At 63.9% G+C, this 110,385-nt stretch carries 113 protein-coding genes and 2 pseudogenes (1 of these 115 only partly in view); 55 read left to right on the top strand and 60 right to left on the bottom strand.

The window, feature by feature from the left end; genetic code table 11:
- Both QN397_RS06635 and QN397_RS06630 read left to right on the top strand, forming a co-directional pair.
- Positions 1-836, top strand: partial view of a pilus assembly protein gene (locus QN397_RS06635; protein WP_323500467.1) — the end only. 2,518 nt of this gene lie to the left of the window's left edge; 836 of the gene's 3,354 nt are visible here — the last part of the coding sequence; its start codon lies beyond the left edge, outside the window; its stop codon occupies positions 834-836.
- On the top strand, positions 833-1,357 hold the full coding sequence (locus QN397_RS06630) for a type IV pilin protein (RefSeq protein ID WP_323500466.1): 525 nt from the start codon (positions 833-835) through the stop codon (positions 1,355-1,357). Before QN397_RS06635 ends, QN397_RS06630 begins: the two co-directional genes overlap by 4 nt.
- Positions 1,358-1,796: 439 nt before the next feature.
- Here the strand turns inward: QN397_RS06630 and QN397_RS06625 are convergent.
- The 9 genes and pseudogenes from QN397_RS06625 to sucC all read right to left on the bottom strand — a co-directional run.
- Positions 1,797-2,076: pseudogene (locus QN397_RS06625) on the bottom strand (transposase); the annotation flags it as partial.
- 265 nt (positions 2,077-2,341) lie between these two features.
- The gene (locus QN397_RS06620; RefSeq protein ID WP_323500465.1) at positions 2,342-2,839 is read right to left on the bottom strand and encodes a pilin; all 498 of its coding nucleotides are present in this window, start codon (positions 2,837-2,839) and stop codon (positions 2,342-2,344) included.
- 206 nt (positions 2,840-3,045) lie between these two features.
- On the bottom strand, positions 3,046-3,852 hold the full coding sequence (locus tag QN397_RS06615; protein ID WP_323500464.1) for a 3',5'-cyclic-nucleotide phosphodiesterase: 807 nt from the start codon (positions 3,850-3,852) through the stop codon (positions 3,046-3,048).
- A gap of 27 nt (positions 3,853-3,879) precedes the next feature.
- Positions 3,880-6,147: an adenylate/guanylate cyclase domain-containing protein gene (locus QN397_RS06610; protein ID WP_323500463.1), complete on the bottom strand. Its 2,268-nt coding sequence runs from the start codon at positions 6,145-6,147 to the stop codon at positions 3,880-3,882.
- A gap of 18 nt (positions 6,148-6,165) precedes the next feature.
- Positions 6,166-6,822, bottom strand: coding sequence for an FHA domain-containing protein (locus tag QN397_RS06605; protein WP_323500462.1), 657 nt, complete (start codon positions 6,820-6,822; stop codon positions 6,166-6,168).
- Between the two features lie 42 nt (positions 6,823-6,864).
- Positions 6,865-7,674, bottom strand: a complete 810-nt coding sequence (locus QN397_RS06600) for a Stp1/IreP family PP2C-type Ser/Thr phosphatase (RefSeq protein WP_323500461.1) — start codon at positions 7,672-7,674, stop codon at positions 6,865-6,867.
- Positions 7,675-7,696: 22 nt separating this feature from the next.
- A complete protein-coding gene (locus tag QN397_RS06595) occupies positions 7,697-8,380 on the bottom strand; it encodes a TerC family protein (RefSeq protein ID WP_323500460.1) in 684 nt (227 codons plus the stop codon).
- 93 nt (positions 8,381-8,473) lie between these two features.
- Positions 8,474-9,367 carry a succinate--CoA ligase subunit alpha gene (gene sucD, locus QN397_RS06590; protein ID WP_187053641.1) on the bottom strand — a complete coding sequence of 298 codons (894 nt, stop codon included), beginning with the start codon at positions 9,365-9,367 and terminating at the stop codon, positions 8,474-8,476.
- Positions 9,368-9,376: 9 nt separating this feature from the next.
- Positions 9,377-10,543 carry an ADP-forming succinate--CoA ligase subunit beta gene (gene sucC / locus QN397_RS06585; protein ID WP_187053642.1) on the bottom strand — a complete coding sequence of 389 codons (1,167 nt, stop codon included), beginning with the start codon at positions 10,541-10,543 and terminating at the stop codon, positions 9,377-9,379.
- A 181-nt stretch (positions 10,544-10,724) separates the two neighbouring features.
- Between sucC and argC the strand changes: the two genes are divergently transcribed.
- Positions 10,725-11,648, top strand: coding sequence for an N-acetyl-gamma-glutamyl-phosphate reductase (gene argC, locus QN397_RS06580; protein WP_323500459.1), 924 nt, complete (start codon positions 10,725-10,727; stop codon positions 11,646-11,648).
- 26 nt (positions 11,649-11,674) lie between these two features.
- On the opposite strand, the gene QN397_RS06575 is transcribed toward argC, so the two are convergent.
- The 3 genes from QN397_RS06575 to recA are packed head-to-tail and all read right to left on the bottom strand — an operon-like array spanning position 11,675 to position 14,032.
- Entirely contained in the window at positions 11,675-12,397 is a 723-nt protein-coding gene (locus QN397_RS06575; RefSeq protein WP_323500458.1) for a hypothetical protein, read from the bottom strand.
- Between the two features lie 46 nt (positions 12,398-12,443).
- A complete protein-coding gene (gene recX, locus QN397_RS06570) occupies positions 12,444-12,893 on the bottom strand; it encodes a recombination regulator RecX (RefSeq protein WP_323500457.1) in 450 nt (149 codons plus the stop codon).
- A gap of 29 nt (positions 12,894-12,922) precedes the next feature.
- Positions 12,923-14,032 (bottom strand): recombinase RecA, encoded by a 1,110-nt coding sequence (gene recA, locus QN397_RS06565; RefSeq protein WP_323498300.1) that lies wholly within the window; start codon positions 14,030-14,032, stop codon positions 12,923-12,925.
- A 145-nt stretch (positions 14,033-14,177) separates the two neighbouring features.
- Between recA and QN397_RS06560 the strand changes: the two genes are divergently transcribed.
- The 3 genes from QN397_RS06560 to QN397_RS06550 are packed head-to-tail and all read left to right on the top strand — an operon-like array spanning position 14,178 to position 16,789.
- A complete protein-coding gene (locus tag QN397_RS06560; RefSeq protein ID WP_187053647.1) occupies positions 14,178-14,651 on the top strand; it encodes a MarR family winged helix-turn-helix transcriptional regulator in 474 nt (157 codons plus the stop codon).
- A gap of 27 nt (positions 14,652-14,678) precedes the next feature.
- Positions 14,679-15,353, top strand: coding sequence for a response regulator transcription factor (locus QN397_RS06555; protein WP_187053648.1), 675 nt, complete (start codon positions 14,679-14,681; stop codon positions 15,351-15,353).
- On the top strand, positions 15,350-16,789 hold the full coding sequence (locus tag QN397_RS06550) for a sensor histidine kinase (protein ID WP_323500456.1): 1,440 nt from the start codon (positions 15,350-15,352) through the stop codon (positions 16,787-16,789). The genes QN397_RS06555 and QN397_RS06550 overlap by 4 nt, the downstream gene beginning before the upstream one ends.
- A gap of 5 nt (positions 16,790-16,794) precedes the next feature.
- On the opposite strand, the gene QN397_RS06545 is transcribed toward QN397_RS06550, so the two are convergent.
- From QN397_RS06545 to QN397_RS06535, 3 genes are read right to left on the bottom strand one after another with little or no spacing between them, the layout of a single operon-like run.
- Positions 16,795-17,001: a sporulation protein gene (locus QN397_RS06545; protein WP_323500455.1), complete on the bottom strand. Its 207-nt coding sequence runs from the start codon at positions 16,999-17,001 to the stop codon at positions 16,795-16,797.
- A 5-nt stretch (positions 17,002-17,006) separates the two neighbouring features.
- Positions 17,007-17,819: a biotin--[acetyl-CoA-carboxylase] ligase gene (locus QN397_RS06540; RefSeq protein WP_323500454.1), complete on the bottom strand. Its 813-nt coding sequence runs from the start codon at positions 17,817-17,819 to the stop codon at positions 17,007-17,009.
- A gap of 4 nt (positions 17,820-17,823) precedes the next feature.
- The gene (locus QN397_RS06535; protein WP_187053652.1) at positions 17,824-18,417 is read right to left on the bottom strand and encodes an SET domain-containing protein; all 594 of its coding nucleotides are present in this window, start codon (positions 18,415-18,417) and stop codon (positions 17,824-17,826) included.
- Between the two features lie 82 nt (positions 18,418-18,499).
- Here QN397_RS06535 and QN397_RS06530 point away from each other — a divergent pair, with 82 nt between their 5' ends.
- On the top strand, positions 18,500-21,481 hold the full coding sequence (locus QN397_RS06530) for a DNA topoisomerase III (RefSeq protein WP_323500453.1): 2,982 nt from the start codon (positions 18,500-18,502) through the stop codon (positions 21,479-21,481).
- 26 nt (positions 21,482-21,507) lie between these two features.
- On the top strand, positions 21,508-21,696 hold the full coding sequence (locus QN397_RS06525) for a hypothetical protein (RefSeq protein ID WP_187053654.1): 189 nt from the start codon (positions 21,508-21,510) through the stop codon (positions 21,694-21,696).
- 20 nt (positions 21,697-21,716) lie between these two features.
- On the opposite strand, the gene QN397_RS06520 is transcribed toward QN397_RS06525, so the two are convergent.
- Positions 21,717-22,604, bottom strand: a complete 888-nt coding sequence (locus tag QN397_RS06520) for a type 1 glutamine amidotransferase (protein WP_323500452.1) — start codon at positions 22,602-22,604, stop codon at positions 21,717-21,719.
- 115 nt (positions 22,605-22,719) lie between these two features.
- Here QN397_RS06520 and xylB point away from each other — a divergent pair, with 115 nt between their 5' ends.
- On the top strand, positions 22,720-24,219 hold the full coding sequence (gene xylB, locus QN397_RS06515; RefSeq protein ID WP_323500451.1) for a xylulokinase: 1,500 nt from the start codon (positions 22,720-22,722) through the stop codon (positions 24,217-24,219).
- 16 nt (positions 24,220-24,235) lie between these two features.
- Here the strand turns inward: xylB and QN397_RS06510 are convergent, their stop codons facing one another.
- Positions 24,236-25,360, bottom strand: a complete 1,125-nt coding sequence (locus QN397_RS06510; protein ID WP_323500450.1) for a catalase family protein — start codon at positions 25,358-25,360, stop codon at positions 24,236-24,238.
- Positions 25,361-25,814: 454 nt separating this feature from the next.
- Here QN397_RS06510 and QN397_RS06505 point away from each other — a divergent pair, with 454 nt between their 5' ends.
- The 4 genes from QN397_RS06505 (at position 25,815) to QN397_RS06490 (ending at position 28,062) form a co-directional block, all read left to right on the top strand.
- Positions 25,815-26,084 (top strand): hypothetical protein, encoded by a 270-nt coding sequence (locus QN397_RS06505; protein WP_323500517.1) that lies wholly within the window; start codon positions 25,815-25,817, stop codon positions 26,082-26,084.
- 63 nt (positions 26,085-26,147) lie between these two features.
- Positions 26,148-26,411: a translation initiation factor IF-1 gene (gene infA / locus QN397_RS06500; protein WP_187053658.1), complete on the top strand. Its 264-nt coding sequence runs from the start codon at positions 26,148-26,150 to the stop codon at positions 26,409-26,411.
- 5 nt (positions 26,412-26,416) lie between these two features.
- Positions 26,417-27,817, top strand: a complete 1,401-nt coding sequence (gene dbpA, locus QN397_RS06495; RefSeq protein WP_323500449.1) for an ATP-dependent RNA helicase DbpA — start codon at positions 26,417-26,419, stop codon at positions 27,815-27,817.
- A 74-nt stretch (positions 27,818-27,891) separates the two neighbouring features.
- A complete protein-coding gene (locus QN397_RS06490) occupies positions 27,892-28,062 on the top strand; it encodes a hypothetical protein (protein ID WP_187053660.1) in 171 nt (56 codons plus the stop codon).
- Between the two features lie 58 nt (positions 28,063-28,120).
- On the opposite strand, the gene QN397_RS06485 is transcribed toward QN397_RS06490, so the two are convergent.
- Positions 28,121-28,372, bottom strand: coding sequence for a hypothetical protein (locus tag QN397_RS06485; protein ID WP_187053661.1), 252 nt, complete (start codon positions 28,370-28,372; stop codon positions 28,121-28,123).
- 117 nt (positions 28,373-28,489) lie between these two features.
- Here QN397_RS06485 and QN397_RS06480 point away from each other — a divergent pair, with 117 nt between their 5' ends.
- The 4 genes from QN397_RS06480 to QN397_RS06465 all read left to right on the top strand — a co-directional run bounded on the left by QN397_RS06480 (position 28,490) and on the right by QN397_RS06465 (position 30,845).
- Positions 28,490-28,807 (top strand): hypothetical protein, encoded by a 318-nt coding sequence (locus tag QN397_RS06480; protein WP_323500448.1) that lies wholly within the window; start codon positions 28,490-28,492, stop codon positions 28,805-28,807.
- Between the two features lie 78 nt (positions 28,808-28,885).
- Positions 28,886-29,719 (top strand): transglutaminase family protein, encoded by an 834-nt coding sequence (locus tag QN397_RS06475; RefSeq protein WP_323500447.1) that lies wholly within the window; start codon positions 28,886-28,888, stop codon positions 29,717-29,719.
- Positions 29,720-29,885: 166 nt separating this feature from the next.
- Entirely contained in the window at positions 29,886-30,500 is a 615-nt protein-coding gene (locus QN397_RS06470; RefSeq protein WP_323500446.1) for a DNA starvation/stationary phase protection protein, read from the top strand.
- A 48-nt stretch (positions 30,501-30,548) separates the two neighbouring features.
- Entirely contained in the window at positions 30,549-30,845 is a 297-nt protein-coding gene (locus tag QN397_RS06465; protein WP_187053665.1) for a cupin domain-containing protein, read from the top strand.
- Between the two features lie 48 nt (positions 30,846-30,893).
- On the opposite strand, the gene QN397_RS06460 is transcribed toward QN397_RS06465, so the two are convergent.
- The 9 genes and pseudogenes from QN397_RS06460 to QN397_RS06420 form a co-directional block, all read right to left on the bottom strand.
- Entirely contained in the window at positions 30,894-32,306 is a 1,413-nt protein-coding gene (locus QN397_RS06460) for an amidase family protein (RefSeq protein WP_323500445.1), read from the bottom strand.
- A 4-nt stretch (positions 32,307-32,310) separates the two neighbouring features.
- Complete coding sequence (locus QN397_RS06455; RefSeq protein WP_323500444.1) at positions 32,311-33,027, bottom strand: GntR family transcriptional regulator; 717 nt, start codon at positions 33,025-33,027, stop codon at positions 32,311-32,313.
- A 33-nt stretch (positions 33,028-33,060) separates the two neighbouring features.
- Positions 33,061-33,978 (bottom strand): DMT family transporter, encoded by a 918-nt coding sequence (locus QN397_RS06450; protein ID WP_323500443.1) that lies wholly within the window; start codon positions 33,976-33,978, stop codon positions 33,061-33,063.
- A complete protein-coding gene (locus tag QN397_RS06445) occupies positions 33,975-35,033 on the bottom strand; it encodes a histone deacetylase family protein (protein WP_323500442.1) in 1,059 nt (352 codons plus the stop codon). The genes QN397_RS06450 and QN397_RS06445 overlap by 4 nt, the downstream gene beginning before the upstream one ends.
- Positions 35,030-36,415 (bottom strand): aspartate aminotransferase family protein, encoded by a 1,386-nt coding sequence (locus QN397_RS06440; RefSeq protein ID WP_323500441.1) that lies wholly within the window; start codon positions 36,413-36,415, stop codon positions 35,030-35,032. Before QN397_RS06440 ends, QN397_RS06445 begins: the two co-directional genes overlap by 4 nt.
- 9 nt (positions 36,416-36,424) lie before the next feature.
- Complete coding sequence (locus QN397_RS06435; protein ID WP_323500440.1) at positions 36,425-37,363, bottom strand: glyoxylate/hydroxypyruvate reductase A; 939 nt, start codon at positions 37,361-37,363, stop codon at positions 36,425-36,427.
- The gene (locus tag QN397_RS06430) at positions 37,363-37,560 is read right to left on the bottom strand and encodes a hypothetical protein (protein ID WP_323500519.1); all 198 of its coding nucleotides are present in this window, start codon (positions 37,558-37,560) and stop codon (positions 37,363-37,365) included. The genes QN397_RS06435 and QN397_RS06430 overlap by 1 nt, the downstream gene beginning before the upstream one ends.
- A gap of 50 nt (positions 37,561-37,610) precedes the next feature.
- Positions 37,611-37,736, bottom strand: a pseudogene (locus QN397_RS06425) (ABC transporter substrate-binding protein); the annotation flags it as partial.
- Positions 37,737-37,820: 84 nt separating this feature from the next.
- Positions 37,821-38,591: a class II aldolase/adducin family protein gene (locus tag QN397_RS06420; protein ID WP_323500439.1), complete on the bottom strand. Its 771-nt coding sequence runs from the start codon at positions 38,589-38,591 to the stop codon at positions 37,821-37,823.
- A gap of 156 nt (positions 38,592-38,747) precedes the next feature.
- On the opposite strand from QN397_RS06420, the gene QN397_RS06415 reads away from it, so the two are divergent.
- On the top strand, positions 38,748-40,013 hold the full coding sequence (locus QN397_RS06415) for an MFS transporter (protein WP_323500438.1): 1,266 nt from the start codon (positions 38,748-38,750) through the stop codon (positions 40,011-40,013).
- Positions 40,014-40,015: 2 nt separating this feature from the next.
- Here the strand turns inward: QN397_RS06415 and QN397_RS06410 are convergent, their stop codons facing one another.
- The 3 genes from QN397_RS06410 to QN397_RS06400 are packed head-to-tail and all read right to left on the bottom strand — an operon-like array spanning position 40,016 to position 41,623.
- Positions 40,016-40,603, bottom strand: a complete 588-nt coding sequence (locus QN397_RS06410; RefSeq protein WP_323500437.1) for a DNA-3-methyladenine glycosylase — start codon at positions 40,601-40,603, stop codon at positions 40,016-40,018.
- A gap of 19 nt (positions 40,604-40,622) precedes the next feature.
- Positions 40,623-41,003, bottom strand: coding sequence for a hypothetical protein (locus tag QN397_RS06405; RefSeq protein WP_323500436.1), 381 nt, complete (start codon positions 41,001-41,003; stop codon positions 40,623-40,625).
- Between the two features lie 17 nt (positions 41,004-41,020).
- Positions 41,021-41,623: a GAF domain-containing protein gene (locus QN397_RS06400; RefSeq protein WP_323500435.1), complete on the bottom strand. Its 603-nt coding sequence runs from the start codon at positions 41,621-41,623 to the stop codon at positions 41,021-41,023.
- A 271-nt stretch (positions 41,624-41,894) separates the two neighbouring features.
- On the opposite strand from QN397_RS06400, the gene QN397_RS06395 reads away from it, so the two are divergent.
- Both QN397_RS06395 and QN397_RS06390 read left to right on the top strand, forming a co-directional pair.
- On the top strand, positions 41,895-43,736 hold the full coding sequence (locus QN397_RS06395; protein WP_323500434.1) for a DEAD/DEAH box helicase: 1,842 nt from the start codon (positions 41,895-41,897) through the stop codon (positions 43,734-43,736).
- A gap of 37 nt (positions 43,737-43,773) precedes the next feature.
- Positions 43,774-44,250, top strand: coding sequence for an FKBP-type peptidyl-prolyl cis-trans isomerase (locus QN397_RS06390; RefSeq protein ID WP_323500433.1), 477 nt, complete (start codon positions 43,774-43,776; stop codon positions 44,248-44,250).
- A gap of 21 nt (positions 44,251-44,271) precedes the next feature.
- Here QN397_RS06390 and QN397_RS06385 read toward each other — a convergent pair whose 3' ends face one another.
- From QN397_RS06385 to QN397_RS06360, 6 genes are all read right to left on the bottom strand, one after another.
- Entirely contained in the window at positions 44,272-45,135 is an 864-nt protein-coding gene (locus QN397_RS06385) for a DMT family transporter (RefSeq protein ID WP_323500432.1), read from the bottom strand.
- 11 nt (positions 45,136-45,146) lie between these two features.
- A complete protein-coding gene (locus tag QN397_RS06380; RefSeq protein WP_323500431.1) occupies positions 45,147-46,241 on the bottom strand; it encodes an EamA family transporter in 1,095 nt (364 codons plus the stop codon).
- Between the two features lie 7 nt (positions 46,242-46,248).
- The gene (locus tag QN397_RS06375; protein WP_323500430.1) at positions 46,249-46,566 is read right to left on the bottom strand and encodes a YnfA family protein; all 318 of its coding nucleotides are present in this window, start codon (positions 46,564-46,566) and stop codon (positions 46,249-46,251) included.
- Between the two features lie 68 nt (positions 46,567-46,634).
- On the bottom strand, positions 46,635-47,381 hold the full coding sequence (locus QN397_RS06370) for a glycine zipper 2TM domain-containing protein (RefSeq protein WP_323500429.1): 747 nt from the start codon (positions 47,379-47,381) through the stop codon (positions 46,635-46,637).
- 30 nt (positions 47,382-47,411) lie between these two features.
- The gene (locus QN397_RS06365; RefSeq protein ID WP_323500428.1) at positions 47,412-48,665 is read right to left on the bottom strand and encodes a CoA transferase; all 1,254 of its coding nucleotides are present in this window, start codon (positions 48,663-48,665) and stop codon (positions 47,412-47,414) included.
- Between the two features lie 22 nt (positions 48,666-48,687).
- Positions 48,688-49,662 carry a tripartite tricarboxylate transporter substrate binding protein gene (locus tag QN397_RS06360; protein WP_323500427.1) on the bottom strand — a complete coding sequence of 325 codons (975 nt, stop codon included), beginning with the start codon at positions 49,660-49,662 and terminating at the stop codon, positions 48,688-48,690.
- A gap of 94 nt (positions 49,663-49,756) precedes the next feature.
- On the opposite strand from QN397_RS06360, the gene QN397_RS06355 reads away from it, so the two are divergent.
- Entirely contained in the window at positions 49,757-50,701 is a 945-nt protein-coding gene (locus tag QN397_RS06355; RefSeq protein ID WP_323498338.1) for a LysR family transcriptional regulator, read from the top strand.
- Between the two features lie 96 nt (positions 50,702-50,797).
- Here QN397_RS06355 and QN397_RS06350 read toward each other — a convergent pair whose 3' ends face one another.
- Both QN397_RS06350 and QN397_RS06345 read right to left on the bottom strand, forming a co-directional pair.
- Positions 50,798-51,562 carry a trypsin-like peptidase domain-containing protein gene (locus QN397_RS06350; protein WP_323500426.1) on the bottom strand — a complete coding sequence of 255 codons (765 nt, stop codon included), beginning with the start codon at positions 51,560-51,562 and terminating at the stop codon, positions 50,798-50,800.
- Between the two features lie 33 nt (positions 51,563-51,595).
- The gene (locus tag QN397_RS06345) at positions 51,596-52,780 is read right to left on the bottom strand and encodes a YihY/virulence factor BrkB family protein (RefSeq protein ID WP_323500425.1); all 1,185 of its coding nucleotides are present in this window, start codon (positions 52,778-52,780) and stop codon (positions 51,596-51,598) included.
- A gap of 208 nt (positions 52,781-52,988) precedes the next feature.
- On the opposite strand from QN397_RS06345, the gene QN397_RS06340 reads away from it, so the two are divergent.
- Positions 52,989-54,065, top strand: a complete 1,077-nt coding sequence (locus tag QN397_RS06340) for a pirin family protein (RefSeq protein WP_323500424.1) — start codon at positions 52,989-52,991, stop codon at positions 54,063-54,065.
- Positions 54,066-54,069: 4 nt separating this feature from the next.
- Entirely contained in the window at positions 54,070-54,285 is a 216-nt protein-coding gene (locus QN397_RS06335; protein ID WP_323500423.1) for a SlyX family protein, read from the top strand.
- A gap of 56 nt (positions 54,286-54,341) precedes the next feature.
- Here QN397_RS06335 and QN397_RS06330 read toward each other — a convergent pair whose 3' ends face one another.
- Both QN397_RS06330 and QN397_RS06325 read right to left on the bottom strand, forming a co-directional pair.
- The gene (locus QN397_RS06330) at positions 54,342-55,658 is read right to left on the bottom strand and encodes an Nramp family divalent metal transporter (RefSeq protein WP_323500422.1); all 1,317 of its coding nucleotides are present in this window, start codon (positions 55,656-55,658) and stop codon (positions 54,342-54,344) included.
- 55 nt (positions 55,659-55,713) lie between these two features.
- Positions 55,714-55,947 (bottom strand): hypothetical protein, encoded by a 234-nt coding sequence (locus tag QN397_RS06325; RefSeq protein WP_323500421.1) that lies wholly within the window; start codon positions 55,945-55,947, stop codon positions 55,714-55,716.
- Positions 55,948-56,163: 216 nt separating this feature from the next.
- Between QN397_RS06325 and QN397_RS06320 the strand changes: the two genes are divergently transcribed.
- The 12 genes from QN397_RS06320 to QN397_RS06265 all read left to right on the top strand — a co-directional run bounded on the left by QN397_RS06320 (position 56,164) and on the right by QN397_RS06265 (position 67,826).
- On the top strand, positions 56,164-56,472 hold the full coding sequence (locus QN397_RS06320; RefSeq protein WP_323500420.1) for a putative quinol monooxygenase: 309 nt from the start codon (positions 56,164-56,166) through the stop codon (positions 56,470-56,472).
- A 106-nt stretch (positions 56,473-56,578) separates the two neighbouring features.
- Positions 56,579-57,352 (top strand): PAS domain-containing transcriptional regulator, encoded by a 774-nt coding sequence (locus QN397_RS06315; protein ID WP_323500419.1) that lies wholly within the window; start codon positions 56,579-56,581, stop codon positions 57,350-57,352.
- A gap of 154 nt (positions 57,353-57,506) precedes the next feature.
- Complete coding sequence (locus tag QN397_RS06310; RefSeq protein ID WP_323500418.1) at positions 57,507-58,370, top strand: xanthine dehydrogenase family protein subunit M; 864 nt, start codon at positions 57,507-57,509, stop codon at positions 58,368-58,370.
- 27 nt (positions 58,371-58,397) lie between these two features.
- Complete coding sequence (locus QN397_RS06305) at positions 58,398-58,889, top strand: (2Fe-2S)-binding protein (protein ID WP_323500417.1); 492 nt, start codon at positions 58,398-58,400, stop codon at positions 58,887-58,889.
- A complete protein-coding gene (locus QN397_RS06300) occupies positions 58,886-61,300 on the top strand; it encodes an aerobic carbon-monoxide dehydrogenase large subunit (RefSeq protein WP_323498349.1) in 2,415 nt (804 codons plus the stop codon). Before QN397_RS06305 ends, QN397_RS06300 begins: the two co-directional genes overlap by 4 nt.
- Before the next feature lie 27 nt (positions 61,301-61,327).
- Entirely contained in the window at positions 61,328-62,011 is a 684-nt protein-coding gene (locus tag QN397_RS06295; protein ID WP_323500416.1) for an SRPBCC family protein, read from the top strand.
- Between the two features lie 4 nt (positions 62,012-62,015).
- Positions 62,016-62,969, top strand: a complete 954-nt coding sequence (locus QN397_RS06290; RefSeq protein ID WP_323500415.1) for a MoxR family ATPase — start codon at positions 62,016-62,018, stop codon at positions 62,967-62,969.
- 7 nt (positions 62,970-62,976) lie between these two features.
- Positions 62,977-64,143, top strand: a complete 1,167-nt coding sequence (locus QN397_RS06285; protein WP_323500414.1) for a VWA domain-containing protein — start codon at positions 62,977-62,979, stop codon at positions 64,141-64,143.
- A gap of 53 nt (positions 64,144-64,196) precedes the next feature.
- Positions 64,197-65,090: an XdhC family protein gene (locus tag QN397_RS06280; RefSeq protein ID WP_323500413.1), complete on the top strand. Its 894-nt coding sequence runs from the start codon at positions 64,197-64,199 to the stop codon at positions 65,088-65,090.
- A 1-nt stretch (position 65,091) separates the two neighbouring features.
- On the top strand, positions 65,092-65,769 hold the full coding sequence (locus QN397_RS06275; RefSeq protein ID WP_323500412.1) for a nucleotidyltransferase family protein: 678 nt from the start codon (positions 65,092-65,094) through the stop codon (positions 65,767-65,769).
- 30 nt (positions 65,770-65,799) lie between these two features.
- Complete coding sequence (locus tag QN397_RS06270; RefSeq protein ID WP_323500411.1) at positions 65,800-67,173, top strand: hypothetical protein; 1,374 nt, start codon at positions 65,800-65,802, stop codon at positions 67,171-67,173.
- Between the two features lie 107 nt (positions 67,174-67,280).
- Positions 67,281-67,826: a hypothetical protein gene (locus tag QN397_RS06265; protein WP_323500410.1), complete on the top strand. Its 546-nt coding sequence runs from the start codon at positions 67,281-67,283 to the stop codon at positions 67,824-67,826.
- A gap of 114 nt (positions 67,827-67,940) precedes the next feature.
- On the opposite strand, the gene gap is transcribed toward QN397_RS06265, so the two are convergent.
- Together gap and QN397_RS06255 are read right to left on the bottom strand one after the other, a co-directional pair.
- Positions 67,941-68,942 (bottom strand): type I glyceraldehyde-3-phosphate dehydrogenase, encoded by a 1,002-nt coding sequence (gene gap, locus QN397_RS06260; protein ID WP_323496718.1) that lies wholly within the window; start codon positions 68,940-68,942, stop codon positions 67,941-67,943.
- Between the two features lie 62 nt (positions 68,943-69,004).
- The gene (locus tag QN397_RS06255) at positions 69,005-71,140 is read right to left on the bottom strand and encodes a transketolase (RefSeq protein ID WP_323500409.1); all 2,136 of its coding nucleotides are present in this window, start codon (positions 71,138-71,140) and stop codon (positions 69,005-69,007) included.
- Positions 71,141-71,249: 109 nt separating this feature from the next.
- Between QN397_RS06255 and speD the strand changes: the two genes are divergently transcribed.
- From speD to QN397_RS06240, 3 genes are read left to right on the top strand one after another with little or no spacing between them, the layout of a single operon-like run.
- Positions 71,250-71,639, top strand: a complete 390-nt coding sequence (speD, locus tag QN397_RS06250) for an adenosylmethionine decarboxylase (RefSeq protein ID WP_323496721.1) — start codon at positions 71,250-71,252, stop codon at positions 71,637-71,639.
- 50 nt (positions 71,640-71,689) lie between these two features.
- A complete protein-coding gene (locus tag QN397_RS06245; RefSeq protein WP_323500516.1) occupies positions 71,690-72,403 on the top strand; it encodes a nucleotidyltransferase family protein in 714 nt (237 codons plus the stop codon).
- A 55-nt stretch (positions 72,404-72,458) separates the two neighbouring features.
- Complete coding sequence (locus tag QN397_RS06240) at positions 72,459-73,847, top strand: aminopeptidase P N-terminal domain-containing protein (protein WP_187053703.1); 1,389 nt, start codon at positions 72,459-72,461, stop codon at positions 73,845-73,847.
- A gap of 1 nt (position 73,848) precedes the next feature.
- Here QN397_RS06240 and QN397_RS06235 read toward each other — a convergent pair whose 3' ends face one another.
- A complete protein-coding gene (locus QN397_RS06235; RefSeq protein WP_323500408.1) occupies positions 73,849-75,009 on the bottom strand; it encodes a LacI family DNA-binding transcriptional regulator in 1,161 nt (386 codons plus the stop codon).
- Positions 75,010-75,156: 147 nt separating this feature from the next.
- Here QN397_RS06235 and QN397_RS06230 point away from each other — a divergent pair, with 147 nt between their 5' ends.
- Genes QN397_RS06230 through QN397_RS06200 form a run of 7 tightly spaced genes read left to right on the top strand, consistent with a single transcriptional unit; the run spans position 75,157 to position 81,728 of the window.
- Complete coding sequence (locus QN397_RS06230; protein ID WP_323500407.1) at positions 75,157-76,191, top strand: ABC transporter permease; 1,035 nt, start codon at positions 75,157-75,159, stop codon at positions 76,189-76,191.
- 23 nt (positions 76,192-76,214) lie between these two features.
- Positions 76,215-77,213, top strand: a complete 999-nt coding sequence (locus QN397_RS06225; protein ID WP_323500406.1) for a substrate-binding domain-containing protein — start codon at positions 76,215-76,217, stop codon at positions 77,211-77,213.
- A 27-nt stretch (positions 77,214-77,240) separates the two neighbouring features.
- Positions 77,241-78,803, top strand: a complete 1,563-nt coding sequence (locus QN397_RS06220) for a sugar ABC transporter ATP-binding protein (RefSeq protein WP_323500405.1) — start codon at positions 77,241-77,243, stop codon at positions 78,801-78,803.
- Positions 78,800-79,831 (top strand): ABC transporter permease, encoded by a 1,032-nt coding sequence (locus QN397_RS06215; RefSeq protein ID WP_323500404.1) that lies wholly within the window; start codon positions 78,800-78,802, stop codon positions 79,829-79,831. Before QN397_RS06220 ends, QN397_RS06215 begins: the two co-directional genes overlap by 4 nt.
- A 41-nt stretch (positions 79,832-79,872) precedes the next feature.
- Positions 79,873-80,880, top strand: a complete 1,008-nt coding sequence (locus tag QN397_RS06210) for a dihydroxyacetone kinase subunit DhaK (protein WP_323500403.1) — start codon at positions 79,873-79,875, stop codon at positions 80,878-80,880.
- A gap of 7 nt (positions 80,881-80,887) precedes the next feature.
- A complete protein-coding gene (locus QN397_RS06205) occupies positions 80,888-81,541 on the top strand; it encodes a dihydroxyacetone kinase subunit L (RefSeq protein WP_323500402.1) in 654 nt (217 codons plus the stop codon).
- A gap of 10 nt (positions 81,542-81,551) precedes the next feature.
- Positions 81,552-81,728: a hypothetical protein gene (locus QN397_RS06200; RefSeq protein ID WP_323500401.1), complete on the top strand. Its 177-nt coding sequence runs from the start codon at positions 81,552-81,554 to the stop codon at positions 81,726-81,728.
- Between the two features lie 27 nt (positions 81,729-81,755).
- Here the strand turns inward: QN397_RS06200 and QN397_RS06195 are convergent, their stop codons facing one another.
- From QN397_RS06195 to QN397_RS06175, 5 genes are read right to left on the bottom strand one after another with little or no spacing between them, the layout of a single operon-like run.
- Positions 81,756-83,342 carry an FAD-dependent oxidoreductase gene (locus QN397_RS06195; RefSeq protein WP_323500400.1) on the bottom strand — a complete coding sequence of 529 codons (1,587 nt, stop codon included), beginning with the start codon at positions 83,340-83,342 and terminating at the stop codon, positions 81,756-81,758.
- Positions 83,339-84,874, bottom strand: a complete 1,536-nt coding sequence (locus QN397_RS06190; RefSeq protein ID WP_323500399.1) for a polyamine aminopropyltransferase — start codon at positions 84,872-84,874, stop codon at positions 83,339-83,341. Before QN397_RS06190 ends, QN397_RS06195 begins: the two co-directional genes overlap by 4 nt.
- A gap of 11 nt (positions 84,875-84,885) precedes the next feature.
- On the bottom strand, positions 84,886-85,104 hold the full coding sequence (locus QN397_RS06185; protein ID WP_187053712.1) for a DUF350 domain-containing protein: 219 nt from the start codon (positions 85,102-85,104) through the stop codon (positions 84,886-84,888).
- A 27-nt stretch (positions 85,105-85,131) separates the two neighbouring features.
- Complete coding sequence (locus tag QN397_RS06180) at positions 85,132-86,616, bottom strand: DUF4178 domain-containing protein (RefSeq protein WP_323500398.1); 1,485 nt, start codon at positions 86,614-86,616, stop codon at positions 85,132-85,134.
- Between the two features lie 43 nt (positions 86,617-86,659).
- Entirely contained in the window at positions 86,660-87,718 is a 1,059-nt protein-coding gene (locus tag QN397_RS06175) for an SPFH domain-containing protein (protein WP_323500397.1), read from the bottom strand.
- Between the two features lie 190 nt (positions 87,719-87,908).
- Between QN397_RS06175 and QN397_RS06170 the strand changes: the two genes are divergently transcribed.
- The 4 genes from QN397_RS06170 to QN397_RS06155 all read left to right on the top strand — a co-directional run bounded on the left by QN397_RS06170 (position 87,909) and on the right by QN397_RS06155 (position 91,567).
- Positions 87,909-90,257 carry an NADP-dependent malic enzyme gene (locus QN397_RS06170; RefSeq protein WP_187053715.1) on the top strand — a complete coding sequence of 783 codons (2,349 nt, stop codon included), beginning with the start codon at positions 87,909-87,911 and terminating at the stop codon, positions 90,255-90,257.
- A 203-nt stretch (positions 90,258-90,460) separates the two neighbouring features.
- Positions 90,461-90,874: a ribonuclease domain-containing protein gene (locus tag QN397_RS06165; protein WP_323500396.1), complete on the top strand. Its 414-nt coding sequence runs from the start codon at positions 90,461-90,463 to the stop codon at positions 90,872-90,874.
- A gap of 64 nt (positions 90,875-90,938) precedes the next feature.
- Entirely contained in the window at positions 90,939-91,373 is a 435-nt protein-coding gene (locus tag QN397_RS06160; RefSeq protein ID WP_261802611.1) for a barstar family protein, read from the top strand.
- Complete coding sequence (locus QN397_RS06155; protein WP_222620437.1) at positions 91,352-91,567, top strand: hypothetical protein; 216 nt, start codon at positions 91,352-91,354, stop codon at positions 91,565-91,567. The genes QN397_RS06160 and QN397_RS06155 overlap by 22 nt, the downstream gene beginning before the upstream one ends.
- A gap of 48 nt (positions 91,568-91,615) precedes the next feature.
- On the opposite strand, the gene rsmA is transcribed toward QN397_RS06155, so the two are convergent.
- The 3 genes from rsmA to QN397_RS06140 are packed head-to-tail and all read right to left on the bottom strand — an operon-like array spanning position 91,616 to position 96,255.
- Complete coding sequence (gene rsmA, locus QN397_RS06150) at positions 91,616-92,413, bottom strand: 16S rRNA (adenine(1518)-N(6)/adenine(1519)-N(6))-dimethyltransferase RsmA (RefSeq protein ID WP_323500395.1); 798 nt, start codon at positions 92,411-92,413, stop codon at positions 91,616-91,618.
- Between the two features lies 1 nt (position 92,414).
- Positions 92,415-93,830 (bottom strand): peptidylprolyl isomerase, encoded by a 1,416-nt coding sequence (locus QN397_RS06145; protein WP_323500394.1) that lies wholly within the window; start codon positions 93,828-93,830, stop codon positions 92,415-92,417.
- A gap of 22 nt (positions 93,831-93,852) precedes the next feature.
- Positions 93,853-96,255 carry an LPS-assembly protein LptD gene (locus QN397_RS06140; protein ID WP_323500393.1) on the bottom strand — a complete coding sequence of 801 codons (2,403 nt, stop codon included), beginning with the start codon at positions 96,253-96,255 and terminating at the stop codon, positions 93,853-93,855.
- A 111-nt stretch (positions 96,256-96,366) separates the two neighbouring features.
- Here QN397_RS06140 and QN397_RS06135 point away from each other — a divergent pair, with 111 nt between their 5' ends.
- The 4 genes from QN397_RS06135 to QN397_RS06120 all read left to right on the top strand — a co-directional run bounded on the left by QN397_RS06135 (position 96,367) and on the right by QN397_RS06120 (position 100,289).
- Entirely contained in the window at positions 96,367-97,530 is a 1,164-nt protein-coding gene (locus QN397_RS06135) for an aminoglycoside phosphotransferase family protein (protein WP_323500392.1), read from the top strand.
- Between the two features lies 1 nt (position 97,531).
- Positions 97,532-98,281, top strand: a complete 750-nt coding sequence (locus tag QN397_RS06130; RefSeq protein WP_323500391.1) for a 16S rRNA (uracil(1498)-N(3))-methyltransferase — start codon at positions 97,532-97,534, stop codon at positions 98,279-98,281.
- 31 nt (positions 98,282-98,312) lie between these two features.
- Entirely contained in the window at positions 98,313-99,698 is a 1,386-nt protein-coding gene (locus QN397_RS06125) for a M20/M25/M40 family metallo-hydrolase (protein ID WP_323496741.1), read from the top strand.
- A 102-nt stretch (positions 99,699-99,800) separates the two neighbouring features.
- Positions 99,801-100,289, top strand: a complete 489-nt coding sequence (locus tag QN397_RS06120; RefSeq protein ID WP_416352313.1) for a YidB family protein — start codon at positions 99,801-99,803, stop codon at positions 100,287-100,289.
- 68 nt (positions 100,290-100,357) lie between these two features.
- Here the strand turns inward: QN397_RS06120 and QN397_RS06115 are convergent, their stop codons facing one another.
- Complete coding sequence (locus QN397_RS06115) at positions 100,358-101,872, bottom strand: M20 family metallopeptidase (protein ID WP_323500390.1); 1,515 nt, start codon at positions 101,870-101,872, stop codon at positions 100,358-100,360.
- A 98-nt stretch (positions 101,873-101,970) separates the two neighbouring features.
- Here QN397_RS06115 and QN397_RS06110 point away from each other — a divergent pair, with 98 nt between their 5' ends.
- Positions 101,971-102,759, top strand: a complete 789-nt coding sequence (locus QN397_RS06110; protein WP_323500389.1) for a DUF72 domain-containing protein — start codon at positions 101,971-101,973, stop codon at positions 102,757-102,759.
- 24 nt (positions 102,760-102,783) lie between these two features.
- On the opposite strand, the gene QN397_RS06105 is transcribed toward QN397_RS06110, so the two are convergent.
- From QN397_RS06105 to metX, 4 genes are all read right to left on the bottom strand, one after another.
- Positions 102,784-103,323, bottom strand: coding sequence for a polymer-forming cytoskeletal protein (locus QN397_RS06105; RefSeq protein WP_323500388.1), 540 nt, complete (start codon positions 103,321-103,323; stop codon positions 102,784-102,786).
- A 430-nt stretch (positions 103,324-103,753) separates the two neighbouring features.
- Complete coding sequence (gene otnI, locus QN397_RS06095; RefSeq protein ID WP_323500387.1) at positions 103,754-104,557, bottom strand: 2-oxo-tetronate isomerase; 804 nt, start codon at positions 104,555-104,557, stop codon at positions 103,754-103,756.
- 55 nt (positions 104,558-104,612) lie between these two features.
- On the bottom strand, positions 104,613-105,197 hold the full coding sequence (gene metW, locus QN397_RS06090; RefSeq protein WP_323500386.1) for a methionine biosynthesis protein MetW: 585 nt from the start codon (positions 105,195-105,197) through the stop codon (positions 104,613-104,615).
- 19 nt (positions 105,198-105,216) lie between these two features.
- Positions 105,217-106,452, bottom strand: coding sequence for a homoserine O-acetyltransferase MetX (gene metX, locus QN397_RS06085; RefSeq protein ID WP_323500385.1), 1,236 nt, complete (start codon positions 106,450-106,452; stop codon positions 105,217-105,219).
- A 381-nt stretch (positions 106,453-106,833) separates the two neighbouring features.
- On the opposite strand from metX, the gene QN397_RS06080 reads away from it, so the two are divergent.
- Entirely contained in the window at positions 106,834-107,346 is a 513-nt protein-coding gene (locus QN397_RS06080) for an RNA-binding protein (RefSeq protein WP_323500384.1), read from the top strand.
- 50 nt (positions 107,347-107,396) lie between these two features.
- Here QN397_RS06080 and QN397_RS06075 read toward each other — a convergent pair whose 3' ends face one another.
- Genes QN397_RS06075 through QN397_RS06060 form a run of 4 tightly spaced genes read right to left on the bottom strand, consistent with a single transcriptional unit; the run spans position 107,397 to position 110,380 of the window.
- Positions 107,397-108,173 carry an SDR family oxidoreductase gene (locus QN397_RS06075; RefSeq protein WP_323500383.1) on the bottom strand — a complete coding sequence of 259 codons (777 nt, stop codon included), beginning with the start codon at positions 108,171-108,173 and terminating at the stop codon, positions 107,397-107,399.
- A 28-nt stretch (positions 108,174-108,201) separates the two neighbouring features.
- Positions 108,202-108,852: an LPS export ABC transporter periplasmic protein LptC gene (lptC, locus tag QN397_RS06070; protein ID WP_323496749.1), complete on the bottom strand. Its 651-nt coding sequence runs from the start codon at positions 108,850-108,852 to the stop codon at positions 108,202-108,204.
- Positions 108,849-109,397 carry a KdsC family phosphatase gene (locus QN397_RS06065; RefSeq protein WP_323500382.1) on the bottom strand — a complete coding sequence of 183 codons (549 nt, stop codon included), beginning with the start codon at positions 109,395-109,397 and terminating at the stop codon, positions 108,849-108,851. The genes lptC and QN397_RS06065 overlap by 4 nt, the downstream gene beginning before the upstream one ends.
- Positions 109,397-110,380: a KpsF/GutQ family sugar-phosphate isomerase gene (locus QN397_RS06060; protein WP_323500514.1), complete on the bottom strand. Its 984-nt coding sequence runs from the start codon at positions 110,378-110,380 to the stop codon at positions 109,397-109,399. Before QN397_RS06060 ends, QN397_RS06065 begins: the two co-directional genes overlap by 1 nt.
- Positions 110,381-110,385 lie beyond the last annotated feature (5 nt).

The following is a 110,385-nucleotide window of genomic DNA, read 5'->3' as shown; positions in this document are numbered from 1 at the left end:
GCTTCGATGTGACCGGCGCAACCGGGGGCAGCTGGTCAGCGCGATCGACGCCGATCTTCAACACTGGTGGACTTCCCATCACCACGCGCGCGACGGTCAATACCGCAGCCACGTCTTCAGGCACGGCACGGGTCATCGTAGGTTTTGGGACCGGCCAGATCTTTCCGCAAACACAGACTGCGGCTGCGACTCCCGTCAGCGGCACCCAATACATATTCGGCATCTGGGACTGGGACATGGCCAGCTGGAATTCGCTCAGCGGTGTTCAATACAGCAGCCTGACTGCGCCGCAAACTGTCAACGCCGGCGTATTGCAAACACAGACTACTGCGACCCTCGCCTACACCTCCGGTGGCATCTCGGGCGTCCGTACCGTGACGCAATATCCAATCTGCTGGAAAGGCGCCACCACCTGTGCGGGCGGCAATACCCAGTTCGGCTGGAAACTCGCGCTTCCGGGGACTAACGAGCAAGTCGTATACAACCCCGTGCTTTCGGATGGGATGTTCGTGGTCAACACCGCCATCCCCGGCGCCACGCAGGCGCTGACCTGCGGTTCACAGCCCGCTTCCGGCTACACCATGGCGATTACTGCAGACACTGGCGCGGCAGCGACATCGTCTTACTTTGCAGACGCCAGCAACAATTACGTCACCACCAACGGATTGGTATTGAGTGGTGTGGGATTAAGCGCAGTGGGTTCGCCATCGTTCGTGACAACTGCGACCAAGAAATATCTCGTCAATCAAACTGTCAGTGGCGTCGGATCGGTCACTCAAGTCAATCCCGGCGCCAATAGCAAAGGCGGACGGGTGACGTGGATCAAGCTGCGATGATTATGACTTTCGCAAAGAAGCCAAAAGGAATACAGATGCATCTGGTGCGCAACTTCATTCACCGCCGCAACCGCGCCTCTAACAGCGATTGCGGCTTTACGCTGATCGAACTGATGATCGTTATTGCCATCGTTGGCATACTTGCGGCCATTGCATACCCTGCCTATAACCAATACGTTTTAAAAGCGCGACGCACTGATGGCCGAAATGCCGTGCTCGATCTGGCAAGTCGACAAGAGCGTTTTTTTAGTGTGAATAACACTTACAGCTCGAGTCCAGCCGCGTTGGGATACGGTGCGACCGCATCTACGTTTCCCGTCTCTGTTAGCGTGAGTGGACAGAGCTATTACACACTTACAGCCACCATTTCAAGCGCTCCTTCCGGCTTCGTCGCTATTGCTATTCCGGTATCACCGCAAACCGCGGATACCAAGTGCTATTCATTTCAGGTGGATCAATCCGGCGCTCAATCTAATCTGGACAGCGGCGGCAGCGCGTTGTCGACGACGGGTTGCTGGTGAAGCGCCAAATTTAAGGCGAGACCTTTAAGAGGCCAGCTAACTGCTGCGGTTGGGGTTGCCATGCTCTGTGTGCCGGCAGTGCATAGATATGCCGCACGAACGGCCTCAATTGCGCATTGCAAATTTCTTACTCTATACCCCATTTACGGTAGCGAGCGAAAAAGTAACTTCAGTATCGCATTGATTTTCAAATAGCGGCGTTCTTTCTATCTAATGCGCGTCCGACAATCCATAACCTGTTGATTTTGTCGATGATTTCGGGATTTTCCTTGGGACGAATTGAAAGTGGTGCGTCCGACATACGTCTCTTTTCGATGAGATGTTTCGATAGTCCGCCCTGAACAATTCAATTTAAAGCGTGGACCGTTGGATCGAATCGGCATAGCGCGGCTAACAGCTTCGCTCCCGCAGCTTGCTGTTTGGTCTGCAGGTACACCTAGCCACAGAAGTACTGCCAGTACGGGTTCTCGATCCAAGTATTGACGACGGCTTCGTCCAAGGCATCGAAGGTGTGCTGCAGATAGCGCAAGCCAGCAACCAGCCGGGGGCAACGCGGGCCGACTTCGTCCCGAGGGGAAGGACACGGCGAAGTTGCGTTCGAGCTCGCTCCAATCGATCAGACCGGCCAGGCGAACCAGCGCATGCTTCAGATCGAGCAGTTCATCCAGGCGGTTGATGAACAGGGCCTCGGTGCGGGGCGAAGAAGACCTGGGCCCCATCGAAATACATGGCCGAAATTTGCAGGGGAACTGCATTGCCCGACGCATCATCTTGCGATTCGTGCCTCGGGCAAACACCGGGATCACTTAACAAAATCAGAGAGTTTGTGATCGTTCAGGGCGGACGACCGAGATTGCCGAACTGCTGCGCTGGCGGGGAAGGTGCCGGAGAAGGCGGATTAGCGCCCGCCGGCGGGCGGGCGGTAAGTTGCCACGCCCATGAAAAAGCCGCCCGAAGGCGGCTTCCGTTTGAGACTGTCGGAGATTACAGACCGCCCAGTGCGGCTTGGCGGCAATTTGCCGGGAGAAACTTATAGGCGGCAGACGAGCTTCCACCGCACGACCAGCCGAGGATGGGGGTAGTAGGCGAAGCGGCGAACGCGCCGGTCCGGCCAGCATCCGTTGTAGGTTGAAGCGTGAGCGTGGTCGTATCGGCCGCAGAACCCGTGCCTTGAATTGTTCCGACGACAGCTCCGGTGGTTGCCGTTACCGCCACGGAGGAGACAAACTTTGTCGCGTTGCTGGAGCAACCAGCCGCAGCGAGGGTCGCCGGCATCGCATTGTTCGAAGTGTAGTACTCCGTCACGGAAGTCTTGCAATTGCCCAGGGCAAGCATCACTTCCGTCACTTTCGCACGCACCGTGTAATCCTGATAAGCCGGCAAAGCCACAGCAGCCAAGATACCAATGATCGCCACGACGATCATCAATTCGATAAGCGTGAAACCCTTTTGCACATTGCGTGCGATAGAACGACGGTTCATTTGAGAAACTCCATGTTGGTTGATAGGCCCGGGAACCTCCCCGGTGCGCTTATCTATCCGCAGCATCTGTGCCACCCTGTCGGCCTCGTCCCACAGCCAAAATCTGAGTACTTGTTCACGCCCGGGTTACAACGTGTGACAGAACTTGTTGCTTTTGCCTTACGGTCGCATGACAAATTTTGTCACCGTGACCAGATCTGTCGGCCTCAAAGCGTCAGAAGCGCCGCAGCCTCCAGCCACCGAATATCCCGCTGCTCCAACCCATGCATTTCCCAGCCCTCGGCAAAGGCGCCGATTTGGCTCATGATTTCTTCGGTTTCGGCGGGCTTGGTGTGGGTGATATAGATCGGGTAGGTCTTGCCTCTGGCGATCTGCGCAAGTTCGTCGGCCAGCGTGGCGGGCGACAAGTGCAGGCTGCGTTGGGCCAGTGCCTGCTCGCGGTTGCTGAAGGCGGTTTCAATGACCAGCATGGCGACGTCGAGTTCGTTCACGCGCTTCCAAAACGGCGCGTTGCGCTCGGTGTCGCCGCTGAATACCCAGTGCTTGCTGCCTTCGACGCAGCGAATGGCGTAGCCGCAGGCCGGTACGGTGTGCACGGCCGGCAAGACTTCGATGTGTTTAAGTCGCCGCGTGCCCAGCGCCAAGGTCTGACCGACATTGAGATCGTGGAAGGTGACGAAGGGCGACTCGGTGCTCGGTATGTTCGCAAAGTCGGGCCAGATCACGTTGTTGAACATGTGGGCGCGCAGGGCCTCGATGGTGGCGCGCAGCGCATGCACGCGCAGGGGCTGGCTTCTGCGGCTGGCAACGGCATCGATCATCAACGGGAGTGCAGCGACGTGGTCGAGGTGCGAATGGGTCAGCACGACGTCGTCGATGGCCGCCATTTCTTCGAGGGTGAGATCGCCCACGCCGGTGCCGGCATCGACGAGCAGGTCGTCGTCGATCAAAAACGAGGTCGTGCGGCAGCCTTTGGCAATAGCGCCCGAGCAGCCCAACACGCGCACTTGCATTTTTTGAGGCCCTCTAGATTTTTGCCGTCATTTGGATTCGAACCGGGTTGCGCCGTCCCAGTCGGGATCTTTGGGGCGCAACGCCATCGAGGCTAAACGCTCGGCGTACAGCTGGTAAAGGACTTTTTTGACCCCGGGCGCTAGCAGCGGCGTCAAAAGCGAGCGGCCCGCGGCCCAGTCTTGCGCGCGGTAGGCCGTCAATACTTGCTGCCAGACGTCGAGCCCGGCGCGGCTCGTTTTGGCTGCCGCAGTGGCCCGGCCCAGGGGCTCGAAGATGGCCACGCTCTGGGCCTTGCCCTTGACGCGCACGCGGTCGAGCTCTTGCCAGACGTAGGCGGGGGCGGCCTGGCGCGTCGCATCGCTCACCACCACTTCGGCACCGTAGATGCCGCTCAGGCTCTCGAGCCGCGACGCCAGGTTGACGGCATCGCCGACCACCGTGTAGCTGCGGCGCACGGCCGAGCCCATGTCGCCGACGCTCATCACGCCGGTGTTGATGCCGATGCCCACGCTGATGGCCGGCTGGCCGCTCCCGCGATGCGCATCGTTGATGGCGTGCACGGCAGCCGCCATTTCGAGCGCGGCCGCCACGGCCAGGTCGGCATGGTCGGGCGTGTCGACGGGCGCTCCCCAAAAGGCCATGACGCAATCGCCCATGTACTTGTCGACGGTACCGCGGTGTGCGCTGATGATTTCTGTGAGCCGGCTGAAAACGCCGTTCAGGAACTGCTGCAGCTCGGTCGGGGCCATGCGCTCCGACATTTCAGTGAAGCCGCGCATGTCGCAGAACAGCACCGTGAGTTCCTTGCTGACGGCTCGCATGCTGTAGCTGCCGGGCGAGGCCAGCATCTCCTGCACGAGCTGCGGCGGCACGTAGGTGCCGAAGAGTTGCGCCAGGTTGCGCCGCTCCCGTGCTTCGACGAAGTAGCCCCAGCTCAGGTTGAGCACGAAAGCGACCGCGCACATGACCAGCGTTGCCGCGAGGGGCAGCACGAGCCCAGCATCGACGTAAAGCCAGGTGTTGAGCCCGACCACGACCGCCACCGTGGCGGCTGCGATGAACACCGCCCGCGCGGCCGAGACGATCGACAACCCCAGCGCGAGGATGAGACCGGTGATTGCGATCAACAGCACGTCGTAGCCGGCAGCGTAGTCCGGCTTTTCTGGCAATCGGCGATCGAGCAATCCTGAAATGATGTTGGCATGCACTTCCACGCCAGGGAAGGCGGCGCCTACCGGTGTCGAGCGGAGGTCTTGCAGGCCGGGCGCGGTGGCGCCGATCAGCACGATCTTTCCCTTGAGTTCGCCCGTGGCGAGTTTGCCGCTGAGCACGTCGGCTGCCGGTACGTATCTGAAGGATCCGCCGTGCGCGCCGCCCGGTCCGCGGTAAGGCACCTGCAAGCTGCCCCTGGCATCGACCGGAAGGCGCAAGAACGACTTGCCAATTGGCCCTTTCGAACCATTCGCAAGGACCAGCGCGCCATCCTTGACCAAGAGCGCGGGCATGCCGTTGGCCCGGCGATACACGGCAAGCCCTAGCGATTCGTAGTAGCCCGCTTTGGCGGCGGTGCCTTGGTACTGCGCAAGAACCGGGGCGGCGCGCACGATGCCGTCTGCATCGGTTTCGATCAACACGTTGAGAAAGCCGGCGTGTGCCGTCGCGTCTGCGAGCAGCGCGATGCTGCCGCCAAAGCCGTTCCAGGATGTCGCGCGCTGCGCGCCGGGGGGGAAGGCATCGAGCGCAAAGACCGGACTGGGCAACCAGCCCATGCCGCGTGGCTGGGTGGTCTGCGTGAAGTAATAACCGAGCGCGACCGGCCTGCCTTTGAGCACGTTGGCAAAAATCGCGTCGTGGTCCAGCTCGGGCGCGAGTTGATCGACTTGCTCTTTCAACCCCGGAACGTCGCGCAGGGGACCGGCTGCGATCTGCCGCAGTGCAGCCAGTCCGGAGCTGCCGTCGGGCTCGGCGAACATGACGTCGAACCCGAGAACAGAAGCTTGCTGACGATCGATCAGTTCTGTCGTCAGCGCGGCGAGCGTGTCGCGGCTCCAGGGCCACTGGCCGTATGCCTGCAGGCTGGGGTCGTCGATGTCGACGATGACGACGCGCGGGTCGAGCGTGCGCGGCAGCGTCGCGCGGAGCCGAACGTCATAGATCGACAGATCCAGCCGCTCGACAAAGGAAAACTTGTAGACGCCGGTGGCGTGAATCAGCGCCAGCAAAACAGGCAACAGCGTGATGGCGACGCGCGGCCAGTGTTGCCCTACCGTTGCGACCGCGCTTTTGGCGGTCACCGCAAGGCCTGATGAAAGTCAGGCGTTGACGAACTGCATCTTGGTGCCGCCGAGCTCGAGCACGTCGCCGTCTTGCAATGCGACGGCTTCGGTGCCGAGGGGCTCGCCATTGAGCGTGGTGCCGCCATCGATCGGAGCCACCACGTAGCCCTGAATGCGGCGCGTGACAGCGGCGACAGCAACGCCAGGTTTGCCGATGGTGGTGACGACCTTTGCCAGCGAAAGTTCGCGGCCGGCACCGGTGCCAGACAGCACGCGGATGACTGCAGAGTTGACCGCACCGCCACCGAGTGGCGCTGAAACCGTCGGCGCGGAGCTGAGCGGAATCGGGGCAGACGGGTGAGAAATGGACGCTGGCTTGGTCGGCGCAACGGCTTCAGCGGCGCCGGCAGCCGACAGGTAGCGGATCTTGTACTTGCCGACTTCGACGACGTCGTTGTGCTCCAGCGCCTGCTTTTTGATGGCACGCGCGTTGACGTAGGTTCCGTTGGTGCTGTTGAGGTCTTCAAGATAGACATCGGCGCCGATCATGTGGAGCACGGCGTGCTCACCGCTGATCGCCAGATTGTCGATGACGATGTCGTTGTACGGTCGCCGACCCAGGGTAGTGCGGTCTTTGGCGAGCGTCACTTCCTTGATTACGACACCATCGATCGAAACGATCACTTTCGGCATGGCCGACTCCTGAATGAAGGACGCTGAACTCTTGGGGAACCGTCAATCCGCAGCTTCTGGCGCCGCAGCGCCGTTTGCACGGGCCAGAACAACTGAAATGTTATCCCGTCCGCCATTGTCGTTTGCAGTTGCAACCAAAAGTGTTGCTTTCTCCGACAGTCCGATATCTCGTGACAGAAGCGTGAAAATCTGCGCGTCGGAAACCATCTCGCTGAGACCATCGGAACACAGCAGGAACAGGTCGCCGGGCAGGGCGTCGTGCTCATGCATTTCAAGTTCCACGTGCCGCTCGATGCCAAGCGCGCGGGTCACCAGATTGCGGTGCGGCGACTGCGCTGCCTGCTCTGGCGTGATGGCTCCGGCGTCGAGTTGTTCCTGCAGCAAAGAGTGGTCGCGTGTGAGCAGATGAAGTTGCTCTTCGCGGAGCCGATAACAGCGTGAATCGCCGATGTGGCCAACGATGGCGCGGTTGGGTCCGAACACCGAAACGACCAATGTCGTGCCCATTCCCTGCAGTTGCACATTAGCAACACCCGCCTCCAGAATGGCCTGGTTTGCCTCGTCGACGCCCGCTTGCATCGCCCGGCGCATAGCGCGCGGATGTGCTGAGGGGCCGGAATGCGCCAACCAGCGCCCGAAGCTGGCTTGCAGCAGCGCGATCGACATGCCGCTGGCGACTTCGCCGCCGTTGTAGCCGCCCATGCCGTCCGCCAGGATCGTGAGGCCCAGGGCCGCGTCGAATGCGATCGCGTCTTCGTTGTTGGCGCGCACACGGCCGGAATCGGTCAGCGAAGCGTAGTCCCAGGTCAGCGTGCTGGCGGCGGCGGAAGAAGTGGCAGCAATGGTCACCATAAACAGGATTCAGGCTCCGAAATCAGTGGGCGGCGACGTGCGTCCGCTTTTGCAAAAATCGTCCGGCAAGGACCACGAAAGCCGCTCCCAAAGCGGCGCCGACGTAGTGCAACCAGGGCATCCCGGCCAGCGTGTCGCGCAACGTGACGTCACTGACGATGGTTTCGCCGCCGACCCAGCCGATGAGGGCGGCGCCGAGCATGACGATGATCGGGAAGCGTTCCATCAGTTTGATCATGAGCGTACTGCCGAATATGACGAGTGGAATGCTGATGGCCAGGCCCAAGATCAGCAGCGTGGTGTCGCCCTGTGCAGCAGCGGCCACCGCGATCACATTGTCCAAGCTCATGACCAGATCGGCGATGAGGATGGTGCGAACGGCAGTCATCATCGTGCCATATTCCTTACCTTCTCCCTCTTCTTCGTCACCTTCGCTTAACAATTGGACGCCAATGTAGAGCAGCAGCAGCCCGCCGACGATCTGCAGATACGGCAATGCGAGCAGCTTTGCAGCGACCACGGTGAGTGCGATGCGCAACACGACTGCGGCGCCCGAGCCGAACAACACGGCCTTCTTTTGCTGCGCCAGCGGCAGCGATCGGGCAGCCATGGCGATGACCACGGCGTTGTCGCCCGACAAGATGATGTTGATCCACACAATCTTGAGCAAGCCGATCCAGAAATCAGCGCTTTGAAGCAATTCCATGTGTTGTCTCGTCTTTTGTAAATCGAAAAAAGCGCTCGCAACCTGAATTGCGAGCGCTTAGTTCGTCGGGTCGCTGCAAAAAGCAGAGGCTTTTTACAGGCGAGCCTTCAGCAGCTTGGCCAGTTCGGAGAAATTGCGCGTCACGGTAAAACCGCACTCTTCCATGATGGCGAGCTTGGCGTCTGCCGTGTCGGCACCGCCGGAGATCAGCGCGCCGGCGTGGCCCATGCGCTTGCCGGGGGGCGCAGTGACACCGGCGATGAAACCGACGATCGGCTTCTTCATGTTGTCCTTGCACCAGCGGGCCGCGTCGGCCTCGTCCGGACCGCCGATTTCGCCGATCATGATGACCGCGTCGGTGTCGGGATCGTCGTTGAAGGCCTTCATCACATCGATGTGCTTCAGGCCGTTGATCGGGTCGCCGCCGATGCCGACTGCCGACGATTGGCCCAAGCCGATTTCGGTCAGTTGCGCCACGGCTTCATAGGTCAACGTGCCCGAACGGGACACCACGCCGATGCGTCCCTTGCGGTGGATGTGACCCGGCATGATGCCGATCTTGATTTCGTCCGGCGTGATGAGGCCGGGGCAGTTGGGGCCGAGCAGCAGCGTCTTCTTGCCGCCGGCGGCTTCCTTGGCGCGCATCTTGTTGCGCACTTCGAGCATGTCGCGGACAGGAATGCCTTCGGTGATGCAGATCGCCATGTCGAGGTCGGCTTCGACAGCTTCCCAGATCGCGGCGGCGGCGCCCGGTGGCGGCACGTAGATCACAGACACGGTCGCGCCGGTCTGCGATGCGGCTTCCTTCACCGAGCCGAAAATCGGGATGCCGAAGATCGACTCGCCGGCCTTCTTCGGGTTCACGCCGGCGACGAAGCAGTTCTTGCCGTTGGCATATTCCTGGCACTTTTCAGTGTGGAACTGACCGGTCTTGCCGGTAATGCCTTGGGTGATGACTTTGGTGTCTTTGTTGATGTAGATCGACATGACGTTTCCTTAGACTTTCTTGACTGCTGCCACGACCTTTTGGGCCGCGTCCGCCATGGTGTCGGCGCTGATGATGGGCAGGCCCGAGTCGGCCAGCAGTTTCTTGCCTTCGACTTCGTTGGTGCCCTTCATGCGCACGACGAGCGGAACGCTCAAGTTCACTGCCTTGCAGGCTGCGATCACGCCGGTAGCGATGGTGTCGCACTTCATGATGCCGCCGAAGATGTTGACCAAGATGCCCTTGACGTTCTTGTTCTTCAACATGATCTTGAAGGCTTCGGTCACCTTCTCGGGGGTGGCACCGCCGCCCACGTCCAGGAAGTTGGCCGGCTCGCCGCCGAACAGCTTGATGGTGTCCATGGTGGCCATCGCCAGACCGGCACCATTGACCAAGCAGCCGATGTTGCCGTCGAGGCTGATGTAGGCCAGGTCGAACTTGCTGGCTTCGACTTCGGCCGGGTCTTCTTCGTCGAGGTCGCGCAGGGCGACCAGTTCAGGGTGACGGAACAGCGCGTTCGGGTCGAAGTTGAACTTGGCGTCGAGCGCCTTGATGTTGCCGTTGCCTTCGAGGATCAACGGGTTGATCTCGACGAGCGATGCGTCGGTCTCCATGTAGATCTTGTAGAGCTTCTGCATCACGTCGACCGCTTGGGCTTGCGATGCTTCCGGCACGCCGATGCTGGCGGCCAGCTTGGTGCCTTGCTCGACGGTCAGGCCGAGGGCCGGATCGACGAAGTCGGTGTGGATTTTTTCAGGCGTGTCGTGTGCGACGCCTTCGATGTCCATGCCGCCTTCGCTCGACACGATGAAAGCGACCCGCTGCGTGGAGCGGTCGGTCACGGCCGAGACGTAATACTCTTTCTTGATGTCGGCGCCGTCTTCGATGAGCAGGCGGCGGACCTTCTGGCCTTCAGGGCCGGTCTGATGCGTGATGAGCTGCATACCGAGGATTTCGCCGGCGAGCTTTTTCACTTCATCGATCGAGCGGGCCAGCTTGACGCCGCCACCCTTGCCGCGGCCGCCGGCGTGAATCTGTGCCTTGACGACCCAAACCGGGCCGCCCAATTTTTGAGCGGCTTCCACCGCTTCCTGGACCGTGTAGGCCGGAATGCCGCGGGGGACCGGCACGCCGAACTTGGCAAGAATTTCCTTGCCCTGGTACTCGTGAATCTTCATGAGGGTGTTTCTCGGAAGGAGGTTGCGAACGGGGAGATCTGGAGACTGAATCGGCTGTTGTCCGCAGGCGACGGCAACCTGACGGCTGGGGGCGGCGAACAACCGCGGACTGTATCATGGTGCGCCGCATTAACGCGCACTTTGCGCTGCGGTCAATACGTACTTTCTCCTGACAAAAGCTATGGCCAAAGTCTTTATCGACGGTGAAGCCGGTACCACCGGTTTGCAGATTCGCGAGCGGCTCCAGAAGATGCCGCAAATCGAGGTCGTGAGCATCGCGCCGGAGCTCCGAAAAGACGTGAACGCCAAGCGTGACCTGATGGGCGGCGTCGATCTGGTGGTGCTATGCCTGCACGACGACGCGGCCATCGAATCGGTCGCGCTGATCGACCAGTTGCCGGGCAAGAAGCCGAAGATCATCGATGCCTCGACCGCGCACCGGACGAATCCGGCGTGGGCATTCGGCTTTCCGGAATTGGTGGCGGGGCATTGGCAGGTCGTGGCCAAGGCAGACCGCGTGGCCAACCCGGGCTGCTATGCGACCGGGTCGATCGCCATCGTGCGTCCGCTGGTCGATGCAGGGATCTTGCCGGCTGACTTCGCGATCGCGCTGCCATCGGTGAGCGGCTACTCGGGTGGTGGCCGGACCATGATCGAAGCGTATGAAACAGGCGACGCGCCGCCCTACGAGATCTACGCGCTGGGCCTGAAGCACAAGCACATCCCGGAAATCATGAAGTACACGGGACTCACGCGTCGGCCGGTGTTCATTCCGTCGGTAGGCAACTTCAAGCAGGGCATGCTGGTGCAGTTGCCGTTGCATCTGGACGACCTGCCGGGCAAACCGAAAGCGGGTGATCTACACGACGCGCTCGCCACGCACTACGCGGCGAGCAACACGCCCGAGAAGTTCGTGAAGGTGTTGCCGCCGACCGCCGACGGCAAGCTGGAGCCGACCGCGCTCAACGACACCAACGACCTCGAGATTCGGGTGTTTCCGAACGAGGACCATCGGCATGCGGTGGTCATTGCGCGGCTCGACAACCTTGGCAAGGGTGCCAGCGGTGCGGCGGTGCAAAACCTGAAGTTGATGCTGGGGCTTTGAGCCGGGCGCTCGGCTCTGCCGAGCAACTAGCGGGTGAGCCAGAGCCCGACGCCGAACAGCATCGCGTGCGCGCCGAGCGCGATCCACAGCAGTGTGTGCGAAGGCATGGCCATGTTGTGCAACGCATCGCCGACACGCTGATGCAGCATCGCGCGCAAAGCCGGATCTTCTTTGCCGGCTTCTGCGGGTGCGCTCGTTTCCCGCTGCGCTCGCCACTGCCGCAGCAAGTCAGACAGCGGTAGACGCTTGACCACGAAGGCGATGATGCGGCGCACCGCGCGACTGGTGCCGAGCGCCGGTGCGAGCTGGTCAGCCAACGCGTTGGCTGACAGCGCCTCGCCCGCGCGCTCAAGCGCACCATGGGCGCGAGGCATGGCCTCGATGCGGCCAGCGATGGCTGCCGACAGCCGCTCGCTCAAGCTGTCGCCATGCGCCGCGACGACATGCCTGAGCGCCCTGCGGCGCCCCTGCGCCACGCCGAGCATCACGTACAGCGGCACAAAAGCGACGAGCAGCACCGCCACCAGCAAGGCCGGAGAGGTGAGCAGCGCGAGCAGGGCACCGGCGCCGCCAGCCCGAGCCCCCGCCATGCCGGGCCCGTTGAGCCGGCCGACATACACAAAGAACAAACCGCCGCCCAGCAGCGATGCCAGCGCCACGCCGATGGCAACGGACCCCGCAAATGCCGCACCTGCTTTAAAGCCCGTTCGGGCGATGGACTGGGAGAAGGGTGTTTTTGTTTTCGACATGAGCTGCATTCCGATGTGTGACGACGCGGATCATGCCCGGAGGAACTCACTCATCGACGGTCCCTTTCAGGACCTTGGCCACGACGCCGCCGGCAAAGCCCCGCGCCATCAAAAAGCGCATCTGCTTGCCGCGCTCTTTGGCGTCGAGCGGTATGGCATAGAAGCGGCGCCCCCAAACGTCGCGGGCGCGGGCCAGCTCGGTGTCTTGCAGCCCAGCGACGGCCTGCGTGATTGCTTCTGAACCGATGCCCTTTTTCTGCAGCTCCTGGCGCAAGCGCATCGCGCCCATGCGCGGCGCTCGCTGGTTCAAGACCGACTGAACCACGCGCGGCTCGCTGATGAAGTCTTTGGCCTGAAGCTCGTCGAGCGCCGTCGCCAGCATGCCGGGCTCTTCTTCGTACTTCTTCAGCTTGCGTTCGAGTTCCGGCCGCGAGTGTTCGCGCTGACTCAGCAAACGCAGGGCGCGACCCTTGAGAGACGGGGCAGCAAAGGCCATGCGGAACCTGCGTCGCGCCGCTCTGCTTCTTACTTGTCGGCTTGCTCGGCTTTTTCGGCCTTTTCAGCCTTGGGCGCCTTCACCGGCTTGGCCTCTACCAGCTCGGCCAGGACAGGGATGCCCAGCGATTCGCGCACCTTGTTCTCGATCTCGCGCGACAGCGTGGGGTTCTCGCGCAGGAACTCGCGTGCGTTGTCTCGACCCTGACCGATTTTTTCGCCGTTGTAGGCGTACCAGGCGCCCGACTTGTCGACGATCTTGGCGGTCACGCCCATGTCGATGATTTCGCCTTCGCGGCTGATGCCCTCGCCGAACAGGATGTCGAACTCCGCCGTCTTGAAAGGCGGGCTGACCTTGTTCTTGACGACCTTGACCTTGGTCTCGTTGCCGATCGCTTCTTCGCCCTTCTTGATGGTGCCGATGCGACGAATGTCGAGCCGGACCGACGCGTAGAACTTGAGCGCGTTGCCGCCGGTGGTGGTTTCGGGCGAGCCGAACATCACGCCGATCTTCATGCGGATCTGGTTGATGAAGATGACCATGCAGTTGGTCTTCTTGATGCTGGCGGTCAGCTTGCGCAGCGCCTGGCTCATCAGGCGGGCCTGGAGACCGGGCAACGAGTCGCCCATGTCGCCTTCGATTTCGGCACGCGGGGTGAGCGCGGCGACCGAGTCGATCACGATCAAATCGACGGCACCTGAACGCACCAGCGAATCGACGATTTCGAGTGCTTGCTCGCCGGTGTCCGGCTGGCTGATCAGCAGGTCGGACAGGTTCACGCCCAGCTTTTGCGCGTACTGCACGTCGAGCGCGTGTTCGGCGTCGACGAAGGCGCAGGTGCCTGACTGCTTTTGCATTTCAGCGATGACCTGCAGCGTGAGCGTGGTCTTGCCCGAGGATTCCGGTCCGTAAATTTCGATGACCCGGCCGCGTGGCAGGCCGCCGACGCCCAACGCGATGTCAAGGCCGAGCGAGCCGGTCGACACAACCTGGACGTCTTCCAGCGCCTCGCCTTCACCGAGCCGCATGATCGTTCCCTTGCCGAACTGCTTCTCGATTTGAGCGAGAGCAGCCTGCAGTGCCTTGGCCTTTTCGCTGCCTGCGACCGAAATGCTGGTGCCTTTGACGAGTGCGTCCATTTGAGAATCTCCTTGAATATCAACGGGTTGGAATGACTTCGATCCATCTGCTTTTAACTACAGGCTGGATGCTTGAACAGTAGTGTAGAGGCTCATTGATTTAAGTAAACTCGTTTTTTAGTCAGTTTGATTTACCATTAAAGCCATGACTCCGGACCCCGAAAACGCATGGCGCCAAACCCATTTGGGCCGACTGCTCGGCCATGCGATGCGCCGCTTCGACGAACGCGTGCTCGCACTCATGGCACACGATGTCGACGTGCCGCTGGCGCTCTCGAATCTGGCTGCGCGCTCGCAGATCAGCGCGGCGCACATCCACATCACGCGTCACTTGGCACGCGATGGCGCGCGGCTCACGGCGCTGGCCGCGAGCGCCGGCATGACGAAGCAGGCCATGGGCACGCTGGTCGATCAATGCGAAGCCTGGGGCCTGGTCACCCGCGGCCCCGATCCGCTCGACGCGCGTGCACGCCGCGTGCAGTTCACCGCCGACGGGCTAGCCTGGCTCGAAGCTTTTCGCAAAGCCGTCGCGCAAGCGGAGGACGAGTTTCGTGCCAGCGTCGGAAACGACATCGCCACCGTGGTAACCATCGGCCTCGAAGCCTACGCCGCAGCCTAGAATTTGCGCAACAAGCCGGAGGTGGCGATGCGGATTCTGATTGCAGAAGATGACCAGGTGCTGGCCGATGCCCTGCTGCGCAGCCTGCGCACCTCGGGTGCGGCAGTCGACCACGTTGCCACCGGCTCGCAAGCCGATGCGGCGTTGATGACCAACAGCGAATTCGACCTGTTGATCCTCGACCTAGGTCTGCCCAACATGCACGGCCTTGAAATCCTCAAGCGCCTGCGCGCCCGTGGCTCACAGCTCCCGGTGCTGGTGCTCACCGCGGCCGACAGCGTCGAAGAGCGCGTCAAGGGCCTCGACTACGGGGCCGACGATTACATGGCCAAGCCGTTCTCGTTGCAGGAGCTCGAAGCCCGCGTGCGCGCCCTCACGCGGCGCGGAATGGGCGCCACCAGCAACGCCATCAAGCACGGCCCGCTGGTGTACGACCAGGCAGGTCGCGTGGCGACCATCGACGGCAAGATGGTCGAACTCTCGGCGCGCGAGCTTGGCCTGCTCGAAGTGCTGCTGCAGCGGGCGGGGCGGCTGGTGAGCAAAGACCAACTGGTCGAACGGCTGTGCGAATGGGGCGAAGAAGTGAGCCTCAACGCCATCGAGGTTTACATCCATCGCCTGCGCAAGAAGATCGAGAAAGGTCCGGTGCGCATCGCGACCGTTCGCGGCCTCGGTTATTGCCTGGAGAAGATTCCGGCGTGAAGCTCTTCCAGCGCGGCCAGCGCTCCCTGTTCGGGGAAATCCTCGACTGGATGCTGACCCCGCTGCTGCTGCTGGTGCCGGTCAGCATCGGCCTCACATGGCTGGTGGCACAAGGCATCGCCAACGCGCCCTTCGATCGCGCGCTGGAGTACAACGTGCAGACGCTGGCCAAGCTGGTCACGGTGCAGGGCGACCAAGTGCTGTTTAACCTGCCGCAGCCGGCACGCGAGATCCTGCGAGCCGACGACACCGACCACGTCTACTACCAGGTGCTGACGTCGAGCGGCGAATCGCTCGGTGGCGACCACGACATACCACCCCCACCCGAAGACGAGTCCGCCACCATCGGCTCGGTGCACATGCGAGATGCCGAGATGCGGGGCGCGACGGTGCGCGTGGCCTACACCTGGGTCCAGCCGCCGCTCGAAACGGCACCGCTGGTGCTCGTGCAGGTGGCAGAGACCCGCGAAAAGCAGCAGGTGCTGGCGACTGAAATCATCAAGGGCGTGCTGCTGCCGCAGTTCGCCATCCTGCCGCTCGCCATCCTCTTGATCTGGCTCGCACTCGTGCGCGCCATCAAGCCGCTGTCGGAACTGGAAGAGCGAATCCGCGAGCGCAAGCCCGATGACCTGAGCCCGCTCGACGATCGGCTGGTGCCGTACGAAGTCGCGCCTTTGGTCGCTTCGGTGAACGGATTGCTGACAAAGCTCAAGGAATCGATCGCCACGCAAAAGCGCTTTCTGGCCGACGCCGCGCACCAGCTCAAGACGCCGCTCGCAGGACTGCGCATGCAGGCCGATCTGGCGCAGCGCGAAGGCGCCAATGCCGACGAACTGAAACAGTCGCTCAAGCAGATCGGCCGCTCGAGCATTCGCGCGACGCACACGGTGAACCAGCTGCTCGCGTTGGCCCGCGCCGAAGGCGGCGCCGGTGCGCTGGCGTGGCAACCGTGCGACCTGGCGCGACTCACCGTCGAGGTCGTGCGCGAGGCAGTCCCGCGCGCGATCGAAAAGCGCATCGACCTCGGCTACGACGGCGTCGAGCCGGGTGCGCCAGGTGTCATGCTCGAAGGCAATGCGACGCTGTTGAAAGAGCTGGTGCGCAACCTGGTCGACAACGCGATCGCGTACACGCCGTCGTCGCCCGACAGGCCCGGCGTGATCACCGCGCGGGTGCTGGCCGATCCGTTCGGGCACATCGTGCTGCTGCAGGTGGAGGACTCGGGACCGGGTATTGCCGAGTCGGCGCGCGAGCTGGTGTTCGAGCCCTTTTATCGCGTGCTGGGCAACGAGGCCGACGGCTCGGGGCTGGGCTTGCCGATCGTGCGGGAAATCGCGCGGCAGCATCTGGCCACTGTCACGCTGGAGGACGCGCATCCGGGCGTGCAGTCGCCGGGTGCGCTCTTCAGCGTTCGCTTCGACACCGCCAAGCCCTGACGGGCTCAGCGCGCGACGCTGCTGTCAGTCGTCGACGCAGGGGTCGATGGCGCCGCCGTATCACCCTTGCGAATCTGCAGCATTTCGGGCCGCACTTGCTGGCTGAGCCGTTGCGGTTCGCGTTCGGTTCCGGCAGACGGCCCACCGTCGCCAGACCATATGAAATAGCCGAGGTTGATGGCGACCAACGCGAAGAAGACCCAGCGCAACATGGACTTCAGACCGCCGGCCCACGCGGGCGCACGCTGACTTCGGAACTGGAGATGGATTGCATGCCGTTCTCAGTATGCACGCGCAGTTCGCCACCCCAGCCGACGCCTTCGCAGCGGCCGACGGTGCCATCGCTGAGTTGCACTTCGCGCCCCTGCAACGCATCGCGCGCCGCGAAGCGTTCGGCGAAGAGCGCAAAGCCCTGCGCCTCGAAAGCCAGCACGTCGCGCAACAACGGCGCGACCAGCATTTGCAACACGGTCGGTGATGTGGCGTCGGGCAGCCATTGCTGCACCCAGGCCGGCGCCGTACTGAGGCCGGTCGCGTCTCTGGGGCCGACGTTCAGGCCGATGCCGATCACCAGCCAGCGCGAGGCCGCATCACCGATCGTGGCCTGCGGCAACGCGGTCTCGATCAGGATGCCACCGAGCTTGCGGTCATCGATCCATAGGTCGTTGGGCCACTTGAGGGCGAGCCGCGCAGCGCGCCGCGGATCGAGGCTTTCCGCCACGCTGACCCCGACCGCCAACGACAGGCCCGACCAGTCGCGCGGTGCCAGCGGCAAGCCGATCGAGAAGGTCAGCGACGCGGGTTCTTCAGCCACCTGCGCGCTTTGCCAAGGGCGTCCGAGGCGGCCGCGGCCGGCGGTCTGGCGTTCGGCGACGAGCAACACGGGCGCCAGTTGTCCGGCGCGGCCACGGCGCATCAACTCGGTGTTGCTCGAATCGATCTGTTCGACCACCTCGATGGCCATGTCGGGCCGCCACGGCGCCGTGGCGGCCGCCAGCTGATCCGGATTCCACGCGTGGCTCAGCGCCATGTCATCAGTCCTTGGTGGACTTGTCCTTTTTGCCGGAGCCCTTCGCCTTCCTGACCTTTTTTTCTGCCTTGACCTTGTCAGCTTTAGCCTTCTTCTTCGCCTTCTTTTTCTTCTTCTTTTTCTCGTCTTCCTTTGGCGCGAGCAAGGTGCCACGGCACGCCTCGGCACCACACCAGCACGGAAATTCCGCCAGCAACTCGGCCGTGTACGGCTCGTCGATCATCAGCCCGTAGTCGTAGTTGAGCTCTTCGCCCGCCGCGATGTTTTGCAACGCCTTGATGAAAACTCGGCCATCGGTTTCATCGGCCTCGCAGTTCGGCGCACACGAGTGGTTGATCCACTTGGATGCGTTGCCGTTGATCTTGCCGTCGATCACATGGCCGTCATCGATATGAAAGTAGAACGTGTGCTGCGGCTGGCTGGGGTCGTGAGGGTGGCGCCGGAGCGCTTCTTTCCAGCTGATGACTTCGCCCTTGTATTCGATCAGCGTCTCGCCCTCCGCGATGTCCTGCACGGCGAACACGCCGTTGCCATGAATGCCCGAGCGGCGCGTTTGTATGCGGCGGCCAGAGGTTGAAACGGGGGATTTGGTGGGCATCGCCGAAGTCTGATAGTTTGAGTAGGCACACATGCGCATGCGTGCGTACGCACGCGAGGCGCCGAGTATAGAGAGCACTCATATGACAAAGACACTGGTTATTGCAGAAAAGCCTTCGGTGGCTCAGGACATCGTCCGCGCGCTCACGCCCGTGGCCGGCAAGTTCGACAAGCACGACGAGCACTTCGAGAACGACACCTACGTGGTGACCAGCGCGGTCGGCCATCTGGTCGAGATCCAGGCGCCGGAGGAGTTCGACGTGAAGCGCGGCAAATGGAGCTTTGCCAACCTGCCGGTGATTCCGCCTCACTTCGACCTGAAGCCGGTCGACAAGACCAAGACGCGCCTGAACGCGGTCGTGAAGCAGGCCAAGCGCAAAGACGTGACGCAGCTCATCAACGCCTGCGACGCGGGCCGCGAGGGCGAACTGATCTTCCGATTGATCGAGCAGTACGCCGGCGGCAAGACGCCTTTGAACAAGCCGGTGCGCCGGCTGTGGCTGCAGTCCATGACGCCGCAAGCCATTCGCGATGGCTTCGACCACCTGCGAACTGAAAAGCAGATGCAGGGCCTGGCCGACGCCGCACGTTCGCGCTCCGAGGCCGACTGGCTCGTCGGCATCAACGGCACGCGGGCCATGACGGCATTCAACTCGCGCGACGGCGGTTTCTTTCTGACAACCGTGGGCCGCGTGCAAACGCCCACGCTGTCGGTAGTGGTCGAGCGCGAAGAACAGATCCGCAAGTTCGTCTCGCGCGACTACTGGGAAGTGCACGCGAGCTTTGCGGCCGAGGCCGGCGACTACCCAGGCAAGTACTTCGACCCAGCGTGGAAGAAAGCGAACGCGCCGCTCCTGCCCAGCGGCGAGCCGGATGCAGAGCAGCGCGCCGATCGCGTCTGGAACGAGCGCGACGCGCTGGCCATCGCCCAGGCCGCGCGCGGCAAGCCCGCCACGGTCACCGAGGAAAGCAAGCCGAGCACGACCGCCAGCGGCATGTTGTTCGACCTGACCTCGTTGCAGCGGGAGGCCAACAGCCGCTTCGGCTTCAGCGCGAAGACCACGTTGTCGCTGGCGCAGTCGCTGTACGAGCGCCACAAGGCACTCACCTATCCGCGGACCGATTCGCGCGCCTTGCCCGAGGACTATCTGCCCGTCGTGAAGGACACGATGGCGATGCTCGCCAACAGCGGCATGAAGCACCTCGCGCCATTCGCCAAGCAGGCGATCGACGGCAACTATGTCAAGCCGAGCAAGCGCATCTTCGATAACGCCAAGGTGTCGGATCACTTCGCGATCATCCCGACGCTGCAGGCACCGAGCGGCCTGTCGGACGCCGAACAAAAGCTGTACGACTTCGTGGTGCGACGCTTCCTGTCGGTGTTCTTCCCGAGCGCTGAGTACCAGATCACTACGCGCATCAGCACCGTGACCGAGGCCGGCAAGAAATACGCATTCCGTTCCGACGGCAAGGTGCTGGTGAAGCCCGGCTGGCTTGCCATCTACGGCAAGGAAGCCGCTCAAGACACAGACGAAAAAGACGGCAAAAACCTTGTGATCGTGAAGCCCGGAGAAGTCGCGCGAACCGAATCGTGCGACGCCAAGGCGCTCAAGACGCGGCCACCCGCGCGCTACTCCGAAGCCACGTTGCTGGGCGCGATGGAAGGCGCCGGCAAGACCATCGACGACGACGAACTACGGGAAGCGATGCAGGAGAAAGGCCTCGGCACGCCTGCCACGCGGGCGGCCACGATCGAAGGACTGATCGCCGAGAAGTACATGCTGCGTGAAGGCCGGGAGCTGATCCCGACCGCCAAGGCGTTCCAGCTGATGACGCTGCTGCGTGGCCTCGGTGTCGAGGAGCTTTCGAAGGCGGCGCTGACCGGCGAGTGGGAATACAAGCTGGCGCAGATGGAAAAGGGCGCGCTGACGCGTGCCGCGTTCATGCTCGAGATCGCCGAGATGACGCAGCACATCGTCAAGAAGGCCAAGGAGTACGACCGCGACACCGTCCCAGGCGACTACGCGACACTCGCGACGCCCTGTCCCAACTGCGGCGGCGTGGTCAAAGAGAACTACCGGCGCTACACCTGCACCGGGCTGCCGGACAAGGAACCTTGCGGCTTCTCTTTCGGCAAATCGCCGGCGGGCCGCACTTTCGAAGTGGTCGAGGCCGAAGCACTGCTTCGCGACAAGCACATCGGACCACTGGAAGGCTTCCGGTCGAAAGCCGGCTGGCCGTTCACCGCGGAGATCGTCCTCAAGTTCGACGAAGAAGAAACGAAGAACTGGAAGCTGGAATTCGACTTCGGCGACGACAAGAATGCGGAGACCGGCGAGATCGTGGACTTCAGCGGCCAGGAGTCGCTCGGGCCGTGCCCGATCTGTGCGTCGCGCGTGTTCGAGTACGGCACCAATTACGTCTGCGAAAAGTCGGTGCCGACCGTCGAACAGCCGACACCGAGCTGCACTTTCAAGAGCGGCAAGATCATCCTGCAGCAACCGGTGGAACGCGCGCAGATCGAGAAGCTGCTCGCCACAGGCAAGACCGACTTGCTCGACAAGTTTGTCAGCATGCGCACGCGCCGCGCCTTCAAGGCTTTCCTGTCGTGGAACAAGGAAGAGGGCAAAGTGAGCTTCGAGTTCGAGCCCCGCACGTCGAAGTTTCCGCCGCGCAAGACTTTTGCCAAGGCGGCGCCGGCTGCGAAGAAAGCTACAGCAGGCGCTGCGGCCAAGGCAGCAAAGGCAGCAAAGGCACCGGCGAAGAAGACTGCAGGCACGACCGCTGCCGCCAAGAAGGCGGCGCCCAAGGCGCCACGCAAGCCGGGCACCGGCCTGAAGCCGAGCGATGCGCTGGCTGCCGTTATCGGCGCCGAGCCGGTCGCGCGCACCGAAGTCATCAAGAAGCTGTGGGATTACATCAAGGCCAACGGCCTGCAGGATGCAACCAACAAGCGCGCCATCAATGCCGACGCCAAGCTCAAGCCAGTATTCGGCAAAGACCAGGTGACGATGTTCGAACTGGCGGGTATCGTGGGCAAACACCTGAGCGCCTTGGCGCCGTAATGAAACGAACCTTCAGTAACCGTCTCATGAAATACATCTTTTCCGCCTTCGTCTCCATCGTCGCCCTGTGCGCTGCTGCGGGCTGCGCGTCAGGCAACACATCGCAGGGAAGCAGCGCCGCGACAAGTGCTAGCGGCGGCAGCGGCATCCAGGTGTTCGGCGTGATCGACGCCAGCGTCTCCCACACCACGACCAAGTCGATCCCAAGCCGCTAAGAACCGCAGAGGCTCGACGGTTAGCGCCTGAGCAGCGCCTGCCGCAACAGCCGCGCGGCGCGGTTCCGTATCTTGCCGGGGGCTGCACGCAAGGTCGATTTGGCCGTTACCTTGGTGGTGGCGCAGGCCCACAGAAAGTCGTGGAGGATGGCGCTGTCGTCCAACGTTTCCTTGCTGCCGAACTTGTGGAACTCCGGGTGCCATTGCGTCGCCGCGATGTAGCTGCGGCCGCGGTCGGCGCGTCGGCGGATCGCTTCGGGCACGCGGTCGGGCAGGCTCCATGCCTCGATGTCGAAGCCCGGCGCCAGCGCCTTCACACCCTGATGATGGATGCTGTTGACGCGCGCCGTGTCGACGCCCGGATAGAGCTTGGCGAGCCGTGTGCCGGGCACGATCTCGAGCGCGTGAAAGTTCTGGTCGTAGGCCACCGGGTCGCGATGGCGAAGGGTCTCGGGGTGGCCATGCTGCTCTTCGATGTCCTGGTACAGCGTGCCGCCGAACGCCACGTTGATGAGCTGCAGCCCCCGGCACACACCGAAGATCGGCTTGCCGGCCTGCTCGAAAGCCTCGACCAGCGCGAGGTCGTACAGGTCACGTACGCGGTCACCGAGCCAGGCGTCTTTCAGCGGCACCTCGCCATAGCTGCCGGGCCACATGTCGGCGCCGCCATGCATGACGACGCCATCGAGCCACTCGGCGTAGTGCGATAGCTTGGTGTCGCCGCGCGCAGTTTCGCCTGTTGGGCAAGGCACCATCACGACCATCGCGCCGGCCGACATGAGCCAGTGCGCGATCGACTGCTCGACGTATTGCAGGGTCTTGTTGCTGAACAGGGCGCGCGCCGGATCGGCGTGCGAAAAGCAGGCTGACAGACCGATCTTGAGTCGGGCGGAAACAGGTTGGGCCATCGGAAATATTCTGCTGATGCGGCCTCTCGCCCGGGGTCGGACGACACGCCAAGTATCCTTTCAACGCGCGATCGTTCATCAGCGCGGACAACGTTTTGAATCACGGAGGCAAAGCATGGATATCGGCATCGACATCGGCACGTCGGAGGTCAAGGTCGTCCTGGTCGACGACGCGCAGCGCGTGATCGGTCAGGCTAGCGCGGCAGTGGCTATTTCTCGACCGCATCGGCTGTGGTCGGAGCAGGCGCCCGAAGACTGGTGGAGCGCCACGCAGGTCGCGCTGGGCAAGCTCAAGGAGCACCACCCGAAGGAGTACGCGGCCACGCGCGGAATCGGGTTGTCGGGTCACATGCATGGCGCCACGCTGCTCGACGCGCAAGACCGCGTGCTGCGTCCGGCCATCTTGTGGAACGACGGCCGCAGCCACGCGCAATGCGCCGAACTCGAACGCCGCGCGCCCGAGAGCCGTCGCATCACCGGCAACATCGCGATGCCGGGCTTCACCGCACCGAAGCTCATTTGGGTCGAACAGAACGAGCCGGAGATATTTGCGCAGGTAGCCCGGGTGCTGCTGCCAAAAGACTTCGTTCGCTTGAAGCTCACTGGCCAAGCGGTGTCCGACATGTCGGATTCGGCAGGCACGCTGTGGCTCGACGTGGCGGCACGCGACTGGTCCGACACCATGCTGTCCGCCACGCACCTCGATCGATCGCAGATGCCGCGCCTCGTCGAAGGCAGCGAGGCCAGTGGTACGTTGCTGCCCACCGTCGCCTCGCAGCTCGGTCTGCAGGCCGATGTGGTGGTGGCGGGCGGCGCGGGCGACAACGCAGCAAGCGCGGCCGGCCTGGGCGTGACGGCACCTGGCACTGCGTTCCTGTCTCTGGGCACCTCGGGGGTCTACTTCGTGGCGAACGCGGCTTACTCCCCCAACCCCGAAAGTGCGGTGCACGCCTTCTGCCACGCGTTTCCGGGCACCTGGCATCAGATGAGCGTGATGCTGTCGGCGGCGAGTTGCCTCGGCTGGCTACGGCGCCTCACGCACGCGACCGACGAAGCGCAGCTTGTCAGCGAAGCCGAGGCGCTTCCGGATGGCGCCGCCACGCCGCTGTTCTTGCCATACCTGTCTGGCGAGCGCACACCGCACAACGATCCGTACGCGTCGGGTGTTTTCTTCGGTCTGACGCACGATCACACCCGCGGCCACCTCGCCTATGCCGTGCTGGAGGGCGTGGCCTTCTCGTTTCTCGATGGGCAACAGGCGCTGATGGCCGGCGGCGCGCAGATCGACAGCGTGACGCTGGTCGGGGGCGGCTCGCGCAGCGCCGCGTGGGCACAACTGCTCGCCGATGTGCTGGGCCGCACGCTGGATCGACGCAGCGGCGGTGAAGTGGGTGCCGCGTTGGGTGCGGCACGACTCGCACGCCTGGCGAGAACGGGGGAGGCGGTTGCCGATATCTGTGTCGCACCGGCCTTGCAAGACAGCTTCGCGCCGAACCCGGCGCGCACCGCCGAACTGGCCGGGCGCCATGCGCAATATCAGCGGCTCTATCGGACCCTCAAGCCCGAGATGCAGCGCCTGTCGACCGCAGGGCAGCAGAAGTCTGAAGGAGACTGACCGCAGGCCCCGTCGCTCAGGAAGCGCTCGAGGAATTCGGAATACGCGGCTCGTGCATCGGGCACCCGGTGCGCTCGCCACGAAATTGCGACGAGGCGGCATAAGCCACCTTGCGTGCCCGCATGACGCCGCCGAGCGGCTGGTGCGCTGCCAGCGCGTGCCACGGATTGAACGCCATGCCATCGTCGATCTCGCGGGACAGCGCGGCGCTCCATCCCTCTTGCGCATCGAGCGTCAGTCGTGCAACGGCAATGAAAGGGCTCAAGTCCTGCGGCCACTCAATTGACGCATCTTCGATCGGCATCTTCTCGAGATCGGTACACAGCTGCACGCGCAACTCCCATTCGGCCGGCTCGCCCGTATGAGCCCGCAAGAAATCGGCGACCGCTTCACGTGTGCCATCCGGCTTGCCGTCAAGGTCCATCGGTGCGTTTTCGAGCGCGCGCAGGTCCGGCGACACCGGCGCCAATTGCAGCTTGGCGATGTAGGCGCCATAGCGGATCGGCACCTGCGTGAAGAACGTCGCGCCGAGCGGGTGCGTTTCGGCATGGCCGCCCATCGAAATGAGCGTGCTGCTCTGGCCGCCGACCGCTTCGATCGCTTTCTCGACACCCTGCAATACGCTCGACAAAACTCGCTTGGCCGTCGGCGCCTTGTCGGTGGTGCCAGCAAGCAGCTTGAGGTTTTTAAGAAAGCCTTTGGCGTCCGGCGCGGCAAACACCGGGCCGTCGACGAACAGAAAGTCCTGAGTGCTGTCACCTTCAGACCCCGCGACGCGCTCGCCCTCGACGCCGATCACCTTGATCGCCATGCCGCGCGGCAGGGATACGCGGTCGTCGAGCACTTCAGCGGGGGGCGTCGAAATTCTGAGCACCACCGGGTAGCTGCGCGGCGCTAAAAAGATGCCCTGAGCCAACTCGGGAGGCAGGCCTTCGACAACACGCAGTTCGCCGCGGAGCAGGCCGTGGCTCTTGGCGTGCACGGCGCGCAGCGCATGGCCGGTGCTGTCTGCCATGGTTTTCGACATGCCCAGCAAGGTGTCGACCAGGTCGGCCTGCGTTTGCAGCTCGTCTGACTTCGGCACCTCGACGGCAGGTGAAAAAAGAACCGGCTTGATAGACAAGGTGGAGAAATCGTTCATCGATGGCTTTTCGTTGGGTGTCGCTAAGCAGCTATGCGCTGCCTATTCGACCGACGCGGTATGCGATGCGATGTAGGAGCGCCACACCAATGCGTGCCATCCGTCATGGAACCCGCCCCAAACCCCAAGTTCCGTAGCAAGTCAAGCAGCAATGTTGGCCATTCGCCTATAATGGTGAGTTCGTTTCGATACCACGACGAAGCACTTTCGTCATCTTGCTGGCTGGCCCGGCGCGTTCCCGGAGTTCATGGAATTGATCTCCGGACTCGCCAAGGCCCTCATCTCAAGCCGGCTCTACAGTGTGTTGGAGCGCCAGACCCGGCGCCCATGATTGTCACCACTGCCTTCGTTCTTGTTGAAGCGAATTGCGCGTCCGCCGCGTCATTTCCGGCCGGCCCACGCCTCGTTTTTCAATTTTTTCGGCGCACGCGATGTTGCGTGTCGTCAAGGCTTCATGGACATCGTTCAACATAATATTGCAGTGGGCAAGTACCTCGTTTCACCGCTGATTCACTCTCAAGACGACGGGCGTTTCGCCGCGTCGGTTTCTATTCGCTCGGGCCGCGGAAGCGGTATGCATGACCGCGTCATGCGCTTCACGCCACGATTTGCCAGCCATGCCGCCGCCGTGCGCTATGCCGTCGACCAGGGCCTCGGCTGGGTCAGCGAACGCCATCCGGCACGGCCAACTCATCAGCCTGCGCCAGGTCACTTCGCAAGCTGAGCCCGACCATCGTCCGACAACCGTTTTCCATCTCCAACAGACACCGTTTTTTGAGGTAAATCAATGGCCAAAGAAGAACTCATCGAAATGAACGGCGCAGTGACCGAAGTGCTGCCCGACTCGCGCTATCGCGTAACGCTGGACAACGGTCATCAATTGATCGCCTACAGCGGCGGCAAGATGCGCAAGCACCACATCCGCATTCTGGCGGGCGACAAGGTGTCGCTCGAGCTGTCGCCGTACGATCTGACCAAGGGCCGGATCACGTTCCGCCATCTGGAACGTCGGGGTCCACCGCCCGTCAACAACGGCGCGCAGCGCCGCTAACTCCCGTGACCCAAGTGACGAATCCGTCCACCGGGTTCGCCACCCTGCCGCTCACGCCGCAGATGCTGGCGAATCTCGACCAGCTCGGCTACAAGGAAATGACGCCGATCCAGGCTGCCAGCCTGCCTCCGGCGCTCCTCGGCAAAGACCTGATCGCTCAGGCCAAGACCGGCAGCGGCAAGACAGCCGCCTTTGCCCTCGCACTCCTCGCCAATCTCAATCCGCGACGCTTCGCCATCCAGGCGATGGTGCTGTGTCCGACGCGCGAACTCGCCGACCAGGTCACGACCGAAATCCGCCGGTTGGCGCGCGCCGAAGAGAACATCAAGGTGGTCACACTCTGCGGCGGTGTTGCATTGCGCGGGCAGATCGCCAGTCTGGAGCACGGCGCGCACATCGTGGTCGGCACGCCGGGCCGGATCATGGACCATCTGGACCGTGGCAACCTGAGTCTCGACGCGCTGAACACGCTGGTGCTCGATGAGGCCGATCGCATGCTCGACATGGGCTTTTTCGAAGACATCGCCAAGGTCGTGCGGCAGTGCCCGAAAGAGCGCCAGACGCTGCTCTTTTCAGCGACCTACCCTGAAGGCATCGCCAAGCTCAGCGCCCAGTTCATGAAGGCGCCGCTGCAGATCACGGTGCAGGCACAGCATGAAGGCACGCAAATCCGCCAGCGCTGGTACGAAGTCAAGGACAGCGACCGGCTGCATGCGGTGAGCTTGCTGCTCGACCATTTCCGGCCGCAAAGCACGCTCGCTTTCTGCAACACCAAGCAGCAATGCCGCGATCTGGTTCAGGTGCTGCAGGCGCAAGGCTTCAGTGCGCTGGCCCTGTTCGGCGAGTTGGAGCAACGCGAGCGCGACCAGGTGCTGGTGCAGTTTTCGAACCGCAGCGCCTCGATACTGGTCGCGACCGATGTGGCCGCGCGCGGCCTCGACATCGCGCAGCTCGAAGCGGTGATCAACGTCGACGTGACGCCCGATTCGGAGATCCATATCCATCGCGTCGGCCGCACTGGCCGCGCCGGCGCCGAGGGCTTGGCGCTCAATCTCGCCAGCATGAGCGAGATGGGCAGCGTCGGAAAGATCGAGCAACTGCAGGGACGCGAGTCCGAATGGCATCCGCTGTCGGAACTCACTCCCGGCGTCGGTGCAGCGCTGCGGCCGCCCATGGCCACGCTGCAGATCGTCGGCGGCCGCAAGGAGAAGATCCGCGCCGGCGACGTGCTCGGCGCGCTGACGGGCGACTGCGGCTATGCCAAGGAGCAGATCGGCAAGATCAACGTCAACGAATTCTCGACTTACGTCGCGGTCGAGCGCGGCATCGCTCACGAGGCGGCGCAGAAGCTGTCGGGTGGCCGCGTCAAGGGCAAGAGCGTCAGAGTGCGGCTGCTGGAAGGCTGAGCCCACCCGGTCACAGGGTGCATTCCCCCAGTGTGGCCTAATCACGCCTCGAACACTTTTTACCTGAGCTTTTCATGCCCAAGATCATTCGCACCGAAGCCGACCGCGTCGCCACTCCCAAGCCGACCCCGGTGGCCGGCTCGACCTTGCCTAAAACCGGTGGCGGCCAAAAGGTCAGCCTCGAGCGCGGCAAGGCCACGCGCAGCAAAAAGAACCCGGGCAAGCGGGCCAAAAAGGGCGGCTAAACCGACCTTTTGCAGTCTTGCTGCAAACCCTTCGAAACGCGCCCACGGGCGCGTTTCGTCATTGGATCGTCGTCGGCCCGAAGTCGGTTCGCGATTCGTAGGACTCTCGGGCCGGGCGGCGGCTGAAGAAGCCACGCCGGCGCTGCAGGGCGAACATGCCGGCCATCATGGCCAGGCCATAGCTGGGCAGCGGCGCCGAGGCGGTATCGACGGCCGAGCCGTCGTCGATGTCCTGCTTTTGCAGGACCCAATAGAACCGTCCGGGGGCGGGCTCATTCACGACGAGTGCAATGCCGTTGGCGTCGACCATGTTCTTTTTACATTTCGATAAGGAAGGTTGTATTTGTATTCCTGACCGGCTCGCCGCGATAGGACCTAGTTCACGGAACGCCCGAGTACGGCGCCAGAACGAGGCTATAACCCCCTGATGTCAGACGACTACCAGATCGATATTCCTGCCTCCTTCTTCGGGATTTACACGGACGCGAGGCAGCGCCTGCGCGAGCCGATCGGCGTATTGAGGCAGCGCTACGACATCTGCGAGGACCTGGCGAACCATCTCGTCGGGCATGCGCAGATTCAGCATCACACCGAAGTCCCCGACGAAGCCGACATCCTTCGGCGCATTCAAGCGGGGCTGGCCACGCCTGAATCGGGTGTGTCGGCCCCAGAGGCTGGCTGGATCGTCCATCGCCTCGCCGAGCTGCTCGGCTGGCGCGCGCCGGAAGCCTCCGGCGCCGGTTGACCGGCTACTGCGCAGGCGCGGGCGCAGCCCGACGATAGTCATCGCTCCCCGAATCCCGCCGTCCAACGAAAGCGACCGATGAGGCTCCAAGCCAGCTGCAAGATGACCGTGACTGCCACCGAAGCCGACTGCCCGGTGGTCGCCATGCTGCGGCCCCGCAGCGGTGACGCGCAATGGATGGTCAGCGAGCGCTACGACCTGCACCCGTGGGTGCAGACCACCGAGTACGTCGACAGCTACGGCAACCTCTGCCAGCGCATGAAGATCCCGCAGGGCGACATGCGCATCGAAGTCGAGATGGTGATGGAGGCCGAAGACCACATCGCGGTGGCGCCCGACGCGATGGCAACCCCCATCGAGGACCTTCCCTTCGACGCGCTGCAGTACCTGCTGCAAAGCCGCTATTGCCCGTCCGACAAGATGGAAGATCGTGCACGCCAGATCGTCGGTAACGCCGAGCCCGGCTATGCGCAGGTCGAGGCGATTCGCTCTTGGATTCACACCAACCTCCAGTATCGCTACGGCGTGAGCAACGGCGCCACCGATGCGCTCGACTCGCTCAACGACGGCGCCGGCGTGTGCCGCGATTTCTCGCACGTCGGGATCGGCCTGACGCGCAGCCTGCGCATCCCGGCACGGCTGGTGGTCGGCTATCTTTACCGCCTCGATCCCATGGACATGCACGCCTGGTTCGAGGCCTTCGTCGGCGGTCGCTGGTACACCTTCGATGCAACGCAGGACGCACCGCGCGGTGGCCGCATCGTGGTGGCCTACGGACGCGATGCGGCCGACGTGGCGTTCATCTCCAACTACGGGCCGCTCGAGATGGGTGAGATGGTGGTCACTGTCGAACAGGTCGACCTGGGCGACGGAACGCAGCACCAGCAACTGCAATCTCGGCAAACGTCTTGAAGGGCGGCCACGACACGGTGATAGTGGCAGCCGTGGCATGCGTGAAGCGCTGACGACGCTAGGCTTGCGTTTCATCGTGCGCGTGGTCGGCCCGCCGGCCTACGCCCGCCATCCAGGCGGCCGTCTAAAACCGAAAGTCGTTCCAAACCGCCCTCCGGAGATTTTCATGGTCAGCAAAAGTCCAACTTCCAAATCCCTGCCTGCCGCACCCGCCACCGCGCGCGCGACCGCCGTGCAACCCAACCTGCACCAGGAATCGCACGAGACGCAAAAGTACGGCGAGATCGTCAAGCTGCCGAACGGCTTGAGCGAAAAGGTTTGCAAGGAAAGCGTCGCGCTGCTGAACCAATGCCTGGCGGACACCATCACCTTGCGCGACATGTACAAGAAACATCACTGGCAAGTGGTCGGCCCGACCTTCAACCAGCTGCACCTGATGTACGACCAGCATTTCGAAGCACAGGTGCTGCTGGTCGACATCCTGGCCGAGCGCATCCAGCTGCTTGGCGGCATCGCGCTGGCCATGGCCGCCGACGTCGCCGAGAGCACCAAGATCGCGCGTCCGCCGCGCGGTCGCGAGCCGGCTGCAGTGCAGATTCGCCGTCTGGCGGAAGCGCACGAGATGATCATCATTGGCGCACGTGACGCGGCCAAGAAGGTCGACGACGCGGGCGACGACGGCAGCAACGACGTGTTCGTGTCGAACGTGCTGCGCACCAATGAGTTGCAGGTCTGGTTCCTGACGGAGCATCTGGTCGCGGCTTCGCCCGTCACCGCGTAACGGGTGAGCTGCGCCTGGGAGGCACGAAGCTTGCAGCCGATCGACGACATGACTTCAACCTCTTCACGACCCCAGGCGGTCCCCACGGTTCAACTCGAGAACGACCGCGTCAAGGTCACCGAATGGCGCTTCGCGCCCGGCGCTGAAACCGGTTGGCACCGCCACGGCATGGACTACGTGGTGGTGCCGATGACCACCGCGTCGCTGCTGCTCGAAACGCCGCAAGGAGAATTACGCAGCCCGCTGACGGCCGGCGTTTCGTACACGCGGCTCACCGGCGTCGAGCACAACGTGGTGAACCCGAACGAGCATGAGTTCGTGTTCATCGAGATCGAATTGAAGTAGCTGCCGGGTCGGGCCGAACGTTGCTCGGCCAACTCGGCTCGGCTTAGCTCATTGCGGGTCGATCGGCATCGGTGGCACACCGCGTGCCTCGATCGCTTCGCCAGCCGCCAGGCACAGGTCTTCGCGATAGCGCCCGGCCACGAGTTGCACGCCGACCGGCGCACGTCCGGCCAAGCCGGTCGACACCACCAGCGACGGCAGCCCGGTCAGCGGCAGGCCGATCATGGTCATCTGGGCTTCCCACACGCGGGCATACGCGTCCGGCCCCTGCAAATCCAGATCCTCGGCGAACGGCAGCTCCGCGCAGGCAGGCAGCAGCACGACCGGATAGCGCTCGAGGAATACTTGCCACTGCCGCGTGATGGCGGCCCGCCGCACCAGCGCGGTGGAGAACTTCTCCAGCGTCATCGATTGCGCGAGGGTCGCTTGCCCAGCGAGCGCAGCGATGGCGCCCGCATCGCCTTCGCGCTCCGCCGCAGCGACCATGCCCGCGTAGCCATCCCCCATCCACAAGGCGATCTGCACCTGCACCGCATCGCGGATCGGCGGCAGCGCATCGACCTCGTCCACGGTCCAGCCGGCGTCGCGCAAACGCTCGGCTGCATCGCGCAACGCGGCCACCACCTCGGGCTGCGTCGTCATGCCGTCGGGCGCTACGCACAACGCGACGCAGCGCGGAGCGGCCGGCCCGACAAGCGGTGCGGGCACCCACCACGGATCGCGCGGGTCGGGCGCCGACATGGCGGCGAGCGCGAGCCGCAGGTCGTCGACAGTCCGTGCGAGCGGCCCCGACACCGCAGTGATCTGTCCGCTGATGATTCGCTCCGGCGTCACCGCGTTGTAGGCCGCTACGCGACCGAGCGACGGCCGCAAGCCGTGGATGCCGCACGCGTACGCCGGGTAGCGGATCGAGCCGGCGATGTCGGTGCCGTGGGCGATGTGGCCGATGCCGGCCGCGATCGACGATGCAGCGCCGCCGGACGACCCACCCGGTGTCAACGCTGCGTCGCGCGGGTTGACGGTACGCCCATGCAAGCGGTTGTCGGTAAACCAGCGGTAGCTGAACGCCGGCGCGTTGGTGCGCCCGACGATGACGGCGCCGGCCTTCAGCAGGTTGTCGACGACCGGGCTGTTGCTGGCGGCGATCCACTCTTTCTGCAGGTTCACGCCGTTGCTGGTCGCGAAGCCCTGCTGGTCGATGTTGATCTTGACGGTGACCGGCACGCCCGCGAGCGGACCGGGATCTTCACCACGCGCCAGCGCGGCATCGACGGCGCGCGCATGGGCCAGCACTTCGTCGGGCCGATGGTCGACCACCGCGTTGAGCTTGGGATTGACGGCATCGAGCCGGGCCAGTGCCGACTGCGCGGCTTCGAGGGCAGAGAGCTTGCGTTGCCGCACGAGCGTGGCGACGCGCGACGCGGAGAGGCGCCAGATTTCGGTTGGGTCGGTGTTGGACATGGGGTCAGGCAGTGGCGGGCGCCGGAACGTGGCCGTGCTTTCGCACGAACAGCGCGCGCACGTGCGTCCACGCGTCTTCGAGGTGAACGCGCATCGCGGCCTTGGCGGCATCGGCATCGCGACGCAGCAGCGCATCGACGATGGGGTTGTGCGTGGCCGCGATGGTGGCCGGATCGTCGTAGACCGCATCGATCAGCGCCATCACCATGCGCATCTCGGTCTGCGTGTTCAGAAAGATGCGGTGCAGGTGCGCATTGCCGGACAGCTCGCAGATGAGCGTGTGCAGCTCGAAGTCGCTGGCGATGCGCTCGTGCTGCGGCTGCGTCGGCGCGTGCCGCACCATCGCGTCGACCAACGCCTTGACGCGGGCCAGCCCGGCATCGTCGGCCTTGCGGCAGGCCAGCTCGATTGCGGTGAGTTCCAGGCTCAGCCGCACTTCGTAGAGGTTGTCGATTTCCTGCGCGCTGATGCTGCGAACCGCGAAGCCGTGGCGTGGTCGCGCGACCAGCACGCCTTGCCGTTCGAGCCGGCGCGCCGCCTCGCGCACCGGCGCGCGGCTCACCCCCATGCGGCGCGCGATCTCGGCTTCGACGATGCGGCTGCCCGGGGCAAGCTTTCCTTCGACGATGGCACGCGTCAGTTGCGCTTCGACCAGGCCGACCAGGTCGGTGGCTTCGACCGACTCGAAGAACGCGGTGTCGGGGGAGGTGGAGAGGGCCATGTCTTGTCTTTTGTTCCAGGTGCTTCGTCTTGGCTACGCCGCAGGAGCGACCGCGACGGCCCGCGTGCGCGCGATGTAGATGCCCGCCGCCATGATCAGCGCGATGCCCACAGAGGCCAGACCGTCCGGCGGGCGGTGAAACCAGAAGGTGCTGAACGCCACCGCCAGCAGCAGCTGGAAGTAGTTGAGCGGAGCGAGTGTCGAGGCTTCGACGCGCTCGAAGGCCGCGAGCAGCAGCCATTGCGCCGCGCCGCTGCAGGCACCGCCGGCCAGCAGCAACAGCACTTCGCCGAGCGGTGGCCACTGTGCCGGCAGGAAGAACGGGGCGGGGATCAGCGTCACGACGAAGCAGACCAGCGCGGTGTAGGCGTATTGCACCGGGCTCGGCACCAGGCCCGCAAGCCGCCGCGTCAGCAACTGGAAGATGGCGTAGCAAACGGCGGACACTGCCATCAGCACGGTGCCGAGCACCGGCAAGTCGCCGCCCGGCCGCACGATGAGCAGCATGCCGCCGAAGCCGACGATGACTGCGATCCACTTGGCGCGGTGCACCTGCTCGCCGAGCAGCCAGGGCGACAGCGCGACCATCAGCAGAGGCGCGGTGAAATAGATGGAGGTCGCCTCGGCCAGCGGCATCCAGATCAGCGCCGTCATGAAGCAGGTCGCGACCGTTGCGAGCATGGCGCCGCGCAACAGCAGCAAGCCTTTGCGTGGCGCGCGCCACAGTCGCAGGTCGCCGTGGCGCAGCAGCATCACCAGCGCGATGCTCGACACGGCGACATAGCGCATGACGTTGACGAACGGCGCCGAATAGAACTGCAGCATGAACTTGCAGAACGCGTCGTAGGAGGCGAAGGCGACCAGCGCGCAGAGGAACAGGCCGATGCCCGCGGCCCTGCTGCCGCCCGTTACTGGGGCACGACCTCGAGAAAGCAGCACCGAAGCCGTCATCGCGCCGACTCGAAACCGCGGAGGAACATCTCGAGCGCCGGCCCGATGGCTTCGACCAGGTAGCCGCCTTCCTGCACGATCACTGTCGGCAGACGCAGCGCGCCGACTTTCTCGCCGATCAGGCGATAGCCTTCGAGGTCGAGCCTGAGCACGCTGATCGGATCGTCCTTGTAGCTGTCGAAGCCGAGCGCGAGTACCAGCGCTTCGGGCGCGAAGTCGCTCACCGCTTTCACGCCTTCGCTCACCGCCTGCATGAACACGTCGTTGCCAGTGCCGTGGGGCAGCGGCAGGTTCAGGTTGAAGCCTTCTCCCGCGCCGGCGCCGCGCTCGTGCGCATAGCCGGTATAGAACGGGTAGTAGCCGGCCGGGTCGGCGTGGGTCGACACGGTCAGCACGTCGTTGCGTGCATAGAAGATGTTCTGCGTACCGTCGCCGTGGTGCGCATCGACGTCGAACACTGCGACCCGGCCATGGCGCTCCCACAACCGGTGCGCTGCGGTCGCGCTGTTGTTGACATAGCAGAAGCCGCCGGCGCGATCGCGGTGCGCGTGATGTCCCGAGGGCCGACACAGCGCATAGGCCGCATCGCCGGTCGCGAGCACCAAATCGGCTGCAGCCACGGCGGTGTGCGCCGAACGCAGGATCGAGCGCCAGCTGTCAGGACCGATGGGGCACGACAGGTCGCTGATGTAGTAACCGGTGCGCGCCACGATCGACGGCGACGGGCACGGCGGCCGCGCCACGCCGGGTACGCCGCTGTAGAACGGCGACAGATTCGGCAGCACCTCGATGCCCGGCTCCACGCCCGGCATCTTCAACGCGCGCCACAGGCCGTAGGCGCTTTCCAGGTAGTCCAGATAGTCGACGCTGTGCACGCCTTCGAGCGGCGCTCGGCCGTAGTCGGCTGGCTCTTCGACGGTGACGCCGCGCGCCTGCAAAGCATCGCGCAAGGCATGCGCACGGCTCGGCAGATCGGTCGGCTTCATGATGCGGCCGAGCCGCATGAACTGCTGCGGATCGTGCAGCAGCTGGTCTTCGGTGAAGAAGGCCTTCATGCCTGCTCGGCCTCGAAGCGTGTCATCGCGCGATCGAAGCGCTCGAACATCTCGTCGACCTGCACCGGCGTCATGATGAGCGGCGGGCAGAACGCCACCGCGTCGGCCAGCGCGCGCACGATGAGTCCTTGCTCCAGCGCCAGCTGGGCCAGGCGGGCGCCCGCCTTCTTCGCGGGATCGAATGCCGTGCGCTTTGCCGGATCGGGCACCAGCTCGATAGCGCCGATGAACCCCACGCCTCGCACTTCGCCGACGAAAGGCCGTGCTGCAAAACGCTGCAAGCCTTGCTGGAACTGCGGCACCAGCGACTGCACGTGCGCGAGGATCTTTTCGTCTTCGTAGACCTTCAGCGTTTCGAGTGCGATGGCGCACGCGACCGGATGTCCCGAGTAAGTGAACCCGTGGCCGAAGGTGCCGATCTTTCCGCTGTTGGCCGCCACCGCGGCATGCACCCTGTCATTGACCAGCACTGCCGAGATCGGTACGTAGCCCGACGACAGCGCTTTGGCCGAAGTGAGTATGTCCGGCTTCATGCCGTAGGTGGTCGAGCCGAACATTTCACCGGTGCGGCAAAACCCGCAGATCACTTCGTCGGCGATCAGCAGCACGTCGTACTTCGCCAGTACCTTCTGGATTTTCTCGAAGTACGTCGCCGGCGGCACGATGACGCCGCCCGCGCCCATCACCGGTTCGGCAATGAAGGCACCGACCGTTTCAGGGCCTTCTTCGAGGATGCGTTTTTCGAGCGAATCGGCCAGCCGTGTCGCGAAGTCTTCTTCGCTTTCGCCGGCTTCGGCATAGCGCCAGTGGTGCGGGCAATCGACGTGCAGGATGCGATCGATCGGCAGGTCGAAGTCGCGATGGTTGGAGATCAAGCCGCTCAGGCTGGCGGCCGCAACCGTGACGCCGTGGTACGCGTTCTTGCGCGCGATGATCTTTTTCTTTGCCGGCTTTCCGATGGCATTGTGGTAGTACCAGACCAGCTTGACGGCAGTGTCATTGGCCTCCGAACCGGAGTTGGCGAAGAACACTTTCGACATCGGCACGGGGGCCATGGCCAGCAGCTTTTCGGCGAGCGCGATGGCGGCCGCATTGGAGCGGCCGTTGAACGTGTGGTAGTACGGCAAGGTGCGCAGCGCGTCGCTGCCGGCCTTGGCCAGGCGCTCGTTGCTGAAGCCGAGCGAGGCACACCAAAGCGCCGACATGGCTTCGAGATAACGGTGACCCTGGTCGTCCTCGACATACACGCCATCGCCGCGCGCGATCATGAAAGGCCCGACCTGCGGATGCGTCGCCAGATTGGTAAAGGGGTGCAGCACCGAGGCGATGTCGTGCGCTGCGTTTTCAGCATGCGTTGGGGGGTTCAATGTGAATGCGTTCATGGTGTGTGCTCAGTAGCCGCGGTCGATATCGACCTGATTGACGGGACGAATCCCTTGTTCAAGCGCCGCCAGATTGGCCAGCGTCTGTTGCGCGATGACCAGGCGGTCGGTGCGGGTCGCGATGTGCGGCGTGACGAGAATGCGCGGGTCTTTCCAGAACGGGTGCGACGCGGGCAACGGTTCCTGCGAGAACGCATCGAGCGTCGCCGCAGAGAGCTGTCCCCGCTCCAAGGCTCGCAACAGGTCGGCTTCGACCAGGTGATCACCGCGCCCGACATTGATCAAGTGTGCGCCGTGCGGCAACTTCGAGAACAGGTCTGCGTTGAGAAAGCCGTGCGTCTCCGGGGTCAGCGGCAACAGGCAGACCAGCGTGTCGCAGCCCGACAGGAACGCGTCCAGCTGACCGGCGCCGTGGTAGCCGGTCACGCCCTCGGGCAAGTCGGCCTTGGCACTGCGACTCCAGCCGCGCACGGCGTAGCCGATGGTCGCGAGCGCCCCGGCGCAGGCCATGCCGAGCGTGCCCATGCCCGCGATGCCGACGCGGTGCTTGCGCGGTGACACCACCGGCTGCTCCTGCCAAAGCCCATTTGCCGAACTGGCGACGTACGCGCGCATGCCGCGATGCTGCTGCACGACGGCCCAACTGACGTACGCATTCATGCCCGCGGCCATGCCCGAATCGACGATGCGGCACAGCGGCACGTCGCGCGGCAGTTGCGCGTCGGCCAGCATGTGGTCGACGCCAGCGGCCAGCGATTGCGCTAGCCGTAGCCTGGGAAGTTGCGCCAGCTGTCCGTGCGGCGGAAACCAGCAGACCGCGATGTCGATCTCGTCGAGCGCACCGAGGTCGGCGCCCTGCCGCACATCGATGCCGGGGCTGACTTCGCGAAACGCGGTAGCGAGGTATTCCATGTCGAGCACTTCGCTCAACAACGCGACGCAGGTCATCAGATCGCCTCCATTGCACTGGCCACCGCATCGATCAGCTTGCGCGTGTACGCGTGCTGCGGATCGCGCAACACCGTGTGCGTTTCGCCGTACTCGACCACCACGCCGCGCTGCATCACCGCCATGTGGCAGTGCTTTTCATCACGCACGACTTCGGCGAGGTGTCGGAGATTGCGGAGCACGTTGTCGTGATGCATGCCTACACGCAGAAATTGATCGCCGCCATTCCCGGCAATGAAGCGGGGCGTGGGTCGATCGCCTTGATGCTTTCGACCGACGCCAGGTTGGCCCGCAGCCGCGCATGGGTCTTGTGCAAAAACAAGTCCGCCGAGAACACCACGTCGTCGGCGGTGAAGGGCTTGCCGTCGTGCCACAGCGACGCCCATTTGAATAAGGTTGCGACGTTTCATGAAGACTCCTGAAGGCTCGGACAAGGGAAAGAGCGAAGGCGAGTGGATCAATCGCGGAACGACGATGGCGCGGCCGGCTCGATGCGCTGCAGCATCGCGCGCCATTCGCGGCCGTTGGGGTCGGGCTGGCCGGCCTCGCGCACGCTGTCGCCGCTTTCGTATTGCCGCGCGGTCTTCTCGCAGACCTCGGGCGACACCGGATGGGTCGGCAAGCCGGTCGACTGGATCGCAACCTGCACGCGGCAGGCCCGCTCCAGGTTCAGCATCAGGATGAACGCTTCGGGCACGTTGCGTCCCAGCGTGACCAACCCGTGGTTGCGCAGGATGAGCGCGCGCGCGGTCGGGCCCAGGTCGGCGACCAGCCGACTGCACTCGTCCGGATCGAGCGCGATGCCCTCGAAGTCGTGATAGACCACGCGCTCGTGAAACTGCAGCGCCCACTGGTTGCACGGCTGCAACCCACACGCCAGCGACGACACCGCCACGCCCGCCACCGTGTGCGTATGCAGCACGCATGCCGCGTCGTGCCGCGCCGAATGCACGGCGCTGTGGATGGTGAAGCCGGCCGGGTTCACGTCGAAAGGCGAGTCGTCGAGGATGCGGCCTTCGAGGTCGATCTTGACGAGCGACGAAGCCGTGATGTCCCTGAAAAGCATGCCGAACGGGTTGATCAGAAACTGGTCTTCGGTGCCCGGCACCCGCGCCGAGATGTGGGTGTAGATGCTGTCGTCCATGCCGTAGTACGCGACCAGGCGGTAAGCGGCGGCGAGGTCTTCGCGGACTTGGCGTTCTGCGGGGGAGACATCTTTCGATGACATGACTTTTGCTCCTTCGGGGTCGATGTTGCGTCGCTGCCAAGTCGCTGGTGCGAACTGTCGACAGTCAACGTTAAACACGTTTTAGCAAACTATGGGCCAGCGTGCCGGTCGCATATCGGACCAATACGGTGCGTGTTTTCGTCTAAAACCGTCTGCATGACCTCCTCTGCGGCGCTTTCACAGAACAAGACGACGTCTCCCTGGATCATGTTGATGGCGCTGACCACGGCCTTTGGCCTGAGCCAGTCGTTTCGGACGATCGCGGCGATCATGGCGCCGCCGCTGCAAAAGGAGTTCGGGCTGTCGGCGCAGGCGCTCGGCCTGTTCGCCGGCTCGTTTCATTTCGCCTTCGGAGCGCTGCAACTCTTCATGGGTATCGGCATCGACCTGTACGGCGTGCGGCGCACGGTGCTCACCGCCTTTCCGCTGGCGATGGTCGGCGCGCTCGTCGCGGCGATGTCGCACAGCTTTTTGCCGCTGGTGCTGGGCCAGGTACTCATCGGCATCGGCTGCGCGCCGGCGTTTCTGGTGTGCACGGTGTTCATCGCGCGCCAGTTTGCGGGCGAGCGCTTCGCGTCGGTATCGGGCACGGCGCTCGGCATCGGCTCGGCCGGCCTGCTGCTCACAGGCACGCCGCTGGCCTGGCTCATCGAGCAGCAGTCGTGGCGCGCCGGCTTTCTGGCATTGGGTGCGATGTCGGCATTGGCCTGGCTCGCGATCTTCTTTCTCGTGCATGAACCCAAGGCGTCCACATCGTCCGATGGCGCACCCCCCCTGCCGCGGCTGTCAGTGCTGGCCGCCTTGAGGAGCTACGGTGAATTGTTCAGGCTGCCGCACACGATCGGCATCGTGGCACTGGCGAGCGTCACCTATGCCTCCTTCCTTTCGTTGCGCGGGCTGTGGCTCGGGCCGCTGCTGATCGAGCGCCACGGGCTGTCGCTGGTGCAAAGCGGCAACGTCGCACTGGCCCTGTCGGTGGTCGGCATGTTCGGCGCGCCGCTGTTCGGCCGCATCGACCCTGGCCCGGCAAAGCGGCGGCGCTGGATCATCGGCTTCACCTTGCTGACCGCGGCGATCTTCGCGGCCATGGCCTTCAACCTCGGCGCCACGTTCGACGTGTGTGCATCGGTGCTGGTCGGCGTGGTGTCGGGCTACATCGTGCTGGAGTACCCGGACGTGAAGGCCGCCTACCCGGCCAGCATGACGGGCCGCGCGATGGCCGTCTTCACGATGGCGATGTTCCTCGGTGTGGCGGTGATGCAGTGGCTGACGGGCCTCGTCGCATCGGCGGCGACGGCGCACGGCACCGACCCATTTCTGGCGGTGCTGCTGACCATCGCGATGATGCTGTTGCTGGGCGCCGCCGCCTTCAAATGGTTGCCGCAGCCCGGATCAGTCGACAGCGCAGCCTTGACTCGCTGACCTCAGCGCTTTCGACCGAGCGGCTTGCTCAGAAAACGCGAGCCCTTTTCGCCGAAACGCCACGGCGTGTCGATCGCCTTCGAGATGCCGATGCGCAGACCGGCATCGACCACTGCGTCGGGCTCGCCATCGGGCGGCGCGATCAGCAAGAACGGTGGTGCGTCGAGCGGCTTGCCGTTAAAACCGTCGTCGATGCCCAATGCCTGCGCCAAGCGGCCCGGCCCGGCGCACAGCAGCCGCGCCTCGTCGAGCCCGCGGCGCTCACGCATTCGGTCGAGCCCCATGGTCGGTTCGATCGCGCGAATCAGCACCGCGGCGCCATGCCCTTTTTCGCGGCACACGAAGTTGAGGCACCAGTGAATGCCGTACGAGCGATACACGTAGGCTCGACCCGGCGAACCGAACATCGAGGCATTGCGCGAGGTCGGTCCGCTGAAGCTGTGCGAGGCCGGGTCGTCCCGGTCGTAGGCCTCGGTTTCGACGATTCGCCCGCCCACGCCGTCGACAAGCAAAGTGACGCCGATGAGGTGCTGCGCGACCTCTTCGGGGGGTGCGTCGAAATCGATGACGGATGATGATCGGGATGGCATGGTGAGCACTCGACTCAGGCTACACCAGCCCTTCGACCGTCGCCTGCAGCTGCTGCGAAAAACCTTTGAGCTTCGGCGTGTCCAGTGCATAGGCCAGCGTCGTGGCGCCGACGAGCATCATCACCAGCGTCTTGCCGGGCTCGCCGGCAGCCACTGCCAGCGCGGTGGCGTCTACCGGTCGCAAGCTCAGCGTGCCGTCGCTCTCGAAGTGCTGCGGCAATCGCTGGATGTGGCCGGCGGCCCAAGAGACCTTCGACAGCAGGTGAATCATCTTTCCGATGTCGGCGACCAAAGCCTCGATCGGCACCGGGCCTTCGAGCGTGTCGATGGTGAGGTTGAACTTCAGCCCGTTATCGTGAAGCGATGCATTGCTGAAGCCGGCGAACGTGCGGTGATCCATGACCATGGCCCTGGCGTTCAGTGCGCTCGGCGCGACAACACCAAGTTGTCGGTGGGCTCCAGCGACCAGTTGGCCATCACCATGTCGGCCTCACGCGCTCGCACTTCGTCGATTCGGCGCGCAGTGAGCTGCGCCGACATCTCGAGCTTTTTCAGGTCGCGCTGCGTCAACTCTTCGTTCACCGCAAAGCTGAAGCAGCACAGCGTGCCGTAAATGCGTCCGTCGCTCAGCACCACCGGCACGCTCATAAAACTTCCGAGCTGAAACGGCACCTTCGGCAAGTCTTTTGCGCCGGCGTAGTTGGGAAAGTCCTTGATCATGTTGGGCATACGGCCGTCGACCACGCGCTGGCAGAAGGTCGACTCCAGCGGATGCGACTGACCTTCTTCGAACATGCGCTTGTCGGCATCGGCCTCGATGCGGCGAAACACACGCCGGCCATCGACGAACTCCGAGACGAACACGACGTCCATGTCGAGCTTCTCGCGCAGCAACTTGAGCACCTCCGACACGGCGCTGCTCACCAGCGGATCGCCACCTTCGGAGGTAGCAACGAGCAATTCGGAAACTCGCACCTCGAAGGCATCGGGCGCGTAGTCGGATGGATGGAGTGCGTACATAGGCTTGCGCTCGATGGTGCCAAACCTGAACGCATGCAATCCCTCGATGTGAGGCTGAATCGCATGTCGATTTCACAGATTCGCCCGATTCGACCATCACGCTGTAAGCCTTTTTTATTCACCGCTTGCACAAATGCCGACATGCCTTGTCAAGTAAGTCACAGCAGCCCCGAACGCGGGGCCAGAGGCATGTTCAAGCGCCGCGGCGCTGGGCATGATGCTTTGCGAACAAATGTCATTTTTTCCCGGCGCCACCAGCAGACCTTTTCTCATGTCCACCCTGATTCCTGCCCTGAACACCTGCGTGTCGCGCATGACGACAGGCGAGCGGCGTCTTGCTGAAAGGCTCGAGCAAAAGCTCGGCAGCAACTACCTCGTCTGGTACGACGTGCCGGTCGGCCCGAAGCGGCTGCACCCCGACTTCATCGTGCTGCATCCGCGCCGCGGCCTGCTGGTGCTGGAGGTCAAAGACTGGAAGCTCGACGACATCCGCCAGGCCGGCAAGCTGAGCTTCGAGGTGGCGCCCGAAGGCGTGCCGCGCAGCGTCATCAATCCGCTGGAGCAGGCGCGCCAGTACGCGCACCAGATGGTGGCGGCCCTCACGCAAGACCCGCAGCTGGTTCAGGACGAAGGCAAATGGCGGGGCATGCTGAGCTTTCCGTGGAGCTATGGCCTGGTGCTGACGCACATCACGCGGCGCCAGTTCGTCACGGCCGAGCTCGACTGCGTGATCGATTCGCAGCGCGTCATCTGCAGCGACGAAATGACCGAGACCGTCGACCCGCAAACACTCAAGAGCCGGTTGTGGAACATGTTCCCGGCGCTGATGCACGGCATGCTGTCGATCCCCAACATCGATCGCGTGCGCTGGATTCTTTTCCCTGAAGTGCGTGTGGACGCCGATGCCGACATGCAGGTCAGCCTGGACATCCCGCTCGACCTGCCCGACACGATGACCGTGCTCGACATTCAGCAGGAGCGGCTGTCCCGTTGCCTCGGCGACGGCCACCGTGTGATCCACGGCGTGGCGGGCTCCGGCAAAACGCTGATCCTCGCGCGCCGCGCCGTGCAACTGGCCAAGCGCGTCACCACCAAGCCGGTACTCGTGCTTTGCTACAACGAGCCATTGGCGGTGCAGCTCGCGTCGGTCATCGCGAGCAAGGGGCTCGCCGGCAAGGTGCATGTGCGCCACTTTCACAAGTGGTGCCGGGAGCAACTCGTCAGCTACGGGCAAGCGCTGCCGGTGTCGACGGAAACTGAAAAGCTGAGCACCGCCAAGCTGATGGAAGCCTTCGTGCAGCGGCTCGTTCGCGCGGTCGACAAGAAGCAGGTGCCGTCGGGGCAGTACATGGCAGTGCTCATCGACGAAGGCCATGACTTCAAGCACGAGTGGTTGAAGCTGGTGGTGCAAATGGTCGACCCCGACACCAACAGTTTGCTTCTGCTGTACGACGACGCGCAGAGCATCTACGAAAGGCACCGCACTCGCAAGTTCAGCTTCAGGAGCGTTGGCATCCATGCGCAAGGGCGCACATCGATGCTCAAAGTCAACTACCGCAACACGAAGCAGATTCTCGACGCCGCGAGCCGCATCGCCGGCACGTTGTTGATGGAAGACAAATCAGACAACGGCAGCGGTGACGAAGACGACGGCATCCCGTTGCTGCATCCGGTGAGCAGTGGCCGCGTCGGCGAAGAGCCGACCGTCGTCCGCATGCCCAACCTGCAGGCCGAGGCCTTGAAGATTGCCGAGCTGTTGAGTGCCGCCCACTTCGAAGGCCACGCCTGGGGCGACATGGCCGTGATCTGCCGCCATCACACGGTGATGGACGAATGCGCCAAGGTGCTGGAAGAGCGGATGCTGCCGCACCAGGTGCGCAAAGGACTCGGCACCTTCGACCCGGAGGCAGACACGATCAAGGTGATGTCGATGCACGCGAGCAAGGGGCTGGAATTTGGCGTCGTGGCGTTGATGGGCGTGGGAGAAATCGTCGGCAATGCGGTCGTCGACCCGGATGAGGCGCGACTTTTCTACGTGGCGGCAACGCGGGCGAGGAGCAAGCTTCTGATGACTGCGAGCAGTTCGAAGGTCTTGCAACCGGCGGCAGCCTGACGCAGACGCCATCTCCAGGAATGGAGAAAATGGTGTCATGAAAATCACCAAAGACACCGTCGTCACCCTCCTCTACAAAGTCTTCGACGCCAAGGGCAAGCTCATCGAAGAAAGCAAAGACCCGATGGTCTATCTGCATGGCGGCTACGACAACACGCTGCCCAAGATCGAAGCAGCGCTCGATGGCAAGGAGCCCGGCTACCAGGTCGTGCTGCAGCTGCAACCCGAAGACGCCTTCGGTATGCGCGATGAGACGCTGACACAAGCCATCCCCAAGAGCGAATTTCCGCCGGGCGTGAAAGTCGGCGGCAAGCTGTCGGGCCGCACCGAAGATGGCACCGAGCACGTCTTCACAGTCATGAAGGTTAAGGGCGACAAGGTGCTGCTCGACGGCAACCATCCATTGGCGGGCATGGAAGTCCGGTTCAACCTGAAGGTGATGGAAGTGCGCGCGGCGTTGCCGGTGGAAATCGAGCACAGGCATGTGCACGGGGCGCACGGACACCATCACTGATGGCCAGGTCGCGCCGCCTTTTCAGCGCGGCGTTCGCGCTGCCAACACCAGCGCGATGCCGCCAAGAATTGCAATCGACGCCATCATCAAACGCGGGGTGATCGCCTCTGCCAGCCATGCCACGCCGCCGAATGCCGCGATCAACGGCACCGACAGTTGCACGGTCGCCGCACGCATGGCGGTGAGATGGCGCAGCGCGGCATACCAGACCACATAGCCGACGCCGGAGGTGAGCGCGCCCGAGGCCATGGCAAGCGCCAGACCGGCCGCGTCGGCGTGCGCGCCCGTGATGAAGAGAAGGTTGAGCACCAGCGCAAGCGGCGCGGCGCGCACGAAGTTTCTGGCCGTCGCCGCCAATGGGTCGGCCGCCGCCGTGCGCCCACGCAGCGAGTAGACGCCCCACGCCACGCCGGCAATGGCCATCAGTGCGGCGCCCAGCGGCGGCGGTGCGGCGACGCCGGGCAACACCAACACCACGAGCCCGGCACCCGCCAGCAACAGCCCGACCCAGGCAACGAGCCCGAAGCGCTCGCCCGAGCGCAAGCCCGCGCCGAGCATCGTGAGCTGCACCGCGCCGAACAGGATCAGCGCGCCGGTGCCGGCCGGCAGGCTCACATAGGCGAAGGAAAAGAACGCGACATAGACGAACAGCATCGTCACGGCGAGCCAGTCGGCACGCGTCGACACCCTTTGCAACGTCGTCGACGGCACCGAGCGAAGTCGCACGATGGCGACCAGCACGATGGCGCCCGACACCAGCCGAATGCTGGCAAAGCTCGCCGGGTCGACGCTGCCCTTTTGCAGCGCGAGCCGGCACAGCAGCGAGTTGGCCGCGAAAGCGATCATCGCGATCGCGGTGAGTGCGATGGTCTTTAGCGCGGGCATCGGCGATCGACTCAGTGCGGATGCGCGTGATGCGCATCGGGCACATGCGGATGCACATGGCGCATCGGCGCATGCCGGTGCGGATGGCTGTGTGCACCGTGCAGCATCGACGCATCGTCGTGCGCATGATCGTGATGCCCGTCGTCATGGCTGTGCGCGTGCTCGTGATCGAGCAACGCATGGTCGTGCGGATGCGCATGCGATTCGGTCAGGTGCAGCGCGACACCTGCGAGCATCAGCCCGCCGCCTGCAGCCATGCCCCAACTCAGCGACCGATCACCCAGTGCCATCGCCAGCAACGCGCCGATAAAGGGCGCGAAGGCGAACACCGAGCCGGTGCGTGCTGCGCCGAAAGCCCGCTGCGCCAGAAGATACAACCGGAGACTCAGGCCATACCCGCCAGCACCGATCACCATCAGCGCTGCCGCGGACTTCCAGCCCGGCAATGACTCGCCAGCCACCACCGCGATCAGCGCGGTGGCCCCGACACCGAGCAGCGATTTGCCCAGTACCACCTGGCCTGGATCGCGCTCGGCCAGTGCGCGCGACAAGGTGTTGTCGATGCCCCAGGCCGCCGTCGCAGCCAGCACGGCGAGCAGCCCCAGCAACTGCGTGCCGCCATTCAAGCCGCGGTCGAGCACCAGCACGATGCCACCGAGCAGCAGCAAGCCCATGGCACTCGCAACGCGGCGGTCCATCGTCTCCCGGTACAGAGCGCGTGCCAGCACCGCGGTGAACAGCGCTTCGAGCGCGAGCATCAGCGATGCGCTGGTGCCACTCGTGTGCTGCAGCCCCCAAGCCAGCGCGACGGGGCCGATGACCGCACCAAAGATCGCCATCCAGACCAGCCGCTTGAAGTCGGCGCGGCGCAGAGCGGCTTCTTGTGCAGGCGGCCGGCGCAACCAGGCACCCATCAGCGCCGCGCCGCCATACAACAGCGCCGCGGTCGTGAAAGCACCAGCGTGCTCGCCGGCACGCTGGACCAGCGGCGTGCTGATGCCGAACAGCACGGCGGCAAGCAACGCCAGCAAGCCGCCTTCGAGCGCCGGTCGCGCCCATTCCGGGTGCGCATGGTCTGGGCGATGGTCGTGCGGATCGTGGCTCACGGGACACCTACTTCGGTTGAAAACTGATGATCGCCATGCCGGTCAGCGCGACCGCGCTGCCAACCCAGTCCCAAGGCGTCGGCCGGACGCCATCGACCGCCCACAGCCACATGACCGCGACGCCGATGTATACGCCGCCGTACGCCGCATACACGCGGCCAGCTGCGGCGCCATGCAGCGTGAGAAGCCAGACAAAAAGCGTCAACGACAGCGCGGCGGGCGCCAGCAGCCACACCGATCTATCGTGCTTCAACCAGAGCCACGGCAGGTAGCAACCGACGATTTCCGCCAAGGCCGTCGCGACGAAGAGCAGAAGAGTGCGCATCAGCGCATTAAACCCGGGGCCGAGGCTTCAGCGTCTCGCCGCCGACACCGATACCGACACCGTGGAAGTCAGAGGTGCCGATTGGCAGGCCGCAGCACCTGCCCCTTCAGCGTGACGTCTTTGCCAACGGGCGGCGGGGTACGCGTCTCGACCGTGCGCCTCGAGCCATCGTCCATCCGCACCGTCACTTCGTAGCGCGTGAGGGTGTGCGTGCGGCGCTCTATGTGATTGCCCAGAAAGCCGCCGCCGACCGCGCCCAGCACGGTGGCGGCAGTGCGCCCGTTGCCATGGCCGATCTGGTTGCCGACCACACCGCCGACGACGCCACCTGCCACCGCGCCAACGCCACTGGTCGGCTGCTCACGCTCAACCGTACGGACCGATTCGACGTGGCCGCAAACAGTGCAGAGTGAAGCGGGCGGCGCTGCTGCCGGTGCCATGGCTTGCGATGCCGGCGCCGACGGTGCGGATTGCGGTGCAGCGGGCGAGTTCGACTGCAAAGGCCCGGACTGGGCAGGTGCTGTCACCGCCGACAGAGGCGTGGTCGGCAACGGAGGCGGAACGCCGTCGTTCGGCGCCGGCAGCGGGCTCGCAAGATTCGATACGGCCGAGGCTGCGGGCGTCGCACCGCTCGCAACGCTGCCCGGGCTCTGTTGCTTCAGCAAGACGCCGCCCATGGCGATCACGGCGACCGCCAGCACCGCGATGGCCGCCCACAGTGCGCGCGGGCCACGGCGCGTCAACGGTGTCAACGGCAATGTCGACGAACCCGGCATCGTCGGGTCGAACGGCGTGGCATTTGTCTCGGAGTTCATGCCTCCAATCTAGTGCCCGAAAAAGCCGCGTCAATAGGCGGCGGCGCCGATCTCCCCGCGCATCGATCGAATCGCATCAGGCCCGAAGCCGAGTTCCGCCAGCAGCGCCGGATTGTCCTGGCCGAGCGACGGCGCACCCGTGGTAATTGGCGCGCCGTCGAATCGGTACGAAAAGCCCAGCCCCGGCGTGCGCACCTTGGCGCCTCCTTGCTGCCGGTAGCTCGTAGTGCGGAGGGCGATGCCGTTGCCGGCCTCCACTTCGTCCAGGAACTCGCCGAGCTTGCGCACCCGCGCCGCCGGCACTCCGACCGCGTTGAGCTGTACTTCCATGTCGGCGGCCGAGCGGGTGGCAAAGGCATCTTGAAAGCACTGCTGAACGTAAGGCAAGTCACGCGCGATCACGAAGCCGCCGCCCGGCGCGTTGAACGATGCGAGGTCCAACGCGCGGTCGTCGCTGCACAACGCTTCGAGCCCGATCACCGCGACGAGCTTGCGAAACTGCGCAGGCGTGTTGGCGGCAGTGGCCAGCCAGCCGTCGGCGCAACGATAGGTGTCTGCCGTCGGACTGCCGGTATAGCCGCGGTTGCCGACGCGCTTCGGCTCGGTGCGGTGCGTCAGGAAACTGCTGGCGTTAGGGTACATCAGCATCAGCGATGCCTGCACCATCGACGCATCGATGTACTGACCGCGCTGACCTTCGGGCTCTCGCGAACGGCGGTGCACTGCCGCCACGATCGACAAGGCGCCCAGCATGCCGACCGCCACATCGACGACGGGGAAGCCCACCTTGACGGGGGGCGCATCGTCGCCGTCGCCGGACATCATCATCATGCCGGTGAGCGCTTGCACCACGTGGTCGTAGGCGCCGCGGCGCGACCATTCGCCCTCTTGTCCGTAGCCGGAGATCGAGCAGTAGACGACGTCAGGGTTGATCTCCCGAATCGCGTCGTAGCCCAGGCCGTATTTCGCGACCACGCCGGGCCGAAAGTTCTCGATGAAGACATCGACCGTGCGCGCCAGTGCACGCACCGTGTCTGCGCCTTCCGGCGTGCGGATGTCGACGGCGAGCGAAAGCTTGCCTGCGTTGAGCGCAGCAAAGCCGGCCGGCGTGTCGCCTTCGTCGGTCAGCGCTGCGCCTTTGCTGGAGCGCATGACATCGCCGCCCAGCGGCGCTTCGATCTTGATGACTTCGGCGCCGAGCTGCGCCAGATAGAGCGAGGCGAGTGGTCCCGCAATGACGTGCGACATGTCGAGCACGCGCACGCCTTCGAGTGGTTTTGCCATGATGTTCTTGTTGCGAATGGAGTCAGGTGCCGATCGCACCGGCAAGCTTCACGATGTCGGTCCACTTGCGCGTTTCACTGCGCACGAAGTCTGCAAAGGCCTGCGGGCTTTCGCTCGGCGTGGCTTCGTTGCCTACCGCTTCGTAGGTGGTCTTGAGGGCTGGTGCGCTCGCCACTCTCCGTATCGCCGCATTGAGCGTGAGCTGAACATCGAGGGGCGTCCTGGCCGGTGCCCAGATGCCGAACCACGACTCCTGGATGGCGAGGTCGTTGTGCAGCAGCTCGTAAAGCGTCGGCACGTCGGGCAGCTCTTTCAGACGATGGCGGCTGGTGACGGCCAGCGCACGCAGTTTGCCGCCCTTGACCTGCGGGATGCCCGTGCCGGCCACCGGAAACGCGAACTGCGTGTCGCCCCGAATGAGCGACGCGGCAATCTCGACCGAGCCCTTCAGCGGGATGTGCGTGGCCTTGATGCCGGCCAACGACACCAGCGTGGCGCCGGCCAGATGGGCCGACGTGCCGATGCCACCGGAGCCGTAGTTCATCGAGCCCGGTCGCGATTTGGCGTCCGCGATCAGATCGTCCAGCTTCTTGTAAGGCGAGTCGGCGCTGACCACCAGCACAGTCGGCGACGAAGCGAGGTTGCTCACCGGCGCGAAGTCGGTCACCGGATCGAAGTGCAGGTCGGGCTGCATCGCCTTCTGGATGATGTGCGTGTTCGAACCCAGCAACAGCGTGTAGCCGTCGGCCGGCTGCTGCGCCACGTACTGCGCGGCCAGCACGCCTCCCGCACCCACCTTGTTCTCGACAATGATCGATTGGCCGAGTGCCACACCGAGCGACGGCCCGGCCTGGCGCAGCTGCACGTCCGGGCCACCGCCGGCGGCATAGGGCGAGATGACGCGCACCGGTTTGTTGGGGTACGCATCAGCGGCACGTGCGCCGAATGACGCGAACGCCAGCGCAGAGGCCGAGAGAACGAATGACCGTCGTTGCATGCTGTGACTCCTTGATGTTTCGATCAGCTTAGAGTTTCAAGGCGATATCGAACAGTTCTGTGTTTTCATGGAGTGACAACTTTCTGGAATGCCCATGAACGCAGACAACTCGGCAGAAACACGCCGTCTGGTGGCGCGGCTGCGCTTCAGGCATTTGCAGTTGCTGGTCGACCTGCAGCGCGGTGGCAGCCTGCGTGCCGCAGCCACCGTGCACAACCTGACACAGCCCGCACTGAGCAAAGCGCTGCAGGAGATCGAAGGCGCTTTCGGCTTCACTCTGTTCGTGCGCAGCGCGCGCGGACTCGCGGCCACGCCACGTGGCGAAGTGGCCATACGTGGCGCGGCGTTGCTGCTGCAAGAACTCGCACACGTCGGCGCCGAAGCCTCGGCAGAACCGACGCTCACGCTGCTGCGCGTCGGCGCGCCACCGTTCGTGGCACAGGGCTATCTGCCCGACACGTTGAAGCGGCTCTTTGCAAGCAACGACGTACGGGTGCAGCTGATCGAAGAGCGCGTGCCGCTGCTCGTGCAGTCATTGCTCGAAGGTCGACTCGATGCGCTGATCACCAGCTACCCGACCGAGATGCCCGAAGCTGCCGGCCGGCAATTGCATTACGAGCGCTTGTTCGACGCCGACTTCGTGGTGATCGCTCCGATCGACCATCCGCTCGCAAGGGCGCGCAAGGTCGACTGGCAGCGGCTGGCAACGGAGCGCTGGATCATGCCGGCATCGTCTTCGATGGTGCGCCGCATGATGGAAGAAGTCTTTCGCCGCGAGGGGGTGGTCGCGCCCCTTCCGGTGATCGAGTCGACCAGCCCGGTGACCAACGTCCAACTGGTGGCCGCCGGCTTGGGTCTCAGCGCGGTGCCGGGCGCGGTACTGCGAGCAGCACAAGGCGCAGGGGCGGTGAAGCAGGTGCGGGTGCAGCCGCCGGTGCCCTCGAATCCGGTCGCGCTGATCTATCGCGCCATGCCGCGCAATCCGCGGGTGTCGCTGCTGCGGCAGGTGCTGGCGTTGCCCACGGCTTGGCCCGGTTGAAACACAACCTGCACAACAGCAAAGCGTGCGTTCGGCCGGATCAGGTATCGAAGCAGACGGCGTGACCATGAAACCCTTCGGGCGTCCGAACTGCGGTCACAAATCAGGCGATTTTGAACTTTCAGTTAACAAAGGTGGTACGTCGGCCGTCAGCGTCAGCAGGATGTCGGCGTACCAGGCGCAGTTGAGCCCCAGCGATTCGTCGAGCACCAGGTCTCGCGTGCCCATGTCCATGCGCGCCGAGTGCACGCCCAGCAGTTTCCAGGGCAGCTCGGGATCGGTGCCCGGCGCCCGCATCACGATTGGCGCGCCACTGGTGCCGCGATGCGTTCGCGCATCGGTCAAGAAGAAGCCCTGCCCCTGGAACCGGATGCCGAAAGACGACGCGATCACCGCATGCCGCACCACCGGCAGGTGGTAGATCACGTCATGAAAGCCCAGCGGATAGCCGACCACCAGCAGCGCGCTGCCGACCTCGACCTCATCGAGCGTGCTCTGAAGATGGTCGGTGGTAAAGCACCGGATGGCGACGGAAGGTGGCAGCAGCGCGCGGTCGATCTCGATGGCAGCCACGTCGATCTCGCCGCCGGGGTCGCTGCCCTGGCGCCACACGCTCTTGCCGTCTTTGTAGAGCCAGAGCGTGAGCTGCGTCGACAGGGTGAGGTTGACTGCATCGGTGTGCAGCTCGATGTCGATGCGATTTGGAAAGTGCTTGGTCGGCGTGTCGATGACGACATGCCGGCTGGTCACGAAGAAGAGTTTGTCGCCACGCTCGAAGAAGAAACCGCTGGCCCCGGTCATCAACTTGTCTCCGTCGTAGGTGGAGACACGGGCGGTGGTAAGCAGGATGGGTTCGGCCATGCTGCTTTGTACAGGAAGGAACGGTGCGCGTCGTTACGCTCGGGCGCCTCGCCTGCGCGTTTGCTCGCGCTGAGCCATTCGTTCACGCTCTCGCTGGAACTCGCGATCGCTTTTGAGCTGCCGCTTCTGCCAGCGCCCGACTGCTGCGCTGACCGCCGTGGCCACCGCCAACAACACAACCTTGCGCGCCAGTGTGGCGACCGCCAGGTTGATGCGCTGGTCGACCTCGCGGTTCGCTTTCGCGGCGCGGGCCAGGTTTCCCCCGGCCTCGCGCGCCGCAGCCGAAGCCAGGGCCGGCGCCGCAAGAAGATCCGTCCCGGCATCCGCCGTGGCAGATGCCACTTTGGTGGCTGTCACCGCCTTGGCACCCGCCACCGACCCATGCTCGTCTGCGTACACCTTCGTGAACTCGGCCCCCAGCAAAAAGATCTGTGCCGCGTAATAGACCCAAGCCAGCAGCACCACCAACGAACCGGCCGCCGCAAACGATTCGTTGACCCCGCTCTTGCCCAGATAGATGCCGATGGCGATCTTGCCGATCTCGAAGAGCACCGCGGTAACGATGGCGCCAATCCACACGTCGTGCCAGCGGATCGGCACGGTCGGCATGAACTTGAAGATCATCGCGAACAGGACCGTCGTGATGCCGATCGACACCAGCACATTCACGCCCTGCAGCAGCAGCTCCCAGCCCGGCAGCAGGCCGGAAGTCCAGCTGCCGAAAGCCGCGACGCCGGCGCTCACGACCAACGACACCATGAGCAAAAACGCCAGCCCCAAGATGAGCCCGAACGACAGCACCCGTGCGCGCAGGACGCCCCAGACGCCGGTCGGTTTTTCTTTCTCGGGCACATGCCAGATGCGGTCGAGTGCACTCTGCAGCTCAGCAAAGACTGTGGTTGCGCCGACGATCAGCACCACGATGCTGATACCGCCAGCAATGAGACCGCGCGAAGGCGAACTCGCGCTCTTGATGAGCCCCTGGACAGCAGTCGCGCCGTCTTGCCCGATAAGCCCCGACAACTGCGCCGCGATTTGCCCCTGCACCGCCTCCTGCCCGAACAACGCGCCTGCAATGGCGATGACGATGACCAGCAACGGCGCCAGCGAGAACATCGTGTAGTACGAAATGGCCGCGCCCATGCTTGGTGCAAAGTCGTCCACCCAGGCCGTGACAGCCTTGCGGCAAAGGTCGAACAGGTGCTTCGGTTTGATCATGTTTTTCCCCTCCAGGAACCGCACGACTATGCGCACCTGCGTTGGAAGATTCATGCGCCAAAGCTGCGAAGCGAAGTAGGCGAAATTCGATACGCGCAGCCACAGTGGCGCGCATCGTTCCATCGGTGAGCCGCTGCGTCCTACCCCGGCGCCCTTTCATCGCAGGCGGATGGCCTCATATTTGAGTGACCAAATGAAGGAATCCGCCATGTCTGCGATGCCCGCCGCTCTCGCCCATCCCATCGTCTCGGTCCAGCCGCTCGGCTTCCCGTGGCAGACGATCGACCCGTTTTTGTTCTGCGTCTATCACGACGATGCGTACCCGCAGGCCAACGCCGCCATGGGCCCCGACGCGCCGCTCGAAGGCCGCGAGCTGGGCCACGACTTCAGCCGCAAGGACGGCTGGAGCATGTACCACGGCAACCCGGTGCCGGGTTTTCCGGGGCACCCGCACCGCGGCTTCGAGACGGTGACCATCGTGCGCAAGGGCCTGATCGACCACTCCGATTCGCTGGGCGCCACCGCGCGCTTCGGCGGCGGCGACGTGCAGTGGCTCACGGCCGGCAAGGGCATCGTGCATTCGGAAATGTTCCCGCTGCTCGACTCCACTGCGGCCAATCCGTTGGAGCTGTTCCAGATCTGGCTCAACCTGCCGGCGCGCAACAAGATGGTGGCGCCGCACTTCACCATGTTCTGGTCGGAAGACATTCCGCGCTTTACCGTGACCGATGCCGATGGCCGCAGCACAGAGGTGGCGAGCATCGCGGGCCGCATCGGCCCGGTCGAAGGCGCGCCTGGTGAAGGCGGGCCGCTGGCGCCGCCGCCGGATTCATGGGCCTCGCAACCCGACGCCGATCTGGCGATCTGGACGTTGAAGATGCAGCCCGGCGCCCGCTGGACGCTGCCAGCCGCGCGCGGCGAGGGAACGCGCCGCATGCTGTATTTCTTCAAGGGTGCGTCGGTGTCGGTGGCGGGCCAGGCCGTGGACATCCACGCGGCGATCGAGCTGCGCGGCGATGCGCCGGTCGAGCTGGTCAACACCGGTGATGACGTGGCCGAATTCCTCGTGATGCAGGGCCGCCCGATCGGCGAGGCGGTCGTTCAGTACGGCCCGTTCGTCATGAACACGCAGGCCGAGATTGCGCAGACGATGCAGGATTACCGCCGCACCCAGTTCGGCGGCTGGCCGTGGAAGGACGACGCGCCGGTGCACGGCCGCGACCCGGCGCGCTTTGCTAAGCACCCGGGTGGGCGCCAGGAACGGCCGGCGCCTCGTGTCCAATAGCGGCATGGACGCCACGCAAGACATCGACCGCCGCCTCGAGGCTTTGGAAATCAAAGTCAGCTACACCGAAGACCTGCTCGAGCAGCTGAACATGACGATCTACCGGCAGCAGCAGCGGATCGACGGCCTGCTGCATCAGCTGGCCGAATTGCGGCAGCAAACCCCCGACGACGCCGCAGGCCCTCGCACCGCGCGGGACGAATTGCCGCCCCACTATTGACAAGCACATGTGCGCGTGACGTTGATCACCACGACAGCGCCGCGCGCTGACCGCTCTTATTGAAAGACGGTAGCGACCAGCCACACGTTGGCGACGCTGATGACGCCGAACAGGCCCCACGCGGTGACCTTCATCACAGGCCCGTTGGCAAAACCGCCCATCAAACGGCGGTCGCTGGTGAACCGGATCAACGGCCAGATCGCAAACGGCAGCTGAAAGCTCAGCACGACCTGGCTCAACACCAGCATCTTGCCGACGCCGCTTTCGCCGAACCACCAGACGCCGATGAAGGCCGGCACCAGCGCCAGCCCGCGCGTGATGAGGCGGCGCTGCCAGCACGGGATCTTCAGGTCGAGAAAACCTTCCATGATGATCTGGCCGGCGATGGTGCCGGTGAAGGTCGAGCTCTGGCCGGACGCCAGCAGCGCAATGCCGAACAAGGTGGCAGCGAAGGCGCTGCCGACGATCGGTTCGATCAGCCGGTAGGCATCGCCGATGTCGCTGACCTCGCGGTGCCCGCTGCTGTTGAAGGCGCTGGCCGCCAGCACCATGATGGCCGCGTTGACCAGCAGCGCGAGCGACAACGACACGATGGCGTCGAGGGTGCAAAAGCGCACCGCTTCACGCTGGCCGGCCTCGGTGCGCGCCGACAACCGCGTCTGCACGATCGACGTGTGCAGGTAGAGGTTGTGCGGCATCACCGTGGCGCCGACGATGCCGATCGCCAGGTACAACGCGCCAGGTTGCTGCAGCCGCTCGAAGCTCGGCACGAAGCCCATCGCCACGCCGAACCAATTGGGCTGCGACATCGCCAGCTCGACCGCAAAGCAGCCGGCGATGGTCAAGACCAGCCCGAGCACGATCGCCTCGACGCGGCGGAATCCGGCGCCCTGCAAGCCCAGCACGAGCAACGTATCGAACGCAGTGATGGCGATGCCGACCGGGATCGACACGCCGAACAACAGATGCAGTGCCAGCGCACTGCCGAGCACTTCGGCCAGGTCGCAAGCGACGATGGCGAGCTCGGCGCCGAGCCACAAGAAGCGATTGACGGCTGGTGAGTAGCGCTCGCGACAGGCACGCGCCAGGTCTGTCTGCGCGACCACGCCCAGCCGCACGCACAGCGTCTGCAGCAACATGGCTGTAAGGCTTGCGAGCAGCACGACGAATAGCAGCCCGTAGCCGAACTTGGAGCCGGCCTCGATGTCGGTCGCCCAGTTGCCCGGGTCCATGTAGCCGACCGACACCAGCAGGCCCGGACCGGCGTAGCGCAGCAGTTTCTTGAAGAACGGCAGACCCGGGTCGACGGCGACGCTGCCTTTGACTTCAGAGGGGCAAAACGGCGCGGTGGCGGTACGGGGAAGCGAAAACATGGCGGGATGATAGGGGCCGCACAAAGGCCGCGTTTCTGCCCGCGTTTCCGGTCGGTCAGCGTGCAGTGACCACGCGACAGGCGTCCCTGGTTCGGGGCGACGCCGTCTCCAGGCATCGTGCCTCGGCTACCCGGGCAGCAGCTTCGGCCACATTGCGTTCTTGCGCCGAATCGACCTGTGACTGGGCCAGCCAGCGCACCAGAAAGACCTGGACGACGAGCACGCCGAGCAACGCGCCCACCAGCGTGGAGCGCCATTTCCCGGCGCGGTGCGAATTTTTCTTGGTCATTTTTTGGCCCTCCCTTGCACGACTCGACTCATAGAACAGCCGCACCTGCAGCCATCCTCCCGCAATGCGCGTGACAGAACGCTTTGTGGGGAGGTCGATTGTCAGTGCCGACAAATCGGGCCGAGCGGCATTGCTTCACGAATTTTTGGATTCCCGTTTAGATTCAGCCCTGACACAACACCTTCGACAACAACCATCCAACGGAGACCTTTCCTCATGATCAACGTCATCGCCATCATCGTCACCAAGCCCGGCCTGCGCGCCCAGGTGCTCGAACTTGCCGCCGCCAACCGACCTGCCGTGCTGGCCGAGGCCGGATGCATCGAGTACGCCGCGGCCATCGACCCGGCCGGCTTGCCGACTTCGAAGGCCACCTTCGGACCCGACACCTTCGTAGTGATCGAGAAGTGGGAGAGCCTGGCCGCATTGCAGGCGCACGCCGTCGCGCCGCACATGGTCGCCTACGGGGCAAAGACCAAGGACATGCTGGCCAGCCGGATGATTCACGTACTCGATCCGGTTTGAGCGACGCGGGCCGAGCCCGTTTCCCCCCAGCAGGCGCGGCGGCGAAATCAGTGCTTCAATCGCGCTCCAGGGCGAGGATCTAAAAAAAAGCGCACCGGAGACATCCATGCAAAGCCGCAGCCCCTTGTACCTGCTCGAACGGTTCGATCCGGGCGTGGTGCACCTCGATCGCGAGCTGCGCGTGGTGGCGATGAACAGCCTCGCGCGGCGCCTCCTGCCGGTCGAGGACAAGCAGCCGTTCGAAAAAATGGTGCTGTCGTTTCATCCAGAGCGCTCGGTCGCCAAGGTCAAGTTTCTGCTCGACCAGGCCGAGTGCCCGGTGAGCAATCCGCCGCCGATGACGATGATCATCAACATCCCCGAGCGGGTGCTGCTCATCAAGGTCACCAAGCTCGGCGACCTGCGCGGCGACACGGCGGGGTACACGCTGATCTTCTACGACATCACCGAACTGGTCAGTGGCGAAGTGCCGGCAATCTCGACCGAACCGACGCTCAAGCCACAGGCCAAGCGGCAGCTGAACAAGATCCCGACCGTCTCGCAAAACCGCATCGTGCTGGTCGATGTCGAGGCGGTGACGTACATCCGCTCCGAAGGCCACTACACCTGGGTGAGCACCGCGCTGGGCTCCAGCTTCTGCAACCTGAACATCGGCGATCTGGCCGATCGGCTGGATGGCGCTTCGTTCTTTCGCATCCATCGCAGCTACCTCGCGAACCTCGATTTCGCCGAGCAGATCCTGCGTGACGATGGCAAGGTCAGCCTCAAGCTGCGCGGTGAAACGACTGCATTGCCGGTGGCGCGCACCAGCGTTGCCAAGCTGCTCGAACAGCTCGGTATCGGCGAAGCCGACGCACTCAAAGCCGACCTCCGCAACTGATTCGGGATAACCCGAAGCGGAGCTTCGGCACCCGCCGTTCATGCGCGCAGCGCCGCACTTCGTGCATACGCAGCCGTCGTTCGTGCGTGGGATTCGTCCGGCGCAGGCAGCGCGTCTTACCGTCTCCAGGCACCCACGACTGGAGACAAAAAAGATGATCCCTTCCGGATTCGACTATCACGCGCCGCGCTCCGTCGCCGACGCTATCGCGCTGCTCGGCCAGTACGGCGGCGACGCCAAGCTGCTGGCCGGCGGCCACAGCCTGCTGCCGATGATGAAGCTGCGCTTCGCACAACCGGCCCACCTGATCGACCTCAACCGGATCGAGTCGATGCGCGGCATTCGCGAAGAGGGCGACACGATCGTGATCGGTGCGATGACCGTCGAGCGCGACCTCGTCAACTCGACCTTGCTGCAGCAAAAAGTGCCGCTGCTGCCAATGGCTGCGCAGCACATCGCCGATCCGCAGGTGCGCAACCGCGGCACCATCGGCGGCGATATCGCACACGGCGACCCGGGCAACGACCACCCCGCCCTGTCGATCGCGCTCGACGCGATGTTCGTGCTCGAAGGCCCGAACGGCACCCGACAGGTGAAGGCCGATGGCTTCTTCCAGGGCACCTACATGACCGACATGGCCGAGGACGAAGTGATGGTCGCGATCCGCGTGCCCGTCTTTGCGCCCGGCACCGGCTACGCCTACGAAAAGCTCAAACGCAAGACCGGCGACTGGGCCACCGCCGCCGCCGCGGTCGTGCTGCGCATGGAAGGCGGCAACGTGAGCCACATTCGCATCGCGCTGACCAATCTGGCGCCGACCGCCTTGCGTGCGACAGATGCCGAAGCAGCGCTGCTCGGCAAGCCGCTGACCGACGCGGCCATTGCCGATGCAGGTGCCCGTGCCATGGCCATCTGCGATCCCGCGGAAGACCTTCGCGGCAACGTCGAATACAAGACCGCGATGGCCGGGCAGATGGTCCAGCGCGCGCTGCGTCTGGCGCTGGCCCGCTGCAAATAGCCGAACGAGAAGCAAGGAAACAACCCCATGGGCAAGCAAATCATCAACGTCAGCGTGAACGGCAAACGGCTTGAAAAAGCGGTCGAGCCGCGCACGCTGCTCATTCACTTTCTGCGCGAAGAGTGCCATCTGACCGGTGCGCACATCGGCTGCGAAACCAGCCACTGCGGCGCCTGCACAGTCGACCTCGATGGCGAGTCGGTCAAGAGCTGCACGCACCTGGCGATCCAGTGCGACGGCGCCGAGGTACTGACAGTCGAAGGGCTCGCCAAAGGTCCGCTGCTGCACGCTGTGCAGGAGGGCTTCTACAAGGAGCATGGCCTGCAATGCGGCTTCTGCACGCCGGGCATGCTGATGCGTTCCTACCGCTTCCTGCAAGAGAACCCGAATCCGAGCGAAAACGAAGTGCGCGCCGGCATCGGCGGCAACCTGTGCCGCTGCACCGGCTACCAGAACATCGTGAAGGCCGTGATGTATGCGGCGGCCAAGCTTCAACAAACCGAAAAGGCGGCCGCATGAACGCACCGATCGATCCCAAATTGCTGGAGCGTTCGGCCGCCTTGCAAGGGCTGGGCGACAGCCGGCTGCGCAAGGAAGACGCGCGCTTCATTCAAGGCAAAGGCAACTATGTCGACGACATCAAGATGCCCGGCATGCTGCATATGGCTATCGTGCGCTCGCCGGTGGCGCATGCGCGCATCAAGCGCATCGACAAGAGCGAAGCGCTGAAGATCCCCGGCGTGATCGCGGTGTTGACGGCCGAAGACCTGAAACCGCTCAAGCTGCACTGGATGCCGACGCTGGCCGGCGACGTGCAAGCGGTGCTGGCAGACGAGAAGGTGCACTTCCAGATGCAGGAGGTGGCAGTCGTCGTCGCCGAAGATCGCTATGCGGCGGCCGATGGCGTCGAGGCGGTGATCGTCGAGTACGACGAACTGCCGGTGGTGCTCGACCCCTTCGCCGCCCTTGAGCCCGACGCGCCGGTGCTGCGCGAAGACCTGGCCGGCAAGACCGAAGGCGCGCACGGCAAGCGCGACCACCCCAATCACATCTTCACCTGGGAGGCCGGCGACAAGGCTGCCGCCGACGCCGCGTTCGACAACGCACCGGTGACGGTCAAAGAGCGCATCTTCTATCCGCGCGTGCATCCGTGCCCGCTCGAAACCTGCGGTTGCGTCGCGTCGTTCGATCCGATCCGTGGTGAGCTCACCACCTACATCACCTCGCAGGCGCCGCACGTGGTGCGCACCGTGGTGTCGCTGCTGTCGGGCATTCCGGAATCGAAGGTGCGGATCGTGTCGCCGGACATTGGCGGAGGCTTCGGCAACAAGGTGGGCATCTATCCCGGGTATGTGTGCGCGATCGTCGCGAGCATCGTGCTGGGCAAACCGGTCAAATGGATCGAAGACCGGATCGAGAACATTTCGAGCACCGCCTTTGCGCGGGACTACCACATGGACGGCGAGATCGCCGCCACCGCCGACGGCAAGATCCTCGGGCTGCGCGTGAACGTGATTGCCGACCACGGCGCCTTCGACGCCTGCGCCGACCCGACCAAGTACCCGGCCGGCATGTTTCACATCTGCTCGGGCTCCTACGACATCCCGGCCGCCTGGTGCAGCGTAAAGGGCGTGTACACCAACAAGGCGCCCGGCGGCGTGAGCTACCGCTGCTCGTTCCGCGTGACCGAGGCGGTGTACGTGATCGAGCGCATGGTCGACATCCTGGCGCAGAAGCTGGGCATCGATAAAGCCGAGATCCGTGCGAGAAACTTCATCCGGAAAGAGCAGTTTCCGTACACCTCGGCCTTCGGCTTCGAATACGACTCGGGTGACTACCAGCCCGCGCTCGACAAGGTGCTCGCCGCTGTCGACTACAAGGGCCTGCGCGCCGAACAGGCGGCCAAGCGCGCCGACCCGAACTGCCCGACCCTGATGGGCATCGGCCTGGTCGCCTTCACCGAAGTGGTGGGTGCAGGCCCGAGCAAGATGTGCGACATCCTGGGTGTCGGCATGTTCGACAGTTGCGAGATCCGCATCCATCCGACCGGCAGCGCCATCGCACGCATGGGCACCATCTCGCAGGGGCAGGGTCACCAGACCACGTATGCGCAGATCATCGCGACAGAGTTGGGCATTCCGTCGGAAATTATCCAGATCGAAGAAGGCGACACCAGCACGGCGCCGTACGGTCTCGGCACCTACGGCTCGCGCTCGACACCGGTGGCCGGTGCGGCCATTGCACTGGCCTCCCGAAAGATCCACGCCAAGGCGCGCAAGATCGCCGCTCACCTGCTCGAAGTCGGCGAGAACGATCTCGACTGGGAGATCGATCGCTTCAAGGTCAAGGGCGACGACACGCGCTTCAAGTCGATGAAAGACATCGCCTGGGCCGCCTATCACCAGGCGCCACCGGGACTCGAACCCGGGCTGGAGGCGGTGCATTACTACGACCCACCCAACTTCACGTTTCCCTTCGGCGTCTACCTGTGCGTGGTCGACATCGACCGCGGCACCGGCGAGACGAAAGTGCGTCGCTTCTACGCGCTGGACGACTGCGGCACGCGCATCAACCCGATGATCATCGAGGGCCAGATCCACGGCGGCCTGACCGAAGGCTATGCCGTCGCGATGGGCCAGCAGATGCCGTTCGATGCGCAGGGCAACCTGCTGGGCAACACGTTGATGGATTACTTTTTGCCGACCGCCGTCGAGACGCCGAAGTGGGAAACCGACTTCACCGTGACGCCGTCGCCGCACCATCCGCTGGGCGCCAAGGGCGTCGCCGAATCGCCGCACGTGGGATCGATCCCGACCTTCACTTCTGCGGTGGTCGATGCCTTCGCGCACCTCGGCGTCAAGCACATGGTCATGCCGCACAGCGCCTACCGCGTCTGGCAACAACTCAAGGAAAGCGGTGTCGCGCTCTGACGGGCGCGTGCCGAATCGAACACCAAGATGGAAGTCAAACTCGACAAACGCTATCCGCTCGACGTCGATAGCGCGCGCGCCTGGAAGATCCTCAGCGACGTGCCGGCCACCGCGGGCTGCATGCCCGGTGCGGCCATCACCGACAAGCTCGACGATACGCACTACAAGGGCAACGTGAAGGTGAAGGTGGGTCCGGCCAGCGCCGCCTTTGCCGGCGACATCGAAGTGCTGGCACTCGACGCAGCTGCCATGACCTTGCAATTGCTCGGCAAGGGCGCCGACCGCGGCGGCTCGTCGGCATCGATGAACCTCACGGCCACCATCGAGCCCGGCGACACGCCCGCGACATCGGTGCTGGTGGGCCATGCCGAAGTGATCGTCAACGGGAAGTTCGCGCAGTTCGGCGGGCGGCTGATGGTGCAGGTGTCGGACATGCTGCTAGGGCAGTTCGTCGACAACTTTCGGGTGGCGGCGGCGGCGCTGCCCATGGAGGGTGTTGCGACAGCGACAGAAGCAGCGACAGAAGCAGCAACAGAGCCAGCGCAGACGGCAGCGATGACTGCCGCGGCCCCCGCGATTTCACCCGCGCCAACCGCGACACCCTTCGTTCCTGCAGCGCCCGCCAAGGCCAACGAGATCAACGCGCTGGCAATCTTCTGGCATCTGGTCAAGGGCTGGTTCTCGGGCCTGTTCGGCGGCAAGCGCGCCTGAGCCTATGACCAGCGAAGCCGAACTGCGAGAGTCGCTCTACCGCGCCGGCTACATCGCCGACGAAGGCTTGGTGACGACGCTGTGGCTGGCCGGCGAGTTGCAGCGACCGCTGCTCATCGAGGGCGACGCCGGTGTCGGAAAAACCGCGCTCGCGAGTGCGTTGGCAAAGGCGCGTGGACACGCACTGGTGCGGCTGCAATGCCATGAAGGACTCGACCTCTCGCAGGCTGCGTACGAATGGAATTACGGCCGCCAGCTGATGGCGATCCGGTTGAGCGAGTCACATCCGGCGGGGGCGCAAGGCTTGAAGGAAGCCGATCTTTTCGCGCGCGACTACCTGCTGGAGCGCCCCTTGCTCCAGGCCATCTCGAGCGAGCAGCCGTGCGTGCTGCTGATCGACGAGATCGATCGCGCCGATGAAGCCTTCGAGGCCTTCCTGCTCGAGGTGCTGGCCGACTACCAGATCACCGTGCCCGAGCTCGGCACGTTGCATGCCAAACACATTCCGCAGGTGGTGTTGACCAGCAACGGCACGCGCGAGTTGTCCGATGCGTTGCGGCGCCGCTGCCTGTATCACTACCTCGACTATCCGACGCTGGCGCGCGAAATCGCCATCGTGCGCGCGACCTTGCCGCAGGCCGAAGGCGCGCTGATCGAACAGGCGGTGGCCTTCGTGCAGCGCCTGCGCCGCGAAGACCTGGGCAAGACGCCAGGCGTCGCCGAAACGCTCGACTGGGTCCGGGCGCTGCACCGGCTTTCGTTCAAGGCGCTGCCCGACGATCCGCATGCGCTCACCGGGACGTTGGCGTGCCTTATCAAGACACGCGAAGACCGCTTCCAGATGGGCGAAGACCGCGTGCGGCAGCTCATCGAAGGACGACGCACCGTGGGCGTGGCCGAGAAGGCGCCGCAGCCGACGGCCGATGTCGCGTCTTCTTCGACGCCGACGTCCGCTTGACCTTCGCATGACCACGCTCGCGCGCCCCCTCGAAAGCATCGCCGGCTTTGCGGCGCTGCTGCGCGACCACGGCATGAAAGTCGGCATTGGCGAGCAGCAGGCTTTCGTACAGGCGGCGTTGCGACTGCCGGTCGAGCGCGCAGCCAGGCTCGATCCGGCATGGCGTGCCATCGCCTGTCACGACGCGCGCGACTGGAAGCGCTGGCCCGAGCTGTTCGAAAGCTACTGGTATCCACAACGTGTCAAAGGGCGCGCCAAGGTCGGCGGGCCAACCCGGCCTAGCCGCAATCTGCAGCAAGTGGTGCAGAGCCTGCACGACAGCATGGACGGCGGCGTGCCTTCGTCGCGCCCCCGCAGCGCAGACACCGCACTCGATGTGCCGCTGGCCATCGACGATGACGGGGCGTTGCAACGTGCTCAGGGCGGCGCGACGCGCACCGATGCCTTGCACGACCGCAGTCTGTCGCAGTGGCTGCCGCAAGACCTTGCGCTGCTGCAGCGCCTGGCCGAGCAGATCGCGCGCCGGTTGCGCAAGCGCCTGACGCGCCGCTGGCACGACGATACGCACGGCCGCCGGCTCGACATGCGCCGCACCTTGCGTGCGAGCTTGCGCACCGGCGGCTTGCCGGTGCACCCGGTCTGGCGTGCGCCGCGCCGCGAATGGCCGCGCCTCTTCATCCTGGTCGACGTCAGCCGTTCGATGGAAACGCACGCGCAACTCTTTCTGCGCATCGCACGTGCCTTCGTCTCGACCCTGAACGCCCGCGTATTCGTGTTCCACACACGCCTTGCGGAGGTCACGCCGCTGTTGCGCAGCGACTCGGCCGCAGTACAGGAAAAGGTCAACGCCGTCACCGCGGGTTTCGGCGGCGGCACGCGTATCGCGACCAGCTTTTCCGACTTCCACGCGGTACATGCACGCGCGCAACTCACGCGCAACGCGCGGGTGTGGGTGCTGTCGGATGGCTTCGACGCCGATGCGCCCGAGCGGCTGGCCCAGGAGTTGGCGCGTGTGCGCGCACGTGGCGCGCGGGTGCACTGGTTTCATCCGTCGGAAGCGCAGCCGGCTTCGGCGGCAATGGAAATGGTGGCCGCGCAGCACGGGCTGGTCGAAGGCTTCTCCCGGCTCAACAGCCTGCGCGACCTGGCAGACCTTTCACATCATCTGCGCTGACGGCATAGGCCATCGGCATCGACGCACCCAAAGAGACAACCGAGGAATTCGACATGAGCAATGCAGACACCGTCTTCGAAGCAGCGCGCCGGATGCGGCAGACCGGCACACCCTGCGCGCTGGTCAGCGTGGTCAAGGCCCTGGCGCCGGCATCGGCGCACGTCGGCGACAAGGCCATCGTCACCGCCGATGGCGAGATGCACGGATGGGTCGGCGGCGGCTGTGCGCAACCGGCCGTCATCCGCACCGTGCGGCAAGCCTTGCAGGACGGCCGCGCCCGCATGATCCGCATCGCGCCGGCCGAAGAAGGCCACGAACGCGACCTCGGCGACGTGCTCGAGTTCGGCATGGCGTGCCACTCGGGCGGCACGCTGGAGCTGTTCGTCGACCCGCTGTTGCCGCGCGCCGAAATGGTCGTCATCGGCAGCTCGCCGGTCGCTGCCAGCCTGGTGCAGCTTGCGCCGCGTGTCGGCTTCGCGGTGACGCTGGTGGCGCAAGGCGCGAAGGTGGCCGACTATCCGGATGCATACCGCGTGATCGATCGTGACGACGCCGCCACGGTGGCACCGCAAGTCGGTGCGGATGCGTGGGTCGTGATCGCGACGCAGGGGCGGCGCGATTTGCAGGCGCTGGGCCTGGCGCTTTCGCTGAATGCCCGGCAGGTGTCGTTTGTCGCGAGTGCGCGCAAGGCACAGGTGCTGAAAGACTCGCTGATCACCGCGGGAGCCGATGCCGAGGCGGTGGCCGCCATCGTCGCGCCGGCCGGTTATCCGATATCGGCTTCGACGGCTGAAGAGATCGCACTGTCGGTACTGGCCGCAGTGGTGTCGAACCGGCGGGGCGCCGCACGAGCAGCGGTGGAAGTGCTTTCCGCTGCGGTTCCGACGGTTGCGGCCGTTGCACCGGGCGCAGTGCCGGCCAAGGCCTCCTGCTGCGGAGGAGGCTGACATGGGCTGCATCCTCAAAGGCGGTGGCGGGCTCTATTCGCGCGTGGTGGTCGGCGCGGTGCTGCTGGCGGCCGGCTCGGGCAGCCGGCTCGGCAGGCGACCCAAGTCGTTGCTCGAACTGGGCGGCGTGCCGCTGATCCGGCGGCAACTGATCGCGCTGTCGGGCGCCGGCGTCGACGAGGTGGTCGTCGTGCTCGGCCACCATGCCGACGCGATCGAAGCAGCGGTGCGCGACTTCCCGGTGACGCTGGCGTACAACCCGTCTCCCGATGACGGCCAGGCATCGTCGGTGCGCATCGGCCTGCAGGCATTGGCCGGCAAGCTCGACGCGGTGATCGTCGCGCTGGCGGACCAGCCGATGATCAATGCACAGGACATCACCGCGCTGATCGGCGCCTTCAAGAAACGCGGCGACGCGTCGATGGTGGTGCCGCGCGTAGCGGGCGAGCCCGGCAACCCGGTGATCTTCGAGGCCGAGCTGCGAGAACAATGGCTGGCCGGAGACGTCGATGCCGCATGCCGTCGCTGGCGCGACGCCAACCCCGAGCGCGTGCTCTGGTTCGACACCGACAACCAGCGCTACCGCGTCGACATCGACACGCCGGAAGACATCGCGCGCTTCGTCGAGCGCACCGGGCACGGTCTGCGCTGGCCGGCGGCGCTGGCGACGACCGACTGACACCTCGCTGGATTCGCGCCGGCACACGCCATGCAACGCACGATGACGGCTCCCGCCTCCACCTTCGCGCGCGTCGATGGGGCGACAGCACGTCTGCACACGGCCCGAGCACTCGCCTGGACCATTTTGCTGACGGGCTGGATCGGCCTCGGAACCGTGGCGCAGACGCTGACGTCTGGGCCTCTGCAGGCCTTCGCAGTGCTCGCGGTATGGCTGCTGTCGATCGGCTTGTTCACTGAAGCGCTGCGCCGATTTCCGCCGCAACGATGGCTGGCCGTTGTGCTGCTGCTCGCCGCCGCGCTGTCCGCAGCGTCAGCGCTCCACGTCGCATTGCGGGGGGGAGGCATGGGCGTCGTCATCGCTGCAGCGATGAGCTGGGCCCTGCTCTTTGCATTGGCGTCGGCCACGGTCCGAGCCTGCCGCGGGCCGGGCAGGTCGCGGCGGGCGTCGCCCGTCGTGGCAGGAGCGGTGGGCGCGGCGCTGGCACTCTGGTGCATCGGTGATCCGACGGCTGTGAACGCCATGGGCGCCCGTCTGGCGAACGGCGCGCTGATCGCTGCGCTGCTCCTCGCCGCGCTCATGCCACGTGGCGCCGTCGCGTCGGGCAAAGGCCGCATCGCACTGCTCGATGGCTCCCGGCCGGTGTGGGCGCCCGGTGCCTCCGGTCCATCACCGCGCTGGCCGGTGAAGGCGGCGTCGCTCGTCATGCTGCCGATGATGTGCAGCCTGCCGCTGATGGTCGGCTGGTGTCGCGGCACCGGTGTGTCGCCCGAGGTCGTGCTGGGTCTGCACCTTGCCGCCATGTTCGGTCCGGCCGTACTCTTGAAGTGGGGTCACGTGCCGGTCGCCGCCAGAGCGCCCGCCTGCTGTGCCGGGCTGCTGGTGCTTGGCGGGACCGCTTGGGCACTCGCACCGGGCGCAGCCGCGGGGTGGTGGCTGGCGCTGGCGCATGGCGGCGCATGGAGCGTGGCGTGGGTCGCCCGCACCGAAGCCGGCGGCGAGCATCGTTTGCGCCGCCTCTCACCGGGGCAACGCAGGCTCGCAGGTACCGGAGTCGACGCCCTGGTCGTGCTAGGGCTCGGCGGGGCGGTTTCGATCGCCGGCTTTGATGCGCTGGCTGCTGCGCAAATTGCGCTGGCCGCTGTCTCGGCCATCGGTTTGGCGGCGTGCAGCGGTCGGTCCATGCTGAGTACTTTTGTAGCGAAGATCCGACGCAGCATGGACGGCTACCGAAGACAATCGTCAGGCGTACGGTACGCGCGGCGAGGAATTTCCGGATGGCTGTGGATTGCGAAACGTGTGGAACGTCCAATCGGGACGCGGCCCAGTACTGCCGCGGCTGCAGTGGAAAGCTGCCAGCTTTCTACGCGGTGCCCGGCCGCGCGACAGCGCCTGCGAGCTTGAGCGGTCGGCTGGCGCAGACCGGTGCCAACGGCTCGAATCGCGGGCGTGTCTCACAACGACCGCCCGCCGAATCGGCGCTTTCGACCCATCGCAAATCGAAGATCCGTGTGACACCGATAGGCTTTTCGCTGGCGAGTGGGCTCGTGCTGGCGCTGGTGCTCGCCATAGGGCTTATGTGGTATCTCGGGCAGTCGGCAGCGGCGCGCATTCGCGCCGGCGCGTCGGTTGGTACGGCCCAGGCGGCCACGGCGAGCGGTGTCGGTGGCGGTGGCGGTGCAAAGGAGACAGCAAAGCTGTCTGCCTCACCTCCCGCCGTGCCGAGCCAGCGCAGCGAACGCGACGCCGCAGCGCTTGCCGCAGCCGACGCCGCGATCGCGCTGTTGTCCAGACCGCCGGAGCGGGCAGCGCCGGACACGCCCTGGGTGGCTTCGACACCGCCCGAGAAGACGACGGCTGCGCGCACTTCAGCGCCATCGACGGCGCGGGTTTCGGGGCGCGACCCGACAGCGCAGTGCGCGGAGCTGAACTTCTTCTCGCGTGCCATCTGCGTCAACAACGTGTGTGCCGATCCGGTCTTTGCCAGCCACCCGCAATGCCAGGTCGCGCGCCTGCAACGGCAGCATGATGAAGCGCGGCGCAACACCCCCAACTGAGCTGAGCTGAACCGAGCGGGCGAGCCGGGCGCAAAAAAAGCCAGCAGACCCCGAAGGGTGCGCTGGCTTGCGAGAAGCGGTTTCGCTTTCGCGATCGCCGGGTCGCGCGTGTTTTTACTTGGAGACGACCTTGACCATCTCCAGGCACTTGTTCGAATAGCCCCATTCGTTGTCGTACCAGCTCACCAGCTTGACGAAGGTGCTGTCGAGCGCCAGGCCGGCGTCGGCGTCGAAGATCGAGGTGCGAGGGTCACCGCGGAAGTCGGTCGCGACGACCTTGTCTTCGGTGTAGCCCAGCACGCCTTTCAGGGCGCCTTCGCTCTGTGCCTTCATCTCGGCGCAGATTTCCTTGTAGGTCGCTTCCTTGATTAGCTCGACCGTCAAGTCGACCACCGACACGTCGGAGGTCGGCACGCGAAAGCTCATGCCCGTCAGCTTCTTGTTGAGCTCGGGAATCACCACGCCCACCGCCTTGGCCGCGCCAGTGCTCGAAGGAATGATGTTCTCCAGAATGCCGCGGCCGCCGCGCCAATCCTTGTTGCTTGGGCCGTCGACCGTCTTCTGCGTCGCGGTGGTGGCGTGCACCGTGGTCATCAGGCCGCGCTTGATGCCCCACTTGTCGTTCAGCACCTTGGCCAGCGGGGCCAGTGCGTTGGTGGTGCAGCTGGCGTTGCTGATGATGGCTTCGCCGGCGTACTTCTTGTCGTTGACGCCATAGACGAACATCGGCGTGTCGTCCTTGCAGGGCGCCGACATGATGACCTTCTTGGCACCCGCGTCGATGTGCTTCTGACACGTTTCCTTGGTGAGGAACAGGCCAGTCGATTCGAGCACGATGTCGGCGCCGACGTCGCTCCACTTCAGGTTGGCCGGGTCGCGTTCTTGCGTCAGGCGAATCTTCTTGCCGTTGACGATCAGCGTGTTGCCGTCGACCGCGATCTCGCCCTGGAACCGGCCGTGCACCGAGTCGTACTGCAGCATGTAGGCCAGATAGTCGGGCTCGAGCAAGTCGTTGATGGCGACGATCTCGATCTCGTTTCTGAAATTCTGCACCGCTGCGCGCAGCACGTTGCGACCGATGCGGCCGAAGCCGTTGATGCCGAGTTTGATAGCCATGTTGACTTGCTCCTGAAGGTTGAAAAAACGACTGTGTTCTTTGGTTCTCGACTGCGCCAGGCTCAGCGCTTGAGAACCGCCTCTACCGTGGCTGCAACGTTCTCCGCCGTGAAGCCGAAGTACTTGAAAAGCTCGGGCGCAGGCGCCGATTCGCCGAAGGTGTCGATGCCGACCACGGCCGCGCACCCGTACTTCCACCAGCCGGCGGTCACGCCCATTTCGACGGCGATGCGCGGCAGCTTCTTCGGCAGCACGTCCTTCTTGTAAGCGACGTCCTGGCGGTCGAAGGTGGTGGTCGAAGGCATCGACACGACGCGCACTGCGATCTTCTTTGCAGCGAGCAGTTTCTGTGCGGCCAGCGCGAGTTGCACTTCGGAGCCGGTCGCGATGATGACCGCGGCGGTCTTCTTGTTCTTCATGCCGACCGCTTCCGGCTCGGACACCACGTAAGCACCGCGGCTGATGTCGCCGAGGTCGGTCTTGGGTGCGTAGGCGATGTTCTGGCGGCTCAGCAACAGGGCCGTCGGGCGCGTGGCGTTCTGCAGCGCAACGGCCCATGCGACCGCGGTTTCGGCCGTGTCGCCCGGACGCCAGACGTCGAGGTTGGGGATCAGGCGCAGCGACCATGCGTGTTCGATCGACTGGTGCGTCGGGCCGTCTTCGCCGAGACCGATGGAGTCATGCGTGAAGACGTGGATCACGCGGCGCTTCATCAGCGCGGCCATGCGAATCGCGTTGCGGCTGTAGTCGCTGAACGTGAGGAAGGTGCCGCCGTAAGGGATGTAGCCGCCGTGCGCGGTGACGCCGTTCATGACTGCGGCCATGCCGAACTCGCGCACCCCGTAGTTGATGTGGCGACCGATGATGTTCAACGGCTCGGCGGACGAAACGGTGACGACGCTGTCTGCCGAGCTGGCGGGCTTGGCTTCGTCTTCGGCACCCTGCTTGGCGGGCTGCGGAATCGCGCCGAGCACCACGGCACCGGTCTTCGGGTCGAAGCGCAGTGGCGGTGTGCTCTTCGTGTTCGTGAGGTTGGATCCGGTCAGGTCGGCGCTGCCGCCGAGCATTTCGGGTAGCGCCGCTGTGAACGATTCGAGCGCGAGCTGGCTGGCCTTGCGGCTGGCCACGGTCTCGGCCTTGGTGTGCGCAGCGACGACGGTGTCGAAGGCGGTCTGGTTGAAGTCCTTCGGCAGCTCGCCCTTCATGCGGCGGGTGAACTCCGATGCCAGCGCCGGGAACGCCGCGGCGTACGCGGCGAAGCGGTTGTTCCAGTCGGCTTCGACTTCGGCGCCAGCCGCCTTGTGGTTCCAATCGTCGTAGACCTCTTTGGGAATCTCGAACGCAGGGTAGGGCCAGTGAAGGGCCTCGCGCGTGAGCGCGATCTCTTCGGCGCCGAGCGCCTCACCATGCGCCTTGGCGGTGCCCTGACGGTGCGGGCTGCCCTTGCCGATGATCGTCTTGCAGATGATCAGCGTGGGCTTGTTGTCGTCAGCGCCGTTCTTCTTTGCCTTGGCAATGGCCTTGGACACGTCCTTCTCGTCGTTGCCGTCGAGTGGGCCGATGACGTTCCAGCCATGCGCCTCGAAACGCTCGCGCGTGTTGTCGATGAACCAGGGCTTGACCTGGCCGTCGATACTGATGCCGTTGTCGTCGTACAGCGCGATCAGCTTGCCGAGCCGCCAGGCACCGGCGAGACCGGCGGCTTCGTGGCTGATGCCTTCCATCATGCAACCGTCGCCCAGGAAGGCGTAGGTGTGATGGTCGACGATGGTATGGCCCTTGCGGTTGAACTCGGCCGCGAGCAGCTTTTCAGCCAGCGCCATGCCGACCGCGTTGGTAATGCCCTGGCCCAGCGGTCCGGTGGTGGTTTCAACGCCCGGCGTGACGTCGATTTCCGGGTGACCGGGCGTCTTGCTGTGCAGCTGCCGGAAGTTCTTGATCTCCGACATCGGGAGGTCGTAGCCGGTCAGGTGCAGCACCGAATACAACATCATCGACGCGTGGCCGTTCGACAGCACGAAGCGATCGCGGTCGAACCAGTGCGGATTGGCCGGGTTGTAGCGCAGGTGCTCGCTCCACAACGCGACCGCCATGTCGGCCATGCCCATGGGCGCGCCCGGGTGCCCCGAGTTGGCTTGTTGGACGGCGTCCATTGCCAACGCGCGAATCGCGTTGGCCATCAGGGCTTTGTTGGCCATGTCGGGGGGCTTTCGGGGAGAGTTTTGGGGGAATGGATATTTTAGGTCGTCCGTCGCCTTGGCTTGGGCGGCAGTCGGCAACCCCGCAAGGCGCGCTACATTCAAGCCCATGCAGGGCTTGCATCTCACCGCCGACCTCCACGATTGCCAGTGCACCGCGCACTGGCTGCTCGACGCCGAGGCATTGGGGGCGGCATGCGTCGAGGCCGTCGAAGCGGCGGGGCTGCAATGCGTGGCCCGGCTGTTCCACACCTTTCCTGCCACCGAGCACGGCCCGGGCGGCGTGACCGCCACACTGCTCCTGGCCGAATCGCACTTGTGCCTTCATACCTGGCCCGAGCAACGCGCCGTGACGCTCGACGTCTACGTCTGCAATTTCGGCGGCGATCATTCGACCAAGGCGCACGCGCTGCTGAACGCGCTGGTCACCTTGATGGCGCCGCGCCATGTCGAGCGCCACGCACTGCAGCGCGGCGAAGTGATGGCCCTTTCCTCGTGAACGCGAAAACCGATATCCCGAAGGCGAACGCTGCGCCCAGAGCGGCGGCCATGATCCTGGCAGCCGGCCGTGGTGAGCGCATGCGGCCCTTGACCGATCACACGCCCAAGCCGTTGCTCGCGGTGCATGGCAAGCCGCTGATGCAATGGCCAATGGAAGCGCTGACGCGCGGGGGGTTCGGCGACATGGTGGTCAACACCGACTGGCTCGGTGAGCAGATCGCACGCTGTTTTGGATCGCAGCCGTTGTTCGACGCTGTCGGCACGGCATCGATCGCGTACTCCGACGAGGGCCGCGACTTCGGCGGCGCGCTCGAAACGGCCGGCGGCATCGTTCGTGCGCTGCCGCTTCTCGGCGATGTCTTCTGGGTGGCCGCGGGCGACGTCTTCGCGCCAGAGTTCGCGTTCACCCGGCAGGCCTTCGATCGGTTCGTCGCCAGCGGGAAGCTCGCGCATCTGTGGCTCGTGCCGAATCCCGCACACAACCCGAAGGGCGACTTCGGCATCGCCCCCGACGGCCGAGCGTTGAATCGAGCCATCGCCCCCGACGCTGCGTACACCTTCTCTACCATCGCCCTCTATCGGGCCGCCCTCTTCGCACCACCGTACTGCGGCATCCCCGCCGGGAATCCGGCCGGCATCAAAGCCCCGCTGGCCCCGATCCTGCGTGCCGCGATGGACAATGACCAAGCGAGCGCAGAGCTCTACACCGGACCCTGGACCGACGTAGGCACGCCCGAGCGACTCGCTGTTTTGAACCGCTGAATTGCACCGCCGAGTTGAACCGCTGACGACCACACGAGATGACGAAAGACACGCCATGACAGACACCTCGATCTACGCCGGCCGCCGCGCCCGCCTCGCCGCCCAACTCGGCCGCGACGGCATCGCCATCATCCCGACCGCACCTGAACGCCAGCGCAACCGCGACAGCGACTTTCTGTTTCGGCACGACAGCTACTTTTATTATTTGACCGGTTTCACCGAACCCAACGCCTGGCTGCTGCTGGCTGGCGACGGTCGTGCCACGCTGTTCAGCGCGCCCAAAGACCTGGAGCGCGAGATCTGGGACGGCTTTCGCCTCGGCCCCGACGCCGCGCCGTCCGCGCTCGGCATCGATGAGGCTTTTTCGGTCACGGATCTCGACGCCAAGCTGCCCAGGCTGCTCGAAAACAAATCGACGGTTTGGTATCCGTTCGCGACGCACAAGGGACTCGAAACGCGTGTCGACGGCTGGCTGCAGTCGGTGCGGGCTCGCGTGCGATTCGGCGCGCTGTGCCCCGAAGAGCAACGCGATCTCTGCGGCCCGCTCGACGAAATGCGACTGGTCAAGGATGCGCATGAGCAGGACGTGATGCGCCGCGCCGCGCAGATCAGCGCGCGTGCGCACATCCGCGCGATGCAGCTCAGTGCCCGCATGTTGCGCGAAGGCAAGGAGGTGCGCGAGTACCACCTCGATGCCGAGCTGTTGCACGAGTTCCGCCTCGGCGGTTCGCAATACCCGGCGTACGGCTCGATCGTGGCCGCCGGCGCCAACGCCTGCGTGCTGCACTACCGCGCCGATGTGGCGCCCGTGCATGCCGGCGACCTCGTCCTCATCGACGCCGGCTGCGAACTCGACAGCTATGCCAGCGACATCACCCGCACCTTTCCGGCCGACGGCAAATTCACCGGCCCGCAGCGCGCGCTGTACGACCTGGTACTGGCGAGCCAGGACGCGGCCGTGGCTGCAACCAAAGCCGGCAACCGCTTCAACGACCCGCACGAGGCGACAGTGAAGGTGCTCGCGCAAGGCATGCTTGATGTCGGCCTGCTCGACGCCAACAAGGTCGGCAGCGTCGACGACGTGATCGAAAAGCGTGCCTACTTTCCGTTCTACATGCACCGCACCAGCCACTGGCTCGGCATGGACGTGCACGACAGCGGCAGCTACGTCGAACCCACGCAGGTCGGCGAAGTGAGCGAACGCAAAGACCCGCTGTCGAACGAAATCATCAAGAACCGGCCGAGCCGCATCCTGCATCCGGGCATGGTGCTGACCATCGAGCCCGGCATCTACGTGCGGCCGGGCGAAGGCGTGCCCGAGCGCTTCCACAACATCGGCATCCGCATCGAGGACGATGCGATCGTCACCGCGACGGGCTGCGAATTAATCTCGCGCGGCGTGCCTGTGAACGGGGACGAGATCGAGGCTTTGATGCGGGCTTAGGTCAGGCCGCCAATGCGGCTTTCACCCGTGCTGCGACCGTTACGGGATCAACCGCCTTAAGCAGCACGCTCCCCCGGACGATCAGGTCGGCGCCGACCAGTATCTTGACGGCAGGATTGCTCATCTGAGACCGGGTTTGCTCGGCGAGCAGCGTGATGGCGAGATAGCCGATCTTTTGCTTGGACACGTCGATGGTCGTCAACGGCGGGTCCATGGTTGCGCTCATCGGCAGGTTGTCGAAGCCGATCAGGGAAAGGTCTTGGGGAATCCGGATGTCGAACTCGCGCAATGCCTTGATGCACCCGTACGCAATGATGTCGTTGGTGCAGAAGTAGCACTCCGGAACCGTCAGGCCGTCCTGCAGCTTTCGCAACATGTCTTGGTAGGCGCCCTCGTAGGTCGAATCGACCGTGACGATATCGCGCGGACTGAACTTGAGGCCGAACGCTTTCATGCCCTCCACGAATGCTTCGCGGCGCAAATGAAAATTGATCGTCTTGACGTTGCTTGCAATGAATCCGATTCGCCGGAACCCACGCTCCACGAAGTGCGACAGGATCTTGTAGACCGCGTCCTTGTTGTTCATGTTGACGAAATTGCACTCGAGCACGTCATAGAAGGTGTCGATGACGACGAGCGGAATCTCTGTGGCCTGAAATAGCTGAATATCCCCTTGCGTCAACTCCGTGCCCAACACCACGACGCCACTTAGGTTTGCGCCCGCAAGCGAGGCCACGACGTCCTTGATCGGCTGGCCCTCATGGCTCACCACCTCCAGCTTGAAGCCACGTTCGGTCGCGTGTTGGGACATGCCATCGATGTAGTCGGAGATAAAGGTGTTGTGGTCGCGGTTCACGGTGTGGCCGTGCTTGGCAATCTTTAAAAAACGCAAGGTGCCGACGTGACCCGCCTTCGCGGCTTTGGCCGGTTTCGGCATGTAGTTCAGCCCTGCCGCAGCCACCAAAACTTTCGCGCGGGTCTCGTCCGAGATTGCACCTTTGCCGTTCAGGACGAGCGATACGGTGGCCGGTGAAACCTGGGCAGACAGGGCAATGTCTTTGATGGTCGGGGTCATGCGATCGGTGCTTTCCGTGTTCGCGACTTCTCGCGAACACAACTTTATTTTAGTAAATAGTAGCTGAACGACCCCGTTATCAACCAACTGTTCTCACTAATTTTCCAATTGACTGTGTTTTCAGTCGACTGATAGTTTGAGCATCTCCATTGGTAATCCACAAGGGTTTTTACCGATTCTTGACGTAGCTCGACATCCTAGGATATTAACTAAACGTCAATAGGTTTTAGCAAAGTGAGTGCCAAGCGCGATCCGCAACTGCTGTTCCTCGTCGGCATCAACCTCGTTGTGTTGCTGGCCGGAGCCGTCATGTCGCGCGGGGCTTTCATCGATCCGTACAACCTTCAGTCGATGGCCGGTCAGTTGCCCGAGCTCGGCTTGCTCGCAATGGGCGTGATGCTGGCAATGAGCTCCGGCAACGGCGGCATCGATCTGTCGGGCATCTCGTTGGCCAATCTGGCTGGCGTCACTTCGGCGTTGTTGGTGTCGCCGCTGGTCTCAGCCGATGACGCCCCGATGCTGTTCACGGCAGCCTTTGCAGCGGTCGCCGTCGTGGTCGGATTGGTCGGCGGCATCGTCAACGGACTTCTGATCGCACGAATCGGCTTGACTCCGATTCTGTGCACGCTGGGTACCCAACTCGTGTTCACCGGGCTGGCCGTGGTCTTGTCGGGCGGGCCGTCGGTCAGGGTCGGGAGTGCCGGGCCATTGATGGAAATCGGCAACGGCTTGGTTTTCGGGGTACCGATTTCGTTTCTCATCTTCTGCGCCGTCATGGTGTCGGTCGGCGCGGTTCTGAAGTTCAGTCCCTTTGGCATCCGCTTGTTTCTCATGGGCACGAATCCCAAGGCGGCGCGGTACGCAGGGTTCGGACAGACCCGCCTGCTCGTCACGACCTACGGTCTTTGCGGCGTGCTTGCCGGGGTCGCCGGTGTGCTGATCGCTTCGAGAAACGTCAACGTGAAGTGGGACTACGGCCAGTCGTATCTGCTGATCGCGATTTTGATCACCGTCATGGCGGGCGTGAAGCCGGAAGGTGGCTATGGCCGGATGACTTGCCTCTTCCTGTCCGCGACGGCGCTGCAACTGCTGTCGAGCATGCTCAATTTTGCCGACGTGTCTAACTTCTTTCGCGACTGCGCCTGGGGCGCTCTGCTTCTGGCGTTTCTCGCCATCAGCCGCTACGACATCGGCAGCCTTTTCAGACGACCGATTCGATCTGTCACCTCCTCGATGCAGACCCCTCCTGCATCGAAGAATCTGTCCTGAGGGTTTAGAAATTGGAGACTCGCATGAAACGCATTTCTTTCAAGGCTTCCGTCATCGGAGCGGCATTGGTTGCCACCGTCGGCGTGCTTAACGCGCAAGACAAGCCCGTGATCGCGACCGTGGTCAAGATCAGCGGGATTCCATGGTTCAACCGGATGGACGTAGGCGTCAAGGAATTTGCCTCGTCGAACCCAACGGTCATGGCAAGCCAGAGCGGCCCCGCTACGGCCGACGCCGCACAACAGCTAAAGATCATCGACGATCTGGTCGCCAAAAAAGTCAGTGCGCTGGCCGTGGTGCCGATGGACCCGGCCGTCATCGAAGGCGTGCTCAAACGCGCCATGGACCGCGGCATCGTCGTGGTCACTCACGAAGCCGACAACCAGAAGAACACCAACGCCAACATCGAAGCGTTCGACAACGCGGCTTACGGCACCGCGTTGAACGAGAAGCTCGCCAACTGCATGGGTAAGCAAGGCAAGTGGACATCGTTTGTCGGATCGCTCGGAAGCCGCACCCATCTGCAGTGGGTCGACGCAGGCGCCGCAAATGCCAAGAACTACCCGGGCATGACACTGGTCGACGCCAAGAACGAGTCATTCGACGACGCCAACAAGACCTATGAGAAAGCCAAGGAGATCCTTCGCAAGCATCCCGATATTCGCGGCTTCCAAAGCTCTGCCGGCAACGACGTCCTGGGCATCGGACGCGCCATCGAGGAGGCTGGTCTGCAAGGCAAGGTCTGCCTGGTCGGGACCGGTCTGCCCAACCCCTCTGCCAAATTGCTCGACTCTGGCGCCATCACGGCGATTGGCTTCTGGGATCCAAAAGATGCCGGCATCGCGATGAACACCGTTGCCAAGATGCTGCTTGACAAGAAGCCCTTGACCGATGGCATGAACCTTGGCGTGAAAGGCTACGAAAAAGTCTCCGTCACCAAGGGACCCGGAACAGGATTGCTCCTTGTCGGTAACGCCATGGTCATTGCCGACAAGGTGACTTACAAGAACTACCTGTTCTGATCCGGTAGAAGCAAAGCGGGCCAGACGATGGAACCACGGCAAAGCTCAGACGAGGTTGCGACTGCGCCCGCATTTCTTAAAGTACAAGGCATCCACAAACGGTTTGGGGGCGTGCATGCACTGCGTGGCATCGACCTTCGCATTGAACGGGGTGGGATTTATCACCTGCTCGGTGAAAACGGCTGCGGTAAGAGCACGCTGATCAAGATCATCTCGGGCGCGCAGCCGCCCGATGAAGGCGTCATCTGGCTCGACGGCACGGCGTTCAGTTCACTGACGCCGATCGAGTCGCTGACGGCGGGCATCGAAACGGTTTATCAGGACTTGTCGCTGATACCCAATATGACGGTCGCCGAAAATGTGGCCTTGTCGGAGCAATTGGTGCGCTACGGCGGCCGACTGGCACGGCGTCTGGATCGCAATGCGATGCGATCGACAGCGCGCCGCGCCCTCGCCTCGGTCGACCTGGCGACGGACGAGGTGTTTCTGGACACGATCGTCGCCGACTTGCCACTGGCCGTTCGGCAACTCCTGGCCATCGCGCGCGCCATTGCCACGCGGGCCAAGCTGGTCATCATGGACGAGCCCACCACCTCGCTTACCCGAAAGGAAGTGGACAACCTGATCCGCGTGGTGGACGAACTTCGGCGAGAACGGGTGGCGGTTCTATTTGTGACCCACAAGCTCGACGAGTGCTATCGAATTGGCGGCAACGCAATCGTTTTTCGTGATGGGCAATGCGTGGCCCAAGGGCCCGTCCATAGCTACTCGAAGTCCGAGCTCGGCCACCTGATGACCGGCAAGGTCATCGATGGAAGCCGATACCGGCGCGGCAGTCCGGATGGGCAGCTTTTGTTGCGTGTCGATAACCTGGGTTATGAAGACTCTTTTCGGGGCGTGAGTTTTCAGGTCGAGCGCGGCGAAGTGCTTGGGATTACAGGGTTGATGGACTCCGGGCGAAACGAACTGGCATTGGCCATCGCCGGCGTACTCGGTGCAACTTCCGGCGTCATCAGCATGGACGGGACGCCTATCGCATTGACTCGACCGTCGGACGCGATCGAACACGGGATCGGTTACGTGCCGGAGGATCGACTGGCTGAAGGACTGTTCCTGGACAAGCCCATCCTGATCAACATGAGCGCACTGATCCTGGACCGATTGAAAAACCGCCTGGGGCTGCTCAACAGACCCAAGGCGCGATCGATTGCCGAAGGGCTGGTCGCCGAGCTGCGCGTCATGACGCCGAGTGTCGATCTCCCGGTGCAATCGCTTTCAGGCGGCAACCAGCAACGCGTTCTGATCGGGCGATGGCTCACGATCCAGCCCAAACTGCTGCTGCTCCACGGCCCGACTGTCGGTGTCGACGTCGGCTCCAAAGACACGATCTACAAAGCCATCCAGGCGCTGGCCGAAAAAGGAATGGCGCTCATCGTCATCAGCGACGATCTCCCGGAACTGCTGCAAAACTGCGACCGCATTCTGGTGATGCGTCACGGCCAGGTCGCGCGGGAATTTGCGGCCGCCGATGCCGACGAGGAAAGCCTGTACGACACCATGGTGGCCGCACAACGAGAGACCGTTTCATGACACCGCCCAGCGTCGTGATCCTCACCTCGTCGGCACGCTTGCCGTGGCCGACCCGGTTGCGGTTGCGCCTCGACCGGCGTCCCGAGCTTTTCACCTTGTTCCTGCTGGTGTGTCTGTGTGCATTCGTCGGGATTGCCAATCCGGACTTCTTCCAGGCCGCGACTCTTTTCGACCTCGCGCGCTCGAGCGTGGTCACCGGGCTGTTTGCGCTGGGCGTGTTCGTTATTTTGGCGGCGGGTGGCATCGATGTGTCCTTCACGGCAATCGCCGCACTCTCGATGTATTCGGTCACGCAACTGGTGGTGACGCACTTCCCTAGCGCGCCACTGATGCTGGTGTTCGCCGCCGCAGCGCTGGGCGGCGGCGTGCTCGGCCTGATCAACGGCTTCCTGGTCCACGAACTCAAAGCGCCATCGCTCATCGTCACCATCGGCACTCAGTACTTGTTCAGAGGATTTCTTCTGACCTTCATCGGTACGGCATGGGTCGCTTCGTTACCCGATCAAATGGACCATTTCGGCAAACTCGCCTTGATCGAGTTCGTCTCCGTACGCGGCACGAAAGCCATGTTGCCGGCGTTCTTCCTGGCGTTGCCTGCAGCCGCCGGCCTCACTTGGTGGATCCTCAATCGGACCCTCATGGGGCGCGCCATCTTTGCCACTGGCGGCAGTCGCGACGTGGCAGAGCGCCTGGGCTACAACTTGCGCGCGGTGCACTTCTTCATCTTTGCCTACACCGGCGCTCTGGCCGGGGTGGCGGGAATGATCCATGTCTGCAGCAGCCGAATGGCCAACCCGTTCGACCTGGTCGGGATGGAGATCGACGTCATCGCCGCGGTCGTACTGGGCGGTGCGCGCATCACTGGCGGTACCGGGACCGTCACCGGCACTGTGCTGGGCGTGGTGCTGGTCGTGGTCATCAACAACGTGTTGATCATGGCGGGCGTGCCGAGTACCTGGCAGCGCCTGGTGGTCGGCGCCTTCATTCTGGTTGCAGGTGCGTTCTTTGTGGTGCGCCGCCGGCGTTGACCCGTGCCAAGCGCAAGAACGAAAAACATAAGGAGAAGAATATGAAGAAGTTTTTAAATCAAGCTGAAGACTTCGTCGACGAAATGCTCGACGGCATCTACACCGCGCACCCAAAGCAGGTCGGCTTCGTAGCGCAGGACCGCCGATGCCTGGTGTCAACGCAGCCGCGTATCAAGGGCAAGGTCGGCCTTGCGACCGGCGGTGGCTCAGGGCACTTGCCGTTGTTCCTGGGCTTCGTGGGCGCGGGTCTGCTGGACGGCGCCGCTGTCGGCGGCGTCTTCCAATCGCCGAGCGCCGACCAGATGTACGAAGTTACCAAGGCCATCGATCAAGGTGCCGGTGTGCTCTATATCTACGGCAACTACACCGGCGATATCCTGAACTTCGACATGGCCACCGAAATGGCCGAAATGGAAAATATCCGGGTGTTGTCGGTGGTCGGCAACGACGACGTCGCTTCTTCGCCGCCAGGGCAGGAACACAAGCGGCGTGGCGTTGCAGGCACGTTCTTCGTCTTCAAGGCAGCTGGCGCCGCAGCGAGTGAAGGCATGGCCTTGGACGAAGTCAAGCGCGTTGCCGAAAAGGCCAAGGCCAATACGCGCACCATGGGCGTGGCACTGAGCAGCTGCATCGTGCCAGAGGTCGGCCACGCGACGTTTTCCATTGGTGAAGAGGAGATGGAAATCGGCATGGGAATTCACGGCGAGCCAGGCATTCGGCGCGGCCCGTTGTTGTCGGCCGACGCGGTGGTCGACGAGATGATGCGACCCATCCTGGCTGAACGTCCTCTGGGCAAAGGCGACGAAGTCGTCGTGCTGGTGAACGGTCTCGGCGCGACGCCCAAGGAGGAGTTGTACATCCTCTTTCGGCGAGTGTCGGGGATTCTGAAAGAGCGTGGAGTTTCAATCTTTCACGCCTACGTAGGCGAGTTCGCCACCGCGATGGAAATGGCGGGTGCATCGATCTCTCTGCTCCATCTGGACGATGAACTCAAGCGACTGATTGCGGCGCCAGCGCAGTCTCCGTTCTTCATGCAGAACCCGTTGTGAGGCTTGCATGATGCAGAGCATCGGAAAGACTGATCTGGCCGGACTGTTCGAACGCCTGCGTGACGTTTTTGCTAAGCAACGCGCATTCCTCATCGAGCTCGATGGAAAGGTCGGCGACAGCGACTTGGGCATCACGATGAACAAAGCCTTCGCCGCTGCCTTCGTCTCGGTCCAGGCCATCACGGGCGACTCGATCGGCAAGACACTGCAGCTTGCCGGTATGGCGATCGCCAAGGCAGCGCCATCGACCATGGGCACGTTGACTGCGACCGGTTTCATGAGTGGCGGCAAAGCTCTGGGCGAGTGCCTCACGCTTTCCACTGCCGAATGGAGTGTGTTCTGGCGGGCCTATCACGATGCCGTGGCGCAGCGCGGCAAGGCGCAGCCGGGCGACAAGACGGTGGTCGATGTGCTCGGTCCGATTGCAGCCTCGCTCGAATCGTCAGCAAAGACGCAATCGCCGCTGCCGGATGCGCTGACGCTGGCAACCGAGGTCGCGGCGCAAGCACTAGAAGCGACCCGCACCATGGTGGCTCAGCATGGCAAAGCCGCCTGCTTCCAGGAGCAGTCGCTGGGCCTGCAGGATGCGGGCGCGACGGTAGCGTTCCTGCTCATCGACACGCTGCGTGCTTTCGCCACGCAAGACGAAAGCACGAAATAAGTCGCTGGCCATGGTCAAGAAGTCCGGTCGCGACGGCCACGAACTGATCACGCTGCGGGGCGAATCGGACTTCCGCTCGCCGATGATCGACGGCGACTTCGCGGTGTCGTTTCACCTGCGGACGATGGTGAAGGACACGGAGTTGATCCGCAACCACTCAGAGAAATTCGGCGTACCGGTCATGTGATGCCGCCGCCCTGAAGAGCCGCTGTCTTCAAGACTCGAGTCCCGCGAAGTGGCCGCGCGTGAAAGCCTCTTCGAAGATCGAATAGCCCGACCAGTCGGCGTGCGCGAAGGCCAGTCGGCCGCTCACGATGCGTTCTCTTCTTTGCGCGGCACCCAACTGGGTCAGCAGCCCCGGCGTCGGCATTGCCATGGCATGCCCGTAGCGCGTGATGTCGATGCGCGTCGTGAGCGAAGGCAAGTCCGGATGCGGCACCGACAACTCGGCGAGCAGGTCGTTACGCCAGCCGCTCCATGGCCGGTCAAGCAACAGCTTTCGACCATCGCCCGTATCACTCGCGCTCGGACCTAACGGGCGGTACCAGCTCAGCACGGTCGGTGCGGGCGTCGGGTCCAGCGTTTGATGGCGCGCGTCGACGTAGCCCAGGCCGGGCGTGCCGTAGACGAGGTTATCCCAGCTTGGCGCGGCCCCGTGGCCGTTGTCCGCCAACGGCGCGCGCAGGTGCATGTTGGCGACGAGCCACGGCGCATAGCGCACGTTCGCCGCTGCGTTGCGAAGAACGGCAGGCGGGTTCTCGACCACACGTGCCGCGATGAAAACCGGCAACGCGACGATGCAACGTTCGGCCTCCCAGCGCACCATCGTTTTCGTCGCGGCATCGAATGCATCGACCTCGACGCCGGATCGCGATTCGGCAATGCGCGTGACAGCATGTGCCACTTTGATCCGGTCGCCGAGTGGCGCGACCAAACGACGCGCGAGCCAGGCATTGCCTTCGGGCCATGTCAACACAGCGTCGCGTTCTCCGCTGTCGTCGCCCGGCGCATGGAAGCCATGTCGACTCGCGAAGTAATGGATGCCAGCCCAGGCCGAGACGTGTGCGAGGCCAGCGCCGTAGTCGTCGCGGCAGCAATAGTCGAGGTACCAGCGCAGATGCGTGTCACCGAGGCCTTCCTGGTCGAGCCATGCCGCGAAGCTGACCGCATCGAGCGCCAGCATCTCGGGCGTCGCTGCCATCTTTGCCATGGGGATGGCGAACCGCGTCTTGCGCTGCGACGCTTCGATGCGGGAAGCAAAGAGCCTGTACTGCGCGAGCGTCGACTCGGTCACGCCATGCACCGGCAGCAGGCCTTCTTGCCACTCGCCTTGAAAGAACAGCCGCTCCTGCGGGCTGTGGCACAAGTTGCGCTCGTCGTACTCCCAACGGCCACTCACGCGCTTGCGCAAACCGAGTTCTTCGAGCAGGTCTTGCACTTCGCTCGCGTCATCGCCGGGCACCGGCAGGTAGTGGGCACCGAGTGGGCAGGCGATGCCTTCCACCATGCCGCCGCGGCTGTTGCCGCCAGCGCTGTCTTCGAGTTCGAGCAGCACGAAGTCATCGATGCCGGAGAGTCGCAGTGCGCGCGCGGCGGCCAGGCCCGCCACGCCGCCGCCAGCGATAACGACACGTGTGCGGCGCACTGTTGTCGGCGTCGATGCCTTCAGCGCACCGTCCCGCAGCGCATGGCCTCGTGCCACTTCGATGCCGGTGAAGCCGCCCTCGATCGACTGTGGGGCGTCGCAGCCGGCGAGCGCCAGGGCGCCTGCGGTCGCCGCGATGAAATCTCGCCGCTTCAATGCGCGACCACCTTGCCCCACTCGCTCTCGTAAGTGGTCACCAGGATCTGGTTCGACAGCCGGTTGACCTCAGTCGGCACGCGTGCCATGTCGAGTGGAAAGTCGAACATCAGCGGCAGCGTCGCCGCCGACAAAAAGCGCAGGCCGCCAGGCAGCGCGTCAGATGCGCGCCATGGCCGGCGGCTCGCGATGATGAAGCCCCATTCGCCAAAGCTTGGCACATGCACGTGATACGGGGTGGCCGTGAGCCCAACCGATTCGATGGTCGTCGCGACGGTCCAGAAACTCTTGCGCGCAACCAGCGGGGACGTGGTCTGGATCACTGCATAGCCGCTTGCAGAAAGCCGCTTTTCGAGCAGAGCGTAGAAGCTGTTCGTGTAGAGTTTGCCGATCGCGAAGTTGGTCGGATCCGGGAAGTCGACGACGATGACATCGAACATGTCGCCGGGTTGCTGCAGCCATTGGAAGGCATCGGTGTTGACGATCTTCACCTTGGGCGATTTCAGAGAACCACCGTTAAGCGCAGCCAGCGTCTCATGGTTGGTAAAGAGCTTCGTCATGTTCGGGTCGAGCTCGACCAGCGTGACCTCTTCGACCGACGGGTATTTGAGTATTTCGCGCACGGCCATGCCGTCGCCGCCGCCCAAGACTGCGACTCGCTTGGGTGCGCCTTGCGCCGCCATCACCGGATGCACCAACGCCTCGTGATAACGGTACTCGTCGCGCTCGGCGAATTGCAGATTGCCGTTCAGGAACAGGCGATGCCCCAGCAGGCCGCGCGTGACGACGATGCGCTGGTACGGTGACGTGTCGCTGAACACGATGCGGTCTTGATAGAACTTGTCTTCGGCGAGCGTCGTGATGTGGTTAGCAAACACGAAGGCGGTGCCGATCGCGATCAGCGCCAATGCACAAGCCGTTGCATGCGCGCCGATGCCGCGCAGCTCATGCCGGAACAGCCAGAGCGCCCACACGGCCACCGCCGCATTCATGAAGCCGAACAGCAGGCCGGTGCGGATCATGCCGAGCTGCGGCACCAGCACCAGCGGAAAAGCGATCGACACAGCCAATGCGCCGAGGTAGTCGAAGGTCAGCACCTGCGACACCAGATCTTTCAGCAGCACGTTGCGCCGAAGGATGCGCATGACCAGCGGAATCTCCAGCCCGACCAGCGTACCGACAATCATCACGAGCCCGTAGAGCAGCAGTCGAAACGAACCCGGCAGGTACGCGTTGGCGAGAAAGAGGATGGCCGGCAACGAGCCGCCGACGACCGCCACCAGCAGTTCGATGCGCAGGAAGTGCGCGGGCAATTGCCGATCGAAGTAGCGCGAGAGCCACGAGCCCACGCCCATGGCAAACAGATAGGTGCCGATGATGGTGCTGAACTGCAGCACAGAGTCGCCCAGCAGGTAGGAACTCAGCGCTGCGGCGCTCAGCTCGTACACCAGCCCGCAGGCCGCGACGACGAAGACGCTGGCGAGCAGCGCGATTTCGACGGGCTGCGGGCCAGTCGAGCGAGGCCCGTTCAACGCACTGTCCGTCAATGAATCGCAGCGGCAACGATGATGCAGATGCCCAGGCTCATGGCGGCAACCACCAGCCCCAAGGCCACGTTGTGCTTCTCGACGATCTCGTGCCAGAGGTCGTAGGGCGTGAGCTTGTCGATGATCAAAAAGCACAGCCAGAAGATCAGCACGCCGATCAGCGCGAAGACCAGCGACGACAGGATCACGCCCGGCTTCAAATATTCAAATCCCATGATGAGGACCTCCGGAAAAAATGGGTGTCATTTGTGGCCACCACCACTCGAAAAACCGCCGTATGAGCCGCCCGAGCTGCGTGAGCCGCCCGACGAGCTGCTGCAAGTGCTCAGGATGATCAACAGAACAATGATCACCACACCGATCAGGATGATGGTGCCGCAGCCCAGGCCAGATCCCAACGCAGCACTCACCGGCAGCACGTCGCCGCGCTTGAACATGTCCTTCTTCGCGTCGAGCTTGAACGCGCTGGCCACCGTCGCGCTGTCGAGCTTGCCACCGGACGACCATGTCAGCTCGTTGGCCGAGCGTTCCATCGACAGCAGCGTGGCGCCGGCCGCGAAGTCGCGGTTGAAAGTCTTTTGTCCACGCTCGACTTTCCAGTAGAACTCGCCCGCCACATAGGTCGTCTCGGCGTTGTAGGCGTACTGCTGCTGAAAGCGCTTGCCCATGTACGTGGCAGCGGAACCGCTTTCGGCCATGGTGGGCGCGCCGGTGGTCGGCTGCACCATGCTCCAGCCGTCGGTCGCGTCGACCAGAAAGCTGAAGCCGCGCTTCTTGTTGTAGAGCAGGTATTCGTCCCAGCCGAACATCTCGTCGTCGCCGGGCTCCTGCCCCATTCGATGCTGAAACCCAACCACCTGCCACGACGCGCCTTGCAGCTGCCCGAGTGCACCGAGCGCGATGAGCGGGCGCACCGGCTCGGCTTGCTCGGCGTGCATCAGTTCACCGCCGATCCCCTGCGTCAGGTCGATGATGCTGTTGCACGCGCGGCAAGTGATGGTCTTGCTGTCGGCGAAGTTGACGGTGACCGGCGCGCCGCAGTTCGGGCAGTTGAAGCCGCGGCCTTTTTCTTCCTTGCCCGACTCGTCCCGCAAGCCGGTGAGCTTCAGGTCGTCGAGCAACACAGACCGACCCAGGCTGGCCGCGGGCGGCACGCTGCCGTAGTCCAGGCTCAGCACCAGGCCCTGGTCGTTGCGCAGTTCGACCATCGCGAACGGTTTGCCGAGATCGGGCAGCTTCGGCAGCTCGCCTTGCGCCGACACCAGCGTCACTTGCTGGTTCGACGCGACGGTGTAGTTCTGGCCGTTGAACGCGGTGGTCGCGCCGACGACCAATGCTCCGGCCGACGGCGCCGGCTGCTTCAGCTCGTACGGCAGCGTGAAGACGTAGGCGCCGTTGTCTTCGCTGAGCGTGCCCGTGCGGTCGCCGTCGAGTTGCGCGATCCACTCGGTCCAGCGGCCGCCTTCGTAGGCGTACTGCAGACGACCGACCAGCGTGAAGGGCTTGTCCTGGATGCGACCGGCGGCAAAGAGCTGCAGCGGGCTGAAGTCGTCGAACAGCTCGGCCATCTTGCCGATGCGCGCCAGCGTGTCGCCCTGTCGCACGACAGTGCTCTGGCAATAAGGGCAAATGGCGAACGTCGACTGCGCCGACCGGAATTCGACCGGCGCGCCGCAGCCGGGACACGGCGCGCGGTAGTAGCGCTGGCTGCCGGTGGCGTCAGCCACGGCACACGCGCCACGGGGGCGCTGTCAGGACCATGTCGCGGGTCTAGACAAGCTTCTTGAGCAGGTCGGCCTTCTTGGCGTCGAACTCTTCCTGCGTGAGGATGCCCTTGGTCTTGAGCTCGCCGAGCTTTTCGAGCGTAGTCATGACATCGGCGGGGCTGACGACCGCGACCGACGGTTGCGCCGCTGCGGCAGCGCTCGCGGCGGCTGCGGCGTTGTTGTTCGGATTCAGGCCCTGCGCCAGGTTCTGCGCCATCACCTGACCGAGCGCCACACCGGCCCCCAAGCCCATCGCGTCGCCCGCGATGCCACCGCCGCTGGCCGAGCCCTCGGCAAACTTCGGAATCGCCTGCGCGGTCTGGTATTGCATGAACTTGCCCATGTCGTTGCCGACCATGCCCATGCCGATCTTCTGGTCGAGGATCTTCTGCAGCTCCTCGGGCAGCGACACGTTCTGCACCGTGATGTTCTCGAGCTTGATGCCGATCTTCTCGAACTCGGGCACGAGTTGCGCGGCCAACGCTTGCGCGAAGCTGATCTGGTTAGCCGCCAGGTCGAGAAACGGCACGCCGCTGGAGGCGATAGCGTTGCTGATGTTCTGCAGCACGATGCCGCGCAACTGGCCATCGAGATCGGTCACGCTATAGATGTCGCGCGTGCCCGAAATCTCGTTGTAGAACAGCTTGGGGTCGGCAATGCGATAGCTGTAGTTGCCAAAGGCGCGCACGCGCACCGCGCCGAAGTCCTTGTCGCGGATCGTGATGGGCTGCGGCGTTCCCCACTTCTGGTCGATCTGCTGGCGCGTGCTGAAAAAGTAGACGTCGCTTTTGAATGGCGACTCGAAGAGCTTGTCCCAGTTCTTCAGGTACGTGAGCACCGGCAGCGTCTGCGTGGTGAGCTTGTACATGCCGGGCCCGAAGACGTCGGCGACCTTGCCCTCGTTCACGAACAGCGCGATCTGCGATTCGCGCACGGTAAGCGAGCCGCCGTTCTGGATTTCCATCTCCGCCATCGGGAAGCGCCAGGCCAGCGTGCCATCGCCGGTCTCGGTCCACTGGATGATGTCGATGAACTGTTTCTTGATGAAATCCATCAGCGCCATGGTCGCTCCTCGTCCGGAATATGCCGGGGTGGTTTTTGAGCTGGGGATATTGCCACATTGCCCCGCACGGCCCCACGGATTTCGGGCGTGCTCGGCTCTGCCATGCGGCCTATGTCGGGCGGGGTCGAGGTCTACAATCAGTGCCCCCAGAAGAAGCGCGATTGCAGCGCAGCCCAAGGAGCCCAGGCCCATGTTCGAATCGACCCCCGCCACCCCGTCCGCGCCTTCTGCCGAGGACAAACGCGCCGAGCTGCGGCGCGCCGCGTTGGAGTATCACGAGTTCCCGGTGCCCGGCAAGATCGCCATCGCGGCGACCAAGCAAATGGTCAACCAGCGCGACCTGTCACTGGCTTATTCGCCAGGCGTCGCCGCCCCTTGCGAAGAGATCGTCAAAGACCCGCTCAACGCCTTCAAATACACCTCGCGCGGCAACCTGGTCGGCGTGATCACCAACGGCACCGCTGTGCTCGGGCTCGGCGACATCGGCGCTCTGGCTTCCAAGCCGGTGATGGAGGGCAAGGGCGTACTCTTCAAGAAGTTCGCAGGCGTCGACGTGTTCGACATCGAGATCGACGAGAAAGACCCTGCCAAGCTGGTCGAGATCATCGCGTCGCTGGAGCCGACCTTTGGCGCCATCAACCTCGAAGACATCAAGGCACCCGACTGCTTCTACGTCGAGCGCGAGCTGCGCAAACGGATGAAGATCCCGGTGTTCCACGACGACCAGCACGGCACCGCGATCACGGTTGCCGCCGCAATGCTCAACGGCCTCAAGGTCGCGGGCAAAGACATCGGGCAGGTCAAGCTCGTCACGTCAGGCGCCGGTGCCGCCGCGCTCGCCTGCTTGAACCTGCTGCTCAAGGTCGGCCTGAAGCGCGAGAACGTCTACGTGACCGACCTTGCGGGCGTCGTCTACGAAGGCCGCACCGAGCTGATGGACGACGACAAGCGCCAGTACATGCAGAACACCGAAGCGCGCTCGCTGTCGGACGTGATCGAAGGCGCGGACGTGTTTCTGGGCCTCTCTGCAGGCGGCGTGCTGAAGCCGGCGATGGTCGCCAAGATGGCGCCCCGCCCGGTGATCTTCGCGCTGGCCAATCCCAACCCCGAGATCGCACCAGAAGACGCGCATGCGGTGCGCGACGACCTGATCATGGCGACCGGCCGCACCGACTACCCGAACCAGGTCAACAACGTCCTGTGCTTCCCGTACATCTTTCGTGGCGCGCTCGACTGCGGCGCTACGACGATCACCGACGAGATGGAAATTGCCGCAGTGCGCGCGATCGCCGAGCTGGCGCAAGCCGAGCAGAGCGAACGCGTGGCCGCAGCGTACGTCGGCGAGAAGCTCAGCTTCGGCCCCGAGTACCTGATCCCAAAGCCCTTCGATCCGCGGCTGATGATGAAGATCGCACCGGCCGTGGCGCAAGCTGCGGCCGACAGCGGCGTCGCGTCGCGCCCCATCAAGGACATGGACGCCTACCGCGACAAGTTGCAAAGCTTCGTCTACGCGTCGGGCACGACGATGAAGCCGATCTTCGACGCCGCCAAGCGCGCGTCGAAAAAGCGCGTGGCATTTTCAGAGGGTGAAGAGGAGCGCGTGTTGCGCGCCGTGCAGATCGTGGTCGACGAAGGCTTGGCGCGGCCCACGCTCATCGGCCGGCCGTCGATCATTGCGCAACGGATCGAGAAGTTCGGGTTGCGACTGAAGGAAGAGCTCGACTACGACATCGTCAACGTCGAGCAAGACCACCGCTACCGCGATTTCTGGCAGACCTACCACCGCATGACCGAGCGCGAAGGCACGACCGTGCAAACCGCGAAGATCGAGATGCGCCGCCGCCTGACGTTGATCGGCGCGATGCTGCTGCACAAAGGCGAGGTCGATGGCCTGATCTGCGGCACTTGGGGCACGACGCACACGCATCTGCATTACATCGACCAGGTGATCGGCAAGCGACCTGGCGGATGCGAAAGTACACCGCAGGACGTGCCGGTCTATGCCTGCATGAACGGCCTGCTGCTGCCGGATCGCCAGGTGTTCCTCGTCGACACGCACGTCAACTACGACCCGAGCCCGGAAGAACTGGCCGAAATTACGACCATGGCGGCGGAGGAAATGCTGCGCTTCGGGCTCAAGCCCAAGGCCGCGCTGCTGTCGCATTCGAACTTCGGCACCAGCAACGAGCCCAGCGCCCTCAAGATGCGCAAAACACTCGCGCTGCTGCGCGTGCAGGCGCCCTGGCTTGAAGTCGACGGCGAAATGCATGGCGACGTGGCTCTGGACGGCAAGCAGCGCGACGCTGTCATGCCCCACAGCGCGTTGGCGGGAAATGCCAATCTGCTGGTGTTCCCCAACATCGACGCCGCCAACATTTCATACAACCTGCTTAAAACGGCAGCAGGCGGCAACATCGCCATCGGCCCGGTCCTGCTGGGTGCGGCCAAACCTGTGCATATTCTGACGGCGAGCGCGACTGTGCGTCGCATCGTCAACATGACGGCGCTGACAGTCGCCGACGCCAACGTCGAAAGATAAGGCGCTGCACCGAAAGCAGGCGCCAACTTAGCCGCGCACTGCAGTCTTTGTACCCTGCTCAATCTTTGAGCAGGGTACTTGCTATTTGTGCCGAGCTGGTGCACACTGGCGGGCTTGAATTTTCGGGTTAACCCCAAGGTTAATCCACCAATTCGACTCCCGCTCTTTTCCCTCTGGTGCCCCTGGCGGTCACTGTCCAGTCAATGGCCTCGATCACGTTTTTTGCCTCGAAGTTTGCGTTCACCGGCTTGTTGCTGGCGGCGTTGGCGACGGGAACATCTAATGTCGAAGCCCGCGATTGGTTCGGTCGCCCAGCCGGTCAATCCGCGAAGGAATCGATTGCACTGACCGAACTGCCGACGCAGGGTCAGCGAACTTACGAATCAATTTTGAACGGTGGTCCGTTTGCTCACGACAAAGACGGCATGGTTTTCGGCAACCGAGAACGCCAGTTACCCACAGCCCGTCGCGGAAACTACCGCGAATACACGGTCGAAACCCCGGGGTCGCGTGATCGCGGCGCCAGACGAATCGTCTGCGCAGGCGAGCGCAGGACGCCCGACACCTGCTGGTACACGGCAGACCACTATGCAAGTTTCCGGCGCATCGTCCCATGAAGACCGCATGAACGATGAACTGTTGAGGGGAGCGACGCCTCGAAGCGTCATGACGAAAGAAGACATGTTGACGACAACTATGGAAAGACCAACGGAGATGACCTTATCCCTTCGTTCCGTGCGACCGAACATCGTGCAGTCGATTCGCGCATTCCGCGTCAACGATCTGCAGGAAGCAGCGCACGCGGCCGGCCAGCACTTTCTCTATGCGAATCTGGGCAACGCCCAGACCAAGCAGGACGTGCTCGACCTGATTGCACAGCAGTTCACCTTCCCGGCGCATTTTGGGAAGAATTTCGACGCGCTGTACGACTGCATGACAGACCCGTTGCATAAATCGGGCCCGCAGCCCGGTTTCATCATCGTGCTCGAGCAGATTCCGGCCAACGCCAAGTTCGACAAGGAAGCACGCGAGCAACTGCTCGATATCTTCCGCGACGCCTCGGACTACTGGGGGGATCGAAAGATACCCTTCAGGTGCTTTTATTCTTTTCTGTAGCCCGTTCTGCACACACCAGCCAAGCAGAACGGGCGAAAGAGGCTTCGCAGGGCACCGACGTGCTCTCGGGCATCGACCTCACCGTCGACCCCACAGCGGAAAAGATGCCGACCGACAAACTCGTCGATGTGTCGCCACTGGCGCTGCGCATGAGCAGCCCATTCAACTCCAACTATTGGCTTTCAGCTGCCTGAAGGCGGCCATAGAGGCAGCAAGAGAAAAGCCCGCAATGCGGGCTTTTCTCATTGTGTGACTTTCGTCGCACAGTCTGGTGGCACCGCCTGGGCTAAAGCCACGTATTCCGCGACGGGTACTTCTTCAGCGCGGCGCTGCGCATCGAACCCGCCTTCGAAGCCATGCGTCTCCAGCCATTTGCCCAATGTGTGGCGCATGATTTTCCGACGCTGGCTGAAGGCCACCTGGACGATCTCTCCGAGCCGCTTGACATCGACTGCCGGCGGAATGGCCAGCGGCACCATGCGCACGATGGCGCTGTCGACGCGTGGCGGCGGATCGAAGCTCTCGGGCGGTACGAACAGCACGTTGGTCATTTCGTAGCGCCACTGCAGCATCACGCTCAGGCGGCTGTAGTCGGACGTTGCCGGCTTGGCGACCATGCGATCGATCACTTCCTTTTGCAGCATGAAGTGCTGGTCAACCACCCGATGCGCCGAATCGAGCAGGTGAAACAGGATCGGCGTCGAGATGTTGTACGGCAGGTTGCCGACCACGCGAAGCCCCGTTGCCGGCGGCACCGCCAAGCGATCGGCCAAAGCACCGAAATCGACCTTCAACACATCCGACTCGATGACGTCGAGCTGACCATGAGCGCGCAACCTCACTGCCAGGTCGCGATCGAGCTCGATCACGGTAAGACGACCGAGACGCTCGACCAGCGGCTGCGTGAGTGCAGCGAGACCTGGGCCGATCTCGACCATGGCGTCACCCGGCTGCGGCGCGATCTCGTGCACGATCGCATCGATGATCCCGCCGTCGGTCAGAAAGTGCTGGCCGAAGCGCTTGCGCGGGATGTGCTTCACATCAACTTTGCGGCGGTTCGCGGTACTCGACGTACGCGCGGGCACGGACTTCTTGCGCCCAGGTTTCGAATGCTTCGTCAGCCTTCTTCTCACGCAACTCGGCACGCGCCGTTTCACGCTGCTCGGCCTGGCTGAGCTTGGATTCGCGACGCCCCTCGACCTGGATAAGGTGCACCCCAAAACGCGAGACCAGCGGGTCGCTGATCTGGCCGGGTGCCAACCGATCCATCGCTTCTTCGAACTCGGGCACGAACTGACCCGGTCGCGACCAGCCCAGCTCGCCGCCGTCCTTCGCGCTGCCATCTTGTGAGTTGTCGCGCGCCAAGGTCGCGAAATCAGCCGATCCGCTCTGGATGCGGCGCTTGTACTCGGCCAGTTTGGCCACCGCGTCAGCCGTTGGGACCTTGGGGTCGCTGCGCAGCAGGATGTGGCGCACTTGCGTTTGCGTGACCACGCCTTCGGCCGATCCGGCCTCGCCCTTGGCAAGCACCTTGATCACATGAAAACCAGCGCCCGAACGAACTGGCCCGGCAATGCCGTTGACCGCGACCGATTGCGTCGCCTCGACGAACAACGGCGGGTATTTGTCGGCGCTGCGCAAGCCGATGGCGCCGCCATTCACGCGTTCCGGAGAATCCGACAGGTCGCGTGCCAGTTTGGCGAAGTCTTCGCCCGCCTTGGCACGCTGCGCAATGCCCTGTGCCTTTTGCTGTGCCTTGGCGACATCCGCCGCGCTGGCACCGTCCGGCACCGCGACCAGCACCTGAGCCAGATTGATATCGGGTGCATTCGCTTTTGGGCTCAGCTTTTGCTCGCGCAGGTACTGGTCGACATCCAGGTCGGTGATCTTCAGCTTGTTGTCGACTTCCCGGTCGCGCAGGCGCGTCAGCGTCAGCTGATTGCGCAGGTCGCTACGGAACTCGTCGAGCGTGATGCCATCGGCCTGGACGCGGGCGCGCAACTCGCTCAGGCTGAGCTGGTTCTGGCGCGCCACGGTCTGCTCGGCCTGCTCGATCGCGACATCGTCGACGTTGACTCGCGTCTCTTTCGCGAGCTGCAATTGCGCACGCTCCAGGACAAGCCGCTCCAGCACCAGGCGCGCAAGTTCAGCTCGCGGCACGCGCTCGGCCTCAGCGTTTTCTTTCAACACGCGAGACATCCGCGACTGCACTTCGGTGTTGGTGATCGGCTCCGAATTGACCAGCGCCACGATGTACTCCGCCGAGCGCTGCACGGCCGGGCCGGACGCCTTCGCTGCGGGTGCTGCCGCACCCGGTGCGGGAGCCACACGCGGGCCGGTACGCATGATGTCGGTGATGCCGCGACCGCTTGGGCGAAAGCCTTGCGCCTGTGCGCTGGACGTAACGACCAATGTCGCAAAACAGGCCAGAGTAAGGGTGGATCGGATGTGGTTCATGGCAGATGTCCTGGCAGATGGCTCAGTCGTAATTGGTGAAGCGGCTCGCGCCGGGATAGGGGGCGCGCAAGGGTTGATAACGCTGAATGTTTTGCGTCAGCGTGCGCAGCGGGCTGGTGCCCACACTGGCAAAACCGACGAACTCGAGCTGGAACATGAGCCGCGTACCCGCTGAGACCTGGCCGGTGCTCAAACGTTCCAGCACCACGCGGCCGATCCAGCAGCAGCCGTCGTATTCGAAGCCGAGCACGCCATCGGTCAAGGTCTTGTCCTGGATGCTGTAGTTAAGGCGGCCGACCGCATACCAGCGCCCACCACCCGCACCGCGCCCCGGCCCCAGGTCTTTGCCCTTGTCGCCCCACAGGTCGTTCAGCGGCCACTGAAAGCCGACGTCGATCGACTTGTTGCCGTCGCTACCGCCGGCCGTCGTCGGCGCCTGGAAGCGGTATGACGCAGTGAGGTTGTGATACTGCTCCGGGCTATAACGTGCCGTGACCGCGGTGCGCACCGAACGGTGCGTGTCGGCGTTGTACTGGAACGTCGTGTCCAGGCTCCATTTCGACGTCCAGTTGATCTGGGCGCCCAGCAGCAGATCGCTCACCCCCGCCGGCGAGGCGACAGACGCAGCAGTCGATCCGGTGGCGGGCAGCGTCACGTCCTGGTCCCGGATGCGATACCGCTGTGCGATTCCGAAGCGCGCGGCCTCTGCACCGGTGTCGGCGTCGTACAGGCGCGTGGTCAGGCCGACCGTGAGCGCATTGGTGGCCGACACCCGGTCGTGCCCTGAAAACTCGTTCTCGGTGTAGACCGTCGCAAAGTTGAAGTCGTTGGACGCGCTGTCGTAGACCGGCAGATTGCTCTGGTTGCGGTACGGCGTGTACACGTAATAGGCCCGTGGTTCCAGCGTCTGCCGGAAGGCACGTCCGAAGAAATTGGCATCGCGCTCAAAGATCAAGCCGCTGTCGAGGCTGAAGGTCGGCACCGTGCTCGACACGCTGGTAGCGCCGTTGGCCAGCGCCGAGTCGAGCTGGTAGCTGGCGGTGTGCAGCTTGAGCTTGGGGATGACGAAACCGCCCGACGACAAGAGCGGCCGGCTGATTTCGCCCTCGGCGAACACGCGGTCGCCGTTGGGCTGCAGCTGCACCGACGGATCGGCCCTGAAGCGTGTGTAGTCGGTCGCCAGCTTGATGTCCAAGCCGTGCCAGTCGTACTTGGCATAGTTGGCGGTGATTTGCGGCAGTCGATCGTACGGGGGCGTGATGGTCGAGGCGTCGTACTGCAGCGTCTGGTACTTGGTCGCGCCGAAAGCGCCGCTCCAGTCGTCCTTGCTCCAGTTGAGCGCGCCATTGGTCGCCAGGAGCCGCGAGGTCAGCGACGGGGTCCGCGTGAAATCGCGCCAATAGTTGTCGTCGCTCACGCGGTTGATGTTGAACACCATGCCGAGCGAATCGAGCCCGAAAGGCTTGGGATCGAAGGTTTGCTCATGGTGCGTCCAAAGACCCCAGCGCTTGCGATCGCGCAGCTCGTCCGTCGGCATGTAGTCGAAGCGGATCTGGCCGGAGTACTTGTCCTCGAGGTATCGAAATTCGCTGCCCAGGTTGACGCCGCGCTTGCTCATCAGGTCCGGATAGAAGGTCGCATCCCGGTTGGGTGCGATGTTCCAGTAATACGGCGCCGTGATGTCGACTCCGTTGACACTGCTGATGCCCACCGTCGGCGGCAGGAAGCCGGTCTTGCGATCGTTGTTGAGCGGGAAGCTCATGGACGGCAGCGCCGGCGTGCTGATGCCCATGAAGCTAAGCCGAGCATCGGTCGCCACGCCGACGTTTTCTTCGGAGTCGGTGGTGAGCGTTGCCGCGGTCAGGAGCCAGGCCGGCATCCAGCCGGGATAGTCCTCGCGCCGACACGTGGTGTATGTCGCCTGGCGAGCGACCGACACATTGCTGTCGACGAAATCGATTCGCTCGGCGTCGCCGTGGGCACCCGTGGCGAGGAATCGATAACGCACGTTGTTGAAAAAACCCTCGAAGGTTTCGAGCTTCAACTCGAGCTCGGGGCCCTCGTAGACATTGCCCGCCTGATTCACGCGGACATTGCCACGGGCCTTGGCCAGATCGTCCGGCTGGTAGTACTCGAGGCGGTCGGCATTGATGACGGTGTCGCCCCGCCGCATCGATGCATGGCCTTCGACGATCGTTTCAAGATCGGGTCGGCCCGAAAGCTTGTCGCCATCGACAAAGCTCGGGAGCTGACCCCGCTCGGCTGGCGGCAATGTTTCGGTGAGCTGCGGCGTGCGCTTGAGCATGAGCGGCGGATCGACGGCGGGTGCATCCTGCGCCAGCGCGCCGTGCGCATGCAGCAACGCAAGTGACAGCGCGGCCAGAGGCAGCGGCGCGCGGCGACGACGCCACATGGCTCGTTTCATTTCAGGCATCGGCACGGTGCAAGGGTTCGTCGGGAAACGGCGCAACTGGGCCGGTGGTTGCAGGGAGGTCGGCTGCGCGGCTGCGAGTCGGATTTGTAGAATCGATTATCCATGACAGCCTCCTCGTCTCCCGCCCCTGAAAACACGACCCCGGTACAACCGTCGCAGCCCTTCGAAGCTGTCGATGCGATCGTCTGGCCAGACACGGCTCGGTCCGCGGCCTTCGACGGCTGGCTGGCGAGCCTGGTGACAACACAACGGTTGCGTCCGGACACCGTCCGCCTCGCATCCGCCGATGCAAGCTTTCGCCGGTATTTCAGGGTCGACACTGCCGACGGCACGACACGCATCGTGATGGATGCACCGCCCGAAAAAGAAGACAGCGCCCCCTTCGTGAAGGTCGCTGCCCTGATGCGCGAGGCCGGCGTGACAGCGCCCGCGGTGCTCGACTGGGATCAAAGGTACGGCTTTCTGCTGCTCGACGATCTGGGCCACCGCACGATGCTAGACGTCGTCGACCCGGCGAACGCCAACGCCAGCCGGCCGCTATACGACGAGGCGATCGATGCGCTGATCCGCTGGCAGCTCGCATCGCGCCCGGACGTACTGCCGCCCTACGACCGCGCCTTGCTCGAACGCGAGCTTGCCCTTTTTCCACAGTGGTACATCACGCAGCACCGCGGCATGGCGATCACCGGCAAGTTGCAGGAGCGGCTGGAACGCAGCTTCAAGCTCATCGTCGAGAGCAACCTGGCCTCGCCCAACGTCTATGTGCACCGCGACTTCATGCCGCGCAACCTGATGGTTCGCGACGGTGCAGCAGGCGGCTTGCTCAATGCTGCCAATGACATCAAGGGCGGTACGCGCCTTGGTGTCCTGGACTTTCAGGACGCGGTCTACGGCCCGATCACCTATGACATCGCCAGCTTGTTGCGCGATGCTTTCCTGAGCTGGGATGAAGCGTTCGTGCTCGATGTCACCGTGCGCTATTGGACCGCCGCCCGCAAGGCCAAGTTGCCGGTCGATGCCGACTTCGGCGCCTTCTATCGTGCGGTCGAGTGGATGGGTTTGCAACGCCACCTGAAGGTCGCTGGCATCTTCGCGCGCCTCACCTTGCGCGACGGCAAGCCGAAGTACCTGGCCGACACGCCCCGCTTCATCGCCTACATTCGCGCCACTGCGGCCCGGTACATGGAACTGACGCCACTGCTGCGCGTGATCGACGAAGTCGAAGGCAACACGGCTTTGTCCGGCTTCGCGTACGGCCGCGTCTGAGATGCCACGGTTTCATTGTTCGGTACCGTTGAGTGCCCGTGTATCACTGGACCTGCCAGCAGGCGCTGCGCGCCATGTGCAGGTGCTGCGCATGCAGCCTGGCGATGCGCTGACGCTGTTCGACGGCGTCGGCGGCGAGTACGACGCGACGGTCGAGCGCATGGGCCGCAGCGATGTTGCAGTCATGGTCGGCGACCATCGTTCGATCGAGCGCGAAGCAGCGCGTGCCGTGCATCTTGTCGTCGGCATGCCAGCGAACGAGCGCATGGACTGGCTGGTCGAAAAAGCAACCGAATTGGGCGTCGCGAGCATCCAGCCGCTGATGACGGCGCACGGCGTGCTGCGCCTGGCCGGGGAACGTGCCGACAAGAAGCGCGCGCATTGGGAAGCCATCGCCATCGCCTCGTGCGAGCAATGTGGACGCAACCGCGTGCCGGTGATCCATCCGGTCCGGTCGTTCGCTGCGTGGCTCGGTTCGATGCCTTCAGAAGTGGCGCCGGCGGATGCACCGGCACGCTTCGTCCTCAGCCTGGCGGACGGGACGCGTCCCTTGAACGCCGTGCTTCCGACGATCGGTGGCCGCGACGCACTGGTCTTGAGCGGGCCCGAAGGCGGCCTGAGCGGCAGCGAAGAGCAAGAGGCAATTGGACACGACTTCATGCCGGCCACGCTCGGTGCCCGCGTACTGCGCGCTGAAACCGCTGCGCTGGCGGCATTGATGTTGTTGTCCGACGCATCCGAAGCCCGCTAGGCCCCTGAACCCTGTTCCGCCCGTTCCTCCGATGCTTGCCCTCAAACTTCGTCGCCTCGCTTCTGTCACTTCCGCAATCGCGCTCCTTTGCTCGAGCGCGCTTCACGCCCAAGGCTTCAATGCCGTGGCGCCAACGCCGCTGCAGGTGTCACCCGCCGTCGACAAGGCGTTCGAACAACTGATGGCCTCACAGGTCATCAAGCAGTTGCTCGAAGCGGTGCAAGCCGACCACACCCGCTCGATCGAAGACCTGAAGATGCTGACCGAGATTGAAGCGCCGCCCTTCAAGGAGCAGAAGCGCGCCGAGGCTTATCTCGCACGCATGAAAGCACTCGGCCTCGCCGATGCACGCATCGACAGCGAAGGCAACGTCGTCGGCCTGCGCAAAGGCACCGGTAACGGTCCCAAGCTGTTGATCTCGGCGCACCTCGACACGGTGTTTCCGGCTGGCACCGACGTCAAGGTGAAAGAGCGCGACGGCAAGCTCTACGCGCCCGGTATTTCAGACGACGTACGCGGCCTGTCGGTGCTGCTGTCGTGGCTCAAGGTACTCAACGACAACAAGGTGCAGACCGTCGGCGACCTGCTCTTCGTCGGCAATGTCGGCGAAGAAGAGCTCGGCAACCTGCGCGGCATGAAGCACATTTTTGCCGAGCATCGCGACATCGACGGCATGGTCGGCCTCGAGCCGGCACCCGATGGTGCTGTGCTCGTGCTGGGCACCGGCAGCCATCGCTATGAAGTGACCTTCAAAGGTCCGGGTGGGCACAGCTACGGCGCCTTCGGGCAGGTGCCGAGTGCCATCCACGGCATGGGCCGCGCCATCGCCAAGATCGCCGACATCCAGACGCCGAGCGTGCCGCGGACGACCTTCACTGTTGGCACCGTGGGCGGCGGCACCTCGGTCAACACCATTGCGCCCGACGCGCGCATGGCGATCGACATCCGCTCCGATGCGATGGCGCCGCTGCTCGAAACCGAGAAGAAAATCCTGACCGCTATCGACGAAGCCGTCGTTGCGGAGAACAAGCGCTGGAACGTCGACACGCTGACCGTATCGACCAAGCTCATCGGCGATCGCCCGGGTGGCCGCACACCGGGCGATTCGGTCATCGTCGAAGCAGCAGTGCGATCGAACACCGCCTTCGGCCTCAAGACGCTGATGTCCGGTGCCAGCACCGACGCCAATGTGCCGATGTCTCTCGGCATTCCCGCCATCGTCATCGGCGGCGGCGGAAAGACCGGCAACTTTCATGCGCTGTCGGAATGGATCGACGTCACCGATGCGTGGAAGGGTGCGCAGAACTCGCTCTTCACCGTGCTCGGGCTGGTCGGCGTGCAAGGCGTGAGCGAACCACTGCTGGCAAAGCGCCCGCCTCGGACGGCTGTCGTCGGTCAGGCAACGGCGCCGAAGTAATTGCAGCAAGACGGCGCGCCCGGTAGGGAAAAGACAGTTTCCTTTATTCCGCGCGTCAACCGACAATGCCAGCAGTTCTGTCACACGCACGAGGGGAAACTTATGGGATTGTTCGATTCGATAGTCGGTCAGGTGTTGGGCGGGTTGCCGCAGTCGCAGTCGGCACCGCAGGGCGGCATGCCTGCCGGTGGCATGCCCATGGGTGGCGGCCTGGGCGGGATCGGTGACCTCGGCGGTTTGGCCGGTGCACTCGGCGGCCTGCTCGCCAACAACGGGTCGCAAGGCGGACTCGGCGGCTTGGTCTCCAAGTTCGAGCAAGCCGGCCTCGGCGATGTGGTCGGCTCGTGGATCGGCAAAGGCGACAACGTGCCGATCTCTGGTGGTCAGCTCAATGACGTGCTCGGCAATGACACCGTGGCGAGCATCGCCAGCAAGCTGGGCATCAACGCAGCGACGCTGTTGCCTCTGCTGGCGACCATGCTGCCGCAGTTGATCGACCATCTGACGCCGCACGGACAAGTCCCCGCTCAGGGATTGGGCCAGCACGACGATTTGCTGTCATCGTTGAGCGGATTGCTTCAAAAGGGCTAGCAACGAAGCCCGCAGGTTTCATCGCAAGTTGAGCGCTCGGGAGGGCGCTCTTTTTTTGTCTATTGCGATCAGGCGGTCGCAGCGGCACCTGCCGAATGCGCGGCATGCGCCACAGGCAATGCGGCGATGACTTCCGCCACGGCTGCCGTCAGCTTCTTCGCATACGGCACATGCAGGAACTCGTTGGGCCCGTGCGCGTTGCTCTTGGGGCCGAGCACGCCGCACACCATCATCTGCGCGGTCGGGAAGCCCGCACTCAGCATGTTCATGAGCGGGATGGTGCCGCCCTGCCCGATGTAGCCGCACGGCGCGCCGAAGTGCGCCTGGCTGGCCGCGTTGAGCGCCTGCTCGAACCACGGCGTGATGGCAGGTGCATTCCAGCCAGTGGCACCGCCGCCGTGCTCGAAGGTCACCCTGGCCTGGTACGGCGCGTTGTCTTCGAGCAGCGCCTTCATTTCCGCCACCGCCGCACCCGCATCGACCAGTGGCGGCAGGCGCAGCGACAGCTTGAATGCGGTGTAGGGGCGCAGCACGTTGCCCGCATCTTTGAGGGCCGGAAAGCCTTCGGCCCCGGTCACGCTCAAGGTCGGCTTCCAGGTGCGATTGAGCAACGCCTCGAGCGGGTCGGTGGTGGTCGGCAGGGCGAAGGCGGTAGAGCCACCGCAGTCGTAATGCGCCCATGGAAAGCGCTTGTAGACCTCTTCGCCGAGGATCGCGGCTGTCGCCTTGGCTTGCGCCAGCCGGTCGGCCGGCACTTCGCAATGAAAGCTGGCCGGCAACATGCGACCGGTGGCGCTGTCTTCGAGCCGGTCGAGTACCTGCCGCATGATCCGAAAGCTCGACGGCACCAGGCCTGATGCATCGCCGGAGTGAATGCCTTCGGTCAGCACTTCTACCTTGAGCGTGCCGCTGGCCATGCCGCGCAGCGACGTGGTCAGCCAGAGCTGATCGTAGTTGCCGGCGCCGGAATCCAGGCAGATCACCAGCCCGACTTCGCCGAGCCGATCTTTCAACGCGGTGACGTAAGGCAGCAGGTCGTACGAACCGCTTTCTTCGCAGGTTTCGATCAGGCCGACGATGCGTGGGTGCGCCGCGCCTTGCGCCTTCAGGGCCTGCAGCGCGGCGACGCTGGCGTACACCGCGTAGCCATCGTCCGCACCACCGCGGCCATACAACAGACCGTCCAGATACTTGGGCGTCCAGGGGCCGAGGTCGTTGCGCCAGCCGGTGAACTCGGGTTGCTTGTCGAGGTGGCCGTACATGAGCACGGTGTCGGTCATCGTGGTGCCGGTTGCGGGTACCTCGAAGAACAGCACGGGCGTGCGGCCTTCGAGCCGGACGATCTCGAGCTTGAGGCCTTCGACCTTCTGCGCTTCGACCCAGTTCGCTGCGTTGCGCAGCACCGTGTCGAGATAGCCATGCGCTGACCAGTCTTTGTCGAAACCGGGCGACTTGGCCGGGATCTCGATGTAGTCGGTCAGTTGCTTGACGATGTCGGTGTCCCATTTGACAGTGACATCGGACAGGGCGCGGCCAGCGTCGAGCAGGCCGGCGGGGATTTCGCGGTGCAGGGGTGCGTTCATGTGGGGGTCTCCGCTGAAGGTGAGCAGGGGCAAAACATTATTCTGCGCCGCTTGGAGAGGTTGACGAAAGCGAAAGGCCGAACGCACCATGCAGCCCCATGGCAACTTCGAAACCAACCATCCCGCACATACGAGTCGGCATCGGCGGCTGGACCTTCGAACCGTGGCGCGACAACTTCTATCCCAAGGGCCTGTCGCATGCCAAAGAGCTCGGCTACGCCAGCCGGCACACGACCGCCATCGAGGTCAACGGCACCTACTACAGCACCATGAAGCCCGAAAGCTTCAGGAAGTGGCACGACGAGGCGCCGGACGACTTCGTCTTTTCGCTCAAGGCCACGCGCTACGCAACCAACCGCAAGCTGCTTTCGACCGCTGGCGAATCGATCGAGCGATTCATCGGCAGCGGCCTCACCGAATTGGGTAAGAAGCTTGGACCCATCGTCTGGCAGTTCATGCCAACCAAGCAATTCGACCCGGAAGACTTCGAGGCCTTTCTCGCCCTTCTGCCGAAGAAGGAAGGCAGCCATGCGTTGCGCCACGTGATGGACGTACGGCATCCGAGCTTTATCGTGCCCGAGTACCAAAAGCTCGCGAAAAGGTACAAGGTGACGACGGTCTTCACCGACTCCGACAAGTTCCCTTCGTTCGAACAACCCGAGGGCGAGTTCACCTATGCACGGCTCATGATGAGCGATGCGAAACTGAAGACCGGCTACGCGCCAAAAGCACTCGATGCATGGGCCGAGCGAGCGCAGAAATGGGCAGCGCCGTCGGCCAAAAAGAGGAGTGACGTGTTCGTCTATTTCATCAACGGCGCCAAAGAAAAAGCACCGGCCGCGGCAGGTGCTTTGTTGGAGCGTCTGGGATGGAAGCCCGCCGCCTGAGAACGCTCGTGAAAGCTTTCCGGATCAGGCTGATTGCAGCGGCTTGTTGGTCTCGACGCTCTTGGCACCCGAGGCACCGAAGCTGATTTCGCCAGACAGCTGGCCGCCTTCTTCGATCACGATCTTGCTGTAGCGAACCTTGCCGGTGACCTTGCCAGTGGCGTGGATCACGAGCTTCTCACGCACCGTGAGGTTGCCGTCGAACAGGCCATGGATCTCGGCAATGTCGATCTCGGCCGAGCCCTTGAAGGCGCCCTGCTCGGCGATCTGCATCACCCGCGAGTCCATCGTGGCCTCGACCAGACCTTCGACGATCAGCGTATCGCAATCGGTGATCTCGACGCCCTTGAGCTTGATGTTGGGGCCGACGGTGAGCTTGCTGCCGCCTTCCTTCATCGGCGAGCCGCCGGCTGCGGCACTGGCGGCTTGCGCGTTGACGAGAGACGAAGGATGCACGGGGCTGCCCGACAGATTGGTCGGCGTGCCGACCAATGGAGCAGGACGGGAAGTGAGCGAATCGGTGTCGCCGGTGCGTTTGCCGAAGAAGGGGGACTGTGTGGCCAAGGGTAGCTCCTCTAGAAAGATCCCCTATCGTAAGAACGCAGTCGGGCGGTTCGGCGCTTCTTGGACAAATTTTGAGTAACTGAATAAAACGACTGGGCCTGCGTTGCATACTTTTGGCTGCGTGGGATTGCCATCGAACGCCTCGGCCGCCTCGGCCGCCTGGCCCGCATGCTGCGGCCGGTGGGTAGTGCCCTGAGCTCAATCCTCGACACGATCGATCCACCCAATCCACCCGATACGACCTTGCGATGCGTCGCCGAGCCGCTGCAAGACTGCCAACGCCGCCTTGCGAACCGGCATGGGCTGCACGCATCCCACGAAGCGGCTCTTCTTGACGAACAGCCCGCTGTGGACCGGCGATGCGAGAGTGAACGCCGTTATCAGTTCGACGAGGGAGAAACCTTCATGCGTATGCCTTCATCGATGCGGTTCACCGAACGACTTTCATCGAAGTTTTCCAGCCAAGCCCTTCGTGCGCCGTGGTGCGCGGCCGGTATTCGCAACCCAGCCAGCCGTCCCAGCCACCATTGGCCGACAACTCGTCGATGAGCGCGAACAGATAGGCGTAGTTGAGCTCGCCCTGATCAGGCTCGTTGCGCTCGGGCACGCTGGCGATCTGCAAATGCCCGACGCGCCCGGTCGGCAGGTACTTGCGCAACTTCATCGCGACGTCGCCCTCGACGATCTGGCAGTGGTACAGGTCCATCTGCACTTGCAGATTGAGCGCGCCGACCGCATCGATGATCTCGTGCGCATGGTCTTGTCGGTTCAAGAAGAAACGCGGTGTGTCGCGCGTGTTGATGGGCTCGATCAACAACCCAGTGCCCTGTTTCGCCGCCTCGACCGCGGCCCAATGCAGGTTGGCGATGTAGGTCGGCTGCAAGGTGTCGCGCTCTATGCCTTCGGGTACCAGGCCGGCCATCACGTGGATGCGTGGGCACGACAGCGCCTTCGCATAGCCCAAGGCCTTGTGGATGCCAGCGCGAAAATCAGCCTCGCGCCCGGGCAAGCAGGCGATGCCGCGTTCGCCGCCATCCCAGTCGCCCGGCGGCGCGTTGAAGAGCACTTGCTGCAGGTCGTTGTCGCGCAATCGAGCTGCCAGATCGGCCTCTGGCCACTCGTACGGGAAGAGGTACTCGACCGCTTTGAAGCCATCTTTCGCCGCTGCTTCGAAGCGATCGAGAAACGGAAGCTCGTTGTAGAGAAAACTCAGATTGGCCGCGAATTTCGGCATGGCAAAACTCCTGTCTCGTTGTTGTTCAGTGGCTGGTCTTCGTGCCGGCGTCGCCTCAGGCGCGCTCGAACTTGAACACCGCCGTGCTGGCGCGCGCATTGGGCATCCAGCGTACCTTACGGTCCTCCTGCACGCCAAAAGAGTCGAGCACGCGCAGCTGGTTCTTCCCGGCAAGCACCTCGAAATCCTTGAAGGTGCCAACGCGGATATTGGGCGTGTCGTACCACTGATACGGCAGGCGTCGCGTCACAGGCATGCGGCCACGCGCAACGCTCAAGCGATTCGGCCAATGCGCGAAATTTGGGAAGGCGACGATGCCGATACGCCCGACGCGCGCGGTCTCGCGCAGCATCACTTCGGCATTGCGCAGATGTTGCAGCGTGTCGATCTGAAGCACCACATCGAAGGAGGCGTCGTCGAACATCGCCAGGCCTTCATCGAGGTTGAGCTGGATGACATCGACACCGCGGCGAATGCACTTGAGCACGTTGCCGTCGGCGATCTCGACGCCATAGCCGCTGCAACCACGCTCGCGTTGCAACAGGTCGAGCAGGGCACCGTCGCCGCAGCCCAAGTCGAGCACGCGCGCGCCGTGAGGCACCAGACGGGCGATCAGTTGTTGGGTGTCGCTATCGCTCATGGGTTGCTCAGAAGTTCGCTCATGCCGGCGACCCCAGCTCGGTTGCGACGCGCTCGAAGTAGGAGCGCACGACGCCGACGTAGCGCACATCGTCGAGCAAGAAGGCATCGTGGCCGTGCGGCGCATCGATCTCGGCGTAGCTCACGTTGCGACGGTTGTCGAGCAAGGCCTTCAGCATCTCGCGGCTCCGGGCCGGCGAAAAGCGCCAGTCGGTCTTGAAGCTGACCAACAAGAACTTGGCCGTGGCCTGGGCCAAGGCAAGGCTCAAGTTGCCGCCGTGGTCACGTGCCGGATCGAAGTAGTCCAGCGCGCGGGTGATGAGCAAATAGGTATTGGCGTCGAAGTACTCGCTGAACTTGTCGCCCTGATAGCGCAAATAACTTTCGATCTGGAATTCGACCTCTTGCGTCGAATAGCGATAAGTCGTCGGGTTGGCCTCGCCTTTGACGGCGCCGAGCGCCGCTGGGCCGCCCGGAGGCGCGAGCGCCCTCTCGGGGGGCAGCGACCCACGCGCGGCGGGTAGCGTGGGGGCCCGCGGCTGCAGCATTCGCCCGAACTTCTCGTTCATCACGTCGTCGCTGAGGTAGGTGATATGGCCGATCATTCGCGCGATCCGCAAACCGCGCTTCGGGATGACGCCGTGCTCATAGAAGTGGCCGCCATTGAAGTCCGGGTCGGTCACGATGGCGCGGCGAGCGACCTCGTTGAAGGCGATGTTCTCGGCCGTGAGGTTGGGCGCGCTGGCGATGACGACGGCATGACCAACGCGCTCCGGATATTGCAAGGTCCACGACAAGGCCTGCATGCCGCCCAGGCTGCCGCCCATGACGGCAGCGAGCCGCTGAATGCCAAGTCGGTCGAGCAACGCAGCTTGCGCATCGACCCAGTCTTCGACCGTCACCACCGGGAAGTCGGCGCCGTAGATGCGGCCGGTCGCCGGGTCGGTGTGCATGGGACCGGTCGAGCCGAAGCACGAGCCCAGGTTGTTGACGCCGATGACGAAGAAGCGATCGGTGTCGAGTGGCTTGCCCGGGCCGATCATGTTGTCCCACCAGCCTTCCGACTTCTCCTGACCTTCGTACACGCCCGCGACGTGGTGCGAGGCATTGAGCGCATGGCACACCAGCACCGCGTTGCTCTTGTCGGCATTGAGCTTGCCGTAGCTTTCCCAGGCAAGCGAGTAATCGCTGATCGACGCGCCGCTTCGCAGAGCAAGCGGCCCCGTGAAGAACATCGACTGAGAAATAACGATCATGTGAGAACTCGGCGTCGCCAAAAACGAGCCGGGTCCGGCATCCGTCTTTAGCAGTATTTGTTAAGCGCCCGCAAGCTGGAAGCAAATCGGCGCGTCGGCGAAGTATAGCAACGCCGTCGCTATCAGGGCGGTCGCACCATGCAACACGCTAAACGCCTATGTTGTAAGCGGGCGCTGACTTCACCAATCTTGCAGCGCAAGACACAAACACAAATTCTTCGTTGCATTTATGAGATTTCACTCATAATAAAAATGCTTCCCGCCAACTTCCGGGGCGGCGAATTCGGTGATCGGCCAGCTACGCGCGACACAACGGTTCGTTGGGTCACGCCTTCAGGGTTCCATCGCTTTTGTGTTTGTGTTGATATCAGGAGTCCATCGATGGGCAACAAACTGTACGTCGGCAATCTGCCGTATTCCGTCCGCGACGGTGATCTGGAACAGGCTTTCGGTCAGTTCGGCGCGGTGACCAGCGCCAAGGTGATGATGGAACGGGATACCGGCCGTTCCAAGGGCTTCGGTTTCGTCGAAATGGGCAGTGACGCGGAAGCGCAAGCAGCCATCAACGGCATGAACGGCCAACCGCTCGGCGGCCGCAGCGTCGTCGTCAATGAAGCCCGGCCGATGGAAGCCCGTCCTCCGCGCAGCGGTGGCGGCTACGCCGGTGGTAGTGGATATGGCGGCGGTGGTGGAAGTGGTGGCGGAGGAGGCTACGGCGGTGGCGGTGGCGGTGGCCGAAGCGGCGGCGGTGGTGGCGATGGTGGCGATGGTGGTTTCCGCAGCCCTTACGGTGCTGGCCCACGCGGTGGCGGTGGTGGCCGCAGCGGTGGTGGCGGTAGCAGCGGCGGTGGCAGTGGTGGTGGCTACGGAGGCGGTGGCAACGGCGGCTACTGAGCAGCAAGTTGCTCAGAACTAAAAGGCTCCTCGGGAGCCTTTTTGAATGGTTAGTGCTCCGTCTGCCGCTTTTTCCGCCCGCGTCCTTGCACGAGCCGGTCGTACAGCGCGTTGGGCACCAAGCGCATGAGCTTGGCGATCATGCCCATTTGCCAGGGAATGACCCGGTAGCTGGTACCGGACTCGATCGTCTTGAAGGCAGCGTCCGCGAACTCGCTGGCCTGCATCAAAAAGGGCATGCCGTAGCGGTTGCCTTGCGTCAGTGGCGTGTCGATATAGCCGGGGCACAGCGTGACGACCTTAACGCCGCTCGGTCGCAATTCGCCGCGCAGACTTTCGCAATACGCCACGACGCCGGACTTGCTGGCGCAGTAGGCGCCATGCCCCGGCAACCCACGAATTGACGCGACGCTGCCGATGCCAACCAAGCGCCCGCTGCCGCGCTTCGCCATGGCGGCGACGAACGGATGAAAGGTCGCTGCCAGACCGATGTTGTTCACTGCGAAAGTGCGGGCCAGCACGTCGATATCGCCCCGCTGCGCGGTGTCGATCCCGACACTGATGCCGGCATTGGCGATCACCACGTCGGGCAAGCCCTGACAGGCGATGCAATCCGCGCCGGCCGCCACGATGCTGTCGATTTGCGCTACGTCCGCGCCATAGATCTGAAAGCGGTCGGTAGCCAGTTGCCGGGTTTGCGCCCACGATTCGATCTCGGAGGTGCGGCGGGCCACCAGCGCGAGGTTGTAGCCGGCTTCGTAGAAACGCGCTGCCAGCGCCTGGCCGATGCCGCTCGATGCACCGGTGATGAAAACAAGGGGTGCCATGGCGGTTCCAGTGGTGGTCAAGAGACGGTCAGCGTTTTTTGGTGGCAGCCGGCGCCGGGTTCGCGCCTGGCATCAGCACACCGCGCACGCGGCCGCGCAGCACGGCAACGCCGGTCATGTTGTCGTAGTCGAGGTTGTCGGCAGTGAACTTGTCGGCGCCGCGCGTGAGGGTCACGGGCTGGTTCGACGTCACGCGTTCGGTGTCGAGAAACGCGTAAAGGAACTCGCCACGAAACTGCATTTCGGGCACCGGCTGACCACCGGCTGCGCTGCCCGGTTCACGGGTGACGATCGCGTCGCCGAAGAGCTGGACCTCGCTGCCGTCGGCGTTCGAGAGCCCGCGATTGGCAGTGGCACGCGTGGTAAAGCCGGTCGGAGAAATCGAGCGCAAGCGGACCTTGTCGACCTCGAGCGTGTCGGTGTCGGGGAAGTGCCGGCCTTCAGTGCCGAACAACTCGCTTCGCAAATCGCCGTTGGCAAGGTAGTTCTTGATGACGAAGCCGCGCATGAAGTAGTCGGGTTCGTGCACCGGCGCCACCTTGGCTGTGGGCGCGATCAAGCGCGGCGCGTTGCGCACCAGCCAGTAGGTGCCGAGTGCCAGCACCGCAGTCAGGATGATCGGCAGGTAGATCGTGACGCGATCGAAACCATCGCGCAGCAGCGCCCAAGTCGACTTCATGCGGCCGGTCCGCGCGCGGCGTCGAGCAAGCGGCGGTAGTGGCCGTTTGCAGTCAGCAGCAGATCGCAGAACTCACGCGCCGCGCCCTCTCCACCGCGTGCCTTGGTGACATAGAGCGCCACCTCGAGAACTTCGATGTGCGCGTTGGCTGGCGCGACAGGAAGGGCGACCCGACCTAGCACCGGCAGGTCGGGCCAGTCGTCGCCGATGGCCGCGGCCTGCGACCAAGTGAATCCGAGCGCCGCGAGCATTGCCTCGGCCGCGGGCAATTTGTCTTCGGTGCCGAAGCGTACGTGTTCGATACCGAGTGCCGCCAGCCGCACGCGCAACGGCTTGGAGTCGCGACCGGTGATCACCACCGGCGTGATGCCGGCCATTCGCAACAGCTTGAGGCCATAGCCGTCGAGCGTGTTGAAACGCTTGAGCGTTTCTCCTTCTTCGGTGAAGTAAACGCCGCCGTCGGTGAGCACACCGTCCACGTCGAAGAAGGCGATGCGGATGTCCTGTGCGGCGAGTAGGGTTTCGGCCTTGAACGGGAACGGCATCAGATGACTTTCGCCCGCATCAGGTCGTTGATGCTGAGCGCGCCAATCAGCAAGCCGTCGGCGTCCACGACCAGCACGCTGGTAATGCGGTGCTGTTCCATCAGTTCGGCCGCTTCGACGCCCAGCGCATCGGCGCGGATTGTGCGCGGTGTGTGGTGCATGACCTCGCTCGCCGTCAGCGCACGCAGGTCGGCGCCGGTTTCGATCAGGCGGCGCAGATCGCCATCGGTGAAGACGCCGATGGCGTGGCCCTCTGCATCCACCACGGCGGCAGCGCCCAGGCCCTTTGAACTCATCTCGCGCATCAGCACGCTCATGCTCGCGTCACGGGTGACGCGTGGCACGTTGTCGCCGCTGCGCATCAGGTCGGCCACATGCGTGAGCAGCTTGCGGCCGAGCGCGCCGCCCGGATGCGAGCGCGCAAAGTCTTCGGTACCGAACCCGCGGGCGTCGAGCAGGGCCACCGCCAGGGCATCGCCCAGCGCCATTTGCGCGGTGGTGCTCGCGGTCGGTGCGAGGTTGAGCGGGCAGGCTTCTTTCTCGACACCGCTGTCCAGCAGGATGTCGGCGTGCCGGCCGAGCATGCTGTCGGCGCGGCCGGTCATGGCGATCAGCGGCACGCCTTGGCGCTTGACGACCGGCAAGATGGCGGCGAGCTCATCGCTTTCGCCGCTGTTCGAAATGGCGATCACCAGGTCGACAGACTTGATCATGCCGAGATCGCCATGACTGGCTTCGGCCGGGTGCACGAACATCGCCGGCGTGCCGGTCGATGCCAGCGTGGCGGCGATCTTGCGGCCGACGTGGCCGCTCTTGCCCATACCCATCACGACCACGCGGCCGCGCACGTTCAGGATCAGGTCGATCGCCTCGACGAAGCTCGGGCCGATTCGGCTCTTCAGGCCGAGCACGGCGGCGGCCTCGATGTCGAACGTGGTCCGGGCACGCGCGAGCATCTTGTCGGGGTCGGTCGGGGCGACCAGGGGAG

The organism is Variovorax sp. RTB1, from assembly GCF_035018765.1.
Classification (GTDB): domain Bacteria; phylum Pseudomonadota; class Gammaproteobacteria; order Burkholderiales; family Burkholderiaceae_C; genus Variovorax.
Note: the sequence above shows the minus strand (reverse complement) of the source record. Positions and strands in the feature narration are given on the sequence as shown.

What these genes read in the sequence shown, in the direction of transcription:
- QN397_RS06200 (WP_323500401.1), top strand. Translation starts at nt 81,552, where the DNA reads ATGGTCAAGAAGTCCGGTCGCGACGGCCACGAACTGATCACGCTGCGG.
- QN397_RS06270 (WP_323500411.1), top strand. Translation starts at nt 65,800, where the DNA reads ATGCAACGCACGATGACGGCTCCCGCCTCCACCTTCGCGCGCGTCGAT.
- otnI (WP_323500387.1), bottom strand. Translation starts at nt 104,557, where the DNA reads ATGCCGAAATTCGCGGCCAATCTGAGTTTTCTCTACAACGAGCTTCCG.
- metX (WP_323500385.1), bottom strand. Translation starts at nt 106,452, where the DNA reads ATGATCGTTATTTCTCAGTCGATGTTCTTCACGGGGCCGCTTGCTCTG.
- QN397_RS06510 (WP_323500450.1), bottom strand. Translation starts at nt 25,360, where the DNA reads ATGAACGATTTCTCCACCTTGTCTATCAAGCCGGTTCTTTTTTCACCT.
- QN397_RS06615 (WP_323500464.1), bottom strand. Translation starts at nt 3,852, where the DNA reads ATGCAAGTGCGCGTGTTGGGCTGCTCGGGCGCTATTGCCAAAGGCTGC.
- QN397_RS06490 (WP_187053660.1), top strand. Translation starts at nt 27,892, where the DNA reads ATGCCCAAGATCATTCGCACCGAAGCCGACCGCGTCGCCACTCCCAAG.
- QN397_RS06470 (WP_323500446.1), top strand. Translation starts at nt 29,886, where the DNA reads ATGGTCAGCAAAAGTCCAACTTCCAAATCCCTGCCTGCCGCACCCGCC.
- QN397_RS06145 (WP_323500394.1), bottom strand. Translation starts at nt 93,830, where the DNA reads ATGAACCACATCCGATCCACCCTTACTCTGGCCTGTTTTGCGACATTG.
- QN397_RS06475 (WP_323500447.1), top strand. Translation starts at nt 28,886, where the DNA reads ATGAGGCTCCAAGCCAGCTGCAAGATGACCGTGACTGCCACCGAAGCC.
- QN397_RS06305 (WP_323500417.1), top strand. Translation starts at nt 58,398, where the DNA reads ATGGGCAAGCAAATCATCAACGTCAGCGTGAACGGCAAACGGCTTGAA.
- QN397_RS06535 (WP_187053652.1), bottom strand. Translation starts at nt 18,417, where the DNA reads ATGCCCACCAAATCCCCCGTTTCAACCTCTGGCCGCCGCATACAAACG.
- metW (WP_323500386.1), bottom strand. Translation starts at nt 105,197, where the DNA reads ATGAGCGATAGCGACACCCAACAACTGATCGCCCGTCTGGTGCCTCAC.
- QN397_RS06480 (WP_323500448.1), top strand. Translation starts at nt 28,490, where the DNA reads ATGTCAGACGACTACCAGATCGATATTCCTGCCTCCTTCTTCGGGATT.
- QN397_RS06450 (WP_323500443.1), bottom strand. Translation starts at nt 33,978, where the DNA reads ATGACGGCTTCGGTGCTGCTTTCTCGAGGTCGTGCCCCAGTAACGGGC.
- QN397_RS06365 (WP_323500428.1), bottom strand. Translation starts at nt 48,665, where the DNA reads ATGGCAAAACCACTCGAAGGCGTGCGCGTGCTCGACATGTCGCACGTC.
- QN397_RS06410 (WP_323500437.1), bottom strand. Translation starts at nt 40,603, where the DNA reads ATGCCATCCCGATCATCATCCGTCATCGATTTCGACGCACCCCCCGAA.
- QN397_RS06530 (WP_323500453.1), top strand. Translation starts at nt 18,500, where the DNA reads ATGACAAAGACACTGGTTATTGCAGAAAAGCCTTCGGTGGCTCAGGAC.
- QN397_RS06080 (WP_323500384.1), top strand. Translation starts at nt 106,834, where the DNA reads ATGGGCAACAAACTGTACGTCGGCAATCTGCCGTATTCCGTCCGCGAC.
- QN397_RS06210 (WP_323500403.1), top strand. Translation starts at nt 79,873, where the DNA reads ATGAAGAAGTTTTTAAATCAAGCTGAAGACTTCGTCGACGAAATGCTC.
- QN397_RS06280 (WP_323500413.1), top strand. Translation starts at nt 64,197, where the DNA reads ATGAGCAATGCAGACACCGTCTTCGAAGCAGCGCGCCGGATGCGGCAG.
- QN397_RS06290 (WP_323500415.1), top strand. Translation starts at nt 62,016, where the DNA reads ATGACCAGCGAAGCCGAACTGCGAGAGTCGCTCTACCGCGCCGGCTAC.
- QN397_RS06220 (WP_323500405.1), top strand. Translation starts at nt 77,241, where the DNA reads ATGGAACCACGGCAAAGCTCAGACGAGGTTGCGACTGCGCCCGCATTT.
- QN397_RS06165 (WP_323500396.1), top strand. Translation starts at nt 90,461, where the DNA reads ATGGCCTCGATCACGTTTTTTGCCTCGAAGTTTGCGTTCACCGGCTTG.
- QN397_RS06275 (WP_323500412.1), top strand. Translation starts at nt 65,092, where the DNA reads ATGGGCTGCATCCTCAAAGGCGGTGGCGGGCTCTATTCGCGCGTGGTG.
- QN397_RS06320 (WP_323500420.1), top strand. Translation starts at nt 56,164, where the DNA reads ATGATCAACGTCATCGCCATCATCGTCACCAAGCCCGGCCTGCGCGCC.
- QN397_RS06455 (WP_323500444.1), bottom strand. Translation starts at nt 33,027, where the DNA reads ATGGCCCTCTCCACCTCCCCCGACACCGCGTTCTTCGAGTCGGTCGAA.
- QN397_RS06205 (WP_323500402.1), top strand. Translation starts at nt 80,888, where the DNA reads ATGATGCAGAGCATCGGAAAGACTGATCTGGCCGGACTGTTCGAACGC.
- QN397_RS06125 (WP_323496741.1), top strand. Translation starts at nt 98,313, where the DNA reads ATGCTTGCCCTCAAACTTCGTCGCCTCGCTTCTGTCACTTCCGCAATC.
- QN397_RS06345 (WP_323500425.1), bottom strand. Translation starts at nt 52,780, where the DNA reads ATGATCAAACCGAAGCACCTGTTCGACCTTTGCCGCAAGGCTGTCACG.
- QN397_RS06330 (WP_323500422.1), bottom strand. Translation starts at nt 55,658, where the DNA reads ATGTTTTCGCTTCCCCGTACCGCCACCGCGCCGTTTTGCCCCTCTGAA.
- QN397_RS06335 (WP_323500423.1), top strand. Translation starts at nt 54,070, where the DNA reads ATGGACGCCACGCAAGACATCGACCGCCGCCTCGAGGCTTTGGAAATC.
- QN397_RS06375 (WP_323500430.1), bottom strand. Translation starts at nt 46,566, where the DNA reads ATGCGCACTCTTCTGCTCTTCGTCGCGACGGCCTTGGCGGAAATCGTC.
- QN397_RS06445 (WP_323500442.1), bottom strand. Translation starts at nt 35,033, where the DNA reads ATGAAGGCCTTCTTCACCGAAGACCAGCTGCTGCACGATCCGCAGCAG.
- QN397_RS06310 (WP_323500418.1), top strand. Translation starts at nt 57,507, where the DNA reads ATGATCCCTTCCGGATTCGACTATCACGCGCCGCGCTCCGTCGCCGAC.
- QN397_RS06605 (WP_323500462.1), bottom strand. Translation starts at nt 6,822, where the DNA reads ATGCCGAAAGTGATCGTTTCGATCGATGGTGTCGTAATCAAGGAAGTG.
- QN397_RS06630 (WP_323500466.1), top strand. Translation starts at nt 833, where the DNA reads ATGATTATGACTTTCGCAAAGAAGCCAAAAGGAATACAGATGCATCTG.
- xylB (WP_323500451.1), top strand. Translation starts at nt 22,720, where the DNA reads ATGGATATCGGCATCGACATCGGCACGTCGGAGGTCAAGGTCGTCCTG.
- QN397_RS06130 (WP_323500391.1), top strand. Translation starts at nt 97,532, where the DNA reads ATGCCACGGTTTCATTGTTCGGTACCGTTGAGTGCCCGTGTATCACTG.
- speD (WP_323496721.1), top strand. Translation starts at nt 71,250, where the DNA reads ATGCAGGGCTTGCATCTCACCGCCGACCTCCACGATTGCCAGTGCACC.
- QN397_RS06175 (WP_323500397.1), bottom strand. Translation starts at nt 87,718, where the DNA reads ATGGCGCTGATGGATTTCATCAAGAAACAGTTCATCGACATCATCCAG.
- QN397_RS06400 (WP_323500435.1), bottom strand. Translation starts at nt 41,623, where the DNA reads ATGTACGCACTCCATCCATCCGACTACGCGCCCGATGCCTTCGAGGTG.
- lptC (WP_323496749.1), bottom strand. Translation starts at nt 108,852, where the DNA reads ATGAAGTCGACTTGGGCGCTGCTGCGCGATGGTTTCGATCGCGTCACG.
- QN397_RS06435 (WP_323500440.1), bottom strand. Translation starts at nt 37,363, where the DNA reads ATGACCTGCGTCGCGTTGTTGAGCGAAGTGCTCGACATGGAATACCTC.
- sucD (WP_187053641.1), bottom strand. Translation starts at nt 9,367, where the DNA reads ATGTCGATCTACATCAACAAAGACACCAAAGTCATCACCCAAGGCATT.
- QN397_RS06420 (WP_323500439.1), bottom strand. Translation starts at nt 38,591, where the DNA reads ATGTCATCGAAAGATGTCTCCCCCGCAGAACGCCAAGTCCGCGAAGAC.
- QN397_RS06415 (WP_323500438.1), top strand. Translation starts at nt 38,748, where the DNA reads ATGACCTCCTCTGCGGCGCTTTCACAGAACAAGACGACGTCTCCCTGG.
- QN397_RS06170 (WP_187053715.1), top strand. Translation starts at nt 87,909, where the DNA reads ATGTTCGAATCGACCCCCGCCACCCCGTCCGCGCCTTCTGCCGAGGAC.
- infA (WP_187053658.1), top strand. Translation starts at nt 26,148, where the DNA reads ATGGCCAAAGAAGAACTCATCGAAATGAACGGCGCAGTGACCGAAGTG.
- QN397_RS06315 (WP_323500419.1), top strand. Translation starts at nt 56,579, where the DNA reads ATGCAAAGCCGCAGCCCCTTGTACCTGCTCGAACGGTTCGATCCGGGC.
- QN397_RS06065 (WP_323500382.1), bottom strand. Translation starts at nt 109,397, where the DNA reads ATGCCGTTCCCGTTCAAGGCCGAAACCCTACTCGCCGCACAGGACATC.
- QN397_RS06355 (WP_323498338.1), top strand. Translation starts at nt 49,757, where the DNA reads ATGAACGCAGACAACTCGGCAGAAACACGCCGTCTGGTGGCGCGGCTG.
- QN397_RS06350 (WP_323500426.1), bottom strand. Translation starts at nt 51,562, where the DNA reads ATGGCCGAACCCATCCTGCTTACCACCGCCCGTGTCTCCACCTACGAC.
- QN397_RS06295 (WP_323500416.1), top strand. Translation starts at nt 61,328, where the DNA reads ATGGAAGTCAAACTCGACAAACGCTATCCGCTCGACGTCGATAGCGCG.
- QN397_RS06545 (WP_323500455.1), bottom strand. Translation starts at nt 17,001, where the DNA reads ATGTTGCGCTGGGTCTTCTTCGCGTTGGTCGCCATCAACCTCGGCTAT.
- argC (WP_323500459.1), top strand. Translation starts at nt 10,725, where the DNA reads ATGGCCAAAGTCTTTATCGACGGTGAAGCCGGTACCACCGGTTTGCAG.
- QN397_RS06370 (WP_323500429.1), bottom strand. Translation starts at nt 47,381, where the DNA reads ATGAACTCCGAGACAAATGCCACGCCGTTCGACCCGACGATGCCGGGT.
- QN397_RS06135 (WP_323500392.1), top strand. Translation starts at nt 96,367, where the DNA reads ATGACAGCCTCCTCGTCTCCCGCCCCTGAAAACACGACCCCGGTACAA.
- QN397_RS06325 (WP_323500421.1), bottom strand. Translation starts at nt 55,947, where the DNA reads ATGACCAAGAAAAATTCGCACCGCGCCGGGAAATGGCGCTCCACGCTG.
- recX (WP_323500457.1), bottom strand. Translation starts at nt 12,893, where the DNA reads ATGGCCTTTGCTGCCCCGTCTCTCAAGGGTCGCGCCCTGCGTTTGCTG.
- QN397_RS06340 (WP_323500424.1), top strand. Translation starts at nt 52,989, where the DNA reads ATGTCTGCGATGCCCGCCGCTCTCGCCCATCCCATCGTCTCGGTCCAG.
- QN397_RS06600 (WP_323500461.1), bottom strand. Translation starts at nt 7,674, where the DNA reads ATGGTGACCATTGCTGCCACTTCTTCCGCCGCCGCCAGCACGCTGACC.
- QN397_RS06300 (WP_323498349.1), top strand. Translation starts at nt 58,886, where the DNA reads ATGAACGCACCGATCGATCCCAAATTGCTGGAGCGTTCGGCCGCCTTG.
- QN397_RS06075 (WP_323500383.1), bottom strand. Translation starts at nt 108,173, where the DNA reads ATGGCACCCCTTGTTTTCATCACCGGTGCATCGAGCGGCATCGGCCAG.
- QN397_RS06395 (WP_323500434.1), top strand. Translation starts at nt 41,895, where the DNA reads ATGTCCACCCTGATTCCTGCCCTGAACACCTGCGTGTCGCGCATGACG.
- QN397_RS06140 (WP_323500393.1), bottom strand. Translation starts at nt 96,255, where the DNA reads ATGAAACGAGCCATGTGGCGTCGTCGCCGCGCGCCGCTGCCTCTGGCC.
- QN397_RS06185 (WP_187053712.1), bottom strand. Translation starts at nt 85,104, where the DNA reads ATGGGATTTGAATATTTGAAGCCGGGCGTGATCCTGTCGTCGCTGGTC.
- QN397_RS06595 (WP_323500460.1), bottom strand. Translation starts at nt 8,380, where the DNA reads ATGGAATTGCTTCAAAGCGCTGATTTCTGGATCGGCTTGCTCAAGATT.
- QN397_RS06110 (WP_323500389.1), top strand. Translation starts at nt 101,971, where the DNA reads ATGGCAACTTCGAAACCAACCATCCCGCACATACGAGTCGGCATCGGC.
- QN397_RS06245 (WP_323500516.1), top strand. Translation starts at nt 71,690, where the DNA reads ATGATCCTGGCAGCCGGCCGTGGTGAGCGCATGCGGCCCTTGACCGAT.
- QN397_RS06525 (WP_187053654.1), top strand. Translation starts at nt 21,508, where the DNA reads ATGAAATACATCTTTTCCGCCTTCGTCTCCATCGTCGCCCTGTGCGCT.
- sucC (WP_187053642.1), bottom strand. Translation starts at nt 10,543, where the DNA reads ATGAAGATTCACGAGTACCAGGGCAAGGAAATTCTTGCCAAGTTCGGC.
- QN397_RS06240 (WP_187053703.1), top strand. Translation starts at nt 72,459, where the DNA reads ATGACAGACACCTCGATCTACGCCGGCCGCCGCGCCCGCCTCGCCGCC.
- QN397_RS06430 (WP_323500519.1), bottom strand. Translation starts at nt 37,560, where the DNA reads ATGCATCACGACAACGTGCTCCGCAATCTCCGACACCTCGCCGAAGTC.
- QN397_RS06385 (WP_323500432.1), bottom strand. Translation starts at nt 45,135, where the DNA reads ATGCCCGCGCTAAAGACCATCGCACTCACCGCGATCGCGATGATCGCT.
- QN397_RS06120 (WP_416352313.1), top strand. Translation starts at nt 99,801, where the DNA reads ATGGGATTGTTCGATTCGATAGTCGGTCAGGTGTTGGGCGGGTTGCCG.
- recA (WP_323498300.1), bottom strand. Translation starts at nt 14,032, where the DNA reads ATGGACGCACTCGTCAAAGGCACCAGCATTTCGGTCGCAGGCAGCGAA.
- QN397_RS06390 (WP_323500433.1), top strand. Translation starts at nt 43,774, where the DNA reads ATGAAAATCACCAAAGACACCGTCGTCACCCTCCTCTACAAAGTCTTC.
- QN397_RS06255 (WP_323500409.1), bottom strand. Translation starts at nt 71,140, where the DNA reads ATGGCCAACAAAGCCCTGATGGCCAACGCGATTCGCGCGTTGGCAATG.
- QN397_RS06440 (WP_323500441.1), bottom strand. Translation starts at nt 36,415, where the DNA reads ATGAACGCATTCACATTGAACCCCCCAACGCATGCTGAAAACGCAGCG.
- QN397_RS06160 (WP_261802611.1), top strand. Translation starts at nt 90,939, where the DNA reads ATGTTGACGACAACTATGGAAAGACCAACGGAGATGACCTTATCCCTT.
- QN397_RS06560 (WP_187053647.1), top strand. Translation starts at nt 14,178, where the DNA reads ATGACTCCGGACCCCGAAAACGCATGGCGCCAAACCCATTTGGGCCGA.
- QN397_RS06485 (WP_187053661.1), bottom strand. Translation starts at nt 28,372, where the DNA reads ATGGTCGACGCCAACGGCATTGCACTCGTCGTGAATGAGCCCGCCCCC.
- QN397_RS06215 (WP_323500404.1), top strand. Translation starts at nt 78,800, where the DNA reads ATGACACCGCCCAGCGTCGTGATCCTCACCTCGTCGGCACGCTTGCCG.
- QN397_RS06505 (WP_323500517.1), top strand. Translation starts at nt 25,815, where the DNA reads ATGGACATCGTTCAACATAATATTGCAGTGGGCAAGTACCTCGTTTCA.
- QN397_RS06620 (WP_323500465.1), bottom strand. Translation starts at nt 2,839, where the DNA reads ATGAACCGTCGTTCTATCGCACGCAATGTGCAAAAGGGTTTCACGCTT.
- QN397_RS06405 (WP_323500436.1), bottom strand. Translation starts at nt 41,003, where the DNA reads ATGGATCACCGCACGTTCGCCGGCTTCAGCAATGCATCGCTTCACGAT.
- QN397_RS06520 (WP_323500452.1), bottom strand. Translation starts at nt 22,604, where the DNA reads ATGGCCCAACCTGTTTCCGCCCGACTCAAGATCGGTCTGTCAGCCTGC.
- QN397_RS06465 (WP_187053665.1), top strand. Translation starts at nt 30,549, where the DNA reads ATGACTTCAACCTCTTCACGACCCCAGGCGGTCCCCACGGTTCAACTC.
- QN397_RS06285 (WP_323500414.1), top strand. Translation starts at nt 62,977, where the DNA reads ATGACCACGCTCGCGCGCCCCCTCGAAAGCATCGCCGGCTTTGCGGCG.
- gap (WP_323496718.1), bottom strand. Translation starts at nt 68,942, where the DNA reads ATGGCTATCAAACTCGGCATCAACGGCTTCGGCCGCATCGGTCGCAAC.
- QN397_RS06460 (WP_323500445.1), bottom strand. Translation starts at nt 32,306, where the DNA reads ATGTCCAACACCGACCCAACCGAAATCTGGCGCCTCTCCGCGTCGCGC.
- QN397_RS06555 (WP_187053648.1), top strand. Translation starts at nt 14,679, where the DNA reads ATGCGGATTCTGATTGCAGAAGATGACCAGGTGCTGGCCGATGCCCTG.
- QN397_RS06540 (WP_323500454.1), bottom strand. Translation starts at nt 17,819, where the DNA reads ATGGCGCTGAGCCACGCGTGGAATCCGGATCAGCTGGCGGCCGCCACG.
- QN397_RS06575 (WP_323500458.1), bottom strand. Translation starts at nt 12,397, where the DNA reads ATGTCGAAAACAAAAACACCCTTCTCCCAGTCCATCGCCCGAACGGGC.
- QN397_RS06360 (WP_323500427.1), bottom strand. Translation starts at nt 49,662, where the DNA reads ATGCAACGACGGTCATTCGTTCTCTCGGCCTCTGCGCTGGCGTTCGCG.
- QN397_RS06115 (WP_323500390.1), bottom strand. Translation starts at nt 101,872, where the DNA reads ATGAACGCACCCCTGCACCGCGAAATCCCCGCCGGCCTGCTCGACGCT.
- QN397_RS06225 (WP_323500406.1), top strand. Translation starts at nt 76,215, where the DNA reads ATGAAACGCATTTCTTTCAAGGCTTCCGTCATCGGAGCGGCATTGGTT.